This is a genomic window from Bradyrhizobium sp. SZCCHNR1017 (genome assembly GCF_032381375.1).
Classification (GTDB): Bacteria; Pseudomonadota; Alphaproteobacteria; order Rhizobiales; family Xanthobacteraceae; genus Bradyrhizobium.
Genome location: NZ_JAUHIR010000007.1, coordinates 1 through 114,525, shown reverse-complemented (window position 1 = coordinate 114,525; position 114,525 = coordinate 1). Strand labels below are relative to the sequence as shown.

The 114,525-nt window shown below is 66.2% G+C and carries 102 protein-coding genes (1 of these 102 only partly in view); 45 read left to right on the top strand and 57 right to left on the bottom strand.

Annotated elements, in window-relative coordinates; genetic code table 11:
* From QW863_RS18655 to QW863_RS18645, 3 genes are all read right to left on the bottom strand, one after another.
* On the bottom strand, positions 1-65 hold the 5' end (the start) of the coding sequence (locus tag QW863_RS18655; protein ID WP_315753100.1) for a TolC family outer membrane protein. The gene continues 1,354 nt to the left of window position 1, outside the view; the window shows 65 of its 1,419 coding nt (coding positions 1-65); its start codon is at positions 63-65; the stop codon falls past the left edge of the window.
* Between the two features lie 248 nt (positions 66-313).
* A complete protein-coding gene (locus tag QW863_RS18650) occupies positions 314-1,093 on the bottom strand; it encodes an enoyl-CoA hydratase (protein ID WP_315716080.1) in 780 nt (259 codons plus the stop codon).
* Positions 1,094-1,176: 83 nt separating this feature from the next.
* The gene (locus QW863_RS18645; protein WP_315768154.1) at positions 1,177-1,566 is read right to left on the bottom strand and encodes a hypothetical protein; all 390 of its coding nucleotides are present in this window, start codon (positions 1,564-1,566) and stop codon (positions 1,177-1,179) included.
* Between the two features lie 324 nt (positions 1,567-1,890).
* On the opposite strand from QW863_RS18645, the gene QW863_RS18640 reads away from it, so the two are divergent.
* Positions 1,891-2,436, top strand: a complete 546-nt coding sequence (locus QW863_RS18640; RefSeq protein WP_315753097.1) for a sigma-70 family RNA polymerase sigma factor — start codon at positions 1,891-1,893, stop codon at positions 2,434-2,436.
* 2 nt (positions 2,437-2,438) lie between these two features.
* Positions 2,439-3,077, top strand: a complete 639-nt coding sequence (locus QW863_RS18635; RefSeq protein ID WP_315753096.1) for a DUF1109 domain-containing protein — start codon at positions 2,439-2,441, stop codon at positions 3,075-3,077.
* A 10-nt stretch (positions 3,078-3,087) separates the two neighbouring features.
* On the opposite strand, the gene QW863_RS18630 is transcribed toward QW863_RS18635, so the two are convergent.
* Together QW863_RS18630 and QW863_RS18625 are read right to left on the bottom strand one after the other, a co-directional pair.
* A complete protein-coding gene (locus QW863_RS18630) occupies positions 3,088-4,197 on the bottom strand; it encodes a DUF2336 domain-containing protein (protein ID WP_315753095.1) in 1,110 nt (369 codons plus the stop codon).
* Entirely contained in the window at positions 4,194-5,357 is a 1,164-nt protein-coding gene (locus QW863_RS18625) for a GGDEF domain-containing protein (RefSeq protein ID WP_315768152.1), read from the bottom strand. The genes QW863_RS18630 and QW863_RS18625 overlap by 4 nt, the downstream gene beginning before the upstream one ends.
* Positions 5,358-5,679: 322 nt before the next feature.
* On the opposite strand from QW863_RS18625, the gene QW863_RS18620 reads away from it, so the two are divergent.
* The 6 genes from QW863_RS18620 to QW863_RS18595 all read left to right on the top strand — a co-directional run bounded on the left by QW863_RS18620 (position 5,680) and on the right by QW863_RS18595 (position 11,510).
* Positions 5,680-6,249: a sigma-70 family RNA polymerase sigma factor gene (locus tag QW863_RS18620; protein WP_008961196.1), complete on the top strand. Its 570-nt coding sequence runs from the start codon at positions 5,680-5,682 to the stop codon at positions 6,247-6,249.
* Complete coding sequence (locus tag QW863_RS18615; protein ID WP_315768150.1) at positions 6,246-7,088, top strand: hypothetical protein; 843 nt, start codon at positions 6,246-6,248, stop codon at positions 7,086-7,088. Before QW863_RS18620 ends, QW863_RS18615 begins: the two co-directional genes overlap by 4 nt.
* A gap of 33 nt (positions 7,089-7,121) precedes the next feature.
* Positions 7,122-8,765, top strand: a complete 1,644-nt coding sequence (locus tag QW863_RS18610) for a S8 family serine peptidase (protein WP_409977943.1) — start codon at positions 7,122-7,124, stop codon at positions 8,763-8,765.
* A 487-nt stretch (positions 8,766-9,252) separates the two neighbouring features.
* Entirely contained in the window at positions 9,253-9,861 is a 609-nt protein-coding gene (locus QW863_RS18605; protein WP_315768148.1) for a TIGR03809 family protein, read from the top strand.
* Positions 9,862-9,984: 123 nt separating this feature from the next.
* Positions 9,985-10,581 carry a TetR/AcrR family transcriptional regulator gene (locus QW863_RS18600; RefSeq protein ID WP_315768147.1) on the top strand — a complete coding sequence of 199 codons (597 nt, stop codon included), beginning with the start codon at positions 9,985-9,987 and terminating at the stop codon, positions 10,579-10,581.
* A gap of 68 nt (positions 10,582-10,649) precedes the next feature.
* A complete protein-coding gene (locus tag QW863_RS18595) occupies positions 10,650-11,510 on the top strand; it encodes a DMT family transporter (RefSeq protein WP_315716088.1) in 861 nt (286 codons plus the stop codon).
* A 9-nt stretch (positions 11,511-11,519) separates the two neighbouring features.
* Here the strand turns inward: QW863_RS18595 and QW863_RS18590 are convergent, their stop codons facing one another.
* Positions 11,520-12,896 (bottom strand): TIGR03808 family TAT-translocated repetitive protein, encoded by a 1,377-nt coding sequence (locus QW863_RS18590; protein ID WP_315716089.1) that lies wholly within the window; start codon positions 12,894-12,896, stop codon positions 11,520-11,522.
* A 228-nt stretch (positions 12,897-13,124) separates the two neighbouring features.
* Between QW863_RS18590 and QW863_RS18585 the strand changes: the two genes are divergently transcribed.
* Entirely contained in the window at positions 13,125-13,412 is a 288-nt protein-coding gene (locus QW863_RS18585; RefSeq protein ID WP_315716090.1) for a GlsB/YeaQ/YmgE family stress response membrane protein, read from the top strand.
* A gap of 40 nt (positions 13,413-13,452) precedes the next feature.
* On the opposite strand, the gene QW863_RS18580 is transcribed toward QW863_RS18585, so the two are convergent.
* From QW863_RS18580 to QW863_RS18530, 11 genes are all read right to left on the bottom strand, one after another.
* Positions 13,453-14,109, bottom strand: coding sequence for a pyroglutamyl-peptidase I (locus QW863_RS18580; protein WP_315716091.1), 657 nt, complete (start codon positions 14,107-14,109; stop codon positions 13,453-13,455).
* Complete coding sequence (gene meaB / locus QW863_RS18575) at positions 14,106-15,095, bottom strand: methylmalonyl Co-A mutase-associated GTPase MeaB (protein WP_315716092.1); 990 nt, start codon at positions 15,093-15,095, stop codon at positions 14,106-14,108. Before meaB ends, QW863_RS18580 begins: the two co-directional genes overlap by 4 nt.
* 35 nt (positions 15,096-15,130) lie before the next feature.
* The gene (locus tag QW863_RS18570; protein ID WP_315716093.1) at positions 15,131-15,904 is read right to left on the bottom strand and encodes an RsiV family protein; all 774 of its coding nucleotides are present in this window, start codon (positions 15,902-15,904) and stop codon (positions 15,131-15,133) included.
* Between the two features lie 201 nt (positions 15,905-16,105).
* Complete coding sequence (gene scpA, locus QW863_RS18565) at positions 16,106-18,262, bottom strand: methylmalonyl-CoA mutase (RefSeq protein ID WP_315716095.1); 2,157 nt, start codon at positions 18,260-18,262, stop codon at positions 16,106-16,108.
* Between the two features lie 17 nt (positions 18,263-18,279).
* Positions 18,280-18,744: a GFA family protein gene (locus tag QW863_RS18560; protein WP_315716096.1), complete on the bottom strand. Its 465-nt coding sequence runs from the start codon at positions 18,742-18,744 to the stop codon at positions 18,280-18,282.
* Positions 18,745-18,746: 2 nt separating this feature from the next.
* The gene (locus tag QW863_RS18555; protein WP_315716097.1) at positions 18,747-20,609 is read right to left on the bottom strand and encodes a methylmalonyl-CoA mutase subunit beta; all 1,863 of its coding nucleotides are present in this window, start codon (positions 20,607-20,609) and stop codon (positions 18,747-18,749) included.
* Between the two features lie 100 nt (positions 20,610-20,709).
* Positions 20,710-21,201, bottom strand: a complete 492-nt coding sequence (gene folK / locus QW863_RS18550; protein WP_315716198.1) for a 2-amino-4-hydroxy-6-hydroxymethyldihydropteridine diphosphokinase — start codon at positions 21,199-21,201, stop codon at positions 20,710-20,712.
* A 5-nt stretch (positions 21,202-21,206) separates the two neighbouring features.
* Positions 21,207-21,575, bottom strand: a complete 369-nt coding sequence (gene folB / locus QW863_RS18545; protein WP_315716098.1) for a dihydroneopterin aldolase — start codon at positions 21,573-21,575, stop codon at positions 21,207-21,209.
* Positions 21,572-22,429, bottom strand: coding sequence for a dihydropteroate synthase (folP, locus tag QW863_RS18540; RefSeq protein WP_315716099.1), 858 nt, complete (start codon positions 22,427-22,429; stop codon positions 21,572-21,574). The genes folB and folP overlap by 4 nt, the downstream gene beginning before the upstream one ends.
* A 75-nt stretch (positions 22,430-22,504) precedes the next feature.
* Positions 22,505-22,912 carry a DUF4332 domain-containing protein gene (locus QW863_RS18535; RefSeq protein ID WP_315716100.1) on the bottom strand — a complete coding sequence of 136 codons (408 nt, stop codon included), beginning with the start codon at positions 22,910-22,912 and terminating at the stop codon, positions 22,505-22,507.
* Between the two features lie 68 nt (positions 22,913-22,980).
* Positions 22,981-23,187: a hypothetical protein gene (locus tag QW863_RS18530; RefSeq protein ID WP_315716101.1), complete on the bottom strand. Its 207-nt coding sequence runs from the start codon at positions 23,185-23,187 to the stop codon at positions 22,981-22,983.
* A gap of 335 nt (positions 23,188-23,522) precedes the next feature.
* On the opposite strand from QW863_RS18530, the gene QW863_RS18525 reads away from it, so the two are divergent.
* Positions 23,523-25,133 carry a helicase HerA-like domain-containing protein gene (locus QW863_RS18525; protein ID WP_315716102.1) on the top strand — a complete coding sequence of 537 codons (1,611 nt, stop codon included), beginning with the start codon at positions 23,523-23,525 and terminating at the stop codon, positions 25,131-25,133.
* Positions 25,134-25,292: 159 nt separating this feature from the next.
* Complete coding sequence (locus QW863_RS18520) at positions 25,293-26,696, top strand: M20/M25/M40 family metallo-hydrolase (RefSeq protein ID WP_315716103.1); 1,404 nt, start codon at positions 25,293-25,295, stop codon at positions 26,694-26,696.
* A 60-nt stretch (positions 26,697-26,756) separates the two neighbouring features.
* Here the strand turns inward: QW863_RS18520 and QW863_RS18515 are convergent, their stop codons facing one another.
* On the bottom strand, positions 26,757-27,968 hold the full coding sequence (locus tag QW863_RS18515) for a GGDEF domain-containing protein (protein ID WP_315768141.1): 1,212 nt from the start codon (positions 27,966-27,968) through the stop codon (positions 26,757-26,759).
* A 145-nt stretch (positions 27,969-28,113) separates the two neighbouring features.
* Entirely contained in the window at positions 28,114-29,208 is a 1,095-nt protein-coding gene (locus tag QW863_RS18510) for a trypsin-like peptidase domain-containing protein (protein ID WP_315753079.1), read from the bottom strand.
* A 222-nt stretch (positions 29,209-29,430) separates the two neighbouring features.
* Here QW863_RS18510 and groES point away from each other — a divergent pair, with 222 nt between their 5' ends.
* The 5 genes from groES to QW863_RS18485 all read left to right on the top strand — a co-directional run bounded on the left by groES (position 29,431) and on the right by QW863_RS18485 (position 33,227).
* Positions 29,431-29,745 carry a co-chaperone GroES gene (gene groES / locus QW863_RS18505; protein ID WP_008961795.1) on the top strand — a complete coding sequence of 105 codons (315 nt, stop codon included), beginning with the start codon at positions 29,431-29,433 and terminating at the stop codon, positions 29,743-29,745.
* 42 nt (positions 29,746-29,787) lie between these two features.
* Positions 29,788-31,410, top strand: a complete 1,623-nt coding sequence (gene groL, locus QW863_RS18500; protein WP_315716107.1) for a chaperonin GroEL — start codon at positions 29,788-29,790, stop codon at positions 31,408-31,410.
* Between the two features lie 261 nt (positions 31,411-31,671).
* Positions 31,672-31,902 (top strand): hypothetical protein, encoded by a 231-nt coding sequence (locus QW863_RS18495; protein WP_315716108.1) that lies wholly within the window; start codon positions 31,672-31,674, stop codon positions 31,900-31,902.
* 251 nt (positions 31,903-32,153) lie between these two features.
* Positions 32,154-32,603 (top strand): Hsp20 family protein, encoded by a 450-nt coding sequence (locus tag QW863_RS18490; RefSeq protein WP_315716109.1) that lies wholly within the window; start codon positions 32,154-32,156, stop codon positions 32,601-32,603.
* A 90-nt stretch (positions 32,604-32,693) separates the two neighbouring features.
* On the top strand, positions 32,694-33,227 hold the full coding sequence (locus tag QW863_RS18485) for a hypothetical protein (RefSeq protein WP_315768137.1): 534 nt from the start codon (positions 32,694-32,696) through the stop codon (positions 33,225-33,227).
* Positions 33,228-33,335: 108 nt separating this feature from the next.
* Here the strand turns inward: QW863_RS18485 and QW863_RS18480 are convergent, their stop codons facing one another.
* Both QW863_RS18480 and QW863_RS18475 read right to left on the bottom strand, forming a co-directional pair.
* Entirely contained in the window at positions 33,336-34,115 is a 780-nt protein-coding gene (locus QW863_RS18480; protein ID WP_315768135.1) for a class II aldolase/adducin family protein, read from the bottom strand.
* 105 nt (positions 34,116-34,220) lie between these two features.
* A complete protein-coding gene (locus QW863_RS18475) occupies positions 34,221-35,873 on the bottom strand; it encodes a glycosyltransferase family 39 protein (protein WP_315716112.1) in 1,653 nt (550 codons plus the stop codon).
* 441 nt (positions 35,874-36,314) lie between these two features.
* Here QW863_RS18475 and QW863_RS18470 point away from each other — a divergent pair, with 441 nt between their 5' ends.
* Positions 36,315-37,235, top strand: coding sequence for a hypothetical protein (locus tag QW863_RS18470; RefSeq protein WP_315716113.1), 921 nt, complete (start codon positions 36,315-36,317; stop codon positions 37,233-37,235).
* Positions 37,236-37,465: 230 nt separating this feature from the next.
* Complete coding sequence (locus QW863_RS18465) at positions 37,466-37,882, top strand: MucR family transcriptional regulator (protein ID WP_315716114.1); 417 nt, start codon at positions 37,466-37,468, stop codon at positions 37,880-37,882.
* Between the two features lie 9 nt (positions 37,883-37,891).
* Here the strand turns inward: QW863_RS18465 and QW863_RS18460 are convergent, their stop codons facing one another.
* Positions 37,892-38,317 (bottom strand): SufE family protein, encoded by a 426-nt coding sequence (locus QW863_RS18460; protein ID WP_315753075.1) that lies wholly within the window; start codon positions 38,315-38,317, stop codon positions 37,892-37,894.
* A gap of 74 nt (positions 38,318-38,391) precedes the next feature.
* Positions 38,392-38,853 (bottom strand): DUF5330 domain-containing protein, encoded by a 462-nt coding sequence (locus tag QW863_RS18455; protein WP_315753074.1) that lies wholly within the window; start codon positions 38,851-38,853, stop codon positions 38,392-38,394.
* Between the two features lie 451 nt (positions 38,854-39,304).
* Here QW863_RS18455 and QW863_RS18450 point away from each other — a divergent pair, with 451 nt between their 5' ends.
* Genes QW863_RS18450 through QW863_RS18440 form a run of 3 tightly spaced genes read left to right on the top strand, consistent with a single transcriptional unit; the run spans position 39,305 to position 42,148 of the window.
* Positions 39,305-41,068, top strand: coding sequence for a PAS domain-containing sensor histidine kinase (locus QW863_RS18450; protein ID WP_315768132.1), 1,764 nt, complete (start codon positions 39,305-39,307; stop codon positions 41,066-41,068).
* Positions 41,061-41,747 carry a peptidoglycan-binding domain-containing protein gene (locus QW863_RS18445; RefSeq protein ID WP_315716118.1) on the top strand — a complete coding sequence of 229 codons (687 nt, stop codon included), beginning with the start codon at positions 41,061-41,063 and terminating at the stop codon, positions 41,745-41,747. Before QW863_RS18450 ends, QW863_RS18445 begins: the two co-directional genes overlap by 8 nt.
* Before the next feature lie 50 nt (positions 41,748-41,797).
* Entirely contained in the window at positions 41,798-42,148 is a 351-nt protein-coding gene (locus QW863_RS18440) for a DUF1491 family protein (protein ID WP_315716119.1), read from the top strand.
* A gap of 32 nt (positions 42,149-42,180) precedes the next feature.
* Here the strand turns inward: QW863_RS18440 and QW863_RS18435 are convergent, their stop codons facing one another.
* Positions 42,181-43,134, bottom strand: coding sequence for a DUF2336 domain-containing protein (locus QW863_RS18435; protein ID WP_315716120.1), 954 nt, complete (start codon positions 43,132-43,134; stop codon positions 42,181-42,183).
* 398 nt (positions 43,135-43,532) lie between these two features.
* Between QW863_RS18435 and QW863_RS18430 the strand changes: the two genes are divergently transcribed.
* The gene (locus tag QW863_RS18430) at positions 43,533-43,721 is read left to right on the top strand and encodes a hypothetical protein (RefSeq protein WP_315716121.1); all 189 of its coding nucleotides are present in this window, start codon (positions 43,533-43,535) and stop codon (positions 43,719-43,721) included.
* A gap of 19 nt (positions 43,722-43,740) precedes the next feature.
* Positions 43,741-44,502, top strand: coding sequence for a hypothetical protein (locus QW863_RS18425; protein ID WP_315768130.1), 762 nt, complete (start codon positions 43,741-43,743; stop codon positions 44,500-44,502).
* On the opposite strand, the gene QW863_RS18420 is transcribed toward QW863_RS18425, so the two are convergent.
* Positions 44,499-45,398: a LysR family transcriptional regulator gene (locus QW863_RS18420; RefSeq protein ID WP_315768128.1), complete on the bottom strand. Its 900-nt coding sequence runs from the start codon at positions 45,396-45,398 to the stop codon at positions 44,499-44,501. The genes QW863_RS18425 and QW863_RS18420 overlap by 4 nt on opposite strands.
* 97 nt (positions 45,399-45,495) lie before the next feature.
* Here QW863_RS18420 and QW863_RS18415 point away from each other — a divergent pair, with 97 nt between their 5' ends.
* Positions 45,496-46,344 (top strand): MBL fold metallo-hydrolase, encoded by an 849-nt coding sequence (locus QW863_RS18415; protein ID WP_315768126.1) that lies wholly within the window; start codon positions 45,496-45,498, stop codon positions 46,342-46,344.
* Here the strand turns inward: QW863_RS18415 and QW863_RS18410 are convergent.
* From QW863_RS18410 to QW863_RS18390, 5 genes are all read right to left on the bottom strand, one after another.
* Positions 46,331-47,821 carry an acetyl-CoA hydrolase/transferase family protein gene (locus QW863_RS18410; protein ID WP_315768124.1) on the bottom strand — a complete coding sequence of 497 codons (1,491 nt, stop codon included), beginning with the start codon at positions 47,819-47,821 and terminating at the stop codon, positions 46,331-46,333. The genes QW863_RS18415 and QW863_RS18410 overlap by 14 nt on opposite strands.
* A 108-nt stretch (positions 47,822-47,929) precedes the next feature.
* The gene (locus tag QW863_RS18405; protein ID WP_315768122.1) at positions 47,930-48,433 is read right to left on the bottom strand and encodes a CYTH domain-containing protein; all 504 of its coding nucleotides are present in this window, start codon (positions 48,431-48,433) and stop codon (positions 47,930-47,932) included.
* Between the two features lie 119 nt (positions 48,434-48,552).
* Positions 48,553-49,137 carry a DUF1254 domain-containing protein gene (locus QW863_RS18400; protein ID WP_315716127.1) on the bottom strand — a complete coding sequence of 195 codons (585 nt, stop codon included), beginning with the start codon at positions 49,135-49,137 and terminating at the stop codon, positions 48,553-48,555.
* Positions 49,134-49,715, bottom strand: a complete 582-nt coding sequence (locus QW863_RS18395) for a DUF1214 domain-containing protein (RefSeq protein WP_315716128.1) — start codon at positions 49,713-49,715, stop codon at positions 49,134-49,136. The genes QW863_RS18400 and QW863_RS18395 overlap by 4 nt, the downstream gene beginning before the upstream one ends.
* A gap of 14 nt (positions 49,716-49,729) precedes the next feature.
* Positions 49,730-52,009 (bottom strand): PBP1A family penicillin-binding protein, encoded by a 2,280-nt coding sequence (locus tag QW863_RS18390; RefSeq protein ID WP_315716129.1) that lies wholly within the window; start codon positions 52,007-52,009, stop codon positions 49,730-49,732.
* Positions 52,010-52,351: 342 nt separating this feature from the next.
* Here QW863_RS18390 and QW863_RS18385 point away from each other — a divergent pair, with 342 nt between their 5' ends.
* Both QW863_RS18385 and QW863_RS18380 read left to right on the top strand, forming a co-directional pair.
* Positions 52,352-52,864: a YcgN family cysteine cluster protein gene (locus QW863_RS18385; RefSeq protein WP_315716130.1), complete on the top strand. Its 513-nt coding sequence runs from the start codon at positions 52,352-52,354 to the stop codon at positions 52,862-52,864.
* Between the two features lie 168 nt (positions 52,865-53,032).
* On the top strand, positions 53,033-54,616 hold the full coding sequence (locus QW863_RS18380) for an MDR family MFS transporter (RefSeq protein ID WP_315716131.1): 1,584 nt from the start codon (positions 53,033-53,035) through the stop codon (positions 54,614-54,616).
* Between the two features lie 195 nt (positions 54,617-54,811).
* On the opposite strand, the gene QW863_RS18375 is transcribed toward QW863_RS18380, so the two are convergent.
* The 4 genes from QW863_RS18375 to QW863_RS18360 all read right to left on the bottom strand — a co-directional run bounded on the left by QW863_RS18375 (position 54,812) and on the right by QW863_RS18360 (position 62,058).
* A complete protein-coding gene (locus tag QW863_RS18375) occupies positions 54,812-56,500 on the bottom strand; it encodes a cell envelope biogenesis protein TolA (protein WP_315716132.1) in 1,689 nt (562 codons plus the stop codon).
* A gap of 12 nt (positions 56,501-56,512) precedes the next feature.
* Positions 56,513-58,630 carry an OmpA family protein gene (locus tag QW863_RS18370; RefSeq protein ID WP_315716133.1) on the bottom strand — a complete coding sequence of 706 codons (2,118 nt, stop codon included), beginning with the start codon at positions 58,628-58,630 and terminating at the stop codon, positions 56,513-56,515.
* Between the two features lie 256 nt (positions 58,631-58,886).
* Positions 58,887-60,479 (bottom strand): MBL fold metallo-hydrolase, encoded by a 1,593-nt coding sequence (locus QW863_RS18365; protein ID WP_315716134.1) that lies wholly within the window; start codon positions 60,477-60,479, stop codon positions 58,887-58,889.
* A 46-nt stretch (positions 60,480-60,525) separates the two neighbouring features.
* On the bottom strand, positions 60,526-62,058 hold the full coding sequence (locus QW863_RS18360; protein ID WP_315716135.1) for a thymidine phosphorylase family protein: 1,533 nt from the start codon (positions 62,056-62,058) through the stop codon (positions 60,526-60,528).
* Between the two features lie 385 nt (positions 62,059-62,443).
* On the opposite strand from QW863_RS18360, the gene QW863_RS18355 reads away from it, so the two are divergent.
* Complete coding sequence (locus QW863_RS18355; RefSeq protein ID WP_315716136.1) at positions 62,444-62,608, top strand: Flp family type IVb pilin; 165 nt, start codon at positions 62,444-62,446, stop codon at positions 62,606-62,608.
* A 198-nt stretch (positions 62,609-62,806) separates the two neighbouring features.
* Here QW863_RS18355 and QW863_RS18350 read toward each other — a convergent pair whose 3' ends face one another.
* The 4 genes from QW863_RS18350 to QW863_RS18335 all read right to left on the bottom strand — a co-directional run bounded on the left by QW863_RS18350 (position 62,807) and on the right by QW863_RS18335 (position 67,155).
* A complete protein-coding gene (locus QW863_RS18350; RefSeq protein ID WP_315716138.1) occupies positions 62,807-64,303 on the bottom strand; it encodes a porin in 1,497 nt (498 codons plus the stop codon).
* Positions 64,300-64,650: a hypothetical protein gene (locus tag QW863_RS18345; RefSeq protein WP_315716139.1), complete on the bottom strand. Its 351-nt coding sequence runs from the start codon at positions 64,648-64,650 to the stop codon at positions 64,300-64,302. The genes QW863_RS18350 and QW863_RS18345 overlap by 4 nt, the downstream gene beginning before the upstream one ends.
* 60 nt (positions 64,651-64,710) lie before the next feature.
* On the bottom strand, positions 64,711-65,712 hold the full coding sequence (locus QW863_RS18340; protein ID WP_315716140.1) for a LysR family transcriptional regulator: 1,002 nt from the start codon (positions 65,710-65,712) through the stop codon (positions 64,711-64,713).
* A gap of 468 nt (positions 65,713-66,180) precedes the next feature.
* Positions 66,181-67,155, bottom strand: a complete 975-nt coding sequence (locus QW863_RS18335) for a Ku protein (RefSeq protein WP_315716141.1) — start codon at positions 67,153-67,155, stop codon at positions 66,181-66,183.
* 255 nt (positions 67,156-67,410) lie between these two features.
* Here QW863_RS18335 and QW863_RS18330 point away from each other — a divergent pair, with 255 nt between their 5' ends.
* The 11 genes from QW863_RS18330 (at position 67,411) to QW863_RS18280 (ending at position 80,787) form a co-directional block, all read left to right on the top strand.
* On the top strand, positions 67,411-67,563 hold the full coding sequence (locus tag QW863_RS18330) for a hypothetical protein (RefSeq protein WP_315716142.1): 153 nt from the start codon (positions 67,411-67,413) through the stop codon (positions 67,561-67,563).
* Positions 67,564-67,836: 273 nt separating this feature from the next.
* Positions 67,837-68,511, top strand: coding sequence for a response regulator transcription factor (locus QW863_RS18325; RefSeq protein ID WP_006614547.1), 675 nt, complete (start codon positions 67,837-67,839; stop codon positions 68,509-68,511).
* A gap of 62 nt (positions 68,512-68,573) precedes the next feature.
* Positions 68,574-69,950: a sensor histidine kinase gene (locus tag QW863_RS18320; RefSeq protein ID WP_315716143.1), complete on the top strand. Its 1,377-nt coding sequence runs from the start codon at positions 68,574-68,576 to the stop codon at positions 69,948-69,950.
* A gap of 110 nt (positions 69,951-70,060) precedes the next feature.
* Positions 70,061-71,527: a hypothetical protein gene (locus QW863_RS18315; RefSeq protein ID WP_315716144.1), complete on the top strand. Its 1,467-nt coding sequence runs from the start codon at positions 70,061-70,063 to the stop codon at positions 71,525-71,527.
* Positions 71,528-71,633: 106 nt separating this feature from the next.
* Positions 71,634-71,903 carry a hypothetical protein gene (locus tag QW863_RS18310; protein ID WP_315716145.1) on the top strand — a complete coding sequence of 90 codons (270 nt, stop codon included), beginning with the start codon at positions 71,634-71,636 and terminating at the stop codon, positions 71,901-71,903.
* A gap of 138 nt (positions 71,904-72,041) precedes the next feature.
* Positions 72,042-73,145: a c-type cytochrome biogenesis protein CcmI gene (ccmI, locus tag QW863_RS18305; protein ID WP_315716146.1), complete on the top strand. Its 1,104-nt coding sequence runs from the start codon at positions 72,042-72,044 to the stop codon at positions 73,143-73,145.
* Positions 73,146-73,176: 31 nt separating this feature from the next.
* Positions 73,177-73,695 carry a cytochrome c maturation protein CcmE gene (ccmE, locus tag QW863_RS18300; RefSeq protein WP_315716147.1) on the top strand — a complete coding sequence of 173 codons (519 nt, stop codon included), beginning with the start codon at positions 73,177-73,179 and terminating at the stop codon, positions 73,693-73,695.
* On the top strand, positions 73,692-75,671 hold the full coding sequence (locus QW863_RS18295) for a heme lyase CcmF/NrfE family subunit (RefSeq protein WP_315716148.1): 1,980 nt from the start codon (positions 73,692-73,694) through the stop codon (positions 75,669-75,671). The genes ccmE and QW863_RS18295 overlap by 4 nt, the downstream gene beginning before the upstream one ends.
* A gap of 5 nt (positions 75,672-75,676) precedes the next feature.
* Complete coding sequence (locus QW863_RS18290; protein ID WP_315716149.1) at positions 75,677-76,162, top strand: cytochrome c-type biogenesis protein; 486 nt, start codon at positions 75,677-75,679, stop codon at positions 76,160-76,162.
* 330 nt (positions 76,163-76,492) lie between these two features.
* Positions 76,493-77,836: a HAMP domain-containing methyl-accepting chemotaxis protein gene (locus QW863_RS18285; protein ID WP_315716150.1), complete on the top strand. Its 1,344-nt coding sequence runs from the start codon at positions 76,493-76,495 to the stop codon at positions 77,834-77,836.
* Positions 77,837-78,783: 947 nt separating this feature from the next.
* Positions 78,784-80,787, top strand: coding sequence for a methyl-accepting chemotaxis protein (locus QW863_RS18280; protein ID WP_315716151.1), 2,004 nt, complete (start codon positions 78,784-78,786; stop codon positions 80,785-80,787).
* A gap of 86 nt (positions 80,788-80,873) precedes the next feature.
* Here QW863_RS18280 and QW863_RS18275 read toward each other — a convergent pair whose 3' ends face one another.
* Positions 80,874-81,596, bottom strand: a complete 723-nt coding sequence (locus tag QW863_RS18275) for a hypothetical protein (protein ID WP_315716152.1) — start codon at positions 81,594-81,596, stop codon at positions 80,874-80,876.
* Between the two features lie 1,403 nt (positions 81,597-82,999).
* Here QW863_RS18275 and QW863_RS18270 point away from each other — a divergent pair.
* The 4 genes from QW863_RS18270 (at position 83,000) to QW863_RS18255 (ending at position 89,947) form a co-directional block, all read left to right on the top strand.
* Entirely contained in the window at positions 83,000-84,583 is a 1,584-nt protein-coding gene (locus tag QW863_RS18270) for a Do family serine endopeptidase (protein WP_315716153.1), read from the top strand.
* Between the two features lie 285 nt (positions 84,584-84,868).
* Positions 84,869-85,549: a response regulator transcription factor gene (locus QW863_RS18265; protein ID WP_315716199.1), complete on the top strand. Its 681-nt coding sequence runs from the start codon at positions 84,869-84,871 to the stop codon at positions 85,547-85,549.
* A complete protein-coding gene (locus QW863_RS18260) occupies positions 85,533-86,993 on the top strand; it encodes a sensor histidine kinase (protein ID WP_315716154.1) in 1,461 nt (486 codons plus the stop codon). The genes QW863_RS18265 and QW863_RS18260 overlap by 17 nt, the downstream gene beginning before the upstream one ends.
* Positions 86,990-89,947 carry a bifunctional [glutamine synthetase] adenylyltransferase/[glutamine synthetase]-adenylyl-L-tyrosine phosphorylase gene (locus QW863_RS18255; protein ID WP_315716155.1) on the top strand — a complete coding sequence of 986 codons (2,958 nt, stop codon included), beginning with the start codon at positions 86,990-86,992 and terminating at the stop codon, positions 89,945-89,947. The genes QW863_RS18260 and QW863_RS18255 overlap by 4 nt, the downstream gene beginning before the upstream one ends.
* A 33-nt stretch (positions 89,948-89,980) precedes the next feature.
* Here the strand turns inward: QW863_RS18255 and QW863_RS18250 are convergent, their stop codons facing one another.
* The 5 genes from QW863_RS18250 to QW863_RS18230 are packed head-to-tail and all read right to left on the bottom strand — an operon-like array spanning position 89,981 to position 95,997.
* Complete coding sequence (locus QW863_RS18250) at positions 89,981-90,223, bottom strand: formate dehydrogenase subunit delta (RefSeq protein WP_315716156.1); 243 nt, start codon at positions 90,221-90,223, stop codon at positions 89,981-89,983.
* On the bottom strand, positions 90,213-91,061 hold the full coding sequence (gene fdhD / locus QW863_RS18245; RefSeq protein WP_315768114.1) for a formate dehydrogenase accessory sulfurtransferase FdhD: 849 nt from the start codon (positions 91,059-91,061) through the stop codon (positions 90,213-90,215). The genes QW863_RS18250 and fdhD overlap by 11 nt, the downstream gene beginning before the upstream one ends.
* Position 91,062: 1 nt before the next feature.
* Entirely contained in the window at positions 91,063-93,942 is a 2,880-nt protein-coding gene (gene fdhF, locus QW863_RS18240) for a formate dehydrogenase subunit alpha (RefSeq protein WP_315768112.1), read from the bottom strand.
* Between the two features lie 25 nt (positions 93,943-93,967).
* Positions 93,968-95,524: an NADH-quinone oxidoreductase subunit NuoF gene (locus QW863_RS18235; RefSeq protein ID WP_315716158.1), complete on the bottom strand. Its 1,557-nt coding sequence runs from the start codon at positions 95,522-95,524 to the stop codon at positions 93,968-93,970.
* Positions 95,521-95,997, bottom strand: a complete 477-nt coding sequence (locus QW863_RS18230) for a formate dehydrogenase subunit gamma (RefSeq protein ID WP_315716159.1) — start codon at positions 95,995-95,997, stop codon at positions 95,521-95,523. The genes QW863_RS18235 and QW863_RS18230 overlap by 4 nt, the downstream gene beginning before the upstream one ends.
* A 261-nt stretch (positions 95,998-96,258) precedes the next feature.
* On the opposite strand from QW863_RS18230, the gene QW863_RS18225 reads away from it, so the two are divergent.
* Positions 96,259-97,152 carry a LysR family transcriptional regulator gene (locus tag QW863_RS18225; RefSeq protein ID WP_315716160.1) on the top strand — a complete coding sequence of 298 codons (894 nt, stop codon included), beginning with the start codon at positions 96,259-96,261 and terminating at the stop codon, positions 97,150-97,152.
* Between the two features lie 166 nt (positions 97,153-97,318).
* On the opposite strand, the gene QW863_RS18220 is transcribed toward QW863_RS18225, so the two are convergent.
* The 4 genes from QW863_RS18220 to QW863_RS18205 form a co-directional block, all read right to left on the bottom strand.
* Complete coding sequence (locus QW863_RS18220) at positions 97,319-97,660, bottom strand: antibiotic biosynthesis monooxygenase (RefSeq protein ID WP_315716161.1); 342 nt, start codon at positions 97,658-97,660, stop codon at positions 97,319-97,321.
* Positions 97,661-97,774: 114 nt separating this feature from the next.
* On the bottom strand, positions 97,775-98,287 hold the full coding sequence (locus QW863_RS18215; protein ID WP_315716162.1) for an isoprenylcysteine carboxyl methyltransferase family protein: 513 nt from the start codon (positions 98,285-98,287) through the stop codon (positions 97,775-97,777).
* Positions 98,288-98,597: 310 nt separating this feature from the next.
* On the bottom strand, positions 98,598-100,922 hold the full coding sequence (locus tag QW863_RS18210) for a PAS domain-containing sensor histidine kinase (protein WP_315716163.1): 2,325 nt from the start codon (positions 100,920-100,922) through the stop codon (positions 98,598-98,600).
* Between the two features lie 207 nt (positions 100,923-101,129).
* Entirely contained in the window at positions 101,130-102,443 is a 1,314-nt protein-coding gene (locus tag QW863_RS18205; protein ID WP_315716164.1) for a cation diffusion facilitator family transporter, read from the bottom strand.
* Between QW863_RS18205 and QW863_RS18200 the strand changes: the two genes are divergently transcribed.
* A complete protein-coding gene (locus tag QW863_RS18200; protein ID WP_315716165.1) occupies positions 102,424-102,552 on the top strand; it encodes a hypothetical protein in 129 nt (42 codons plus the stop codon). The two genes, QW863_RS18205 and QW863_RS18200, sit on opposite strands and share 20 nt — an antisense overlap.
* A gap of 74 nt (positions 102,553-102,626) precedes the next feature.
* Here the strand turns inward: QW863_RS18200 and QW863_RS18195 are convergent, their stop codons facing one another.
* The 8 genes from QW863_RS18195 to QW863_RS18160 form a co-directional block, all read right to left on the bottom strand.
* Entirely contained in the window at positions 102,627-103,595 is a 969-nt protein-coding gene (locus tag QW863_RS18195; RefSeq protein ID WP_315716166.1) for a zinc-binding dehydrogenase, read from the bottom strand.
* A gap of 137 nt (positions 103,596-103,732) precedes the next feature.
* The gene (locus QW863_RS18190; RefSeq protein WP_015665845.1) at positions 103,733-104,152 is read right to left on the bottom strand and encodes a CBS domain-containing protein; all 420 of its coding nucleotides are present in this window, start codon (positions 104,150-104,152) and stop codon (positions 103,733-103,735) included.
* 221 nt (positions 104,153-104,373) lie between these two features.
* Positions 104,374-105,693, bottom strand: a complete 1,320-nt coding sequence (gene oxlT / locus QW863_RS18185; RefSeq protein ID WP_315716168.1) for an oxalate/formate MFS antiporter — start codon at positions 105,691-105,693, stop codon at positions 104,374-104,376.
* A gap of 242 nt (positions 105,694-105,935) precedes the next feature.
* Positions 105,936-107,222, bottom strand: a complete 1,287-nt coding sequence (oxlT, locus tag QW863_RS18180; RefSeq protein WP_315716169.1) for an oxalate/formate MFS antiporter — start codon at positions 107,220-107,222, stop codon at positions 105,936-105,938.
* 208 nt (positions 107,223-107,430) lie between these two features.
* Positions 107,431-108,930: a tripartite tricarboxylate transporter permease gene (locus QW863_RS18175; RefSeq protein ID WP_315716170.1), complete on the bottom strand. Its 1,500-nt coding sequence runs from the start codon at positions 108,928-108,930 to the stop codon at positions 107,431-107,433.
* A 41-nt stretch (positions 108,931-108,971) separates the two neighbouring features.
* Complete coding sequence (locus QW863_RS18170; RefSeq protein WP_315716171.1) at positions 108,972-109,466, bottom strand: tripartite tricarboxylate transporter TctB family protein; 495 nt, start codon at positions 109,464-109,466, stop codon at positions 108,972-108,974.
* A gap of 9 nt (positions 109,467-109,475) precedes the next feature.
* The gene (locus QW863_RS18165) at positions 109,476-110,474 is read right to left on the bottom strand and encodes a tripartite tricarboxylate transporter substrate binding protein (RefSeq protein WP_315716172.1); all 999 of its coding nucleotides are present in this window, start codon (positions 110,472-110,474) and stop codon (positions 109,476-109,478) included.
* 392 nt (positions 110,475-110,866) lie between these two features.
* On the bottom strand, positions 110,867-111,004 hold the full coding sequence (locus tag QW863_RS18160) for a hypothetical protein (protein WP_315716173.1): 138 nt from the start codon (positions 111,002-111,004) through the stop codon (positions 110,867-110,869).
* A gap of 482 nt (positions 111,005-111,486) precedes the next feature.
* Here QW863_RS18160 and QW863_RS18155 point away from each other — a divergent pair, with 482 nt between their 5' ends.
* Entirely contained in the window at positions 111,487-111,963 is a 477-nt protein-coding gene (locus tag QW863_RS18155) for a peptidoglycan-binding domain-containing protein (protein ID WP_315716174.1), read from the top strand.
* Between the two features lie 309 nt (positions 111,964-112,272).
* Here the strand turns inward: QW863_RS18155 and QW863_RS18150 are convergent, their stop codons facing one another.
* A complete protein-coding gene (locus QW863_RS18150; protein WP_315729392.1) occupies positions 112,273-114,159 on the bottom strand; it encodes an ATP-binding protein in 1,887 nt (628 codons plus the stop codon).
* Positions 114,160-114,525: the final 366 nt, after the last annotated feature.

Sequence of the window (114,525 nt, the reverse complement as noted above, 5' to 3'; positions counted from 1 at the left end):
AGGCCGAGGCCGATCCTTCGCACACGCATCTTGCCGACGCCAAATTCTTTGGCTCGACCCACCATCCGACTCCGCCGCGTCTCACTGTCTTAACCAGTTGTTTACCTGTTTAGGGCGGATGGCGGCCACACACAAACCGCCGATGTGGAATCCGGCGGGCTTTTCCATGGTTTGTTGTGGCGTGCTCGCCACAGGCCGTTTGTCGCAGTGCTGCGGCCCGGCGCGCGGATACGCGCTTGGTAAGCGGGTGAGGTGCACCCGTCGACATGAGAGGCAGATCGATTCGTTCAGCTGCGAGTGACCCGCAGCAATCTCACCGGTTCTTGTTCACCGGCTTGCGCTTCTCGATGAACGCAGCCATGCCCTCGGCGCGGTCTTCCAGCGCGAAGGTGGCGTGGAACAGGTTGCGCTCGACATTCATGCCTTCGGACAGCGGGGTCTCGAAGGCGCGGTTGACGGCCTCCTTGGCCATCGCCGCTGCCGGGCGCGACATCGATGCGATCTTCTCGGCCGCAGCCATCACCTCATCCATCAGCCTGTCGGCCGGCACGATGCGGCTGACGAGGCCGGAGCGTTCGGCCTCGGCCGCATCCATCATGCGGCCGGTGAGGCAGAGGTCCATCGCCTTGGCCTTGCCGATCGCGCGCGTTAGGCGCTGGGTGCCGCCGATGCCCGGGATGGTGCCGAGCGTGATCTCGGGCTGGCCGAATTTCGCGGTGTCGGCAGCGATGATGAAGTCGCACATCATCGCGAGCTCGCAGCCGCCGCCGAGCGCGTAGCCGGCGACCGCCGCAATCGTCGGCTTGCGGCAGCGCGCGACGCGGTCGCCGCCGATCGCGGTGAAGTCGCTCGAGAACATGTCGATGAAGCTCTTGGGCTGCATCTCCTTGATGTCGGCGCCCGCGGCGAACGCCTTCTCGCTGCCGGTGATCACGATGCAGCCGATGGCGTCGTCGGCCTCGAGATCATCCACGGCGGCGGCGATCTCGCGGAAGACGCCGAACGACAGCGCGTTGAGCATCTTCGGCCGGTTCAGGGTGATGATTCCGACCGCGCCTTTGCCTTCGACGATGATGTGCTCGTAAACGCTCATGATCCCACCCCGCAAATCAAAACAGCGGGCAATGTGCCCGCTGGATCGATGCGCATCAAGTAGGTGCGGCGCCGCGCGGCGCCTCAGATCATGAACATCCGTGCCGCCGAGCCCAGGGTGAGCAGGGTGCCGCAGGCGATGAAGATCTTGCCGATGATCGAGGCCTTGTCCCAGCCGGAGCTGTCGTCATTGCTGACCGTGACCATGTTCACGGTGACCTCCGAGGCCGCCGGCGCATCGCTCGGCGCGGCATCGGCCGATTCCGCCGCAGGTGCGGCCTGAGCCTGGGCTTCAACCGGCATCGGCGCCGGGAATCCGTCCTGCTTCGCCGCCGGAGCGCTCTCGGACCCCACCGGCAAGAACGGACTGTAGCTCTGCTGTTCGGCCGCGCGGGCGAATCCAGTGCCAACGAGGCCCAGAACGAACGCGGCGGCAATGATCAATGCTGAACGTCCACTGGCTTGGATCGTCATCGTCGGCTCTCTCCCCATCCCGCCAGCCCAGGCCGGAGTGAGACCCCGACAGATGTCGAGAACGGGGCAGAAAATGGGTATCTTCCTGCCGCTCACGGCAAAAGCTGGGCGGCGCCGCACTTTGCGGCGCGGCCCATTAAACCTGATCATGCACCTTTCGATTCGGTGCTATGGAGCGGTTCCAAGACTTGCCCGGTGGCGTGCTCTCGTTGTGGCGTAACTCGGATGGTTCCGAGGCCAATGCCCGCATCACGAATTAGTGATCAGGATGTCGCGAGAGTAACAAGCTGACGATTCGGGCGAATTGCTGGGGGTGGAGCGGAGTTGCGCGAGCGTGACGACGAGTGGACGGGCTGGATGCGCCAGGCCGTCGCCGGTGACGACGAGGCCTATCATCGCCTGCTGAGGGCGATCACGCCGGTGTTGCGCGCAGCATCACGGCGCGGGCTGGCGCGCGCCGGTCAGCCCCCCGACCAGGCCGAGGACATCGTGCAGGAAATTCTGTTGGCGGTTCATCTCAAGCGGCACACCTGGGACGTCCACGCGCCGTTCGCGCCCTGGCTGTTCGCGATCGCGCGCAACAAGCTGATCGACATGCTGCGCCGGCGCGGCCGGCGGGTGTTCGTCGACATCGACGATTTCTCGGAGACGCTGGCCGACGAGCCGCCGGCGCCCACCGTCTCGGCCGGCGAGGTCGAGGCGCAGCTGAAGACCCTGCCGCAGCGTCAGCGCGACGTGCTGCAGTCGATCGCAGTCGAGGCTGCCTCGATCAAGCAGACCGCGGAGAAGTTTTCCATGAGCGAGGGCGCGGTGCGGGTGGCGCTGCACCGCGCGCTCGCAAGCCTCACGGCCAAGCTACGGGATACCTGACCATGGACACCGATCAGCTCATCCGCACCCTCGCCGCCGACAATGCGCAGCGCGCGCAGCCGGTCGGCATCGTGCTGGCGCTGGCCCTGATGGCGGCAACGCCGGTCTCGACCGCCATGCTGCTCATCGGCCTCGGCGTCCGGCCGGACATCTGGCTCGCGGTGCGCAATCCGTTCTTCGACCTGAAGTTCGTCGTCACCACGGCGCTGGCGATCCCGGCGCTGATCATCAGCCTGCATCTGTCGCGCCCTGAAGCTTCGCTGCAGGGCTGGAGCTGGCTCCTGATCGCGCCGATCATCGTCCTCGTCGGCGGCATGGCGGCGGAGATGATGCTGCCGCAGCGCACGCCGATGATGGCGCGGCTGGTCGGCCACAATTCGATGGTGTGCATGAGCGCCATTCCCGTGCTGTCGCTGCCGCTGCTGGCCGCCGCGCTGTTCGGTCTGCGCCATGGCGCGCCGTCGCGTCCGGCGATGACGGGCGCGATCGCCGGGCTGGTCTCGGCGGGCATGGCGGCGACGCTCTATGCCGCGCATTGCACCGACGATTCGCCGCTGTTCGTGGCCACCTGGTACACGGTGGCCGCGCTGATCGTGGCCGGGCTCGGCGCGCTCATCGGCGCGAGGGTGCTGCGCTATTGACCGGGGGCGGCTACGCCTGCACCGGCGTCGCGGCGTCCTGGACGCGATGGAAGCGCAGCACCTGCTGCGCGGTGGACCGCCGGAGCCGCTCATAGGTGGCCTTGCAGGCGTCGAGATCGGTCGTCGCGGTGGTGGCGAGCCCATCGCGCATCAGGATGATCGACTTCACCGTTGGCCATGACAGGCCTGCGACCTTGGCGAGGATCATGACGCCCTCGGCGCGGCTTTCGATCATGATGCTCTCGGCGACCGCGACCGGCACGTTGGCCATGGCCGCCACGGCGGCATTGGCCTCGTCGAACTTGCGCTGCTCGGTAAACTGCACGACGAGACGATCGTCGAGCCGGCCCTCGGCATGCAGCGAGCGCACCAGCGCGTGCGCGATCTCGGTCTGGCTGGTCAGCGCCACCGCGCTCGATCGCGCCCGCCGCCCTGCCGTCCGCACCGCCGAGGAGACCTCCTGCGCGAGCTTCGGGTTTGCCGCCTCGAGCCGCGCGCGGACCGTGGCCGACGCCTTGGCGACCAGCTTCAGATAGAGATGGCGCGGCAGATTGGGCCGCATGGCGAGGCACGCGGCGAGGTTTTCGTCCAGCGCGGCGCGATCGGCCAGCGTGTCGAGGCTGGCCTCCGAGACGTCGGCGCCGGGATTGCTGACGGTGCTGTGAACGACCTCGTCGTTGCCGCGCCTGAGCAGGATGTCGGTGACGGCGCGGCTGAGCACGCGCCGGAGCGAGATCGCGAGCAGATGCGCCTGGCTCTTGGTCTCGGCTGTGCGGATCAGCGCGGCCTCGTCGAGCCGTTCGGACTTCGATAGCACCGGGCCTGCGACATCGATGGCGTCGTCATCGGCCAGCCGGTAGAGCGTCCGCGGCGGCGCCGACGCCAGCGGCGCCAGCCGCCGCGCGAGCAGCGCGCGGGCCGAGATCTCGATGTGCTCGATCAGGCATTCGAACACGTCGTCGAACAGCGCGACCTGATCATCGGCGAAGTCCGTCGCGCCGTCGACGAACAGGTCCGTCACCTTGCGCAGGGTCTCGACCCGCCGGGCGACGGTGCCGTGCGCGAGCGTGTCCTCGAGTTCGTCGAGCAGGCTTTCGTTCGGGGCGGGTTTCGGGGTCATGCCGGGACGGCGCAGGCGCTGGTGACGCGATTGCGGCCGTGCGCCTTCGAGTCGTAGAGCGCACGATCGGCCCGGGCGAGCAGCGAATCGGCGGTCTCGTCGCCGCGCGGGGTGGCCACGCCGGCCGAGAATGTGACCTGCAGGCCGGTCGAAAACGCACTCCAGTCGAGGCCGGCGATGATCTGGCGCAATCGTTCGGCGAGCCGCGCCGCGGCGTCGGCCGGTGCGCCCGGCAGCACCAGCAGGAATTCCTCGCCGCCGTAGCGGCCGAAGCGGTCGCTGCCGCGAATGTTGGCGAAGATGGTGATGGCGAAGGTGCGCAGCACGTCGTCGCCGGTCGGATGACCATGCGTGTCGTTGATGCGCTTGAACCAGTCGAGATCGATCAGCACGACCGAGCAGGGCTGGCCGCCCTGCCGCGCCTGCGCCATCTCCTCGTCCAGCACATCCATGATCGAGCGCCGGTTCAGCGCGCCGGTGAGCTCGTCGATCTCGGCCAGCTCCTCGATGCGGCGATAGGCTTCCTTGAGCTTCTGTCCGCGCTGGTACAGCGTCTCGCGCAGCGCGCTGGAGAAGATGCCGAGGAACATGCAGCCGGCGATGGTGAGGAGGAAGACCAGGAGCGTCGCGAGCCGCTCGAGGCCGCTGTCGTGCGGCATGCCGAGCGGCTTGTCGGTGAGCAGGAACAATCCCGCCAGCCCGATCGCGAGGAACGTCCAGCAGATCGCGCTCTGGCGCGGCGTCGCCCGCAGCGAGGCAAAGGCGACGACGATGTACAGCGTGCACAGGAAGAGGATGCTGACTTCGGGCGCGATGTAGCAGAACGCGACCGTGATCATCATGCTGGCGAGCGATTGCGGCACCACGAGGTAGTGGTCGCGGAAACGGTCGTTGAAGCCGCTCTCCGACAGGGCGGTCCACAGCGCGACGGTCAGAATGCCGGTCGCTGCGTAGGCTGGCGCGATCGCGACCGGTACGGTTCCCGCCTCTGCGTAGATCAGCAGGATGACGGCGTCGATCAGGTAGCATCCGGCGACCAGCGCCAGCATCTGCCGGCGCCGCCCGGCACGACGCGCGCGCAGGTCGCTGGACGGAGACGGCTGCGCGTCCTCGGCCTCGGCGACATTCGGACTGGGAAAAGGCGGTGCCGTCGTGCCCATGTGCTCGCGATTCTTCGGCGTTGGCTTAAAATCTACGTGGGAAAGCATTTAACTTTGGTATCTATGGGCATGGACGAAGAGGCCGCCGGCGTCGTGCTGCGACGGGGAATCTACGGCTTTCAGGGCGCGCAGTTGGCGGGAACGGGCGGAACATGGTAGGCGGGAACCCGCTGGTCGCGATCGACCTGGGCGCTGCAGCGAAATCTGCAAGTCTGTGCGCCAACTCACATTTCGGGACGTATCTTTCCGGTATTTTGAAGATTTTTGCGGTTGTGTTCGAACCGCGACGTCAATCCTCCAGACCAATCTTGCGAGACGGCCATTGAGCGTGACAGCAGCGGCGTCAGATGAAACCCTGATTGCCCGGATCGCTCAAGGCGACCGGCTCGCCATGCAGGTGCTGTACGGACGGCACCATGTCAGGGTGTACCGTTTCGGGCTCCGGCTCGTGCGGGACGAGCAGGTCGCGGAAGACCTCATCAGCGAGGTCTTTCTCGACGTGTGGCGTCAGGCCGGCAAGTTCGAAGGCCGTTCTGCCGTCTCCACCTGGCTCCTGGCGATCACGCGGTTCAAGGCCCTGTCGGCCCTTCGGCGCCGGAAGGACGTTGAGCTGGAAGACGAGGCCGCGAACGCGATCGAGGATACCTCCGACGATCCGGAGGTCGCGGTCCAGAAGAAGAATACCGGCGAAGCATTGCGCAAGTGCCTGACGGCGCTTTCGCCTGATCACCGGGAGATCGTCGATCTCGTCTACTACCACGAGAAGTCCGTGGAGGAGGTGGCCGAGATCGTCGGAATTCCGGAAAACACCGTCAAGACGCGCCTGTTCTATGCGCGCAAGAAATTGGCCGAACTCCTGAAAGCGGCCGGCATTGAGAGAGGCTGGCCATGATGGCTTTGAGCAAGATGCTGGAGCAAGAGCCCGGAGAGATCGAACTCCTGCTGCCGTGGTACGCCGCCGGCACGCTGAGCGCGCGCGACATGCGCCGGGTCGAGGAGGCTCTCGCCAACGATGCCGATCTCGCCAGGCAGTATGCGGAGATCCAGAAGGAATATGCCGAGACCATCGCGCTGAACGAAAGCCTCGGCGCGCCGTCGATGCGTGCGATGCAGAAGCTGTTTGCGGCGATCGAGGCGGATCCGGTGCAGAAGCCTGCCGCGCCGCGCGGCTTCAGCGCGCGGCTGATGGATTTCTTCGACAGCCTGTCGCCGCGGACCCTGGCGTGGACCGTCAGCCTCGGCGCGCTGCTGGTGCTGGCGCAGGCCGGCGTGATCGGCGCCGTGCTGATGCGCTCGCAGACCGCGACCTATCAGACCGCCTCGGTCCAGGACAAGACCGCGGCGCCCGAGCCCGCGAGCAGGCCGATGGCCGCGCCGCCGCCGCCGAGCGCCGCTGCGCCGGCCCCGGCGGAGCGGGCGCCCGAGAGCATGACGCGTTCGCGGATGGCCGAAGCCCCGGCCCCGGCCGCACCGCTGATCCGCGGCCTCGGACCGCAGGTCGCCGGATCGACCGCGCCCGCCTATGCGCTGGTGCGGTTCGCGCCGGATGCGCGCATGGCCGACATCTCGGTGCTGCTCGACAGCTACCAAGCCTCGATCGTCGAGGGCGCCAAGGGCGGCCTGTTCAAGCTGCAACTCGGCGACCGGCCGTTGTCGAAGGCCGAGGCCGACAGCCTGATCGGCCGTCTGGCGCGCGAGAAGATCGTCAGCCTCGCGGTGGCCGCGCAATAGGCCCGCGCCGTCCGAACGTCATTCGGAGGCTCCATGTCGTCTACTTCGCCGCTCCAGTTCGCCAGATCGGTCGCGATGCTGATTGTCGTCGCAATGCCTGCTTTCGCAGGTGGCGACCTCAGTGCCCATGCCCAGGCGATGATGCGTTCGCCCAACATCAACATCCCGAGCCGGGTGCCGAGCATCAACCCGGGCACCGCGATGCGTGCGCCGCCGCCGACGGCGATGACCGTGCGCCCGACCTTGCCCAATGCGCGATTTGCACCGAACCTGCAGGCGTCCTGCGACCCGGCGGATCGCAGCGCCTCGGGTGAATGTCTCGACCGTCGGCCGGTGACGGCGGACGAACTGGGCCGGCGGTCCCAAGGAAGATTGGACAAGGGCAGGTCCGCCAAGGTGACGCAGCGGGGCGAGCCGAAAGCTGCGGCCGCGGTCGACCCGCGGACCATCGCCAACGAGATCGTCGCCGAAATCGATGACGGTCTCTCGACGGACCAGGCCGACGCGCTGGCGCGCCGCCATGGCCTGCAGCGCATCAGCTCGCAGCGCTTTCCGCTGATCGGCGCCACAATCGGTCTGTTCCGGATCACCGATCGCCGCTCGGTGCAGGCGGTCAGCCGTGCGCTCGCGGCGGATGCCAGGGTGCGTTCGGTGCAGCCGAACTACCGCTACACGCTGCAGCAGCAGAGCGCGCCGCCCGTCGAGGGCGATCCGGCGCAATACGCGCTGGCGAAGCTGCGGCTGCCCGAAGCGCACAGGCTGGCCCAGGGCTTCAATGTCACCATCGCGGTGATCGATTCCGGGATCGATCTCAAGCACCCGGAATTCGCCGACGCGTCGTTCGACGCATTCGACGCGCTCGGCGGCGACGAGGGGCCGCATGCGCACGGCACCGGCATCGCCGGCGTGATCGTGTCGCACAAGCGGTTGATGGGCAGCGCGCCCTATGCACGCATCATCGCCATCCGCGCCTTCGGCATGGCCAAGAAAGGCGGCGGGCCGGAGAGCAGCTCCTATGTGATCCTGAAGGCGCTGGACTACGCGGCCCTGCACGGCGCGCAGATCGTCAACATGAGCTTCGCCGGCCCGAAGGATGCGGTGATCGAGCGCGCGATCGCGGCGGTCGCTTCCAAGGGCGTCGTGATGGTCGCCGCGGCCGGCAATGCCGGGGCCAAGTCGCCGCCGCTCTATCCTGCGGGTAATCCGAACGTCATCGCCGTCAGTGCGACCGATGACCGGGATCAGTTGCTGCCGGCGTCGAACCGCGGCAATTACATCGCGCTGGCCGCGCCCGGCGCCGAGATATTCCTGCCAGCGCCGGACGGAAAATATCAGATCATCTCGGGCACCTCGTTTTCCGCGGCCTATGTCAGCGGGCTTGCGGCGCTGGTGCTGGAGCGCAATCCGGCGCTGAAGCCGGAGACGGTGCGGACCGTGCTGACCGGGACCGCGCGCGATCTCGGGACGCCCGGACGCGACGATCTGTTCGGGGCAGGGCAGGCGGATGCATTGGCGGCGGTCCAGGCCGTGGCCGCGCCGCAGGATGCGCCCGCTGCTGCTGTGCCTTCCGCGGGGCTGCAAACGGAGCCCACGGCGGCCCGCGAGTTGCGCCCGGCGTCGGCCGCGGTGACCGCGGCATCTCCAGCCGGCGACGCGCTTCGGCCCGCGCAGCAATGACGCCAACGTTTTCGTGAACGTTCCGAAAATCTCCCGCTCGCCTTGAACGTGCAGCGGGGCGATCACGACAGAAAGCATGTGGGAGCGGTGATCCCCTCCCCAAGGCTATATACGGCGCGAGCGCCCATCCACCCCAAGCGCCCATATGGCTCGACCCGTCCGGTTGTCCCCCCGGACGGGTCTTTCATTTTAGGCGAGGTCGAAGCCCGGAAACGTCGATATCCGGCAGTGTCTCGCGCGCCCCGAGTCGAACATCCTTGGGTTGTCTAGGGATGCCGTTGGTCGCGTTCGCGCTCCGCGCCTGGCCAAAGCCCGAAAAAACACGGACAAAATTTCCGCACGACTACGGTTTGGCTGCCAAACAACATGGCATTAGCTAGACTTTGTTAACCTTTTCCACAAAATATTCACGTCACGTTGCGTTGATTCGTGCCGAGTGCGTCCGTCCCCTTATCTCACGGGCTCCCCCATGACACATCGACCGGACGTGGCTTGCAGCCGCGAACTGGCTGCACGCTGGTGCGCGCTTGCCGAAAGGCGCCTGGACCATCTGACCGAGCTGTTCCAGAGCGGCCGCTGGCGCCGCTACTACACCGAACAGTCTCTCCTGGACGATATCCGCCAGGCCAAAGCCGCGGTGCAAACCTGGCAGGCGCTATCCCGCGCCGAGCCCGAGCAGGTGAGCATCGTGCCCAGCCAGAGGCCGGCTGCCGTTGTGGCTGCGCCACCGGCGCCCGCGCGCCCCGCCGAGCCTGAGCCGATCAAACTCCGTCTGCATGAGAATCATCCCATCGAGCGGCGCCCCATTGCGCTGCCGCCTTCGCTCGAAACCATCCTTGCGGAGTCCGAGATCATCGTCGAGCCCGAGATCGAGCTGGCCGCGGATGATCTGGAACCGGACGACGTCATCGAACCCGAGTATGTGGCCGAAGACGACATCGCGCCGGAGCCGACCGTCGCGCCGTCCCGCATCGACATGTTCGCCCTGGAGCAGGCCTTGAGCATCGGCATTCAATCCGACGCCGAGTATGACGAGCCGGTGGTCGATCTCGATGCCATCGAGCGCCGCTATCCAGCGCTGGCGGTCGCGTTCTAGGCGCAGGGCGAGCTCCAGACCCACTCCGCATCGCAGTCAAGGGGACCGCAAGCGGCTCTCAATCTCGTCACTTGATTTCAAGACCGAATGGTCCATATATCGGTCATGAGCCGCCAGACTCCGATGCAGTTGCCGCGTGGGCGCCCGCGAAGTTTCGACATGGACGCCGCTGTCGAGCGGGCAATGGGTGTGTTTTGGTCGCGTGGCTATCACGCGACGGCGCTGCCTGATCTTCTTCAGGCAACGAAGCTCTCGCGTGGCAGCCTCTACGCCGCGTTCGGTGACAAGCACTCGCTGTTCCTGCTCGCGCTTGACCGTTACATCGCCGATGCCCTGGCCCGCATGGATACCGAGCTCGATCCAAGCAGGGAGCCGGTCGACGGCCTGCGGGCCTATCTTGCCGGCTACGTCGACCGCACCTGCGGGGCCAAAGGTCGGCGCGGCTGCCTCCTGGTGGCGACAGCCATGGAGCTTGCTGGCCAGGACGCCGAAGTTGGTCGGCGCATCGCGAGTTTCTTCAAGGCCATGGAGATCCGGGTGGCGGATGCACTGTCCCGCGCGAAGATGGCGGGCAAACTGGCCGAGGGTGTCGAACCTTCGAGTGCCGCGCGAATTCTCGTCTGTTTCGTCGAGGGGCTGCGCGTGGTCGGCAAGACGGGGCCGGCGCCGATCACATCGCAAGCCACCGTTGACGCGCTTCTCGACCGCGTCATTCGATAGAAACCGTTGAGCGCCTTGTTGTTGAGCGTCCTATATCTGGACTGATCAGTCCTTAAATGGAGAATGCCATGACCATCGTCCAGATTCTCTGCTCGGTGGCCGTTCCATTACTGTGGGGTTATCAGTTCGTCGTCATCAAAGTGGGGGTGACGGAGTTTCCGCCGCTGTTCTTTCTCGCGCTTCGATTTCTGGCCATCGCGCTGCTGCTCGTTCCGTTCGTCAAAAGGCCGACGCGTCAGCAGCTCGGTCACATCGCAGTCATTTCCGTTTTCCTGGGCGGCCTGAACTTCGGGCTGTTCTATGTTGGTCTTGGGCTCGGCTCGGGAAGCATGTCAGCCGTCGCCTATCAACTCGCCACGCCCTTCACCGTCCTGTTGGCGTGGCCGCTGCTGGCGGAGAAGCCGTCCCTCTCCACATGTGCTGGAGTAGGACTTGCATTCGCCGGCGTGGTCGTGCTGGCGGCCGAGCCGGGTCTGACGGCAAACGTGCTTCCGCTGCTGCTGGTGGTTGGCGCAGCCTTCGCATTCGCGGTGTCCAACGTCCTGACCAAGCGCTACGGCCCTTTTGAACCGCTGATGCTGATGGGATGGTCGTCGCTGCTCACCGTGCCGCAAGTCATGACCATGTCGTCGTTCCTCGAATATGGCCAGGTGGCTAGCCTTTCCGCGGCGGATGAACGCGGATGGCTGGCGCTCGCCTACACGGTCTTCATCGGCGGAATTGTCGGGTTTGGCGTCTGGTTCTGGTTGATCGCCCGCTACTCCATGAGCCGCGTCGCACCGTTCAGCCTGCTGCTTCCGGTGTTCGCCCTGATCTCGAGCGTATTGTTCCTGGACGAACGGATGACACCGAAGCTGATTGCGGGCGGGCTGCTGGCGATCACCGGTGTCGCGATCACGCAAATGAGGCCGAGCGCTCGGCCGATTTGAAGCGGCGGCTCAGCTTCGTCGCACGGCGTTGCCGCTGACCACGAGCTGCGCATAGCCTTGCGTCCCGTCCTGCGTCAGGTCCGATGTCACCGGCTTGATGTGATCAAGTCCGATCACCGCGCCGCGCGGGGTGCCGGAGATCATGTTGTTGCTGACGAGCGCCGTGCCCGCGCCCGGAACGACGGACACGCCGACGCCCGCGAGCGCATTGCGAATGACGTTGCCGGAGATCGCCACGTCCCTGAGATATCGGCCCCAGCCGGCGACGATGCCGTAGGACGGGGCATTCTCGACCACGTTGCCGGTCACCGCGGAGTCCGCCTCGACATAGATGCCGATGCCGGCATCGTCGTCGGGTGCTGTGCCGACCGGCCGCTTCGGGATCAGATTGCGGATGATGTTGCCCTGGACCACCGCGATGCGGCCGCCTTCGTTGAAGTTGCACACGGACACGCCGAACGCGGCGCCGTCCACCGTATTGCCTGAGATGACGGCGCCCTCGAATGCGAACTCCGAGTAGAGCGCGACCTCGCGCACGTCGCTGACGCTGTTGCCGACGATCTGGATGTTGGAGGCCGAGTTGCCGCGCACCGCCGAGTAGTCGCAATTCCTGATGCGGTTGCCGCGCACGATCACGTTGCCGGCGCGAAAGGCGTTGATGGCGTTGCCGTACTGGCCCGAGCCGCGGGGGCCGGCCTTGATGTCCGTGATGCTGTTGTCGAGCACCATCGTGCCGTCGTCGCCGATCGCGGTGCGCAGGATCTCGATGCCGTTGTCGCGCGTCCCCTTGATGGTATTGCGCGACACGATCAGCCCGAGGGCATCGAACGACACGATCGCGGTGACCGCGATGTCGGTGAGGACGTTGCCGCTGACGTCGCCGGAAACCTGCTCGAGCCAGATGCCGCTGCCGCCGGAGCGGGTGATCTCGCAATCATCGATCCTGACATCGTTGCCGGCTGCAACGTGAAGCAGGCCGCGCCGCTGGGGCAGGGCAATGCCGCCGCCGTCGAGCGCGACGCCGCTGATGCCGAGGCCGTCAGCGCCTTCTGCTGACAGCATCGACGGGCCGCCACCGGTGAACACGAGCTTGGTGGCACCCCGGACGCCGACCATCTGGCTGCCCCTGGCAAGCCGCAGCATCGAGGTCCTGTAGGTGCCCGGCGGCAGCGCCAGCGGCACCTGGGCGCGGGTGGCCTCGTCGATCGCACGCTGCAGCGCGCGGGTCTGGTCGTCGGGACTGTTGGGCTTGACGCCATATTGCGTGGCGTCGCGGCCGAGTGTGGAGATCAGGGGGGCGGCCTGCGCGGCATCCGCCGGCAGGGCCAATGCCCCGGCGGCGCCGGCAGCCGATCCAGCCAGAATGCGGCGGCGATTGACATCCATGGTCAGCGTCTCGCGCAAAAGATGATGTGCGGCCACGACTTAAGCTGAAAGTCTCAATGCTGATGCCGAGGATGAGCGCCTGCGCCCGGGATTGTTGGCGGTAGGGTTAAATCTTCACGTCAGATCGCCCGCCGGCGTGGGTTGCCCGTCGAACCGGTGAGCCTCTCCCGAGGGAACCAATGGGACTCGGGGACATTGTTCCCGCAATGGATCGGCGAGGAGAGGGTCATGCATCTGTCAAATGAGAGTCTACTGGTTATTCTGTTCGTGGGCATTGTCGCGGGCTGGCTCGCAGGCCGCGTCATGGAAGGCGGCGGCTTCGGCCTGATCGGCGACCTGATCGTCGGCCTCCTCGGTGCCTTCATCGGCAACTGGCTGTTGCCGCAGCTCGGCATTCATCTGGGTGTCGGACTGGTCGCCGCGATCATCAACGCCTTCATCGGCGCCGTGGTCCTGTTGCTCCTGCTGCGCTTGATCGGTGGGGGATTTGGCGGTCGGCGCCGCTGGAGCATCTGATATCCCGCGCTGACCGTCAGCGGTCATACCACCATCGGCGTCAGCTCGTGCGACAGGACGCCTGTCGCACGACCTTGACCAGCTCCGTCAGCATCGCTTCGCCGGCATCGACGAGCCCCTCCAGCGTGATGCGCGAACTGCCGTGCGGCAACGCCGTGCCGGCACGCGGCAAGGGAGGAATGTGGATGAAGGCGGCGAGCCGCGGCCCTTCGGCGGCCTTGGTCGCCTCGATCGCGCGCCAGCTCAGATAGTTGCAGAGATAGCTGCCGGCATCGCGCGAGGCCCGGGCATCGATGCCGGTGGCGCGCGCCGCGCGCAGCAGCCGCGCCATGTGCGGGCCGAACGGCATCGGATGTGCACCCGGGACGATCACGCCCTTGCGCGCGACGTGGCGGTCGGCATCCGGGAAGGTCGTGGTGATCGCGTTGCGGGCGCGCGTCTCGATCCGCAGATAGGACGTTCGCCCGGCGAGGCCGAACATCATGAGCGCATGCGGGCGCCGCTCGGCGATCAGCGCGGGCAGCTCGCGATCCACGGTCGCATAGGTCACGTGAAAAATGTGGCTGCTGATGGCGATGTCATCCAGCGCTGGCCGCCGCAGCTCGGACAACCGCTTCACCAGCGGCATGGTCGGATTGGACGGCGCGCCGGGAAACGGGCCGAATCCGGTGATCAGGATGCGCGGCCGCTCGCTCATGTCAGCATCTCCGCAAGCTGCTCGGCGGCGAGCGCCGGCGCGACGCGGCCCTCGGCGACGTCGCTCTCCAGCCTCTTCACCTTCGCGCGGATGGATGGATCGGTGCGCAGCCGCGCCATCAGGCGCTGCTCGAGCATGGTCCACATCCATTTCACCTGCTGGTCGCGCCGCCGCGCGGCGAACTCGCCGGAGGCGATCATCGCCTTGCGATGATCCAGGACCTTCTGCCACAGCTCGGCAATGCCCGTCCCGGCCATCGCCGAATAGGTCACGACCGGCGGATGCCAGTGCTCGGAGCGGGGGCTGAGCAGATGCAGCGCGCCGCGATAGTCGGCGGCGGTGATGTTGGCGCGCTTGACGTTGTCGCCATCGGCCTTGTTGATCGCGATCATGTCGGCGAGCTCGACCAGGCCCTTCTTGATGCCCTGCAGCTCGTCGCCGCCGCCGGGCAGCATCAGGGCGAGGAAGAAATCGGTCATGTCGCAGACCGCGGTTTCGGACTGGCCGATGCCGACCGTCTCGACCAGGATCACGTCGAAGCCTGCGGCCTCGCACAGCAGCATCGCCTCGCGCGTCTTGGCGGCGACGCCGCCGAGCGTGCCCGACGAGGGCGAGGGGCGGATGAAGGCGTGCTCGTGATGGGACAATCGCGCCATCCGCGTCTTGTCGCCGAGAATCGAACCGCCGGTTCGCGCCGACGAGGGGTCGACCGCGAGCACCGCGACCTTGTGGCCCTGTCCGATCAGGAACATGCCGAGGGCATCGATCGTGGTGGACTTGCCGACGCCGGGCGAGCCGGTGATGCCGACGCGGATCGCGTGCCCCGTCCGTGGCAGCAGCGCCTGTACCAGCTCGCGCGCGGCGGCTTGATGGTCGGCGCGGCGGCTCTCGACCAGCGTGATCGCGCGCGCCAGCGCCGCGCGGCTGCCGGCGCTGATATCGTCGGCCAAGGCCGTGGTATTTGGCGAAGGAGAACGAGAGGACATGCGCCCGTTATAGCGGATGCGAGCGGCCCGGCCAGCTAGTTCTCCTCGGCATCCCCCTTCGGCCTCGCGCCGCCGAAGATCGCCTGCCCCTCCGCGCTGAGATAGGGCTTCAGCGTTTCCCAGGGCACGAAGGCGACATAGTCGCCCTCCGCGTAGGCGCCGACGGCGTAGGGCGGATAGTGGAAGGTGAGGCCCGAGCTCTTGCCGGCCAGCGTCGAGGGCGCGAGCGTGACGGCGCCAATGCCGAGCAGCTTCGGCTCGACGCTCTTCAACCACCACTCGTCGGTGTCGCCGGCGTCGCGCGCCTTCTTCTCTGCCCGCAGCGAGGCGATGATCGCCTTGCTGATCGCGGTCATGGTCGGACCGTTGTCGGCGGTCTCGTTGAAGAACGGGCGGATCGAGATGCGCTTGGCGGCGGCCTTGTCCCAGAGGATGGTGTCGACCGTCCGGTTGGGATGGGCGCCATGCGTGTCCATGTAGTCGTTGCGCAGCACGCTGACATAGCGATCGGCGACGATCGAACGCACCGAATAGTCGCGGCCATAGGTGTAAGGGCCGTCGCGGAACAGTTCCTTGTCCGCCTTGTAGTCCTTGGCGGCGTCCGCGGCCTGCTTGTCCATCCACTTGCGGCCTTCGGCGAGGCAATTCGCGGCGAGCGCCGGATCGGCCTTGATGTCGGCACTCAGCGTGACGCTGGCCTCGGCGGCCTTGGTCTTGATCGACGCATCGGGCTTGGCTTCGGCGGCGATCGCCGGCGAGAGGGTGAGCAGGCCGAACAGGGCGGCGACAAGCAGTTTGTTAGAATACATGAGGCTTGTGATCCGGGTTTGGTTGTCTGTGCGCGCACGTACCGCAAAGGTTCGATCGTGCCCAGATCGAACGCGCGGCGATGGATTACAGCGCGTCAATAGCTCGACGCTCTCGGGAATGGACGCAAGACAATGTCGAGATTCCGGGTTCAAGGCCTTTGGCCTTGCCCCGGAATGACGGTGGGGTGTGACGCAGTCGGACTACTCCGCCGCCTCGCTGTGCCCCAGCCGCGCATTGAGCTTTTGGATCAGCTCCTCGGCGGCGTCGGCGATGACGGTGCCCGGCGGGAAGATCGCCTCGGCGCCGGCCTTGTACAGCGCATCGTAATCCTGCGGCGGCACGACGCCGCCGACGATGATCATGATGTCCTCGCGGCCCTGCTTCTTGAGCGCGGCCTTCAGCTCCGGCACCGCGGTGAGATGCGCGGCCGCCAGCGACGAGACGCCGAGAATGTGCACGTCGTTCTCCACCGCCTGCCGCGCCGCCTCGTCGGCGGTGGCGAACAAAGGTCCGATGTCGACGTCGAAACCGATGTCGGCGAAGGCCGACGCGATCACCTTCTGGCCGCGGTCGTGGCCGTCCTGGCCAATCTTGGCGACCAGGATGCGTGGCCGGCGGCCCTCGGCCTCCTCGAACGCCTCGATCAGCGCCTGCAGCTTCTCGGCTTTGCCGGACATGGCGGCGATCTCCCGCTTGTAGACGCCGGTGATGGACTTGATCTCGGCGCGATGGCGGCCGAACACCTTCTCCAGCGCGTCGGAAATCTCGCCGACGGTGGCCTTGGCGCGCGCCGCGTCGATCGCGAGCGCCAGCAGGTTGCCGTTGCCGTCGCCGGCCGAGCGCGTGAGCGCCGACAGCGCCGCATCGACCTCGGCCTGCCTGCGCTCGGATTTGAGCCGCGACAGCTTGTCGATCTGCAGCCGGCGCACGGTGGAATTGTCGACCTTGAGCACGTCGAGCGGCGGCTCGTCGGTCGGCTTGTACTTGTTGACGCCGATCACCGACTGCCGGCCGGTATCGATGCGCGCCTGGGTCTTGGCCGAGGCTTCCTCGATGCGCAGCTTCGGCACGCCGGCCTCGATCGCCTTGGCCATGCCGCCGAGCTCCTCGATCTCCTGGATGTGGCCCCAGGCCTTGGCGGCGAGGTCACGGGTGAGGCGCTCGACATAATACGAGCCGCCCCAGGGATCGATGATCCGGGTGGTGCCGCTCTCCTGCTGCAGGAACAGTTGGGTGTTGCGGGCAATGCGGGCGGAGAAGTCGGTCGGCAGCGCCAGCGCCTCGTCGAGCGCGTTGGTGTGCAGCGACTGGGTATGGCCTTGCGTGGCTGCCATCGCCTCGACGGCGGTGCGCACGACGTTGTTGTAGACGTCCTGCGCGGTCAGCGACCAGCCCGAGGTCTGGCTGTGTGTGCGCAAGGACAGCGAGCGCGGGTCTTTCGGATTGAAGGGCTTCAAGAGCTTCGCCCACAGCAGGCGCGCCGCGCGGAGCTTGGCGACCTCCATGAAGAAGTTCATGCCGATCGCCCAGAAGAACGACAGCCGCGGCGCGAAGCGGTCGACGTCGAGTCCGGCGGCGATGCCGGCGCGCAGATATTCGACGCCGTCGGCGAGCGTATAGGCGAGCTCGAGATCCTGCGTCGCGCCGGCTTCCTGCATGTGATAGCCGGAGATGGAAATGGAATTGAACTTCGGCATCTTCTGCGAGGTGAAGGCGAAAATGTCGGAGATGATCCGCATCGAGGGCGAGGGCGGATAGATGTAGGTGTTGCGCACCATGAACTCTTTCAGAATGTCGTTCTGAATGGTGCCCGACAGCTTCTCCGGCGGCACGCCCTGCTCTTCGGCGGCGACGACGAACAGCGCCAGGATCGGCAGCACGGCGCCGTTCATGGTCATCGACACGCTCATCTGGTCGAGCGGAATGCCGGCGAACAGGGTGCGCATGTCGTAGATGGAATCGATCGCGACGCCGGCCATGCCGACGTCGCCGCCGACGCGCGGATGATCGGAATCATAGCCGCGATGGGTGGCGAGATCGAAGGCGACCGAGAGGCCCTTCTGGCCGGCGGCGAGGTTGCGCCGGTAGAAGGCGTTGGAATCCTCGGCCGTGGAGAAGCCGGCATATTGCCGGACGGTCCATGGCTGGTTGACATACATGGTCGGGTAGGGGCCGCGCATAAACGGCGCGATGCCCGGCCAGGTGTCGAGGAAGTCAATGCCGGCGAGATCGGCCTCGCCATAGGCGGGCTTCACCGGAATGCCTTCGGGCGTGAGCCACGGCTCGGCTGGGCCTGCGAGAGCCGGCGTGGCCGTGGGCTCGAACGCGATCGCGGTGAAATCGGGAATGCGGCTCATGGTCCGGCGTCCTCGTCTCAATCGTGGTCCGGATGCTGATGGCTGACGATGGTCGCCATCTTCTCCGGTCCATAGTTCTGTTGTGTCGTCTGGCTCGGCAGATTGGCGATCGCGACCACCCAGCCAAGTCGCGACTCCGAGCCATATTGTCGCGTCGGCACCACCCGGTCCGGCCGGTCGAAGCTGCCGGTCATGATCTCGATCCGCGGCCCATCAATACGCCCGAAGCCGAGCGGCGTGCCGCAGGCGGGACAGAAGAAGCGCTCGGCGATCGTGGATGAACGGAACGCGGCGGGCTGACCGCGCGTCCAGGCGAAGTGCTCGCGGTCGATCTCAGCGAACGAGGCGAACGGCGCGCCGGAGGCTTTCTGGCACATCCGGCAATGACAGATGCTGACCTTGTTCGGCGTGGTCTTGAACGCGAAGCGGACGGCACCGCATTGGCAGCCGCCGGTCAGGAGAGGCTTGGTGTCGTCGGTCATGCTCACTCCAGATGCGTATAGGCGTCCTCGAGCGTCTTCAGCGCGTCGCCGCCGGCGAACACGAAGCTGCCGATGCCTGCTTCACGCAACGCAGCTTCCCGCTCGCCGCCCCGGCCTGCCAGATAGATATGTCGTGCGCCCGCGGCCTGAAGGGCCTTGGCCGCCGGAACCGCGGCCTCGGCATAGACCTTGTCCGACGAGCAGAGGCAGGCGATCGCGGCGCCGGAGGCGCGGTATGCATCTGCGAGCGCGGCCGGATCCGCGCCGCCCTGGCCGTCGATCGCGGCGATGCCGCCGGCCTCGAAGAAGCTGCGGACGAAGGTCGCGCGGGCGGTGAAGTCGGCGGCGGTGCCGAGATTGGCGAGGAAGACCGAGGGGCGCTGTCCCTGGCTCTTCAGCAGGCTGTCGGAGCGGTCACGCAGCCGCTCAAATCCTTCAGCGAGGCGGATCGGCGTGAGCGGTGCGAAGCTGAGCGCAGCCTTGGCCGCCAGCGGCGCGGCCAGAGGGGCGACCGCTTCCACGGCGACTTCGGCCTCGTTGAGATTCGGAAACTCACTGGCGCCGGTCAGCACGTCGCGCCGCTTGGCGATGTTCGCATCGCGCGCCTGCTTCACCGCGGCGACCTTGGTCTGGATGAGGCCCGCCTGCAACGCCGCAACGACGCCGCCGGCCTTCTCGATCTCCTGGAACAGTGCCCAGGCGGCGCTGCACAACTCGCTGGTCAGCGCCTCGATGCCGCCGGCACCAGCGGCGGGATCGGCGACGCGGGCGAGATTGCTTTCCTCCAGCAGCACCAATTGCGTGTTGCGGGCGACACGGCGCGCGAACGCGTCGGGCAGGCCGAGTGCGGCCGTGTGCGGCAGCACCGTCACGGCATTGGCGCCGCCCAATCCGGCCGCGAACGTCGCGATGGTGGCGCGCAGCATGTTCACGTAAGGATCGCGCCGGGTGAGCATGCGCCACGCCGTCTCGCCCGAGATGAAGAGCGGCTTTGGCGCCAGGCCGCAGGCCTCCTCGATGCGCGCCCACAGCCGCCGCAGGCTGCGGAATTTCGCCAGCGTGAGAAACTGATCGGTGTCGGCGGCGAGCCGGCCATAGATCATGCCGCGCGCGGTCTCGAGCGCGATGCCTTCGGCTTCGAGCGCCCGCAGATAGGCGACGGCGGAGGCGAGCACGAAAGCGAGCTCCTGCGCCTCCGATCCGCCGGCGTCGTGCACGACCCGGCCGTCCGCGGCGAAGAACGGGCCCTTGAAGCCGGCCTCGTGCAGTTGCTTGACCAGCGCGCCCGAGTTGCCGCCGAGCGTCGATGCGTCATGCGAGCTTGCGCCGCGAGCGGCCGCATGCCCGATCGGATCGAGGCCGAACCGGATGTCGCAGGCCGCGGCCTTGATGCCGCGCTGCTTGACGGTGTCGGCGAGAAGCGAGGCGGGCGAGAGCGAGTCGCCGAGGTGCAATTCGATTGCAATCGCAGCATCGAGATGCACGCCATCGAGCGCGCGCGCCACTGCGTCGGGGCTGGCGGCGAGGCCGAAGCCGTGCGCGGCATTCGACCCGGCAAACACCAGCGACAAGCCGGTCGCGCCATTCTCGAGGTCGATCAGCGCCTGCGCATTGGCCTTGGTCGGATCGGGATGATCGACGCGCTGCATGATCTGCCAAGGCGCCGATGGCGCGCGGCCGGCGGCCGGCGCGGCATGCTTGGCGCGCGGATAGATCGGCTGGATCTCGAGCCCGTCATAGGTCTTGCCGACCAGCTTCTCGAAGGCCGCGCCCTTCAGCACGCCATCGACCAGCTTGCGCCAGTCCGCCTCGCCGGCCGGCGCAAAATCGGCGGCCAGTCGCAGATCGTCGGTCTCGGTCGTCATGCGGATCGCGTCTCCCGGGCGTCTGTTATCGCGATTGTTGTGGCGCAAAATGCCACGTCAGGACGGCCAAGCCAAACGGTTGTTTGGCCGGAGATGTCAGCTATTCGGCTGACGGCAACGGCCGGATTCCGTCGCGCGAAACGGCGAGCACGGCCTCATCGACGCGGCGGCCGGCAATCTGTCGCGCCGGCACGATCTCGGCCAGCGGTACCAGCACGAAGCCGCGTTCGAACAGCCGAGGGTGCGGCAGCGTGAGATCGGGGGTGTCGATCGCGAAATCGTCATAGGCGATCAGATCGAGGTCGAGCGTCCGCGGACCCCACCGCGTCTCCTGCGCGCGATTGCGGCCGAACATGCGCTCGACCGCGTGCAGAACGCCGAGCAGCGGCCGTGGAGGCATCGCGGTCGCGATCTCGATGCAGGCATTGATGAAGGGCGGCTGCTGCTCCTCGCCCCATGGCGGCGTGATGTAGTCGGACGAGCGCGCGATAAGCGCCGCCGACGCGCGCGCACAGATCTCCGGAATGGCGCGCCGGAACGTCGCCCTGACGTCTCCGACATTGCCGCCGAGAGCAACCAGCGCGCTCGCCATCGCCGTCATGGATGCCGCGAGCGCGTCAGCACCACGCCGACATCCTCGAAGATGGCGGCGATCGGCGCATGCGGCTTGTGCACCGTGACCTTGACGGCGCGAATGCGGGCGAAGGTCGACAGGATCGCATCGGCCACCGCGCCGGCCGCGCGTTCGAGCAGGCGATAGTTGGAGTCCTTGAACGCCGCCGTCGCCGTCTCCACCACGTCGGAATAGGACACGGTATCGGCGAGGCGGTCGCTGCGCGAGGAGTCCGAAAGGTCGGTGTAGAGCTCGAGGTCGATCACGAAGCGCTGGCCGACCTCGCTCTCATGCTCCATCACGCCATGACGCGCGTGGATGAGAACGCCCTTGATGAAGATCGTATCGGTCATCGCAGTGCCTCGATTGCCGCGGCCACGCGTACGGCCTGAACCGTTTCGGCGACGTCATGCGCCCGGATGATTGCAGCACCGCGCCGAGCCGCAATCAGATGCGCCGCGATCGAGCCGCCGAGCCGCTCCTGCGGCTCCGACGCCACCACGGTGCTGATGAAACGTTTTCGCGATGCGCCGACCAGCAGCGGCAGCCCGAAGCATGCGAATGCATCGAGCCGGGCCAGCGCAATCATGCTCTGCTCCGCCGTCTTGCCGAAGCCGATGCCTGGATCGAGCACGATGTTCCCACGGGGAATGCCGGCCTTGGCCGCGATGTCGAGCGAGCGCGTGAAGAAGCCGATCATGTCGGCGACGATGTCGATCTCCGGATCGACGGCAGCACGGTTGTGCATCACCACGATCGGCGCGCCATGCGCGGCGACGACATCGGCCATCGCGGGATCGCGCTGCAGACCCCACACATCATTGGCGATCGCAGCACCATGGTCCAGCGCGTAGCCTGCAACTTGAGATTTCATGCTGTCGATCGACACGGGCACGCCGAGTGCGACGACCGCGGGCAGGATCGGCTGCAGGCGCGCCAGTTCCTCCTCGGCCGTGACCGGCACCGCGCCCTTGTAGGGCCGGGTGGACTCGGCACCGATGTCGATGATGTCGGCGCCGGCCGCGATCAAGCGCTCGGCCTGCGCAATGGCGCGTTCCGGTGCATCGAAACGGCCGCCGTCCGAGAACGAATCCGGTGTGACGTTGAGAATGCCCATCACCGCCGGGAATGGACGCGAAAGCCAGCTCCGCAGCAGCGGGTGGCTCGACGCGAGGTCCGGGGCGGAGTGCAGCGAAATGGCGCTCATGGGCGCCGCTTTGCGCGGTTGCCACCCTCAAGTCAAGGTGTCGCACTGCACAAGCACGGTCAATCTAGAGGCTGGTCAATAGCTGATCTTCGGCTCCAGCCGGCGTGCCCTTTCGATGAGCTGGCCGACCGACTTCTCCGATGGCAGGATGCGAACCAGTTTCCGCCGGGTGTTCACCTCCTTGATGTTCTGCGCCAGCCGGGCGGGATTGCGGTGCGCCAGCTCGCGCACGGTGGTCACCCCGGCTGCGCGGACGAGGCAGACCTTGGCCTTGCCCATGCCGGGAATGCGCATGTAATCGGCGGCGTTTGCCCAATCGAGCAGTTGCTGCTCGCTGATGCCGGTCTTGGCGGCGAGCGCCTTACGCCCTTTCACGGTCCGGGCGGCTTCGAGAAATGTGTCGGTGGTCCGGATGCCCAAAGCTTTCAGCTTGGCGGCATAGAAGGTCGTCATGCCTTCGAGTTCGGTGATCGGATATGTCATGATACTCGGCGCGCGCGAAGGTGCTTCAGGTGATATGGCCCGGGCGGTCGGGCTTGGGGCAACCGGGCTCAGGCCGGGTGTGCCTGTCGCGATCGTGCCAACTGATCGGCTTCGATTTGGTCGCGGCCGAACGCAAAAAGTTCACCGGCTGACGGCTGCGGCGCCTGCCATTGCCGTCCATTGCCGCTGAGGAAGTCAGGCCCGACGCCGATGATTTCAGCCACGACTTTACTGATGCCGGCCGTTCTGGCCAGCGGCTCAATCAACTCGTTCATGTGAACCCCGTCTCATCCGGTCCCCCACGACCGGATGTCCTCTCGCTGAATTCATCTTGATCGGACGATCCGTGAATTACAAGCGAGGAGCCGGCTCGGTGCGCGAATCGATTCGCGATCGACGATGAACTGTTGCAGCGATGCAAGACCGGATGTTGAATCCACGGATCAAACGTGCGCATCGCGCAGCACAAATGCTAAGAAGAGTGCGTGCCGTGCGAAGAGGTGAGGCACCCTGACGCTGGTTCCAACTCGCGAAACTCAACTATGTTATCGCGCGCGATGCTCCGCACCACGTGTGATGCGAAACATTCTCTCTCGAAAGATGGATCATCATGGCACCATCCGGAAAACCCGTGGCTGATACCGACGACAAGATCTTCGTGGGTGCCGGAGAGCAGCCGGCCTGGTTGACGCTTGCGCTTGCCAATCGCCATGGACTGGTCACCGGCGCGACCGGCACCGGCAAGACAGTCTCGCTACAGGTGATGGCCGAGGGTTTTGCCCGTGCCGGTGTTCCGGTCTTCGCCTCCGACATCAAGGGTGATCTCTCGGGCATCTCGCAGACCGGCGAAGCGAAGGACTTCATCCTCAAGCGCGCCACCGAGCTCGGCCTCACCTATCAGCCCGATCAGTTCTCGACGGTATTTTGGGATGTGTTCGGGGAGCAGGGCCATCCGGTGCGCGCCACCGTTACCGAGATGGGACCGCTGCTGCTGGCGCGGATGCTCGACCTCAATGATGTCCAGGAAGGCGTGCTCAACGTCGCGTTCCGCGTGGCCGACGAGAACGGCCTCGCCCTGATCGACATGAAGGATCTGCGCGCGCTGCTCGACGCGATCATTCCGGAGGCCGGCAAGAAGGGTGCGGATGCGGAGGCCGATCCGCTGGCGCCGATCCGGAAGGCGGCGCAGTCGTTCGGCAATGTCACGCGCGCGACCGTTGGCACGATCCAGCGGCAGTTGCTCGTGCTCGAGAACCAGGGCGGCACGAAGTTCTTCGGCGAGCCGGCGCTGGCGCTCACCGACTTCATGAAGACCGACCGCGACGGCCGCGGCATGATCAACATCCTCGTCGCCGACAGGCTGCTGGAGAGCCCGCGACTCTACGCGACGTTCCTGTTGTGGATGCTGTCCGAGCTGTTCGAGGAGCTGCCGGAGGTCGGCGATCTCGCCAAGCCCAAGCTGGTCTTCTTCTTCGACGAGGCGCATCTGTTGTTCAACGATGCGCCGAAGGCGCTGATGGACAAGATCGAGCAGGTGGTGCGGCTGATCCGGTCGAAGGGTGTCGGCGTCTATTTCGTCACGCAGAATCCGCTCGATGTTCCGGACCGGGTGCTCGGGCAATTGGGCAATCGCGTGCAGCACGCGCTGCGCGCCTTCACGCCGCGCGATCAGAAGGCGGTGGCCGCGGCCGCCGACACCTTCCGCCCCAATCCCAAGCTGGACACCGCCAAGGTGATCACCGAACTCGGCAAGGGCGAGGCGCTGGTGTCGTTCCTGGAGGGCAACGGCACGCCGGCGATGGTGGAGCGCGTCCTGATCCGGCCGCCGTCGGCGCGCATCGGACCCGTCACGCCGGAGGAGCGCAAGGCGATCATCGCCGCGAGCCCGGTCAAGGGCAAATACGACACCGCGATCGACGCCGAGTCCGCCTACGAGCTGCTGCAGAAGCGGATCAGCGGAACCGCCGCGACGACGGAAGCCTCCTCCGGCAGCGTGCTCGGCAAGATCGGCGACATCGCCGCGACGATTTTCGGCACCAACGTCAAGCGCGGCCAGCTCTCGACCACGCAGGTGATCGCGCGCAACGTCGCCCGCTCGGTCTCCGACAAGGTGGTGGGCGGGATCGCGGCCGATCTCGGCAAGCAGGTCGGCGGCTCCTTGGGCAGTTCGATCGGCCGCTCCCTCGTGCGTGGCGCGCTAGGTGGACTGCTGCGGCGTTGATATGGTGTCGTGTTCCCGGTCGGCGTGATGGCCTTGTCATGTCATCTGCGCCGATTGGGGGGCAGGCGGCATTTGCTGCCTTTGCATGAGGCTGGCCCGGACCGCGCAACGGAGCTACAAGCGGGCCGATAGCCGTTACATGCGAAGGATCCGGTGGCCATGGCCAATGCGCAGCTTCAATCCGTTCTCGACCACATCGACGCCGACTTCGACAATAGCCTGGAGCGGCTGTTTGCGCTGATCCGGATCAAGTCGATCTCGGCCGATCCGGCCTTCGCTGGGGATTGCAAGGCAGCAGCCGACCATCTTGCCAAGGATCTTGCGACGCTCGGTTTCGCCGCCGAAGTGCGGCCGACCGCCGGCCATCCGGCCGTGGTCGGCAAGAGCAACGGCCATGGCGCGGCCAAGCCACATGTCCTGTTCTACGGCCATTACGACGTGCAGCCGGTCGATCCGCTCGATCTGTGGCATCGGCCGCCGTTCGAGCCCGTGGTCGCCGACCATGCCGACGGCCGCAAGATCATCGTCGCGCGCGGCGCCGAGGACGACAAGGGCCAGCTGATGACCTTCGTCGAGGCCTGCCGCGCCTGGAAGAAGGTGACGGGCGCGCTGCCGCTCGACATCACGATGCTGATCGAAGGCGAGGAGGAGGTCGGCTCCAAGAACTTCGTGCCGTTCCTCGAAGCCAACAAGGACGAGTTCAAGGCCGACTTCGCGCTGGTCTGTGACACCGGCATGTGGGACCCGAACACCCCGGCGATCACGACCTCGCTTCGCGGGCTGCTCTATGAAGAGGTGAAGATCAAGGCCGCCAATCGCGATCTGCATTCCGGCGTGTTCGGCGGCGGCGCGCGCAATCCGATCCGCGTGCTGACCGAGATCCTCGGCGGCCTGTTCGACGCCGACGGGCGCATCACCATCCCCGGCTTCTATGACGGCGTGAAGGATGTGCCGCCGGAGGTCCTGGAGCAGTGGAAGAAGCTCAACCTGACGCCCGAGAGCTTCCTCAAGCCGATCGGCCTGTCGATCCCCGCCGGCGAGAAGGATCGTCTGCTGATCGAGCAAATCTCGTCGCGGCCGACCTGCGACATCAACGGCATCTGGGGCGGCTATATCGGCGAGGGCTCCAAGACCGTGATTCCGTCGCTGGCGCATGCGAAGATCTCGTTCCGCCTCGTCGAGGGCCAGGACCCGCTGAAGATCCGCAAGGCCTTCCGCGACTACGTGTCGGCGCGCATCCCCGGCGACTGCTCGGTCGAGTTCGGCGATCATTCGGCGGGCGCTGCGATCGCGCTCGACTGGACCATGAAGCCGTTGGCGGCTGCCAAGCAGGCGTTGACTGAGGAGTGGGGCAAGGAGACCATCCTGATGGGCTCGGGCGCCTCGATCCCGATCGTCACCGACTTCAAGAAGACGCTCGGTCTCGATTCACTGCTGGTCGGCTTCGGTCTCGACGACGACAACATCCATTCGCCGAATGAGAAATACGACCTCAAGAGCTACCACAAGGGCATCCGCTCCTGGGCCCGCATCCTCGCCGCGCTCGCGGAGATGCCACGGTAGTGCAGGCGCTCGTCCGGGCTACGACCGCGACGGCGCTGATTGTTTTGCACGAGGCCGAGCTCAAGCCGCGCTGGCGACCGACTTCGCCGCGAGATCGCCGCCGGCGATCTTGCGCAGCGCTGCGAGATTGGCCTCGGCTGAGGCCAATCGCCAGCAGGATTTCCCGCTCGACTTGGCTTCATACAATGCGGCGTCCGCCGCGAACAGCAGGGCTTCCGGATCGGTGCCGTGCTCGGGCGCGACGGCGATGCCGATGCTGATGCCGATCTGGACATGCGCGCCGCCCGGCAGGGCCATCGGCGAGGTCATCACCTCGATGATGCGCTCGCCGAGCGCCAGCGCGTGGTCGAGCGCAGGATCGCCGGCGAGCACCACGAACTCGTCGCCGCCGATCCGGGCGATGACGTCGCCCCGAGAGGCGGTCTGCCGCAGCGTCCGGCCGACGATCTTCAGCAGCTCGTCGCCTGCGGCGTGACCGAAGGTGTCGTTGACCGGCTTGAAGCCATCGAGATCGAGATACAGGACGGCGAAGCTGCGATCGCCGCCGGCGTCGAGCCTGCTCTGCAGTGCATCGATCAGGCCGGCGCGGTTGCGCAAGCCCGTGAGTGGATCGAGCCGCGCCCGCTCGTCGCTCTCGCGCTTGGCCTGCATGACCGCCACCAGCATCTTGTTGAGCCGGAACGCCGCGCCGGTCATGGCGAGGAAGTAGACCGGCATCTGCAGATACATCGCGAACAACAACGGCTCATGCGACGTCGCGACGCCGGGGATGACGGGGCCGATGCTGAACAGGATCATCGTGCCGACCAAGCGCGGCGCGCTGAAATTGCGAAAGCAGATGCCGCCCACCATGGCGGCCGAGGAGATGCAGGTCAGTGACGCGGCCACCCAGTCGCCCGACGCGAGGCTGATGCCGACACCGAAGCCGACACTGGCGCTCCAGGCCACCGACAGCAGGATGTGGATGTCGGTCGGCGTCGCCAGCCGCTCGCGGGCGCGGCGGTAGGCAATCATCATCACGATCAGCCGCGACAGGCAGATCGCGACTTCGAGCACGAACCAGGTGATGAAGAGCGGGCTCGGCGTACGCAGTGCGAGCGCTGCGGCGACAGCAACGGTGTTGATGGCGCCGCCGGCGAACACCGACCAGCAGCCGTAGAGCTCACGCGTCAACGCGCGGCGGATATCTGATGACACCGGATATCCCGGGTCGGCCAGCCAGCGCGTCACGCGCCAGCGTGGCAAACTGAACGCCAAACCATCACCCCGCATTTCAATACCTCCGCGGGGTTGCAATAAGCGCGATAGCACTTAACAGGCGTTTAGAGAGGTATCGGCGTCTCGCTGCATGCTTGATGCACGGTAAAAATTTACTCCACGTGGTATGCGCAGCTAACAACGAACTGAAGTTGAATTCTCAGCCCGAGGTTCTCGCGCGCGCACGTTCTTCGGTGACCGGCGCGACCTCCACCGTCGCATTGCCGAGCGCGCGGTCGCGCTCGAACACGAGACGGACGCGCTGCCCGACCGGTGTGAGGCCGATCAGGTTGCGCACCTGCGTGGCGCTGCGCACCGGCATGTCGTTCGCCTTCACGATGATGTCGCCCTTGCGCAGTCCCGCGCGTTCGGCCGGCGAGCCCACGGTGACGTCGGCGACGCGCGCGCCCTGAATCCGGCCATCGGCCGGCGCATCCAGGTCGAGCAGGGTCACGCCGATGCGGCCGCGATCGACGCGGCCGTTGGCGACGAGCTGCTCCATCACCCGCCGCGCCATGTTGATCGGGACGGCGAAGCCGATGCCGACATTGCCGCCGCCGGGCGAGATGATCGCGGTGTTGATGCCGACCAGCTCGCCGCGCAGATTGATCAGCGCGCCGCCGGAATTGCCGGGATTGATCGCGGCGTCGGTCTGGATGAAATCCTCGTAGCCCTGCTTGCCGAGGCCGGTTCGCCCGAGCGCGCTGACGAGACCCGAGGTGACGGTCTGGCCAAGACCGAACGGGTTGCCGACGGCGATCACGAAGTCGCCGACCTCGAGCGCATCACTGTCGCCAAGCGCGATGGCCTTGAGGTCGATAGGGTCCCTGATCTGCAGCAGCGCGATATCGGTGGCGGGATCGCGCCCGACCAGGCGGGCGGCGAATTTGCGGCCATCCTTGGTTCGGATCTGCGCTGTCGTGACGTGCTCGACGACGTGATTGGCGGTCATGACGTAGCCGCGCTGCGCATCGACGATGACGCCCGAGCCGGTGGCGCTGATCTGCTTCTCGACCTGCTTGGGGACGTCGAAAAACTCGCGAAACAGCGGGTCCTGGTAGAGCGGATTGTCCTGGCGGACCTTGCCTTCGACCGAGATGTTGACGACGGCGGGCGTCACTTCCTTGACCAGCGGGGCCAGCGTCGGCACCCGGCCGAGCTTGAGATCGGGAATTTGGGCCAAGGCAGGCCCGGTCATCAGGCAAAGCAGAATGGCAGGCGCCAGGACGGCCCGGAGAAAAGGCGGAAGCTGCATCGTGATCCCCAACAAGCGCGATCAGGATTTTTTGGCGACGACAGAACTGGGAAAGCGGCCGGCCCGGTTCAAGAGCCGCACTGGCAATCGTTCCCCGAGAGTGCCAAAAAATTTACGTGACCCTCTTGAACGAAAAGTTCGGCTTTCCTAGGTCGTTGCTCGCTCGGGGGCCTGATGGGACCCGAGGCTTATGACATCGCTGATCTGTAAAGGAGGATGTGCATGCATTTCCGTCCATTGCACGACCGCGTGCTCGTGCGCCGTATCGATGCCGAGGAGAAGACCAAGGGCGGCATCATCATTCCCGACACCGCCAAGGAGAAGCCGCAGGAGGGCGAGATCGTCGCCGCGGGTCCTGGCGCGCGGAATGAGCAGGGGCAATTGGTGCCGCTCGACGTCAAGCCCGGCGACCGGGTGCTGTTCGGGAAATGGTCGGGCACCGAGGTCAAGATCGACGGCAAGGATCTGCTGATCATGAAGGAGAGCGATCTGCTCGGCATCATCGACACGCCCGTCGCGGCCAAGAAGGCTGCGTGATTCCCTCAACTGACAGTCATCGAGAGAAAGGAGACGACGAACATGGCTGCCAAGGACGTGAAGTTTTCGACCGACGCGCGCGATCGCATGCTGCGCGGCGTCGACATCCTCGCCAATGCCGTGAAGGTCACGCTCGGTCCCAAGGGCCGCAACGTCGTGATCGAGAAATCGTTCGGCGCGCCGCGCATCACCAAGGACGGCGTGACGGTCGCCAAGGAGATCGAGCTGGAGGACAAGTTCGAGAACATGGGCGCGCAGATGGTGCGCGAGGTGGCCTCGAAGACCGCCGATCTCGCCGGCGACGGCACCACCACCGCCACCGTGCTCGCCCAGGCCATCGTCAAGGAAGGCGCGAAGTCGGTCGCCGCCGGCATGAACCCGATGGATCTGAAGCGCGGCATTGATCTCGCCGTCGACGCGATCGTCAAGGATCTCAAGTCGCACGCCAAGAAGATCACCAGCAATGACGAGATCGCGCAGGTCGGCACCATCTCGGCCAATGGCGACAACGAGATCGGCCGCTTCCTCGCCGAGGCCATGCAGAAGGTCGGCAATGAGGGCGTGATCACGGTCGAGGAGGCCAAGAGCCTCGACACCGAGCTCGAGGTGGTCGAAGGCATGCAGTTCGACCGCGGCTACGTTTCGCCGTACTTCGTCACCAATTCCGAGAAGATGCGGGTCGAGCTCGAGGATCCCTACATCCTGATCCACGAGAAGAAACTGTCGGGCCTGCAGACCATGCTGCCGCTGCTCGAAGCCGTGGTGCAGTCCGGCAAGCCGCTGCTGATCGTCGCCGAGGATGTCGAGGGCGAGGCGCTGGCGACGCTGGTGGTCAACAAGCTGCGCGGCGGCCTGAAGATCGCCGCGGTCAAGGCGCCGGGCTTCGGCGATCGCCGCAAGGCCATGCTGGAGGACATCGCGATCCTCACCGGCGGCACCACGATCTCCGAGGATCTCGGCATCAAGCTGGAGAACGTCACCTTGTCGATGCTCGGCCGCGCCAAGAAGGTCGTGGTCGACAAGGAGAACACCACGATCGTCGACGGCGCCGGCGCCAGGAAGGACATCGAGGCGCGCACCCAGCAGATCAGGCTGCAGATCGAGGAGACCACCTCCGACTACGACCGCGAGAAGCTGCAGGAGCGGCTGGCCAAGCTCGCCGGCGGCGTCGCGGTGATCCGGGTCGGCGGCGCCACCGAGGTCGAGGTCAAGGAGCGCAAGGATCGCGTCGATGATGCGCTGCATGCGACCCGCGCCGCGGTGGAGGAGGGCATCCTGCCCGGCGGCGGCGTCGCGCTGCTGCGCGCCACCAAGGTGCTCGACGGCGTCAAGACTGTTAACGCCGACCAGAAGGCCGGCGTCGACATCGTCCGGCGCGCCATCCAGGTGCCGGTGCGGCAGATCGTGCAGAACGCCGGCGAGGACGGCTCGCTGGTGGTCGGCAAGCTCCTGGAAAAGGATGCCTATGGCTGGGGCTTCAACGCCGCGACCGGCGAGTACCAGGATCTGGTGCAGGCCGGCGTGATCGACCCCGCCAAGGTGGTCCGTACCGCGCTGCAGGATGCGGCCTCGGTCGCCTCGCTGCTGATCACCACCGAGGCGCTGGTGGCCGACAAGCCGAAGAAGGCGGACGCCGCCGCGGCCGCGCCGTCGATGGACTTCTGATCTGATGAAGCCGGGGCTGGCCGCAGCCAGCCCCGGCTGCCTGAAGGAAATATCTACAAACAACTGATCGCTGCCCTGTGCGGTCGTGGATCGGCCACAACGGGCAGCTATCAATCAGGTTGGCGATCGCAGTTCGTCCAGAACCGGCCACAATTGCGTTCAGTGAGCCGGCTGTGATCGGACCGACGGTCGACGGGAGGTGTGGTTGAGCGCTGCCGCGCCGCCCGGTCTCATCAGCAGCGCGAGCTCGCAGGCCCGATCATGCCAGCCTGGCAATACGATCATCCGCCGCCCAACCCGACCTCCGTCATGAGCATGGGCGATCCCCGTCGCTTGACGCGGTTTTTGATCGAGAGCGAGCAACGCGTGGTGGCGCACTGCCAGGCCGTGTTGTCGCGTGGCGACATCGATCAGCGCGAGCGCGACCGGCTGGTCAGCGTGCTCCGGGAGGCGACGATGCGGCTGCAGCGGCTGTCCGCCGTGGCCGCCTGACGGGTATTGCGCTGCGAAAAGGCTGCGACAAAAAAATCGATCCGTTCCTCTTGAAATGGATGCCGGCTTTTCTAATTCGTCTGCTGCCGCTTCGGCGGCGCCGGGTGCCATCAGGGCCCGGTCGAAATCTGGGCGCTGACCGGTTGTCTGGTACTCAGAAGTCTCTTGGTACTCGGACATCTCCGGGACTTTGAAGTCCGCATCGGCTCGGCGCTCCTTCGTATCCATCTTGCTCCTAGGAGGACTTGGCTATGAGGACCTACGACTTCTCTCCGCTGTGGCGTTCGACCATCGGCTTCGACCGTCTGTTCGACCTGCTCGACGAGACCCAGCGCGCGGTCGAGGACCACTATCCCCCGTACAACATCGAGCGGATCGGCGACGACCGCTACCAGATTTCGCTGGCGCTGGCGGGCTTCGCTCCGGACGAACTGTCCATCACCGCCGAGCACAACGTGCTCACGGTGGAAGGACGCAAGGGCGACAAGGAGACCCGCGAATACCTCTATCAGGGCATCTCGTCGCGGCCGTTCAAGCGGCAGTTCAATCTCGCCGACTACGTGCAGGTGACCAACGCGGCGTTCGACAACGGCCTGCTGCGGATCGAGCTCGTGCGCGAGATTCCCGAGGCGATGAAGCCGCGCCGCATCGCCATCGGCACGGCGCCGGTCGAGAAGATCGCGCAGCAGAAGGCGGCCTGACGCCTTGTTCGAGCTAGGGCGCGGGCGACGTGTCGCCCGCGCCGTAGCAGCATCTGTCTCTGGTGAAAGGAGTGGAAGAGGAGAGACGCCATGAGCGAGCACCGTTTTTCGATCACCGCGGGCAGTGCCGGATTCCATCCGGTCTCGCACTACGAGTCGCCGGCGGACCTGCTGAATGACCGCAAGCTGTCACTGGCCGAGAAGCGGCTGATCCTGTCGTCCTGGGCGTCGGACATGTATGCTGTCGAGTCGCAGCCGGGCCTGCGCAAGATCCCGGGTATCGCCAGGCCGCTTTATTTGGCCGACGTGCTCGGCGCGCTGCGTCAGCTCGACCGCGAGGATCAGCCGCCGCGCCCACGCGGCGGGGCAGCCATGCGCATCGTTCCGCGCGTCGATGTCGAAGCCGATGGCGCCGCGATGGACAGCGCCGCGAGCGGCAGGATGCGGCCCGCCGCCCGCCTGCGGTTCTCGCGCGAGGCCAATGTGCGGCGCTATCGCAAGCTGCTCGCCACCCGCCTTGCCGAGCACGAGCGGCGCTTCGTCGAGCGGCGGCTGGCCGAGGAATTGCAGCAACTGCACGGCCCGTCCGAGCGGCAGGGCATGGCTCGGGCAGGATGCTGCTGACGGGGCACGTCATCGCACGAATAAAAACGCCGCCCGGAATTGGGCGGCGTTTCATTCCGAAAAGCGTAGAGGGTGATGGGTTCAGACTAACCGATCAGCGGGCGACAATCAATTCCGGTAGCCCGGATTGAGGCGATCGAGCCGGCGCAGCAGCGGCGGCCAGACCAGCTGGGTGGAGCGCAGCTCGACGCGATCCTCGTTGTCGAACAGTTTCGCATTCTTGTCGATGACCTCGTCGCGCACGGGATAGGCCGAGGGACCGAGCGTGCGCGTGCGGACCTGGATCGAGCAGGCACGCTCCAAGTGATACATGCGCTCGAAGGCGGAGGCGACCGAGCGGCCGACCGTCAGGGTGCCGTGATTGCGCAAAAGCATGTTGTTCTTGCTGCCGAGGTCGCGCTGCAGCCGCGGCCGCTCGTCATGGTCCAGCGCCACGCCCTCGTAGTCGTGATAGGCGAGGTCGTGGGTCACGTATTGCGCAATCTGGTTCAGTGGCAGCAGGCCGTCGGCGCAGCTCGACACCGCGACGCCGTCGAGCGTGTGCAGATGGATCACGCAGCCGGCATCCTCGCGGACCTCATGGATCGCGGAATGGATGGTGAAGCCGGCGGGATTGATGCTGTACTCGCTCTCGGACAACTGATTGCCGTAGAGGTCGACCTTGATCAGGCTGGAGGCGGTGATCTCCTCGAACAGCAGGCCGTAGGGGTTGATCAGGAAGTGATGCTCGGGGCCGGGCACGCGGGCCGAGATATGAGTGTCCACCAGGTCGTCCCAGCCGAACAGCGCCACCAGGCGGTAGGCGGCGGCGAGATTGACCCGCTGCGACCATTCGGCCTCGGTCATGTTCGACGGCACTTCCTTGAGGCGCGCTTCGGCGGGCGACATGGCATTCTCCGATTTCCAGGGCTGACCCGAGCCTAGGCGGCCCGCCGCCGCGCGACAAGGCGCGGGGCAGGGGGAGCAGTCATGTCGCGCGGCTGAGCAGGCCGCTCACGGCGCCGGGATCGACAGCAGGCTGGAGATGCTGCGGCCGCGGATGTCGTAGACCCGGGCGAACACGACGTCGTCGCGCTTGATCTCGACCATGACAGGGGCAGTCAGTCCCTTGCAGTAGAACTCGCCGAGCGTCATGGCGAAGTCGGCCGCGTGGCTGTCCCAGCCGATGGTGAAATCGGGGCCGAGCGCGACCTGGGCCGGCCGCTGCGGGCCGCAGACCGCGACCTTCCATTTGTGCCCGATCGGCGGCACCTCCTGGCGCTCGTCGAGCTGCTCCTTCAGCCCGTCGGAGGCCTGCTTCAGCGCCAGCCCCCAATAGTCGAGCATGAATCGGGTGTCGGCCTCGCGCACGGTGCCGGCGATGAAGTTGAAGTGGGTGTACTGATAGGGATGCAGCCGGATCATCTCCGCCAGCGGCAGCAGCAGGCCGAAGCAGAACGCGGCGATTGCCACCGGCTGCCAGCTGCGGCGTTCGTCGGCGTTGAGCCACGACAGCAGCCAGGAGAAGGCGATGCCGCCGAGCAGCGCCATCGGCGGGATCACGAACACGAAGTGGCGGATGCCGTTGTAGAGCGCCGGGCGTTTGACGATCGCGATCAGGATCGGCAGCGTCGCCGCCAGCGTCAGCATCAGCAGGATGCTCTTCCGGCGCGCCGGCACGTCGGGCCGCGACAGCGACATGATCGAGGCCACGACGCCGGCGACGAACAGCGCGATCATCAGTTCGGGCAGTTGCAGCGCGAACAGCGTCGGCAAATACGACCAGGGCATGTCCGGCACCGAGACCAGCGCCCCGTCGAACATCTCCTTCCACGGCTTCTCGAAGAAGTGCGAGAAATAGGTCAGGGCCCGGAACGGGTTGGCCGGTTCGATGATCGACCAGGGCCAGATCAGCCCCATGATCAGGTAGCCCAGGATCAGGCCGGGGATCAGCACATAGAGCACGTGGGCGAAGCGGCGGATCGTCTCGCGCGGCCCTTGCGTGCGGTACTCCTCCAAGAACAGCGGCATGAAGCCGACCATCGCATAGACGACAGCCATGCCGCCCAGGATGCGGGAGCCGATCGAAAAGCCGGAGCCGAGGCCGAGGATCAGGATGGTGCGCGGCGAGGGGTAGGGGTACTCCTCGGCAAGGCGCACGAGACCCATCAGCAGCACCACCATGGCGACCGCGAAGGGGGCGTCCTTCGGGTTCATGAACATGTGGCCGTAGAAGATCGGGCACAGCGCCAGCAGCAGCAGCGCGGCGAGGCCGGCCACCGGACCGCCGATGCGACGCGCCAGGCGCCAGGTCACGCCAAGGCCGATCAGCCCGACGACGGCCCCGACCAGCCGGCGCGTCTCGAACAATTCCAGCGGCAGGATCTTGTGCAGCAGGGCTGCAACCATGTCGAAGCCGCCACCGTACATATACAGGTTGGCGAACGACAGCGCCGCCTGGTCCCTGAAACCGGAGCCGTACATGCGCAGCAACAGATCGGCATATTCGGCATGGGTGTAATCGTCCCAGCCGAGGCCGTAATCCCGGAAGGTCAGTCCGGCCACCACCGCGACCGCGGCAAGCACGAACAGTGCAAGATCGTCATACGTCCGCTCGAGGGACCGCCGCGTCGGGGTCTCAAGAACCGAAGTGGTTATCGTTGTCATGGCTGAGTGTGACCCGGCGTCCCCTGGCGACCCCGCTTCCGCGTTTCAGGCCTGTGTTCCCCGCCTCCGTATAGCGCGTCCCGGCTTCCGAGGTGTCGGAATTATGGGAAGGTATGCTTCTCGCAGCGCAGCGGGGACCCGAATTTCGGCTGCTGAGCGCCATATTGGCACAGTCAAATGAACGCCCGCTGAACCACAGGGGCCGGAAGAGCCCGGGAGGAACCTCAATGAATGCCGAGGGTTGGCCGATGTATATTGTGGCGACATCATGACGATGGCTGCACGGCGGACGAGAACTTCAGCAGGATTGGCCGAACTTCCGCTGCAAATTGTCGCGGATTTGGACTAGAAACCGGATTCAAGGACGCGCGCAACCGCAGCTATCTAATGTGATTTCGGTCGGGACACCGTCCGGAACCGGCGCATTAGGGGATGAGTTCGATGATGAGTGCAATGTTGGCCGCCGGAGCCCTCGCCGTGTTGGCCGGGCTCGGGGCGATCGCCTGGGGAATTCCGGTCAAGGAGTTCAGCGTCGGCAATACGCTGATCCTGTCGGGGACCCTTGGCGTCTGCAGCGGGCTGATCCTGTTCGGACTGGCGGCCGTCCTCAGCGAGCTGAAGGTGATTTCGAGCCGGCTGAGGTCGGGTCCGGGCGCCGAGTCCGAGGCCAAGCCTCTGCAGCTCCCGCTCGGCGCCAGCAAGACCGACTTTGAGACCGCCCCGGTGCCGCCGACGGAGGACGTCTGGCGCGAGGGGGGCTCGCCACGTCCGCGTCCCCGCATGCCGGACCTGTCGTCTCCCCTGTCCTCGGGGTTGTCGTCGTCGCCTCTGTCCTCGTCTCCTTTGTCAGGCTCGCTGCGCGCCTCCGAGCCCTTGCCGGCGCCGGACGAGCCGCCAGCCGAACCCGCCGAGCGGCCCAAGCGCAACCTGCTGTTTGCGTCGTCGTCGCGGCGGGAACGGGAGCGCGCGGAGAAGCGCGGCGCCGAGCCGTTGCCGACGGATTTCCGGTCACCGCCCCTCGGCGCACCGCCGCCCATGCCGCTGGACGAGCCTGCCGCGACCGAGTCGGGCCCGTCGGACGGCTGGTCTCGACCGGAGCGGACGCCGGAGCCTCTGCGCCCGCCGTTCCCGCGGCGCTTGGCGCGGGCCGCGCCGGCCTTCGTCGAACCCGAGCCAACCCCGCCGCTGCCTGAGCCGAAGGACCTGGACGCGCCGGCCGTCAGCATCGTCAAGTCGGGTGTGGTGGATGGGATGGCCTATTCGCTCTATTCCGACGGCTCGATCGAGGCGCAGATGCCCGAAGGGATGATGCGCTTTGCGTCGATCGACGAGCTGCGCACCCATCTCGAAGGCCGGACCTGACGCGGCCGGATCACACGGTCAGGTTGAATTCGGCTGGCGTACGGTACGCAGTACTTGGCGGGTGACAGACTTCTCAAGAAGAAGTCCTCACTATCTTGTTATTTTGCCAGTCATTTGCCCATATTGCTTGCAGAATCGCGAGACAACGCTGCCACTCGGCGCGAGTGATACTTGCGATCGAGGGATACTTTGCGATCGACGGTCGCAGGGCGGAGCGGGATGAGGGTTCGATGACCGAAGCGGTCGGCAAGAGCTTTATCGATCTGACGGCCGACATCGTGTCGGCCTATCTCAGCAACAACCCGACACCGGCGGCGGAGATTCCCTCTCTGATCAGCCAGGTGCATGCGGCGCTGACGCGGGTCGCAGCGGGACGAAGCGAGCCCGCGCCGGAGCCGGCGCGGCCAGCGGTCCCGGTGAAGAAATCGATTCACCCGGACTATCTGGTCTGTCTCGAGGACGGCAAGCGCTTCAAGTCGCTGCGGCGACATCTGCGCACGCAGTACAACATGACGCCGGAACAATATCGCGACAAATGGAACCTGCCGCCGGACTATCCGATGGTGGCACCGAACTACGCGGTCACCCGCTCGCAGCTCGCCAAGAAGATGGGCCTGGGCCAGCAGCGGCCCGAGCGGGAGAAGTAGCCGAACCGATCAGGACGCCGTGGCGAGCGCCTCGCGAGCGTCGGCGCGGATGCGCTCGACCATCGAGCGCAGGCCGTTGGAGCGCTGCGGCGTCAGATGCTCGCGGAACCCGAGTTCGTCGAACACCGCGGGCGCATCGATGGTCATGATCTCCTGCGGAGTCCGCCCGGAATACAGCGTCAGCAGAATTGCGATCAGACCACGAACGATGTGGGCGTCGCTGTCGCCGAGATAGTTCAGCACGGGCACGGCGCCGCTGTGATCGACGTGCTTCGACAGCCAGACCTGGCTGGCGCAGCCCTGCACCTTGTTCGCGGCGGAGTGCTCGTCCTCTGGCATCGGCGCCAGGGTGCGGCCGAGCTCGATCACGTAGCGGTAGCGGTCGTCCCAGTCGTCCAGCAGGGCGAAATTGTCGCGGATGTCGTCGATCGTCATGATGCTCTTCGGTCCCGATGTCGGCCTTCATATAGGCGTTCGGGAGGACGAAAGCGACAGTCGGTTCCGTCGCTTCAGGGCGTCGGCGGCAGATGCCATTCGGCGGCGAGATCGTCGGCCGAGAGCGTATCGGCCGGCGCGTCACCCGGCGGAATCTCCTCGAGCACGGGGGCGTCGATCGAGCCGGTGTGATCGTTGCCGCGCTTGTCGAGACTGGCCGGCTTCACCGGGCCGATGAACTTGTCGGCGCCGGCCGGCTTCTCCGCGGCGTCGGACTTGTCGGTGATGATCTGGTAGATCTTGCGCGCGCCTTCCTGGGCGCGGTGGCCGATTACGGTCGCGGCCTGGCCGCCGACCTCGCAGGCCTGCGGCTGGCGCTTGCAGAACTGGCTCATGTCGGAGACGGCCGCGGTCGCGGCCTGCACGGCTTCGTGCGCATTGATCTGCGGCAGCTTGTCGGCGTCCGGGCTCTTCTCGCGCGGCAGCAGCACCAGCACGAGTCCGAGCCAGAATGCCATCCGAAGCAGAAAGAACATCACGCAACCCCGACCGTGCTGCTGATCTCGCGTGCTCAAGTCGCGCAACGGGATCGCAGCTGATTGTTCTATGTCGCGACTGCTTGCATTGGGCTTAATTGGTTGAGATTTCGCGAAGTCGGGCGCTGGATTTTTTTCGGAGTAAATTTTTCATTGGCGCCGGGCGCACGCGCCGTGCAACCGGCTGTAGATCGCGCCGCTTTCGCAACCGCAGGCCCGGCCGGAAACGATGCATTCACCATCCCGGCCGAATGGCGGGCTCACCGCAGTCTGGCCCTTAGCGTTCGCTTAATGCGAGTCTGACACGGTGACTTCCGACGACAGGGGGCGTCCCGGCGCGTTCTCTTTGTGAGAACCACCGACAGGCCGAGGCGCGAGAGCCGTGAGTGTGTTGAGTATCATCCGCGATTGTCTCGATGCGTTATTGCATCCATCGGCTCGAACTGATGCGATGACGCGCGCGCGCCATCGCGCCTTCATCGCGCCGCGCCTGCTGGGCAGCCTCGCCGCCTTCGCCGTGTTTCCTGCCTTTCTCGCGATGCGCGGTGCGCCGAGCGCGCTCGAGGTCGGCGCGCTGTCCTGGCTGATCGCGCCCATTCTGCTGTCCTGGTATCTGTCGCGCACCGGCCGCTACGAGAGCGCCTGCGCGCTGTCGTCGCTGGCACTGTCGGCGCTGATCATGGCGGTGTCGATCGAGACCGGCGGCATCGAATCCTTTGCCGCGGTGTGGCTGATCGTCGTCCCCCTGGAAGCCTCGTTCTCGGCCTCGCGCCGCGTCGTCGTGTTCTCCGCGGGGCTCGCACTGTGCTGCGCGCTGCTGCTGATCCTCATCGGTCATTTCGGCTGGCTGCCGAAGCCCGAGACCAACCCCGCCTTGCGCACCGGGCTGCTCGCGTTCGGCGTCGCCTCAGCCACGCTCTATGCGGCCGTGCTCGCGTTTGCCGCCGACACGCTCGCGCGCACCAGCGTGACGCTGCTGTCGATGGAGGAGGAGCGCTATCGCCTGCTCGCGCGCAATATGAGCGACGTGATCTCCCGTCACCGCCGCAACGGCGCGGTCATGTTCATCTCGCCGGCGGCCGAGACGCTGCTCGGCGCGCCGGTCGCGCAGCTGCACGGCCACGGCCTGTTCGAACGGGTCCATGTCGCCGACCGGCCGGCCTATCTCACGGCGCTGTCGGAAGCGGCGGGCGGCAGCGAAGCCTCGAGTGTCGAGTTCCGCCTGCGCCGCGATGCGCCGGGCGAGGGCCGCGCCTTTCATCATCCGGTCGATTTCATCTGGGTCGAAATGCGTTGCCGCCCGCTCGACCGCATCGGCGTGGCGCCGGGCGGGTCGGAGCAGGAGGTGGTCGCGGTCATGCGCGACGTCACCGATCGCAAGCTGCAGGAGCAGGCGCTCGAATTGGCGCGCAGCGCCGCCGAGCGCGCCGACGCCGCGAAGACGCGATTCCTCGCCACCATGAGCCACGAGCTGCGCACGCCCTTGAACGCCATCATCGGCTTCTCCGAGATGCTGATGCAGGAGCAGGTGCTGGTGCTGAACGCGGCGCGGCGCCGCGAATATGCGCAGCTCATCAATGATTCCGGCCAGCATCTGCTGTCGGTCGTGAACGGCATCCTCGACATGTCGAAGATGGAGTCCGGCAATTTCGAGCTGACGCCGGAGCCGTTTGCGCCGCGAGTGGCGCTTATCAATTGCTGCAACCTGCTGGCGCTGCGGGCGCGCGAGAACGGTGTCGATCTGTCGGCCGACGTGCCGCAGGACCTGCCGATGGTCACCGGTGATCCGCGCGCCTTCAAGCAGATCGTGCTCAACCTCGTCTCCAATGCCATCAAGTTCACCGAGCGCGGCGGCCATGTCACAGTCTCGGCGGGCGTCGACGGCGCGCGCCTGCTGCTGCGAATCACCGACACCGGCGTCGGCATCGCCGCCGATGATCTCAAGCGCATCGGCGATCCGTTCTTCCAGGCCGGCAAGACCTACCAGCGCCGTCACGAGGGAACCGGCCTCGGGCTCTCGATCGTCAAGAGCCTCGTGACCTTGCACGGCGGCGAAATGTCGATAGAAAGCAAGATCGACGAGGGGACCACGGTCACGATCGCGCTGCCGATCAACTTCGTGGCCGAGGCCGCTGCGGGCGCCACCGTCACGCCGCTGTCACCCTCGCGCTCCGCCCAGCCAGGGCAGGTCATGCAGGTGAAGAAGAGTGCCTAGACGAGCTGCAGAGGATGATCCGGCGCCGCCGCGCCGTCGCAAGCGCGCCGCTGCGGCCGTCGTCGACGTGGCGGAGGGGCGCGGCTGGCTGCTGCGGGCCATGCTGTACAGTCCGAAGGATCTGTTTGCGGGCCTGCTGGCCTGCGCGGCTGGCAGCGCCATCATCGTCAATGCCTTGTTCCTGCAATCGGGACCGCATCCGGCGCCGATGTTCGGGTCGATTGTGACCATTCCGCCCCATCTGACGAGCTCCAATCCGCTGCCGCGGCCCCGGCCGATGGACATCTCGCCGTTGGATCCGAAGGTGATCGAGACGCGGCCCGCCGAAACCAGGGCGGCGGAGCAGAGGGCGGTCGAGCAGCGCGCCACCGAGCCGCGTCCGGATCAGAAATATGCCGATCCTCTGGCCGATCTCGTCCGCTCGGTCAGCGGCGGTCAGGGCAACGTGCCGCGTCCGCAACCGACGCAGCAGGGCGGCAATGTCCGTCGTGTCGCCGCGGTCCAGCGTGCGCTGACCGAATACGGCTATGGCCAGTTGAAGCCGACGGGGATGGTCGGCTCCGACACCCTGGCCGCGATCCAGAAGTTCGAGCGCGAGCGCAAGCTGCCGGTAACGGGCCAGGTGTCGGACCGCCTGGTGCGCGAGCTTGCGATTGTCATCGGTCACCCGATCGAATAGAGCAGGGGCGGCTGCGACTTGCAGCGCGCTTGCACCTGCATCGAACCATCATGCGATTGAAGAGCAGCATCTGGGTGAGCGCCTATCTGCGGCGTTGCCAGTCGGCCGGCGCGTTCAGCGCGATCCGCCACCGTGGCGCGGAGGAAGCCGGCGCGGTCTTCGTCAAGGTCGCAATGATGGATGGCACGGCCCAGCTCTATGTCCCCGCCCCGCAGACCGTCTATGACGACAGCCAGCCGATCGACCGCTTCTTCGTACCGATATCGCCGCAACCGATCGCGGAAGCGCAGATCGAGGAGCGGCTCGTCAAGGAGCTGCGCTTCGATCCCGACGCCTGGATCATCGAGACCGAGGACAGGCAGGGCCGTCATTTTCTCGATCTCGTGCGCGAGCGTCCCTGATCATCGCTAAGAGTCGGGACAGCGATCGCGCGTCAGCGCTTGAAGCCATCGGTCCCCGTGCGCACGATCGGCCTCGTCGCGGTGCCGGCCCGCGCCGTGCTGCCACGGACGTGCTGACGTTCGTCGTCATAGAGCGCCGTGCGATGCTTGGCCCTGATCGCGGCCATCCCGGAGCCGCGCCAGGCCGCCAGCATGATCAGCGCCGCGCGCTCGCTGAGCCGCTCGTAGAAGCGTGACAGCCGAAACACGGTCTGGACGGACTGGCCCATCTCGGGCTTGAGGAACAGCAGTACGCGCTCGAACACCGGCGCCGGCATGCCGAGCGCCTTTGCGGCGCAGGCCAGCGGCTCGCCATGGGGATCGTTGACAACCTCGTGGGTCATGCGTGAGGGCAGGATCAGGCTCTCGCCGAGCTCGATCGTGAACGTCTCGACGTCGGCGTTGAACGCGGCCATCTCCAGCGCCTCGATCGCATGCACCGCGCGGTGCAACGGCGTCGGCGCGGCGGGCCTCAGCGGCGTGGTGGCGAGGTTCTGCAGGATGGCGATGCGTTCGTGCGAGGCGGCGCGCATGAACATCTCGCTGAGCTCGGCGGCATCCTTCGGCTGCATCGACAATCCGGAAGCCGCGTCGTCGCGCGGCGGGATCGGAGGCGACGAGCGAAGCGATGCGGGAATGGGGCCGGCGAGCGGCGGCGCCGGCTCGCTCTGCGCCGGGCGCAAGCCCAGCTTGTTCAGGATCTCGATCGGCGTCGCCGGATAGATCGCCAGCCGCGCACGCACCGCCGCACGGGTCGCATCGTCGACGTCGTCGACCAGACGGGAGGCCAATTCGACGAACTGCCGCTCCTCGTCGGCGGAATGCGCGCTCGCCTGGACATAGAGGTCGGTCAGCACGCGCAGCAGAGTGGGCTTGATGTCGACGCCCTCGCGGCGCGAGAGCGTGAGCAACCCGTCGAAGCCGGGGAACAGCGATGATCTTGTCATGTCGGGGTACGCAACTTCGGCAATCGTTGCGCCGATTAGAGCGGAGTTGTTTTAATACGGCGTTAAGGAAAACAATCGGTGAAGATGGGCCGAAATGACCCGGTGAGACAAAGGCGCAACGCTGGCTTGCCTTCTCTCCCGCCGGTGCACGCGATCCGTGTCGGGCGGCACGCGCATTAATATCCTCTTAACCACGTCCTGATCTTAATCGATCCGTTCGATGATCTCGCCTTGGCCGCGTCACGCGGCCAGCCTGATCTTCGCCGCGCCGAATGCCAACGTGCAGCTTCATGCGCCGGCATTCGTGATCGTCAGTTCTGCGTGCCCTCTTGCCTGCGAAGTTCGGGCGACGGGGAGTTTTCAGGGGGTAAGAACTTCGGGCACGAAAGAGAGTGGACATGGCGACCATCATTGAATTCCCGGCGGACGTTGCGCGTCGCGCGCGGCCTGCCGTGACCGGCGCGCCGCAGGAGGGCATGGGAACGATCCTGATTCTTCCCGTCGTTCGGATCGAGCGCGAGACCACGACCGACGATAGCGGGCCCCGCGAGGGCACAGCACCAAGCCGCCGTCGCCGTCGCCGCTGACAGGTCGGGGGAAACGGGAATGCCGGCCATCGTGAATCCGGTCCGGCGCGCGCCGCCGGTGTTCGCACTCGTTCTCGTCGGCGGACTGCTCGGCGCCTGCAGCGGCGGCGATTTCGGCCGCACCCGCGCCGACATGCGCAATGACGACATGCACAAATGGATCGGGGCGGAAGCCACCGCCAGCGTCGGCGTCAGGCCGTCGCAGTTCCAACTGACCGACAATGAGCGCCAGCTGCGCGATCTCGCTTATCCGCTGATCGAGCCACCGCATTCGCGCCCTGCCTGGAAGAGCGTGTTCGGCGACTATCAGCCGTCGGCCTCGCCGTGGCGCCAGAAGGTCGTGTTCGACCGCACAGCCTATGGGCGGGCCTTGATCGACGAGCCGCACCGCTCGCACGCCTCGCGCTACACCCAGCTGATCGACGACGTGCGCGACGACATCACCCGCTTCGAGCCGTTCTTCGCGTCGGCCATCCGCGTCATCGATCTCGATCGCAAGCGCGATGCCAGCATGAAATACATGACCGAGCTCTCGCCGCGCGAGCAAGCCGATGCGGTCGCGCGCATGCAGGAGAACTCGCTGATCGTGCAATGGGTGCAGATCAGCCTGGAGCAGCGCGTCTCGTCCTACCGCTGGGCCTTGGAGCGCCTGGTGCTGCAGGCGCCCGACGGCATGGCCGCCGAGGCCGATCGCCTGATCCACGAACTGGCGGCTCAGACCGCCAATCCGCCGGTCGCCGCGCGGCCCCTGATCGAACGGCCGCTGACGACGCGGGGCTAGCCCGGCGCGATCTTGCTCCGGCGCCGGCCTCGCTTGGCCGGTGCTCCCTTTTGCCGCCCTGCTGTCGCACGGAGCTTCTGCGGCGCTGCCGCGCGCAGCGTCGCGATCAAGATCTTCAGCGCCTCGGATGGAGCACGCGCGGCGGAGTAGGCGAGTCCGACCTGGCGCTTCAACGTCATCTCGATCTCGCGGACCGCAACGTCGCTTCGGCCGTGCACGACGCCTTCGGGAACGATCGCGACGCCGACGCCGGCAGCGACCAGCGCCAGGGCCCAATCCTCGGTTTCGGCGATGGCGGCGATCTCGCGCGGCCCGCCGCTGCGTCGCGCCAGCGCGCTGTGCTCGCAATGGCAGCGGTCGATCATGGCGACGTCGGCGAGGTCGGCCGCGCGCAGGCGCGGCTTCAGCGTGAGCGGATGCGCAAGCGGCAAAGCCGCGACATAGCGCTCGCTCCACAGCGGCAGGAAATGCTCGCCGTCGCCGACCAGGCTTTTTGAGACGATGCGTCCGTCGGCCCGCTCGGTCGGACCGACGATGTGAAGCCTGAGATCCTCGCGCGCCGTCAGCGGCTTGAGCAGCGCGGTCACGCGCCGGCCGTCGAGGGTGCGCATGAGCCCGAGCTTGAGCGCCTGCTTCGGTGCGCCGTGCCGGAACAGGTTGCGGGCGGCATCGGCTTCGCCGACGATCCGGCGCGCGATCGGCTGCAGGCGCTCGGCCGCCTCCAGCGGCACGACACCCTTGCGGTGGCGGAGGAACAGTTCGGTGCCGAGCTCGGCCTCGAGGTTGGCGATCGCCAGCGAAATCGATGGCTGCGAGACGAAGCAGCGCGCCGCTGCCCTGGTCAGGCTGCGTTCCTCGAACACGGCAGAGAAATAGCGGAGCTCGCGGATATCCATAGGAGTAGCCTATGACATGTATCACCCATCAATATTTTACTTATCTCAGTCCGGCACGCAAGGATGCGCCCGATGTCGGCAATGAAGGAGAAGATCGATGCGCGTCCACCACCTCAACACCGGCACGATGTGTCCACGCGGCGGTCGGCTGGTGAGCGGCAGCGGCGGCCTGTTCGCGCGCGCCCGCCTCGTCTGCCACTGCCTGCTGATCGAAAGCGATGACGGCCTGGTCCTGGTCGACACCGGCATCGGCATCGGTGACATCGCCGCGCCCGCACGATTGGGGGCACGCTGGGTGAGGCAGGCTGCGCCGCTTCTCGATGCGTCGGAGACGGCGCTGCAGCAGGTAAAGGCATTGGGCTTCTCGCCCGACGACGTCAGGCACATCCTGCTCACGCATCTCGACCGGGACCACGCCGGCGGCATCGGCGATTTCCCGAAGGCCAAGGTGCACGTTCATCGCAGGGAGCATGCGATGGCCGTCGAGGGGTCTCCGGCGCCGCCGCGCGGTCGCTATATCGCCGGCCAATGGCGGCATCGTCCCGACTGGCAGTTCTACGGCGACGACGGCGAGGACTGGTTCGGCTTTCGCGGTGTCCGCGCTGCCGTGGATCGCAGCGGCGACATCCTGATCATCCCTCTGCCGGGCCATACCCGCGGCCATTGCGGCGTCGCCGTGCGACGCGGCGACAAATGGCTGCTGCACGCCGGGGATGCCTATTTCTTCCACGGCCAGCTCGACGCCCGCCCACGCATGCCGCTGCTGCTCGGGCTGTTCCAGCGCAAGGGCGATCAGGATCGCACGATGCGGATCGCCAACCAGGAGCGGCTGCGGCGCTTGAAATGCGACCATGGCGACCAGGTCACGATCGTGAACAGCCACGATCCCGTCGCCTACGACACATGTCGCTGCGGTGATCGGGCCGCAGCGCTCATTCCGGCCTGAGCAGGCGGAACGCCTCCTCGAGCAGATGCGGCGTGTGCTTGCCGGTCGAATCGCGGCAGGCGCGTTCGAAATAATCCGCCAGCGCCGGCCGGAATTTTGGATGCGCCGCCTGATCGATGATGGTGCGGGCGCGCTGTTTGGGCGACAGGCCGCGCAGATCGGCGAGGCCGCGCTCGGTCACCAGAACCTGCACGTCGTGCTCGGTGTGGTCGACATGGGTGACCATCGGCACGATGCAGGAGATCGTCCCATTCTTCGCCGTCGAGGGCGTCATGAAGATCGACAGATAGGCGTTGCGGGCGAAGTCCCCGGAGCCGCCGATGCCGTTCATGATGCTGCTGCCGCGCACGTGGGTCGAGTTGACGTTGCCGTAGATGTCGGCCTCGATCATGCCGTTCATGGCGATGACGCCGAGCCGGCGGATCACCTCGGGGTGGTTGGAGATCTCCTGCGGCCGCAGCACGATACGGTCGCGCAGGAACTCGATCTCGCGGTTGAATTCGATCGCCGCTTCCGAGCTCAGCGACAATGCCGTCGCGGAGGCGAGATCCATCCGCCCCGAGCGGATCAGGTTCAGCATGCCGTCCTGCAGCACCTCGGTGTAGGCGGTGAGATGCGGGAACGGCCCGTCGTCGAGCCCGGCCATCACGGCGTTCGCGACGTTGCCGACGCCCGATTGCAGCGGCAGCAGATTGCGCGGCAGGCGGCCCTGCTTCACCTCGTGCGCGAAGAACTCCAGGATGTGCCCGGCGATCGCGCCGGAGACGTCGTCGGGGGCGGCGAAGCTCGTGTTGCGGTCGGGCGCGTGGGTCTCGACGACCGCGATGACCTTGTCCGGATTGCAGCGATAGGTGGTCTCGCCGATGCGGTCGCCGGGCGCCAGGATCGGGATCGGCTTGCGATGCGGTGGCAGGCGGGTGCCGTAATAGACGTCGTGCATGCCGAGCAGCGCCGGGTTCATCCACGAATTGACTTCGATGATGACGCGGTCCGCCAGATCGAGCCAGGTCTTGTTGTTGCCGATCGAGGTCGAGGGGATCAGCCGCCCGTCTGGCAGGATGCCGGCGCATTCGATCACGGCGACGTCGAGATGGCCGAGAAAACCGAACCACACGAACTGTGCGACATGGCTGAGATGCAGATCGATATAGTCGATGCTGCCGGCGTTGATACGCTGTCGTGTCGCCGGATCGGACTGATAGGGCAGGCGGAGGTCGATGCCATCAGCCCGGGCGAGCGCGCCGTCGAGCTCGGGCGCGGTGCTCGCCCCGGTCCACACGCCGACGCGGAACGGCTCGCCGCGCGCATGCGCGGCTTCGATCCGGCGCGCCAGCGCGAGCGGCACCGCCTTCGGGTAGCCCGACCCGGTGAAGCCGCTCATGCCGACATGGTTGCCGGGCTCGACCAGCGCGGCCGCCGCGTCGGCCGACATGATCTTGGCGCGCAGCGCCTGTGACATCACCTGCGATGAACTCATCGTGCAAACTCCATGCGCGATCGTTCAGACCGCCAAGTCCGCGCTGTTTAAGGTGTGCCCTCGACGGGTGATTTGACAGGGGTCAAGCCGCAACGGCCCGTGCGTGCATCACAGCCCTGCAAGGCGCGCGCGCCGCAGCTCCCGGACTTTCGCCGCCCGCGAGCGCTCCGTCAGCATGTTGGCCTTGCTGTAGCGCGGATCGCCGGTGACCTCGTCGCCGACCCAGTCGGGAAGGGTCACGACGGTCGTCTCGGTCGGCAGCTCGATCTCGGCGATGACGACGCCTTCGAGCGCGTCGTGGTAGACGTCGACTTCCCAGACGCCGCTTTCGGCCGGCACATAGTGACGCGTCTTCTCGAGGATGCGTCCGTCGCAATGCGCGAACAGCATCGCGGCGTGGTCCGCGGGAATATCGTACTCGAATTCATCTCGGGTCAGGCCGCGGCGGCCGCTCTTCACGCACAGCGTCGTCCGGTTGCCATAGCAGCGAACGCGGACCTTGAGGCCGTCCTGGCGTGCGACGAGGCCGTCGCGAAGGCGTTCACTGTGCGTCGCCTGATCCCGCCAAGCATCGGACTTGACGAGAAACTTCCGTTCGATTTCGAGAGGCATGACCTGATGTTGAGCGAAGCGCCGCCGTCCTGATCCATCATAGCAGCGGCGCGCGACAACGACTATGCCACCAAGGATGAAGAGAGTGTTGTCGAATTCATCCAGGACGTCGTATTGACTTATCGTTTGCCGCGCGGCTTCTCGGCCTTGGCCGGTGCCTCGGTCTGTACGCCGCAGCTTGCCGCTGCAAGGGAGGCCTGCGCCTGCGGCATGAGACCGGGCTCGGCGGCCAGGGCCTTCAGCACGATCAACCCGGTCGTCGTCGGCGAATCGATGATCAGCCGGTCGGCGGCCGTGATCTCCTCGTCCTCGGGCAGGTCTTCGTGCTGCGCCTCGGTCATCAGGTTGAGCTCGATCACGCGCTTGCCGGCGGAGCGGTCGTTGATGGCGTAGTAGGCGATCTCGTTGCGCGTGTAGAACGACACCGACGTATAGGCCTGGCTCACCGGAACCGTGAGCTTGAGCGGTCCGTCGGACAGATCGTAGCGGCAGATCGCCATGGCGAACGCCGGATCCATGAACGGCATCGGTGAATTGCCGGGATCGGCCAATGGCAACTGCGTCACGGCGTTCAGCTTGGTCATCGGCGTCAGCCGGGAGTAGGCGTCCTGGGTCGAGATCCGCGGCAGCGCCAGCACGCTGACGAGATGGACCACGCCGCCGAGCAGCACGCCGACCACGACCGTGAACAGCAGCCGGATCATGATGGGCAACCTACTGTCGTGATCGACGGCATCGGTGCGTCGCGCTGCGTGCGGGTCGCGACGCCGACCGGCGTGTCGTAGAGCCGCAGCATCAGCGCGTAGCGCTCGATGCCGCCGGTCGGCAGCCAGTTGCCGGAGCGCGAGCGCGCGGCGACACGAATCTCGAAGGAGCCATCGGCACCTCGTACCAGCTCCTGGCTGGTGAAGCCGTAGCGCTGCAGCGTGTTGGCGACGAGGTGGCCCTTGCGGTCGTAGAGCGTGAGCGTCCAGAACCGGGCGGGTGGCGTGACGCCGCTGACCAGGATGTCGCAGCGCCCGTCGAGCGGCTTCCTCTTGTCGTCCGTGGTGGCGGTGAAGGCCACGCCGTCGCCGGTGCCGATCGGCAATTCGCCATTGCGGGTGATGGTCGCGCGCGCATAGGGGTCGACATCGGCCGTGCCGGTTTTCGGACGCGCCGTCCAGGCGCCGATCGTCAGCGTACCGAACTCGGTGCCGCGGGTCGTCGTCATCCACGTCGCGCCGATGCCGACGCCGGTGGCGATCAGGAGCGTAACCAAGGTGATGAAGAGCAGCCGCACGGGGATCGCTGACGTCAGTTCTTGCGCAGGGCAGGGGTGGTGACGCCGTCGGCCGTTGCCGCGGCGTAATTCTCAGGGAAGGCCAGCGCGCTCGACGAGACCGGCTTGCCGGGCTTGCGCGGATCGGCAGGCGCGGCCTTCTCGGCGAGGCGCGCCGCATCGTCAAGCATCTTCTCGACCTGAACCAGCACCTCGGCGCCGCGGCGGGTCAGGATCGGCGGCGGACCGGGCTTGATCTCCAGCGTCTTCGGCTGGCCGGCCTGTGCCATCGCGGCGGACGCCGACTGCGGCAGCTTTTCGCCCATGCCGACGCCGGGCAGCTCCTTGACCTCGACGCCCTGATGCGCGGCGACCATGATGTCATGCCACGTCTGCGCCGGCAGCGAGCCGCCGGTCATACGGTTGGTCGGCGAATAGTCGTCATTGCCGTACCAGACCGCGCAGGTGAAGTTGCCGGTGTAGCCGACGAACCAGGCGTCCCGATAGGCGTTGGTGGTGCCGGTCTTGCCGGCGGTCGGAATGCCGTCGAGTGCGGCGCGGCGTGCGGTGCCTTCGCTGACCACGTGGCTCATCATGCCCGCCATGTCGGCAGCAACCGAGGCCGGGATTGCCTGCTTCGGCTTCGGCCCGTCACGGTCCCAGCGCCAGACCAGGTCGCCGGCGCCGGTGCGGACCTCCAGCACGGAATGCGGCGTCACCGCCTTGCCCTTGTTCGGGAAGGTCGCATAGGCGACCGCATGCTCCAGCACCGTGACCTCGTCGGAGCCGATCGGCATCGACGGCGTGTCGGGCAGCGGCGCCTTGAGCCCGAAGCGCCGCGCGACCTCGATGATCTTGGCGCGGCCGGCCTTCGGACCCTCCTTGCCGCCGAGCGCGATCGACAGCTTGACCGGGACGACGTTGATCGAGCGGGTGATCGCCTGCGTCAGCGTCACCGAGCCGGAATAGGAATGGCCATAATTCTGCGGGCACCAGTTGCCGATGCAGACCGGGCCGTCGACCACGATCGAGGTCGGCTTGAAGCCGTTCAGCAGCGCGGTGGTGTAGACGTAAGGCTTGAACGACGATCCCGGCTGCCGGTAGGCGTCGACTGCGCGGTTGAACTGGCTGGCACCATAGTCGCGGCCGCCGACCATGGCGCGGATGCCGCCGTCGAGGTCGGAGACGACGGTTGCCGCCTGGGTCGCGTGATAGTCGCGGCCGAACTGGCGCAACTGGTTCTCGATCGCCTCGTCGGCCGCATGCTGCACCGTCATGTCGATCGAGGTCCGCACCACGAAGACGCGCTCGGTGTAGGACTTCGGGAACGTGTCGACCAGCTTGCGCATCTCGTCGAAGGCGTAGTCGAGGAAGTAGTTCGGCGAGCTTTCGTCGCGGCGGTCGACCGCGAAGGCCGGGTTGCGGCGGGCGCCGAACACCTGGCCTTCGGTCATGAACCCGGCATCGACCAGATTGTCGAGCACGACGTTGGCGCGGGCGCGGGCGGCCGGCAGGTTGATGTGGGGGGCGAACTTGGTCGGCGCCTTGAACAGCCCGGCCAGCATCGCGGCTTCGGCGAGGTTGATGTCGCGCACCGACTTGTTGAAATAGAAGTGTGCCGCGCCGTCGACGCCGAAGGTGCCGCCGCCCATATAGGCGCGGTCGAGATAGAGCTTGAGGATCTCGTTCTTGGTCAGCCGGGTTTCCAGCCAGATCGCCAGGAACGCCTCATTGACCTTGCGCTCGATGGTGCGCTCGTTGGACAGGAACAGGTTCTTGGCGAGCTGCTGGCTGATCGAGGAGCCGCCCTGGCGGACGCCGCCGGCCTGGGCGTTGGTGACGAGGGCGCGCGCCGTGCCGGCAATGTCGATGCCGAAATGGTCGTAGAAGCGGCGGTCCTCGGTGGCGAGCGTCGCCTTGATCAGATTGTCCGGGAAGTCCTCCAGCGGAATCGAATCGTTGTGCTTGATGCCGCGGCTGCCGATCGGGTTGCCGTAGCGGTCGAGGAAGGTGACGGCGAGGTCGGACTTCTTCAGCCAGTCCTCATCGGCAGTTTCGCGGAAGGCGGGGATCGCGAGCGCCAGCATCAGCACCAAACCGCCGAGCCCGATCGTGGCCGCCTCCGAGAACGGCTCGACGAACACCCAGCGCTTCCAGCCGCCGACATAGAAGCGGTCCATGAACGCCGAATAGCGCTCATACAGCTCGCGGGTGCCGCGCAGGGAGGAGAACAGCGCCGAATCGAAGCGGGCGTCGAGATCCAGGCGGAAATTGTTGATCCGCTTCTTCCAATCGTCTGGAATGATCTGCCGCACGGGAACCCTGGTCGTTTCGAAAGCGTGTCAGCTGGCTTCGAAAGCACTCAGCAAGTGGGGCTGGGGGCCATCGAAGGGTCTTGCGCGATTGTTGCGGCAAACCCATGGCACTGCATAGTCAGCCGCCCGAACCCGAGCACCTGACCCCAAGCCGCGTTGCCGGCGCCGCCGCCGGAGTGACTCAATCATCTATCTAGCCGAGCGGGGGTCACAAACCAATGGTTCCGCTCACAATTTGATACACAAAGCTAACGTGCCGCCGTAATCGGCAAAGCCCCTTGCGCGGCTTGGGGCCGGGCAACTAGATGGCGACCACCTCACGCCCTCTTTGAGAATCGCCCGATGACCGCACCGCTCAAACGTCCCTCGGGCCAGGAGGGAATGTTCTGGAAAACCAAGATCTTGGAAGAGATGTCCGAGGTGGAATGGGAGAGCCTCTGCGATGGCTGCGGGCGCTGCTGCCTGGAGAAGCTGGAAGACGAGGATACCGGCGACATCTACTTCACCCACATTTCCTGCAAGCTCTTGGATGCCGGGCTATGTGCCTGCAAGGACTACCCGAATCGTTCCGAACAGGTGTCGGATTGCGTTCGCCTGACACCTGAGAACGTCCGCACGCTGACCTGGCTGCCACCGAGCTGCGGCTACCGCCTCGTGGCTGAGGGGCGCGATCTCTACTGGTGGCATCCCCTGATCTCGGGCGATCCTCAGACGGTCCATGAAGCCGGCGTCTCGGTGCGCGGCCGGGTCGAGGGCACCGAGGACGACGTTCCGGACGACCAGCTCGAGAACCACATCGTGCAGTGGCCGGTGCTGCTGCCGAAGCGGGCCAAGTTGAAGCGACGGCCGAAATAGCGCGATCACCTCGCACCCGCAGCAAGTCACGATGATGCGACCGTTCCCGTGCTGTCGGAATGCACCCATGCACCCGACCCGCTGCCGCACGGGAAAATTATGCCTTAAGTAGTTCGCCAGTCAGCGAATCCGCGCGGCGTCGTCGCGCCCGGGCACGGCATTCATCCCATGAACAAGTTTGATCGGCAGACGCATTACCCTGCCGCGTCCCAATCCCTGCCCGAAGAGATCGCCGCCGAGCTGCCGGCCATTCCGCCGCAGGTTCAGGCGATCGAGGATGCGCCGTCGCTTGCGCCGCCGGTGCCGCTGACCCAGGCCGAGGTGCGCACCATCCTGATGAGCCTGCTGCTGACGATGTTCCTGGCCGCGCTCGACCAGACCATCGTGGCGACCGCGCTGCCGACCATCGGCCGCGAGTTTCAGGACGTCACCAATCTCTCCTGGGTGATCACCGCCTACCTGCTGGCGTCGACCGCGGTGGCGCCGGTGTTCGGCACGCTCTGCGACATCTATGGCCGCCGCTCGATGATCATCACCGCGCTCAGCCTGTTCGTGGTCGGCTCGGTGGTCTGCGCGCTGGCGCCGAACATGCCGGTGCTGATCCTCGCCCGCGGCCTGCAGGGGCTGGGTGGCGGCGGCATCATGCCGGTGGTCCAGACCGTGATCTCCGACGTCGTCAGCCCGCGCGAGCGCGGCCAGTATCAGGCCTATTTCAGCGGGGTCTGGCTGCTCGCCGGCCTGCTCGGGCCGGTGATCGGCGGCTTCTTCGCCGACCATCTGCACTGGTCGATGATCTTCTGGATCAATGTCCCGCTCGCGATCGCGGCGCTCGCATTGCTGCTGCCCAAGATGGGCCGGCTGCCGGTCTATCACCGGCTGCGCAAGGTCGACTGGGCCGGCGGCCTGCTGCTGATGGCCTCGGCCGTCGTGTTCATGCTCGTGCTGACCTGGGGTGGCCACAAGCTGGCCTGGCTGTCGCCGACCCTGCTGGCGATGATCGGCAGCGCGGTGGCGCTCGGCTTGGCCTTCGTCTGGCACGCCAAGCGGGCCGATGAGCCGTTCCTGCCGCTGTCGCTGATGGGCGGAACGGTGGTGCCCTACGGCATGCTGGCGAGCGGCTGCGCACTCGGCGCCCTGATCGGGCTCACGGTCCATCTGCCGCTCTATTACGAGCTGGTCTATCATTTGACCCCGAGCCAGGCCGGTCTCGGCCTGATTCCGATCGCGGCGATCTCGACCCTCGGCGCCGCGGTTGCCGGCCGCACCATGGCCCGGGTCAAGCACTACAAGCGCGTCGCCATCGTGGGCACGATCATCGGCACCATTGCCGCCGCGGTCATGACGGTGACGACGCCGTCGCTGTGGGGGCTGATGGTGCTGCTGTCGATCTACGGCATCGGGCTCGGCACCGCGTTCCCGATCTCGGTGGTGTCGCTGCAGAACGCGGTGGACCGCTCCCAGATCGGCACCATCACCGGCGCGATGAACTTCTTCCGTTCGATGATGTCCTCGTTCACGGTTGCGGCCTTCAGCGCCATCCTGCTGATGGCGCTGGGCGCCGACATTTCGCTGGCCGAGGGCGCCCATGGCGCGGTCAGCGGCATCGCGGAAGCCGACATGATCCATGCCTTCCGCTTCGTCTATGCCGCGGCCACCGCGATGCTGGCCTGCGCCTCCGTTTGCATGATGCTGATGGAGGAACGGCCGCTGGCCGGCCCGTCACGCAGCGAGGCCGTCGAACTCGCCGAGTAGGAAAGCAGGGTGGGCACGGCGCCATCACCATCGCGCGTGACGAGAGGGCAAGTCAGCGCCTTTGCACACCCGACGATTCGCTTAGATCATGATGCGATTCCACGGAATCGCATCATGATCTCATCTCTTTGTTTGAGCATGATCTCTTCGGAAAACCGGTTTCCACTTTTCCGGATCATGCTCTGGTTGGCGCCGCTACTCGCGCGGCCGGACGATCTCGACGTTGTCCTGCCCGCGGGAGCCGTCGTCGGCGGATGACTTGACCAGACCAGCCTCGACGCGGCGGGCGAATTCCGTGGTCCCGCCGCTTGCGAGCTCCTTGGCCTGCGCGACCCACTGCTCGCGCTCGATCCGTCCTGCGAACGCCAGATACGAGCCGACCCATTTGGCGTGCTCGGCGGTCCAGGCCGCGATCTGCGCGAAATGCCAGATGCCGAGGCCGTGCAGCCGCGCCTCGTTCTGCTTGCCGATGCCCTTGATCAGCTTGAGATCGTCGGCCTGGCCGCCGCGCGGCGCGACGAGCCCGAGCGGGCGGGCTCCGCCATGGACGTCCTCGTTCTCGACGGGCGGCATCAGCGCCGGCAGGTGGGCCAGGAGGTAGCTCGCCTCGTCCTCGCTCAGCGGCGCGTCGGCGTGTTCGTCGATGGTGATCGCGCCGGACTTCACCGCGCTGGAATGCGCGGTGTCGAGGCCGGCCGCGAGCAGCTTGGCCTGCGCGATCCAGTGCTCGCGCTCGATCCGGCCGGGAAAGGCCATGTGATGGCCGACCCAGCTCGCATGGTCAGGCGACCACGCCGCGATCTGGCTGAAATGATGCACGCCGATGTCATTGAGGACGCGCTCGTTCTTGGGCCCGATGCCCTTGATCAGCTTGAGATCGTCAGCGGCGCCCTCGGGGGCGGGCAGGGCCGGCGGTCTGTCGTCGGCCGAGGCCGGGCTCTCCGGGGCCGATGATGCGGCGACCTCGGCGGCAAGCCGTTCCGCCTCGGCGTCGGCGGCAAGGCGATCGGCTTCCGCGCGTGCGGCCGCCTCGGCGGCGAGGCGATCGGCCTCGGCTTTCGCAACGGCCTCTGCCGCAAGACGGTCTGCTTCGGCTTTCGCCGCTGCTTCGGCGGCCAAGCGTTCGGCTTCGGCCTTTTCAGCCGCTTCCGCCGCAACACGATCGGCCTCTGCTTTCGCGGCTGCTTCCGCAGCGAGGCGGTCGGCTTCGGCTTTCGCGGCGGCCTCCGCAGCACGGCGCTCGGACTCGGCGTTCGCCGCCGCCTCGGCAGCGAGACGTTCGCCTTCGGCCTTCGCTGCGGCTTCAGCCGCCAGGCGATCAGCCTCGGCCCTTGCCGCGGCTTCCGCGGCGAGCCGCTCAGCCTCGGCCTTTGCGGCCGTTTCGGCGGCTAGACGCTCGGCCTCCGCCCTTGCAGCGGCTTCGGCCGCAACACGTTCGGCTTCAGCTTTTGCGGCAGCTTCAGTGGCAAGGCGATCGGCCTCGACGCTGGCTGCGGCTTGCGCAGCCGGCGAAGGGCTGTCCGCCCAAGGACTGGCCGTCGCCGGTGCGCCGGCGAACGCGACGCTGCTTCCAGGCCCGCCCGGCGACATCGCACTGGTGTCACCCAACCCGACATATTCCCTGAGCTGTCCGCCGATCAGGCAGCCGAGCAGATAGGCGCCGACCATCAGCAGGCCGACCTCGAGCCACAGGCCGGCACGTCCGGGCAGCACGGTCAGCAGCGCCATCAGGATCCCGATGACGAGGGCGAGCGTCGCCGGCAGCAGCCAGCTTCTCAGCCAGTCCGGCCGCGGCTCGTCCGACCAGGTGCGCCAGCCGACAAAGCCGCCGATGCCGACGGCGAGGATGATCCAGAACGGAAATGTCGCAAGGTCGTACATCATGATGTCAGCGCCTCACTTGACGACGAATTCGATGCGGCGGTTCTGCGCGCGGCCTTCGGCCGTGTCGTTGGAGGCGACCGGCTTGGTCTGGCCGTAGCCCTCCGAGGTCATGCGCGAGGTGTCGATGCCGGCGTCGCCGATGTAGCCGACCACCGCCGCCGCCCGGCGCTTGGAGAGGTCCATGTTGTCAGCTTCGTCGCCGACATTGTCGGTGTGGCCTTCGATCGCGATCTCGGCATCCTTGCAGCGCTGCGCAACCTCGATCAGGTGATCGAGCAGCGCCAGCGAGGCGCGGCTCAGCTCGGCGCTGCCGGTGCTGAAGCGGATGCGGCCCTTGGCGAGCAGCCCGTTGAACGCCGGCTGGCACTCCGCGACCGCGAGTGGCGGGCTTTCCGGCTTGACGCCGATCTTGACGTCGTCGAGCTTGAAGCCGCTGCCGACCGCCTCGGCAAGCTCCTTGCGGACCTGCTCGGCCGACTTGTCGTAGATGGCGAGCCCGTCGACCGTGATCGCCGCGTCCTTCGCCGTCAGCGCGCCCGACCATAGCCGCGCCAGCGCCGGGAACGTCGCCTTCAGCGACTGCACGTAATCCTTTGGCGCGCCGTCGCCGATCTTCAGGCCGTCCTCGACCGTCTCGGTGATGAAGGTCGTTGTGGCGGCGTCGACGAGATCGCGGCGGGCGGCATCATCAGGCACGTAGCCGCTCAGCCTGACGCGGCCGTCCTGCTTCTGCAGTCCGAACGCGTAAGGCGAGACCGGGCCGTCGCGGACGTCGATGGACGCGAGCGCAAACGGCGCGGGCAGGGCGCCGGCCAGTTGCTCGCGCACTGCTGCGCCGGTGACGTTGGCGAGTCCGACGCCCCTGAGCGAGACCTGGGTGTCGTTGATCTCGGCGCGCCCCTGCGAAAGCCGGGCGAGCTGCTGCAGCAGGCTCGCGCTCGCTTTGGCAAGGTCGCCATCCGGGGCGCCGCGGGCGATGCCGATCTGGCTCTTGATCGGCTTGCCGTCGAACTGTCCACTGGCGGAGCCCAGCATCGCCTCGCGGGCCGCTCCGCTCGGCGCGAGACCTGTGAGGCTCAAGCCGGTGCCGTCGAACTCCGCCGACCAGCGATAGGGCTTGATCTCCGGCGGCAGAATCTCGGCTTTCGCCAAGCTCAGCCCGGTCGGCAGCTTGCCGATCCCGGCCATCGTTTCATCGTAGGCGGCGGTGGAGGGCGCCTCGCCCGAAATCGTGTAGGTGGCGTCGGAGATGACGACGCGGCCCGTGCTCAGCCTGGTAAGCTCCGCCAGCGCATAGGACGTGTAGGCGCCAAAATCGCCAGCAGGCGCGCCACGCGCGATCTGCATGTGATGCATCACCGACGCGCCGGGCCGGGCCTTGATCGCGGCGGCCTCGAGCGCGCGCCTGATATCGTCATTCGGAACGACGCCGGACATCACCAGCGTGTTGTCCTCGCGAACCGCGCTCCAGATGAACGGCTTTGCCTCCGGCGGTAGGATCGCCACCTTGTCGAGCACGGCGCCGCCCGGCAGCTGCCGCGTCGCCGCGACGGCAGCCTCATAGACGTCCGATGAGGCGGCGGCACCTGCGATCGAATAAGCCTTGTCCGCGAGCGCGAACGTGCCGCCATTGAGCTTGGCGGCCTGGACCGATCCATGGCTCGCGATGGCCGCGAAGTCGGCCGGAGCTCCCAGCGCATAGGAGAGGCGATCGACCACTTCACCACCGGACGAACGGACGGCATTGAGCACGGCATTCCGAACGGCGGGCGTCGGCACCGCGCCTTCGAGCACGAGCTGGCCGCCGTTTCGCGTGGCGCGGAAGGCATAGGGCTTCGGTGTCGGCAGCTTGTCGTAGGTGCCCTCGACGAGCCGGACGCCGCTGACCGATGCGGCGTCCTCCAGTTTCGTCGACTGATCGGGACTGAACTCCGGCCCTGCGATGCGAACGTCGCGGCCCGCGACCGTGACCTTGAGGGCCGCGGCTGTGTCGGGGACGGCGGCCGCGACGGCGGCGCGTGCCCGCGGCGCAATGTCGTCCTCGACATCAGCCGTCTTGAAGCTCACGGCCGCGAGCCAGAGCACGGCAACAGCGATCAGTCCCGCCCACCATTTCGATGGTTGATGCATGTGAGAGCCCCTCGTTTCCCCACCTGCGCCCGGTTCACCCGGATCGTTCCGTTGTCATGAACCACGTGTCGAGCCTATCAGAACAGCTCTCGGAGACCAGCCGTCGGCACGTTGTGTGTTTCAATATGCACAAGCTGCGGGAGCGTCGCCGTCTGCGAGCTTCGCACCGCACCTGATGGTCCTCAAGGTGCGATCAAAGTGTGACCGTTCGACGACGAACATCGCAGGCGCGGCCTTCGCGGCTACGCCGCTCGCATCACTCTTCCAGCGCCCGGCGCAGGCGGCGGATGATGACGCCGCGGGCACGATCGTCGGCGGCTTGCTCGATCCGCTCGTGGATGTCGAGCAGCAGGCCCGACATGTCGTTGTGCCAGTCCAGCCGGGTGACCGCCTCCGGCGCCAGCCGCCGCCGGCGCGCGACGTCGAGCGGCGTCGGCACCGCGCTCGTCAGCTCGTAGACGTCGTCGAGCAGGGGGGAGAACACTTTCGCGGTCGGCACGATGCGCTCGGCGACGCGCGCTGCCAGCGCCGCGATCGCGGCATCCTCGCCGTGGGACAGAAAAAGGCCGCGCGCGATCGGGCGGCGGGCCGCGATCCAGCGGGCGATCTCGGCGCCGTCGGCGTGGCCGGAATAGTCGTCGATCATGCGGATGCGTGCCGCGACCTTGATCTCCTCGCCCTGGATGCGCACCGCCTTGACGCCGTCCTGCAGGAAGCGCCCCAGCGTGCCGTTCGCCTGATAGCCGACCAGCAGCACGGTGGCGCGGTTGTTCCACAGCCAGCGCTTGAGATGATGGCGGATGCGACCGGCATCGCACATGCCGCTGGCGGCGATGACGATGTGAAATCCGGTCAGCTTGGCGATCGCCTTGCTTTCATCGACCGTCTCGGTGAAGCGCAGATGCGGCGACGACAACAGGCGGCCGACATCGCTGCCGCCGTCGAGGCTCTCGGTGTGCGCGCGAAACACCTCGGTGGCGTGGATCGCCAGCGGCGAGTCCAGGAACACCGGCGCGGCCGGAATCTCGCCGCGCTCCATCAGGCCGACCAGATCGACGATCAGCTCCTGCGTCCGCTCGACCGCGAAGGCCGGGATCAATAGCGCGCCCTTGGCCGCCGCCGCGTCGCGCACCTCGCCGGCCAGACGGCCGCGGCGCAGCTCCGGCGTGGTCGGCTCGCGAATCCGGTCGCCATAGGTCGCCTCCGAGATCACGTAGTCGAATCCCTCCGGCGCTTTCGGATCGGGCTGCAAGAGCTTGGCGTCGGGCCCGACATCGCCGGAGGCAAGCAGCCGCAGCGGTCCGCCATCGGCGCCTTGTCCTGCGAATTCGATCTCGATCGAGGCGGAGCCCAGCAGATGGCCGGCATTCCAGTAGCGGGCGCGAACGCCTGGAATGATCTCGGTCCAGGTCTCGTAGGGGACGGCTTGGAAGTATTGCAGCGCCGTGATGGCGTCGGCCTGGGTGTAAATCGGGCTGACCTCGCCGCGGCCGCGCGCGATGTTGCGGCGGTTCAGCGCCAGCACCTCCTGCTCCTGGATGTTGCCGGCATCGGGCAGCATCCATGAGCAGAGATCGATGGTGCCGCGCGTGGCGAAGATCTTGCCGTCGAAGCCCATGCGCACCAGCTTCGGCAGCAGGCCGCTATGGTCGATATGCGCATGCGTCAGCAGCACGGCGTCGATGTCGGCGGGACGGAATGGGAAGTCGCCGTAGTTGAGCTCCTTCAGCGTCTTCGGACCCTGGAACAGCCCGCAGTCGATCAGCATCTGGCCGTTGTCGGTCTGGACCAGATAGCAGGACCCGGTGACGGTATGCGCGGCACCGCAGAAGCGAACGGTCACACTCATGCGGTGGTCTCCCGAGGACGATGGATCGATGCTCGATACCGGTTCATCACGAACGACCATTCGCGCCGTCGGCGAAGCCATAGCCGTGGTTGGCTGCGGCTGCGGCTGCGGCCAGATCATGCTCCGACGGATCGCAGGTGAACACGCGATAGAGTGGCTCACCCTGGTCGACACGATCGCCGATCTTCTTGAACAGCATGATCCCGGAGCCCTTGTTCACCGGCGCGCCGGCGGTACGCGCCAGGCGATTGAGCCGCAGGCAATCGATCGCGGAAACGACACCGTCGTGCTCGGCCTTGACGTCGAAGGCGAGATCGCCGAGCTCGCTGCGGCATTCCGGCGGGCCCTGCGCATCGATGATCTTCAGCATCTGCTTGAGCGCCGCGCCGCTGTCGAGCAGCTCGCGCGCCCTGTTATAGCCGGCGCCGCCGCGCAGCTTCGGATCATATTCGAGCAGATGCGCGGCGAGCCGCAGCGACTTCTCGCGCAGGTCAGCAGGCGCCGACGGCTCGTTGCCCAGCACCGCCATCACGTCGCGGGCCTCCAGCACCGGGCCGATGCCGTTGCCGATCGGCTGGCGGCCGTCGGTCGTGATCACCTCGACCTTGAGCCCGAAACGGTCGCCGACGAATTCGAACAGCTTGCGCAGCCGCATCGCCTCCGCGCCGCTGGTGAGCTTGGCGGTCGGCCCGACCGGCAGGTCGAGCAGCAGATGCGTCGAGCCGGCGGCCAGCTTCTTCGACAGGATCGAGGCGACCATCTGTTCGCGGGTGTCGAGGCTGAGCGGGCGCTCGACCGAGATCAGGACGTCGTCGGCCGGCGATAGATTGACGTGGCCGCCCCAGATCACGCAGCCATTGCAGGCCGCAACGATCGATTTCATCTCGTCGGCGCCGACATTCACCCGCGCCAGCACCTCCATCGTGTCGGCGGTGCCGGCTGGCGAGGTGATCGCGCGCGAGGAGGTTTTTGGAATGGTCAGGCCGTGGGCGGCGACGATCGGCACCACCACCATCGAGGTGCGGTTGCCGGGAATGCCGCCGATGCAGTGCTTGTCGACCACCACCGGCTCGGGCCATTTCAATTGCGTGCCGGCATTGGCCATCGCGCGCGTCAGCGCCAGCAGCTCGCCGGAGCTCATGAAGCTGGCTGAGCCGATCAGGAAAGCGGCGATCTCCATGTCGGAGTAGCGGTAGTGGGTGAGGTCCTCGATCACGGCAGCGATCGCCTGGTCGCTCAAGGTCTCGCCGCGGATCTTGGCGCGCACCGCTTCCATGCTCTCGGGCGGGGTCGCCGGCGACACCGTCGCCCGCGTGCCGGCCGGCTCGGCGAAGCGCCGCATCGCCGGCTCCGACAGGCCGATCTCGTCGGGGTCGACCAGTGCGTCGTCGTCGGTGATCAGAAGGGTCGCCAGCAGCGTCCGCGAGTTGCAGCGCAGCTCGACGCGGCTGAAGCCGCGGAACACCTCGGGCCGCAACGCCTTCGAGCGGCGGGAGATCACGACCACGTTCTCGCGGCCGGTGTCGAGCGCGACGCTGCGGATCTTGAGCTGGGGACGGGCGGAATCTATTGTGCTCATGGTGGCCAGGATACCCCTTAAGCCCGTCCACGCCATGGCCGTTGACGCAGATCATGCGGCCGGCCGGCTCGGGGGCCGGCCGAATTTTTTCTCAATATGTCCGGGCAAGGGCCGAGCTCTGCGATCGCCGGGCCGGCCTGCCGAAGGTGCGGGCAGAAAATAAAGCTCAATCAATCCAGATGTTTGCGGATCAGCCGGCGGCGCGGCTGCGCGCCGGATCAGAGCGCGAGGGCGGGGTGCGGGCCGGCGTGGCGGGCCCGCCAGGTACCTGATCGGGTTAACTGATTGTTCAAGCGGATGACCGAGGGTTTCGCTGGGGCGTCCGTCCCGGCCTGCGCGCGCCGTTCCGGCGCGATCCCATGATCGAGCCCGACCGGAGAGGTAGATGCGGCAGTTGATTGCGAGCTTCCTGAAGAATCAGGCTGGCGCGACCTCGATCGAATACGCCATCATTGCCGGTGGATTGAGCATCGTGATCCTGGCGGCCGTCAATGGCCTGGGCTCGGGGCTGAGCAGCAAGTTCACCGCGATCAACACCTCGATCAAGTAGCCGGCTGGTCACGCCGCCGCGCGATCAAGCCAGCGCACGATCATCGCCGTCTGACACGTCACAGGCGTCGTGATCCGCACGACGCCTGCCGCATTTCGCCCCATCCCTCGCAACGCGCCGCCCGTCTCCACGAACGAAGCTTCCGGCGGGGGCATCGCCGGAAGCTCGTCGAGCAGTCAGAGGTTCAACAGCCCAGCTTCAAAAGTTGCGCTGGGCGCGCAGCAGCATGCTCACCGTGTCCTGGTCCTTGAGCTGGTAGATCGCGGCCGGCTTCGCCGTGCTCGTCACGGCCGGAGCAATCGCCGTGCCCAAGTATTTCTGGTCGAGGTGGCTGTAGGTCACGTCGGCCGAGAAGGTGAGGCCCTTGACCGGCGTCCATCGGGTGATGAGGCCGATCTGTCCGAGATTGAAGTCGGGATTGCAGGTCGAGCCCGCGGTCAGCATCCCGGTGGCGGCGATGCCGGCACAGATGAGGCTCGATCCCGTCTGGCCATAGCGCACCTGGGCATAGGCGCCGTACAGCGCCGTATTCCAGCGCGGATCCCAATTGTGGGTGAAGGCGCCGCGCATGCCCCAGGTCTGCACGGTCGACAGGCCCGTGCCGGTGCCGAACACCGCGTCGCCGACGCCGGCGAAGCCGATGCTCTGATAGGCGCCGGCTACGCCCGTGCTGCCATACATCGAATAGGTCGTGTTGGCGAGGCTCTGGAAGTTGTAGCGGCTCGCGCCGTCGGTGTAGACCGCCTGCAGGTTGACGACGTCGCCCGGACCGGTCGGGATGTTCTTGATCGACAGCGCCAGTTGCGCGGCCCAGCCCCACTTGTCGGAGGGATGACCCGAGGTCTCGGACGCGCCGTAATAGGCGGCATGATTGTCATGCGCGGCGAACGACGCCTGGAAGATGCCCCACGCCTGGTCGACGCGAACCATGCCGATGATGTCGGGAGACACCGTCCCGCCGAAGCTGCTCGAGCCATAATTGCCGCCGAGCACGCCGGCCGCGGTGATGCCCGAGGTGTTCCAGATGTTGGTGGTGAAGAACTGCGTCTGGTCTTCCAGCGAGACCGCGGCGGTGATGCCCTGGCCGAAATCGGCGGTGTAGGTGAACTGGTTGACGCCGTTGTTGGAGCCGCTGCCGCCAACCAGGCCGTCGAAATTGTTGCCAGGATAGTTGGTCCAGGGCGCGTCGAAGGTCGACACGGCCTTGCCCATCGTGAATCCGGCGAACTGGATGAAGGCGTAGTAGACGCCGACGATGCCGCCCGAGATGGCGTCGCCGGTGTAGGACGTCGCGCCGGCGCCCGCACCGCCATAGGAGCCCGAGGTCCAGTTCAGCACGGTCTCGAAATAGGTACGCACCACGCCATATTCGGTCGCGGTGCGCGTATCGATGTTCAGATCCTGGCGCGAACGGGTCTGATAGCGGTTGCTCAGGCGGTTATCGGCGCCGGCCTGGCCTGAATAGGCGCCACCATAGTTGCTGTTGGTCCACAGCGCGGTCTCGGCGCGCAGATAGCCGCCGAGCTTGATGCAGGTGTCGGTACCAGGAATGTAGTAGAAGCCCGTGCCGTACAGCGAGCACACCTTCACATATTCGACCGCTTTGGCCTTCAGTGGAAGATCCGCAGCCTGCGCCGCCGCGGCGGACAATATCACTGCTCCCGTTCCGAGTAGCAGGCCCCTCAACGTCTTCATTTCCCGTTTCTCCGGTTGACGGCGATGCACACGGCCCCCCGCGTGTCGCCTCTGGCTTCGCCAGATTGCCGCTCCCACACCTCTGATTCCGACGACGGCTCGATCAGCGCGGCCGGCGGAATGGTTGAATGAAGTGTGCATGAGCCAATTTCAATTTGATGAATGCGCTCTGCTTTGTTCGAAGCCCACTCGATCGTCGTTAACACGCTGCTCGCACGCACCAGCATCGACGCAGTCACGCCGCGGTTTTGGCCTCGCGGTGTCGATTTGTTAATGGTGATAATCGTGAATAGGTTAGATGGGAATCCCGAACAATCCCGGTGCACATCGCAAGCTGCGTACATCATGGCGCGTTCGCAGCGCCGCTGCCGACGCGCGATTGACCTCTCCAGCCTCGCAACGCGATCTCAGCGACGATTGGGCTCGACGTGAATCGACGTTCGATGTGACGTCGCTGCTACCAACCCGCGTGCGTCGTAATCCGCCGCGCGCGACATTGCCTCGAGCGTGACGCCGCTGCGCCAGCGCTTGACGAAGTCGAGAAAGACCTGCAGCGGCATCGGCGGTTGCCGGCGGCTCGGATGGTACAGGAACAGTCCGGGCGTCGCGTAGCGCCAGCCGGGCAGCAGCCGCATTAGCCGTCCTTCGGCCAGATGCGACTCGATCATCGGCTCGACGAGATACGCGACGCCGATGCCGTCGAGCGCGGCATTCAGCGCCAGATCGAAGTCGTTGACGATAAGGGAGCCGTCCACGGCAATCTCGGTGCGCTCGCCGCCCTTTTCGAAGATCCAGGGCTGCAGCGTATCGTCGGCAGGGACCCGATGTCGGATGCAATTATGGGCCTGGAGATCCTCGGGCACGGCCGGCGCGGGATGCGCCGCGAGATAGCCGGGGGCGGCAACCGCAACGAAGCTGCACTCGTCGAAGACGCGGATGACCTTCATGTCGCGCTCCACCCGGTGGCCGGATCTGATGCCGGCATCAAAGCGATTGCGCACGATGTCACTGTTGGTGTCGTCGACAGCCAGTTCGATATGGATGTCCGGGTATTCGGCCAGGAATGACCTGATCAGGGGCCCGAGCCCTCTCACGGCGAACACACGGGATACGGTCAGGCGCAGGGTGCCCATCGGCTTGTCGCGGAACGCATTGATGCTCTCGATGGCCTGGTCGACCCGTTCGAGAATCGGCTGGATCTCCGCCAGCAGGCGCTCGCCGGCCTCGGTGAGGGCCACGCTGCGCGTCGTCCGGTTGAACAGCCTGACGTCCAGCCGCTCCTCGAGGCTCTTGATGGTCTGGCTGATGGTCGGCAAGGAGCAGCCGAGATGAGCGGCCGCCTTGGTGAAGCTCAACGAATCCGCGACGGCTGCGAAAGCGGAGAGCTCGGACAGCTGAACCCGTGCCATCGCTAGGCGTACTGCGCCCGGCGTTGGTCCGCATCGTGCTGAAACATCCACATCCCCCTGATACGCCGCGTCGTGCGGCTGGGACGACTTCGCCAGCGTCGTCCCGACCGATCAGGCACATCAACCTTCCATCAGGAAGCTTACGCCCGGATCACCATCCCGCGCCGCAGAGCTAGGTGCGACGTGATCATTCCGCAAGCATCGAAGTGATGTCGAAACGATCACAAATCCGCGCCTGATCGCCGGATCACCATCGCCGGACCGACTTACCTGACCAAGGCAGATATTTTTTCCACCAATTGGGGCGGGCGATCGATGCGGTGTCCTTGGTGGATGACCCGCAACACCACGCGCGATGGCGTGCCCACGGCAACAGCTGGAACTCGAGGGAGTCGCGGTCGAGCGACCGTTATGCACAGGACCCGTGCGCCGCGCGAAGCTTCGGAGGTCGTTCGCCGTATCGACGCCTCAACTGGCCTTGCGTGAGCGTGCAGTGGTTCGTGCCGGCTTCTCCGACTTCTTCGGCTCCTCGGCCTTCTTCGGCTCGTCCTTGGCCTTCTTGCCGCTGATCGGCAGCAGCATCTCGCGCTGGCCTTCGACGCGCTTCTTCGGCTTCTTGGCCTTGGCCTTCGGCGCGGGGGCGACAGCGGCGGGCGCCTTGTCACCCTCGCTGGCAAGGCTGCGCTTCAGGGCGTCCATCAGGTTGATGACGTTGCCGCTCGACTTCGGTGCAGCCTTGGCGGCGATGGTCACGCCGCTGCGCTTCTTGTTGATGAGCTCGATCAGCGCGGCCTCGTAGTGATCCTCGAAGTTCTCCGGCTGGAAGTCGGCCGATTTCTTCTCGACGATGTGCTTGGCGAGATCCAGCATGTCGCTGGTGATCTTCACATCCTGGATGTCGTCGAAATATTCCTCCTCGTTGCGCACCTCGTAAGGGTAGCGCAGCAGCGTTCCCATCAGGCCCTTGCCGAGCGGCTCCAGCGCGATGATGTGCTCGCGATTGGTGAGCACGACCCGGCCGATCGCGACCTTGTCCATGCTGCGGATGGTCTCGCGAATGACCGCGAAGGCGTCGTGGCCGACCTTGCCGTCGGGGACGAGATAATAGGGACGGATCAGATAGCGGCTGTCGATGTCGGTGCGCGGCACGAATTCGTCGATCTCGATCGTGTGCGTCGATTCCAGCGCGATGTCCTCGAGCTCGTCCTTGGTGACCTCGATGTAGGTGTCGGTGTCGACCTTGTAGCCCTTGACGATGTCGTCATTGGCGACTTCCTCGCCGGTCTCGGCATCGACCCTGCTGTATTTGATGCGGTGGCCGGTCTTGCGGTTGATCTGGTTGAAGGAGACCTTCTCGGACTCCGACGTCGCCGGATAGAGCGCGACCGGACAGGTCACGAGCGACAGGCGCAGAAAACCCTTCCAATTGGCGCGCGGGGCCATGACCTACTCCACTTAACTCCGAACTAACGGCTTGCTCCGAACCGGACTGCTGCGGGCGTCGTTCTCGCGGCAGCCGCGAGGATAACACCCGAGGCTGCGGATTCAACAAGCTGGCCGGCAGATTCTCGGATCGGCGTTAACCCGTCGCAGGGGGCGCCGCCCCGGAACATCATCTGGCTGCCGACGTTGCCAACGGGAGTGTGTGACAGAGCGCTTCACCGCTCGGAAAGCGAATAACAGTGAGCTGAGGGCACCATGGCAGCCAGACGACCGACGCAGATCGTCGAGACCCCCACCGAAGCGCGGCAGGGTGAGCCTGGACCGTCCGTCCTGGCGATCCTGGCCATCTCCACCGGACTGGCGCTGCTCGTGCTCGGCCTGGTCTGGTTCGTGTTCTTCCACACCTGACGCGAGGACCGTTCGATCCGCTCCATTGCGTGGCAGGGTAACGTCCGTCCGCGTCCCTCAGATCGGCGTTCGAGCCCGCCATCCGTGCGGCGGGTCTTCTCATGCCCGCCCTTCAGAGCTTATATCCGCCCCAATTCTGTCGGCCCCTGCCGGCGGTCCCGATCGAGATGACCAAAAAGTAACCTGGTCGCTCGGGTTCCGTTCATGCACGGTTCACGGCCTTCCGGTTCATCTTGAGGGCGGAAATCGTGCAGTTCAGCTTTGGAGGCAAGCGTGCGTCTGCTCGTTGTCGAGGACGATCCGGATCTCAACCGTCAGCTCACCACGGCCCTGAGCGACGCCGGCTACGTCGTGGACCGTGCGTTCGACGGTGAGGAAGGGCACTATCTGGGCGACAGCGAGCCCTACGACGCTGTCGTGCTGGACATCGGCCTGCCCAAGATGGACGGCATCTCGGTGCTGGAGGCGTGGCGGCGCAATGGCCGGGCGATGCCGGTCTTGATTCTCACCGCCCGCGACCGCTGGAGCGACAAGGTCCAGGGCTTCGACGCCGGCGCCGACGATTACGTGGCCAAGCCCTTCCACCTGGAAGAGGTGCTGGCGCGCATCCGCGCGCTGCTGCGCCGCTCGGCCGGCCACGCCCAGAGCGAGCTGACCTGCGGGCCGGTCACCCTCGACACCCGCACCGGCAAGGTCAGCGTGTCGGGCAACCCCGTCAAGATGACCTCACACGAATACCGCCTGCTGTCCTATCTGATGCATCATTCCGGCCGCGTCGTCTCGCGCAGCGAGCTGGTCGAGCATCTCTACGACCAGGACTTCGACCGCGACTCGAATACGATCGAGGTGTTCGTCGGCCGCATCAGGAAGAAACTCGACTGCGACGTCATCCAGACCGTGCGCGGTCTCGGCTACCTGCTGACCCCGCCGCCGGCCGCTGGCGCCTGATCCGTTTCCGGAGCCAGCCATTCGAGGTGGCCGGGCGCCGGCCGTTTCGCTAGTTTGCGGTCATGCGCCAGAGTTCACTTGCCACCCGGTTGTTCCTGTCCGCGACCGCGTGGCTCGTGGTCATCCTCGCCATCACCGGCATCGTGCTGTCCTCGGTGTATCGCAATGCGACCGAGCGCGCCTTCGATCGCCGGCTCAACCTCTATCTCCGCACCCTGATCGCCGAGGTCGCCACCCCCGACGATCCGCCGGACCGCCAATTCCAGTCCTTGGGCGAGCCGCTGTTCGAGCTGCCGCTGTCCGGCTGGTACTGGCAGATCACCCGTACCGACGCCGAGAAGCCGGAGGTACGGGCCTCGCGCTCGCTGTGGGACAAGAAGCTGCCCAAGCTGGAGGAGCAGGGGATCGAGCTGACGGCGGCCGGGATCCGGATCGGCTATGTCGAAGGGCCGGAGAACCAGGACCTGCGCATGGTCGAGCGCCCGGTGGATCTCGGCTCCGACGGCAAGTTCCTGGTCAGCGTCGCAGGCGATGCCTCGGAGATCTTCGACGAGACCCGCAGCTTCGACTACTACCTCGGCGGCACCTTCACCGCGCTCGGGATCGTGCTGCTGCTCACGACCATCTTCCAGGTCCGCTATGGCCTCGCGCCGCTGAAACGCATCTCCGAATCGATCGCCGACATCCGGTCCGGGCGCGCCGAGCGGCTGGAAGGGGAGTTTCCGGTGGAGATCGCGCCGCTGGCCCGCGAAACCAACGCGCTGATCGATGCCAATCGCGAGATCGTCGAGCGGGCGCGCACGCATGTCGGCAATCTCGCCCATGCCATCAAGACGCCGCTCTCCGTCATCGTGAACGAAGCGGCGACCCATGCGGCGGACCCCTTCGCGGCCAAGGTCATGGAGCAGGCGGACGTCATGCGCGACCAGGTCGCCCACCACCTCGAGCGGGCGCGGATCGCCGCGCGTGTCACCATCGTATCCACCGTGACGGAGGTGGCGCCGGCCATCGAGGCGCTGCGCCGCACCATGGAAAAGATCTACCGCGACCGCAGCATCGTGGTCGAGGCGACCGCCGATCCCGCCGCGAGGTTTCGCGGCGAGCGCCAGGATCTGGAGGAGATGGTCGGCAATCTGGTCGACAATGCCTGCAAATGGGCGGCTTCGCGGGTCTCGGTCGAGCTCACCGTGGAGCCGCCGGCCCAGTCCGGGGCCTCGCCGATGCTGCGGATCGTGGTCGATGACGATGGCCGCGGCCTCTCGGCGGCCGAGCGCGCCCAGGTGCTGCGGCGCGGCCAGCGGCTGGACGAATCCAAGCCGGGGTCGGGGCTCGGGCTGTCGATCGTCACCGATCTGGCCGCGCTCTATGGCGGCCGCCTGACCCTGGGCGATGCCCCGACCGGCGGACTGCGGGCGGAGCTGCGACTGCCCGGCGTTTGACGGGGCGGCGAATTTCGCCATCCTAAAGGTGTTCTTAATACCGCGGACGCTATGGTTCGGGCAGGGGTGCGCGATGTGCGCTCTCGCCGTGGAAATTTGCACGCCGGCGCATGGGTCAGACAGCTCACGAGCGGTTAAGGGAATATCTCGGGCAGCTGCCGCCGAACGCGCAGTCGCTCCTGATGCGCGAATTCGAGCGCGCCATCGAGCGCGGCCAGGACGTCGCCGTGGCGACCCTGGTGCTCGAGCAGCTGCGCAAGGTGGTGCGGCCCGTCGCGCCGCCGGCTCCCGCTCCAGCAGCCGACCCGGCGCGGCCCCAACCCGCCATCGAGGTCGCCCGTCCGCAAGGCCGCGACGAGCGCCGCCAGAGCGGCGATGGCCCGCGTCGGCTGTTCCGGCCGCTCGACCCGTTCCTCACCGATTCCACCGGTCCTCTCCGTCCCGGCCAGATCCGCCGTGCCTCGCTGCTGCCGGTCTGGCAGTGGCTCGGTCGCGAAGGCGCGCCGGAGCGCTACGCCGAATTCGAGGCCGCGATGTCGGTCTCCGGCGACAGTTCGCGCGAGGTCGAGATGGCCGCACGCAAGCTGCAGCGCGCCGCCGCCGAGGCGCTGATGAACCTCGTCGGCCCCAACGCGACCGGCGACCGCCAGCGCGCGCTCGCCCGCATCGGCGCCCCCAGCGTGATCGAGGATCTGCTGCCGATCGCGCTGGTGCTGCAGAACCGCGAGGCGCTCGACGGCCTCAACGGCCGGCTGCCCGGCATCATCCGCGTGCTCGGCGATTCGCAGATCGCCTCCGTCACCGAAGCCATCAACGTGCCGTCGCTGCAGACGCCCTCGATGCTGCCGTTCGCACTGTCGCTGGTGATGCAGCGGCTCGCCGCGCCCTGGCAGATCATCCGGCTCGCCACCAAGATCGCCGCCTCCGACGACGAGATCAGGGTCGCGGCGACCCCGTTCGGCGTCGCCGTCACCATCGCGCTCAACGATCTCGCCGGTCTCGCCTCGGTGCTGCGCGCCGACATCCGGCGCGGTCATTTCTCCGATCTCGGCGATACGCTGAAGACGCTGCATGACGGCGTTCGCGGCCTGCGCACCGAGCTCGACCTGCGCTCGGAATCGAACTGGGGCAAGCAGCTCACCGCGATCCGCGCCGACATCTCCAATGCCCTGCAATCGGAGATCGACAGCGTGCCTGGCCGCGTCCGCCGCATCCTGCGCCAGCGCGCCGACAAGGACATTCCGGCCGGCGCCGGCGTCGATGGCAGCGAGGTCGAGGAGGTGGCTGCACTGATCGAGTTCGTCGCCGTCTGCCGCAACTATGCCAGCGAGCTCGCGATCAACGAGGTGACGCTGCGGACCTATTCCGATCTGCAGCAATATGTCGAGAAGGCCACCGAAGCGCTGGTGCAGTCGCTGCGCTCGGGCGACGCGCGGGCGCGCGCCTATCGGCAGTCGCAGGTGTCGGCGGCGATCCGCTTCTGTCACGTCCTGTTCGGCAACGACTACGCCCAATTGATGAGCAGGTCGGCCGAGAACGCGATGAACGGCGAGCGAAAATCCTCGCGCGCCGGTTGAGATTTTCTGCTAGTCTGTCCACGTTTCTGATTTTGCAATTTCAGGTTGACCTCGCCCCGGGGCCACGCATAGGTTCCGCCAAGTTCCATCCATTTTCATCAAGACCATGATTTCCGTCATCAACTTCGTCGAGGTCGAGAACCGCGTCGTCCGCGCGACCTATCGCAACCTCATGATCAAGGCCAAGGTCGTGCTCGTCGACAAGACGAGCGGGGCGCCACTTCCCGATCCCGTCACCACCATCGCCTCGCCGGTCCCGGTCGGGTCGCTGCGGATCAGGCTCACCGACCATGTCCGGCCGGGGACCTATTTCCTTATGGCCCTGAACGGGCACGGCAGCTATCTCGCCAAGAGCGCCGAGTTCGAGGTCCCCTAATTACGTAATCCTCCTGAGTTTTTTGGCGCGGACGGCTGCGCTACCACGGCGGCAAATGTGAATTGCCGCCGGGAACGGTGCTGGTTAAAAGCGGCGCGAGGCGCGCCTGCCGGTGGGCGCTGACTGGAACTCTGTCCGATGACTCTCTGGTTCGTGTTCGCCGTGATGACGGCCGCGGCGATCTTCGCCGTCCTGCTGCCGCTCGGCCTGGGCGCGCGGGCCGCGTCTGGTGGTCGCGAGGTCGTCGTCTACAAGGACCAGCTGGCCGAGATCGAGCGCGACGTCGAAACCGGGCTTATCGGCAAGGTCGAGGCGGAAGCCGCGCGGGTCGAGATCGGCCGCCGCCTGCTGGCCGCCGCGGACCAGGAGGGCGAGGCCGCGGGGAAGCCGAGCCTCGGCCTGCGCCGCGCGTCGGCCGTGCTGGCGCTGATCGGCGTGCCGATCGTGGCGCTCGCGGTCTACCTGCCGCTCGGCTCGCCGCAACTGCCGGATTTCCCGCTCACCGCACGCGCGGCGCCGCCCAACGGGACGCAGCCGCTGGAAACGCTGGTGGCGCAGGTCGAGCAGCACCTGCAGAAGAACCCGACCGACGGCCGCGGCTGGACCGTGCTCGCCCCGGTGCTGGCGCGGCTCGGCCGCACCGATGACGCGATTCGGGCCTATCGCAATATGATCACCTATGCCGGCGACGGCGCGGCCAAGCGCGCCGATCTCGGCGAGATGATCACGGCCGCCGCTGGCGGCGTCGTCACCGCCGAGGCCAAGGCGGAGTTCGAGCGCGCCCATGCGCTCGAGGCCGACGAGCCGAAGTCGAACTACTATCTCGGTCTCGCCGCCGAGCAGGACGGCCGCAAGGACGATGCGGCCAACATCTGGCGGGCGATGCTGGGCAAGGCGCCGGCGGATGCGCCGTGGCGGCCGCTGGTGACGGCGGCGCTCGGCCGGGTCGGCGGCGGCGAGGTGCCGGCGCTGCCGAGCGAGGCGATGGCCGCGGCCAAGAGCATGAGCGACGGTGACCGCGAGACGATGATCCGCGGCATGGTCGACCGGCTGGCGGCGCGGCTGAAGCAGAATGGCGACGACGTCGAGGGCTGGCTGCGCCTGGTGCGCGCCTATGTCGTGATGGGCGATCTCGACAAGGCCAAGGGGGCGTTGTCGGATGCGCGGCAGGCGGTGTCCGGCGATGCCGAGCGGTTGCGGCAGCTCAACGAGGGCGTGAAGACTTTCGGCTTGGATGGATGAGCGGCGCTTCCGCCGCCAACGGGATCAAGGGATGACACGCAAGCAGAGGCGTTTGACGATCATCGGCGGGGCGCTGTTCGTGCTCGCGGTCGCCGCAGGGCTGGTGCTCAACGCGCTGCGCGACTCCATCGTGTTCTTCTCGACCCCGACCATGGTCGCAGAGAAGCATATCGGCCCGGGCAAGCGCTTCCGGCTCGGCGGCCTGGTGCAGCCGGGCTCGCTGAAGCGCGGCGACGATCTCGCCGTCAGCTTCGAGGTCGCCGATGGCGGCGCCAAGCTGCCGGTCGCCTACAAGGGCATCCTGCCGGATCTGTTCCGCGAAGGGCAGGGCGTCGTCGCCGAGGGCGCGCTCGATGCCGACGGCGTGTTCAAGGCCGACACCGTGCTCGCCAAGCACGACGAGACCTACATGCCGAAGGAAGTCGCCGATGCCCTGAAGAAGCAGGGTCATTGGAAGGACGATTACGGCAAGCCGAAAGGCGGCGCCAAACCGGGCCCGGTGTCGATGCGCGAGGGCACTGACAAGACCGCGGCGGGAGCGACGCAGTGATTGCAGAGAGCGGACACTACGCCCTGGTGCTGGCGCTTGCGCTGGCGCTGATTCAGTCCACCGTGCCGATGCTCGGCGCGCATCAACGTGACGTCGCCCTGATGAATGTCGGCCGCTCGGCCGCGCTGGCGCAATTGCTGTTCGCCGGTCTCTCCTTCATCGCGCTGATCACGTTGCACGTGACCTCGGATTTCTCCGTCGCCAACGTGTTCGAGAACTCGCATTCGATGAAGCCGCTGCTCTACAAGATCACCGGCGTGTGGGGCAACCACGAAGGCTCGATGCTCTTGTGGGTGTCGATCCTGGCGCTGTTCGGCGCCATGGTCGCGGCCTTCGGCAACAACCTGCCGCTGTCCTTGCGCGCCCGCGTGCTCGCGGTGCAGGCCTGGGTGGCGACCGCGTTCTATCTGTTCATCCTGACCACATCGAATCCGTTCGCGCGGCTCGCCAACCCGCCGATCGAGGGCCGCGATCTCAATCCGGTGCTGCAGGACATCGGCCTCGCCGTGCATCCGCCGATGCTCTATCTCGGCTATGTCGGCTTCTCGATCTCGTTCTCGTTCGCAATCGCAGCCCTGCTCGAAGGCCGCATCGATGCCGCCTGGGCGCGCTGGGTGCGGCCGTGGACCCTGATGGCCTGGATCTTCCTGACGCTCGGCATCGCCATGGGCTCGTACTGGGCCTATTACGAGCTCGGCTGGGGCGGCTGGTGGTTCTGGGACCCGGTCGAGAACGCCTCGCTGATGCCCTGGCTCGCCGGCACCGCGCTGTTGCACTCCGCTGTCGTCATGGAGAAGCGCAACGCGCTCAAGGTCTGGACCATCCTGCTGTCGATCCTGACCTTCTCGCTGTCCCTGCTCGGCACCTTCCTGGTACGGTCCGGCGTCATCACCTCGGTGCACGCCTTCGCCAGCGATCCGACGCGCGGCGTGTTCATCCTCGGCATCCTCGTGCTGTTCATCGGCGGCAGCCTGACGCTGTTCGCCGGCCGCGCCACCGCGCTGAAGCAGGGCGGCCTGTTCGCGCCGATCTCGCGCGAGGGCGCGCTGGTCTTGAACAATCTGCTGCTCACCGTGTCCTGCGCCACCGTGCTGTTCGGCACGCTCTATCCGGTGATCATGGAGGCGCTCGACTTCAAGCTCTCGGTCGGCGCGCCGTTCTACAACATCACCTTCGGCCCCTTGTTCGCGCTGTTGCTGCTGATGGTGCCGTTCGGCCCGATGCTGGCGTGGAAGCGCGGCGACCTCGTCGCGGCGACCCAACGGCTGCTCGCGGCCGGCGTCACGGCGCTGGTGGCGATCGCGATCGTCTGGGCCTGGGCGCGCGGCGGCAGCGCGCTGGCGCCGCTCGGCATCGGTCTCGGCGTGTTCGTCATCACCGGCTCGGTCGTCGATCTGGTCGAGCGCAGCGGCGTGGCCCGCGTGCCGTTCAGGACCGCGCTGCACCGGACGGCCGGCCTGCCGCGCTCGGTGTGGGGCACGGCGTTCGCGCATGCCGGCCTCGGCATAGCGCTGCTCGGCATCGTCTGCGAGACCACCTGGAACAGCGAGCTGATCAGTACGCTGCGTCCGGGCGACGTCCGCAATCTCGCCGGCTACCAGATCAAGTTCGACGGCATGAGCCAGCGCCAGGGCCCGAATTTCAGCGAGGTCGTCAGCACCTTCGTCATCAGCGAGGACGGCAGGCAGCTCAGCGTCCTGACGCCGAGCAAGCGCAGCTTCGCCACCCGCGGCATGTCGACGACGGAAGCCGCGCTGATGACCCGCGGCGTCAGCCAGCTCTACGTCTCGCTCGGCGATGCCACCGCCGACGGCGGCCTCGCCGTGCGCATCTATCACAAGCCGCTGGTGCTCTTGATCTGGTTCGGTCCGGTGCTGATGGCGTTCGGCGGCCTGCTGTCGCTGTCCGACCGGCGCCTGCGCGTCGGCGCCCCGCGGCCGGCGCGCGCCGCGCGCGCGCTGCAGCCGGCGGAGTAGGGCGGATGCGACGCAGTCTCGGCTTCCTCGCGCTCGCGCTGCTGCTGTTGAGCTCGCCGGTGGCGCATGCCGTGCAGCCCGACGAGGTCATGTCGGACACCGCCAAGGAGCAGCGCGCCCGCGCGCTGTCGCGCGAGCTGCGCTGCATGGTCTGCCAGAACCAGTCGATCGACGATTCCGATGCGCCGCTGGCGCGCGACCTGCGCCTGCTGGTGCGCGAGCGCCTCGCCGCCGGTGACAGTGACAATCAAGTGCTGGATTTCCTGGTCGCGCGCTACGGCCAGTTCGTGCTGCTGAAGCCGCGCTTCGAGCGCCAGACCCTCCTGCTGTGGCTGCTGCCGCCGGTGCTGCTGCTCGGCGGCGGCCTGGCGCTGTGGTGGCAGGTCCGCCGCCGCGGCCAGCGCGGCCCGGAGGCCACGCCGAAGCTGACGGCCGAGGAGGAGGCGCGCCTCGCCGCGCTGATGGCCGCCGAGAAGCCGCCGGCGACGTGATGATCCGCTAACGCCACGATCCCCTGCCAGTTAGTTACTCCGTCATGCCCGGGCTTGACCCGGGCATCCACGTGGATCCCAGAGTGCCGGACGACGTGGATGGCCGGGTCAAGCCCGGCCATGACGACGGAGAGAGGCGGGCTGAAAGCGCGCGTGGTGCGAATGCCGGCTGTCGCGAGTAAGAAGCGTGCGCAGCAAATGAGAACGCGCCGTCGATCCGCAAAACCCCCGTGCTTTCCCGTGCTCCGCACCTACCCGCGCTTTCAGCTTATTTTACCTTTGTCTGGAAGTGTGCGTTGACATTCCGTCTGACGTACCCGGGCAAAGCCGATGTTCTCCAACAGCAATCTGACGATCCGCTTCCTCGTGGGAGGCGTCGTCGCCTCTCTCCTCATGCTGTTGGCGATCGGCGGCGGCACCGGCTTCATCGCGGTGCTCTATCTCAACAACCAGATCACCAGCCTGTCGTCGGACTTCGCCAATCTCAGCGGCCCGGCGCGTGATCATGCGATGCTGATCTATCATCAGGCGCAGTCGGCGTTCTCCTACTTCCTGATGGCCTGCGCGGCCATCGCGGTGTTCGCCAGCGCCGTCTGCCTGATGACCTATGCCGCCGTGCAGAACGGCATCCTGCGCCCGCTCGCCGCGATGGTCTCGGCCATGCGCGACGTCGCCGACCAGAAATACGACACGTCGATTCCCGGCCTCGGCCTCAGCAACGAGATCGGCCAGCTCGCCGGCGCGCTCGAGGTGTTCAAGACCAACGGCATCGAGCGCCAGCGCCTTACCGCGCGCGAGCTGCAGGAGGCGCAGCGCCAGGGCGAGCGCTCGCGCTTTCTCGACGGCCGCATCCATTCCTTCAACGACCTCGTCGCCAGCGTCGTCAGCAGCGTGGCGTCCTCGGCCATCCGGCTTAAGAGCAATGCCGAGACCCTGTCGCGCGCCGCCAACGATACCTCGGCCAAGGCCAATGCGGTCGAGGCCGCCGCCAACCACGCCAATCGCAGCGTCCAGACCGTGGCCGGCTCGACCGAGGAGATGACGAGCTCGATCGGCACCATCAGCCGCCGCGTCTCCGACGCCACCCAGCGCGCCGAGGGCGCGGCCTCGCAGGCCGAGAAGAGCAAGAACACCATCCACGCGCTGTCGGACGCTGCCGAGAAGATCGGCGCCGTCGTCCAGCTCGTGCAGGCGATCGCCTCGCAGACCAATTTGCTGGCGCTGAACGCCACCATCGAGGCCGCCCGCGCCGGCGAGGCCGGCCGGGGCTTTTCGGTCGTGGCGTCGGAGGTGAAGAACCTCGCCAACCAGACCAGCAAGGCGACCGACGAGATCTCGGCGCATGTCGCCAGCATCCAGGGCATCACCGCCGAGACCCGCGGCGCCATCGACGGCATCTCGACCACGCTCAGCGAGATCAGCGCCATCATGTCCGGCATCGAGGTCGACACCTCGCAGCAGCGCAACGCCACCCAGGACATCTCCCGGAGCGTCCAGGAAGCCGCCCGCGGCACCCTCGACGTCTCCAACCACATTGCCCAGATCAGCTCCACGTCAGCCGAAACCGGCCGCCTCGCCTCTGAGGCCCGCGACGCCGCCGGCGAGCTGTCGCAACAGGCCGAGACGCTGAAGCGCGAGGTGGATGCGTTCATCGTGAGCGTGAAGGCGAGCTGATCGGGCGGCTAGCGCCGCACGACAACAGCCAGCCATCATCTCCGCCGTCATTCCGGGGCATTCGCGGCACGCGAATGAGCCCGGAATCCATAACCACGAGCGGTTGTGGTGGCGACGGGCCGTTTCGGCGTATTGCTCCACCAACTGCGAGTCGTGGCTATGGATTCCGGGCTCGCGCTCACGCGCGCCCCGGAATGACGGCGGCGAGAGCGTCGTCCCCGCCATGACGCGAAGCCGTCGCCCAGCCCTCCGCTGTCGTCCCTGCGAACGCAGGGACCCATAGCCACAGGGAGATGCTGTTGTGCGGGATGTCGGACCAGTCTTGTTTCACGACAACCGCCGCGGAGTGCGTTCATCGTGAGCGTCAAGGCGAGCTGATCAGCCGGCCAGCGCCGCACGACAACAGCCAGCCATCGTCTCCGCCGTCATTCCGGGGCATTCGCGGCACGCGAATGAGCCCGGAATCCATAACCACGAGCGGTCAAGATGGCGACGGGCTGTCGCTACATCTCGCTCCAACATCGACAGCCGTGGTTATGGATTCCGGGCTCGCGCTGTCGCGCGCCCCGGAATGACGGCGGAGAGAGCGTCGTCTCCCACCATCACGCGAAGCCGTCACCCAGTTCTCCGCTGTCGTCCCTGCGAACGCAGGGACCCATAACCACAGGGAGATGCTGTTGTGCGGGATGTCGGACCAGTCTTGTTTCACGACAACCGCCGCGGAGTATGGGTCCCTGCGTTCGCAGGGACGACATCGGAGTTGGTGGAGGCCGCTCGCGTCACACCGGCAGCTGCGAGCCGCGGCCGTCTAACCCGCTATTAGTAAATATCCCCCATCGTGCATACAGCACAGCTATGAGTCGCCGGACAGGCGGCCGATGCTGCGGGGCAGGCGCGTAGCGACGTCAGTTCGCCCGCCTGCCGCTCTTGGGGGAGCGGACGAGGACATGATGAGCTTGAAGATCAGGGGGCGTCTCTACGCCGGCTTTGCGGCGCTCATCGTCGCCGGTGCTGTCATGGCAGCCGTGGCGGTGTGGAATCTGTGGGCGGTGCGCGACCAGGTCGCGAGCATGTCGGCGCTGTCGGACGCGACCGCGCGCATCCTGCAGATCTCCAACCATCTGCAGGCGATCCAGCGCGCCAACCTGCGCTACATCCACGACGCCAACGAGCCGGCGCTCAAGGAGGCCGCCGAGCGCGAGGCGGCGGCGACCGCGCTGCTGCAGGCGGCCACCGCCGGTCCGCTGTCGGCGGAGCAGCGCAAGCTCTATGGCGATCTCACGAGCGAGATCGCGCAGATGCAGACCCAGCGCGATGCGCTCAGCGAGGCGGTCAAGCAGGTGAAGACCGGCCGCGCCGCGCTGCTGCCGGGCGGCGAGGACCTCGCCGCCAAGGCCGCCAAGCTGTCGATCGCCGCGCGCATCAGCAAGGAGCCGGAGGTGATGACCGCGGTCGCCGACATCGACTCCCGCCTGCAGCTCGTCCGCATCGCGACCTGGCGCTTCCTGGCGCTGCGCGACACCAAGTCCGCCTCCGCCTTCCGCGCCGGCGTCGACAATGTCGAGCAGCGGCTCGCCACGCTGGAGGGCGCGTCGCCGCCGGCGGGCGTGCTGGCCGCGATCGCGCCGGTGAAGGCCTCGCTGGAGCTCAACAAGACCGCGTTCGAGGCCACCGCCGCCGCGGCGCTGAAGTCCGAGGACATCTACGCCACCGCGATCGAGCCGCTGATCGCCCGGAGCATCGACACGCTCAAGGCCGCCGAAACCGGCGTGAATGCCGACTATCACGCTTCTCGCGCGCGCGCCGAGGGCGCCATCGACAGCACCATCTCGCTGCAGATGCTGATCGGCGCCGCCGCCATCCTGTTCGGCTGCCTCGTCGCGGTCCTGATCGCGCGCAGCATCGTCGGCCCGCTGGGGTCGATGACGCGGGCAATGGGGCGGCTCGCGAGCGGCGACGTCGCCGTCGAGATCCCCGGCCGCGGCGCCAGTGACGAGATCGGCGCCATGGCGACGGCGATCCAGGTGTTCAAGGACAGCATGGCCGAGACCGAGCGTCTGCGCGCCGAGCACAGCGACGCCGAGGCGCGCCGCGAGCACGAGCGCCGGGACGACATGGCGAAGCTCGCCCGCCAGTTCGAGCAGGCGGTCGGCGAGATCGTCGATGCGGTGTCGCATGCCTCTAGCGAGCTCGAAGCCTCCGCCGGCACGTTGACCAGCACCGCGGCACGCGGCCAGGATTTGTCGACGGAAGTCGCCGCTGCCTCGCAGGAAGCGTCGTCCAACGTGCAGACGGTGGCCTCCGCCGCCGAGGAGCTGTCGTCCTCGGTCAGCGAGATCTCCCGCCAGGTGCAGGAATCCGCGCGCATCGCGAGCGAAGCCGTGGCGCAGGCCAACCGCACCAATGAGCGCGTCGGCACCCTGTCGAAGGCCGCGACCCGCATCGGCGACGTGCTCGAGCTGATCAGTAGCATCGCCGGCCAGACCAATTTGCTGGCGCTCAACGCCACCATCGAGGCGGCGCGCGCCGGCGAAGCCGGCCGCGGCTTCGCGGTCGTCGCCGCCGAGGTCAAGGCGCTGGCCGAGCAGACTGCGAAAGCCACCGGCGAAATCGCCCAGCAGGTCTCCGGCATCCAGGCCGCCACCGAGGAGTCGGTCGGCTCGATCAAGGAGATCGGCAGCACCATCGGCCGCCTGTCGGAGATCGCAGCGGCCGTCTCCGCCGCCGTCGAAGAGCAGGGCGCCGCGACGCAAGAGATCTCCCGCAACGTCCAGCACGCCGCCAACGGCACCCAGCGCGTGTCGCGGAACATCGACGACGTGCAGCGGGGGGCCTCGGAGACGGGCTCCGCGTCGGCCCAGGTGCTGACCGCGGCGAGGTCGCTGTCGGCGGAGAGCGGACGGTTGAAGCGCGAGGTCAGCCGGTTCTTGGGATCGTTGCAGGCCGCGTGAGAACGGCCGGCGTACGTGGTGCTTCGACTAGAGGGCGCGTAGGGCGCATTAGTCAATCCGCCATCGTCCACCGAGACTGACTACAATTAACTCGTCTCCTCGTCCGGGATCTCCCGGAACTCTTCGGCAAAACATCTTTCGGGACGGGGAAGCTTTACAGTCAGGCGATTGTAGCTCAGCTCTTTGGAAGGGGTGAGAACGACTCTCACTTCGGATTGATGGCTGAAGCTTGGATGCTTTCGAAATGGAGATGGCTGCTCTGCCTGTCCCTGCGAATAATGTCGCTCGACAGCATCGTAAGACACAGAACCGGAACTCACGCGACTGAAGAATTCACGCACCGGTTTGTCATCCATCTCAACTACTTTTCCTTTCCAGAACAGCCGGTGAGCGAAGAGATCCAACGCAACAATCAACCGAACGCAAGCTGCGTACGGCTTTTCAGCATCACGGCACATGGCTTGAATTAGTTTGCTTCTTTCTCTCGACGCGCAGAAAATAAACCTATCGCTATGAGGATATGCGAATCTGACGCCCGCTCCCATGGTGACCTTTCCACCCGTGCGAGTGTGGATCATGCCAGTGTGACCTTCCGGACGCCATGGCTCGAACGCGCCTTGTTCCGTTTTGTCGGTAAGCACAGCTCCCGTAGCGTCAACTATCGTCGTGGCCTCGTCCGGATCACCTATTCCGGGGGATCCCTCAAGGCTTCGGAAGTAGGAAAGAGTCGAAATCCGAACTGTACCGCGCACAAGGACATCGTCCACGTTCGCTGGATCCAGAAATTTAAGGATGGTCTCGTCGCTCATCGCTCACAAGCCCCGCGCATACCCATGCAGAATCCAACAGAAACCCGAAGTCCTGAAACATCGCAAAATGATGGACACACCCAAGAACGTCGCTCTTTTCACTCTCTGTCATAGGCCCTCGCATTGATGGCTATCGGACGAAGCGCTCCGTTTGCCAGAATACCGAGAGAAACGTCGAAGCAGGCATCGATATAGTTCAAACATCCTATGATCTCAGTACGCATGCTGTCTATATTCTGAATGGTCGCATGACGATCGGCTAAGTGGCATCCAAGCTCCGCAAATGGATCGCGTCACTCAACCCAATCGTACTTCAAAATCTGCCAACTGATTCCGAAAATCAAAAATCCTCTTGCCTCCCACCCCAAATCACCCGTATCCTCCGCCTCGTTCCGTTCCACCGAGGGGGCGTATCGCGATCGTCACGGACGTCGGGATGGAATGCGATGGACGCGGGCTGCCGCAGCGTGGCTTTGGCCTCGCCGACGAACGGCTGACTGCGGACGTGAAATCGTGTCGTCCTGGCCTCCCGGTGCTGAGGCCAAGCCGGTGGTGATGATCCGCCGGCGACGGGGGTCAAGAAGCCGGTCCCCGGGGAGAGCACGTATAAGCGTTAACACCATCGCGCAGGGAGGGCCGGGCGTGTTCGGCCAGACCTGTGGTACCTGCCGCCTGCATTTTTTGACGCAGGCGGGCCACGGGCGCGGCCAGCGCCCGGCCTTCCCTGTGCCCTCGCTGCGAGGGTGCGAATTCAAGGGCATGACTCGGGCGCGGGATGCGTCGCGAGGGTGATGGGGCTCGTCTCTCGGTTATGTTCTCCAAGTGCTGTTTGATCGTGTGGATCGAGATCTCTCCGCGTCATTGCGAGCGCAGCGAAGCAATCCAGAGTCCCGCCCACCACCCTGGATTGCTTCGCTGCGCTCGCAATGACGGAGATTGGGACAGGCGGTGTGCCTCACACTCCACTGTCATCCTCCGCGAAAGCGGGGGATCCAGTACGCCGCGGCGGTCATTGTTGAACCGAGAGGGCTCGGCGTGCTGGATTCGCCGCTTTCGCAGGGAATGACAGGATGGAGTGGAGCGGCGGCTTTCGCCTAACTGTCATCGCCCGGCCGAGCGGCCCGGTCGGGCCGTCGCTGGGTGCGACTTTGGTTGGAGCGGCCAAAATGATGGCGGCCAGAGGGCGGCCGAGGCTTTGGCAAGTTATTGGGCGCAAACGTCTTTTCATCCGCGGTCCGGCATCCGCGCCATTCCGCCGCAGTCTGTGTGTCCATCCATTACAGAAGTTTAACGCCGCAGCCAGCACGCCGTAAGGCGGCAAGTCCCATCTTCACTTGCGAACGGGGCGCACAGCCCGGGACCGAGTTTAGACCTTGATCAAAATCGCTTGCGGAGAAAACCGTATGACTGACCGTCCGACCGACCTGTCCTCCCTTCCATCCTATCGCCAGCCCCGGCGCGGCCTGTTCTCGGCGCGCAAGTTCGCGCTGATGGCCTCCGTCGTCGCGGGCCTCGGCGTCGCCGCCTATGGCCTGTCGCCGCAGGGGGCGCCGCTCGACCTGTTCTCGACCTCGGCGCATGCGCAGGTCGCCAACGAGGTCAGCAAGGTCGCGCGCCCGGTCGGCTTTGCCGACATCGTGGAGCGGGTGAAGCCGTCGGTGATTTCGGTCAAGGTCAACATCGCCGAGAAGGTCGCCAAGGACGACAGCGACGACGATACGCCGTTCCAGCCGGGCTCGCCGATGGAGCGCTTCTTCCGCCGCTTCGGTGGTGAGAACGGCATTCCCGGCATGCCGGGCCGCGGCGGCCGCGGTGGCGGTCGCGCCGTGACAGGGCAGGGCTCCGGCTTCTTCATCTCCGCCGACGGCTACGCCGTGACCAACAACCACGTGGTCGACGGCGCCAACAAGGTCGAAGTGACGACCGACGACGGCAAGACCTACAGCGCCAAGGTGATCGGCACCGACCCGCGCACGGATCTGGCGCTGATCAAGGTCGAGGGCACCACGAACTTCCCGTTCGCCAAGCTCGCCGACGGCAAGCCGCGGATCGGCGACTGGGTGCTGGCGGTCGGCAACCCGTTCGGCCTCGGCGGCACGGTGACGGCCGGCATCGTCTCGGCGGTCGGCCGCGACATCGGCAACGGCCCGTATGACGATTTCATCCAGATCGACGCGCCCGTGAACAAGGGCAACTCCGGCGGTCCGGCGTTCGATGTCGACGGCAACGTCGTCGGCGTCAACACCGCGATCTACTCGCCCTCCGGCGGCAGCGTCGGCATCGCGTTCTCGATCCCCGCCTCGACGGTGAAGAGCGTGGTGGCCCAGCTCAAGGACAACGGCTCGGTCAGCCGCGGCTGGATCGGCGTGCAGATCCAGCCGGTGACGCAGGACATCGCCGACAGCCTCGGCATGAAGAAGGCCGAGGGCGCGCTGGTCGCCGAGCCCCAGGCCAACGGTCCGGCGGCGAAGGCGGGCATCCAGTCCGGCGACGTCATCACCGCGGTCAACGGCGAGCCGGTGAAGGACGCGCGTGAGCTCGCCCGCACCATCGGCGGCATCGCGCCGGGCGCCTCGGTCAAGCTCAACGTCCTGCACAAGGGCGAGGACAAGACCATCAACCTGACGCTCGGCAAGCTGCCGAACACGATCGAGGCCAAGGCCGACACCGGCGGCGACAATGCGAGCCCGACCCGCGGCGCCGACGTGCCGAAGCTCGGCATGACCGTGGCGCCCGCGTCGAGCGTCGCCGGCGCCGGCAAGGACGGCGTCGTCGTCACCGAGGTCGATCCGAAGAGCGCGGCCGCCGATCGCGGCTTCAAGGAAGGCGACGTCATCCTGGAGGTCGCGGGCAAGTCGGTGACCTCGGCCGGTGACGTGCGCGAAGCGATCAACGCCGCCAAGGCCGACAACAAGAACAGCGTGCTGATGCGTGTGAAGAGCGGCGGGCAGTCGCGCTTCGTCGCGGTGCCGCTGGCCAAGGGCTGAGCGAGGGCCAAGGCCCTCACGAGATAGGCCTCACGAGATGGGAGACCGCCGGCATGTGCCCCCGCGCCGGCGGCTCTTCCTGGGGGCGGGCTTGAAGTTCCGCTCCCGCAAACCTTCCGTTGGACAACGCCCCCCTCCGTCGGAAGGAACTCGGGCGGTGAGGTCCCCCAGCCTCACCGCCCACTTTGCTGCCGATCAACCCCGGGCCCATGCCGCCTTGCACGGAAACGGCGGCCGGTCCATGTAGATGGACATCGAACCGTGACCGCCGCCCCCGTTTCCGCAATGCGCCTCCTGATCATCGAAGACGACCGCGAGTCCGCCGACTATCTGGTCAAGGCGTTCCGCGAGGTCGGACATGTCGCAGACCTCGCCAGCGACGGCGAGGAGGGGCTCGCCATGGCCGACAGCGGGGATTACGACGTGCTGGTGGTCGACCGCATGCTGCCCAAGCGCGACGGCCTGTCGCTGATCGGCGCGCTGCGCGACAAGGGCAACCGCACCCCGGTGCTCATTCTCTCGGCGCTCGGCCAGGTCGATGACCGCATCAAGGGCCTGCGCGCCGGCGGCGACGATTATCTGCCGAAGCCCTATGCCTTCGCCGAGCTGCTCGCCCGCGTCGAGGTGCTGTCGCGCCGCCATGGCGGCCCGGCCGAGGAGACCACCTACAAGGTCGGCGATCTCGAGCTCGATCGCCTGTCGCACCGCGTCGCACGCGGCAAGGACGAGCTGACCCTGCAGCCGCGCGAGTTCCGCCTGCTCGAATATCTCATGAAACATGCGGGGCAGGTGGTGACGCGCACGATGCTCCTGGAGAACGTCTGGGATTATCATTTCGATCCGCAGACCAACGTGATCGACGTCCACATCTCGCGGCTGCGCTCCAAGATCGACAAGGGGTTCGACCGCCCGCTGCTCCACACCATCCGCGGCGCGGGGTACATGATCCGTGACGGCCTTCGGTAAGCTGATCCGCACCACGGCGTTCCGGCTGACGCTGGTCTATCTGCTGTTGTTTGCGCTGTTCGCCGCCTCGCTGCTCGGCTATTTCGCCTGGAACACCCGCCGGCTCATCACCGAGCAGATCTCGACCACGGTCACCTCCGAGATCAGCGAGATGACCGACATCTTCGCCCGCTGGGGCCTGCGCGGAATCGTCGGCGCGATCGAGAGCCGCGCGCTGCGGCCGGGCGCCAATCTCTATCTCATCACCACGCCGACCGGGCAGGCGATCGCCGGCAATGTCGGCTCGCTGGCGCCGGGCGTGATGGGCTCGTCCGGCTGGTCGGAGACGTTCTACCGGCGGCTCGACGACAGCACCGAGCACAGCCATCGCGCGCTGGTGTATGTCACGCAGCTCTCCAGCGGTTTTCGGCTTTTGATCGGCCGCGATCTCGAGGAGCGCCGCCGCCTGTTCGGCATCGTCGCCAAGGCGGCGCAATGGTCGGTGCTGGTGGTGGTGGTGCTCGGCATCGGCGGCGGCATCTTCGTCGCGCGGCGCGTGCTGCACCGGATCGATGCCATGACCGGCACGACGCGGCGGATCATGGATGGCGATCTCTCCGGCCGTCTTCCGGTCGGGCGCAGCGGCGACGAGCTCGATCGCCTGGCGGAAAATCTCAACGCGATGCTGGAGCGCATCGAGGCGCTGATGACCGGCCTCAAGGAGGTCTCCGACAACATCGCGCATGATCTCAAGACGCCGCTGACGCGATTGCGCAACCGCGCCGAGGAGGCGCTGGCGAAGTCGCGCTCCGAGGACGAATATCGCGCCGCGCTGGAGCGCACGATCGAGGAATCCGACGGCCTGATCCGCACCTTCAACGCGCTCTTGATGATCGCGCGGGCGGAGTCCGGGCAGGCGCGCGGCGACATGGTCGAGTTCGATGCGGCCGAGGTCGCCGGCGGCATCCACGAATTGTACGAGCCGCTGGCCGAGGACAATGAGATGACCTTGCGGGTCAAGGCCGCGGCGGCGCCGGTGCATGGCAATCGCGAGCTGATCAGCCAGGCGCTCGCCAATCTCGTCGAGAACGCGATCAAATACGGCAAGCCGGCGGCGCTGCCGCTCGATGCCGCCGCCGCCGCTGATAGCCGCGAAATCCTGATCGAGGCGCGGCGCGAGGGCGGACAGGTGCTGCTCAGCGTGACCGATCATGGCGAGGGCATTCCCGAGGCCGAGCGCAAGCGCGCCGTCGAGCGTTTCGTGCGGCTGGAGGCGAGCCGCACTTTGCCCGGTTCCGGCCTCGGTCTCAGCTTGGCGTCCGCCGTCGCGACCCTGCATGGCGGCGAGCTCCGGCTCGCCGATGCCAGGCCGGGGCTGATCGCGACGCTGGTGCTGCCGGCTGGTGCCGGCGTGCCCGCGAAGCTTGCGGCGCCGGCGCAGGATGTGCCACAGAAGGCCGCATGATCTCATCCGCGCCGGGAAACGCGGACGGGCAGACGCTGGCCGAACGTTTCGTTGCCGGCCCACATGTCCGTGCGCCCGACAAAGCCGAACAGCGCCTCAACGAGTGGCTCGCCGAGCTCGAGCCGTCCTTGGCCGCCTCGCTCCACCAGCTGCTCGCCGACGGCTGGCCGCGAACCATCCTGCTCGGGATTGCCGAGTGCTCGCCCTATCTGTTCGATCTCGTCCGCGCCGACGGCCATCGCCTCGACCGTCTCTTGCGCTGCGAGCCGCAGGCGCATCTCGCCGAGCTGATCGCCCGCACCGGGCGCGAGGTGTTTGCCGCTTCCAGCGAAGCCGAGGTGATGAGCCTGCTGCGGCGGCTGAAATCCGAGGCGGCGCTCTTGATCGCGCTGTGCGACATCGGCGGCGTGTGGCCGGTGATGCAGGTGACGGCGGGGCTGACCGACGTCGCGGTGTCCTCGGTGCAGATGGCGCTGCGGTATCTGCTGCGCCTGGAGACGGTGCGCGGCCGGCTCGCGCCCGTCGATGCCGACGATCCGGAGCAGGGCAGCGGCCTGTTCGTGCTCGCGATGGGCAAGATGGGGGCGGGCGAGCTCAACTATTCGAGCGACATCGACCTGATCGTGTTTTTCGATCCCGAGATCAACTCGCTGGCGCGCGACATCGAGCCGCAGCCGTTCTTCGTCCGCGTGACGCAGGCGATGGCGCGGCTGCTGCAGAGCCGCACCGCGGACGGCTATGTGTTCCGCGTCGATCTCCGGCTGCGGCCGGATCCGGCCTCGACGCAGGTGGCGATGTCGACCGAGGCGGCGCTGCATTACTACGAGCGCGAGGGCCGCACCTGGGAACGCGCCGCGATGATCAAGGCGCGGGTCTGTGCCGGCGACGTCGTCGCGGGCGAGGCGATGCTGGCGGAGCTGTCGCCGTTCGTATGGCGCAAGCATCTCGACTTCCAGGCGCTGACCGACGTCCACGACATGAAGCGGCAGATGCAGGTCTATCGCGGCCACAGCGAGATCGCGGTCGAAGGCCACAACGTCAAGGTCGGGCGCGGCGGCATCCGTGAGATCGAGTTCTTTGCCCAGACCCAGCAGTTGATCGCCGGCGGCCGTCATCCCGAGCTGCGCGTCCGTCCGACTTTGCAGGCGCTCGACGTGCTCACCGCCAGCAAGTGGATCACGGAGCAGGCGCGCGACGAGCTCACCACGGCTTATGAGTTCCTGCGCAGGGTCGAGCACCGGCTGCAGATGATGGCGGACGAGCAGATCCACAGCCTGCCCGACGATGTCGAGGGCGTGAGCCGCTTCGCATGCTTCTTCGGCTACGACAGCCGCGAGCGGTTCGCGACCGATCTGCTGTTCCATCTCGACGTCGTGCAGGGACATTACGCCAGGCTGTTCGAGGGCGATCCCACCGGCACCGTCAGCCTGCCGGCGGTGAACTACGGCGCCGGTCCCGACGAGCCGCGCCTGATGGAGCATCTTGCCGGATTGGGCTTCCGCGATCCGGTGATGGTCGCCAAGACGCTGCAGCAATGGCTGGCGGGCGAGTACCGCGTGTTCCGCACGGATGCGACGCGCACCGCGTTCACCGATTTCCTGCCCGCGCTGATCGATGGCCTCGCGCATGCCGACGAGCCGGATCGCGCCGTCGTGGCCTTCGACCGCTTCCTGCAGGCGCTGCAACTCGGCGGCCGCCTGATCACCCTGCTCGGGCAGAACCGCGACCTCGTGGCGCTCGTCGCGCTCGTGCTCGGGGCGGCGCCTCGGCTCGGCGACATGCTGGCGCGGCAGCCGCGGCTGATGGACGGCCTGATCGATCCGCGCTTCTTCGGCGCGATCCCCGACCGGCGCGAATTGTCAGAGCGGCTGGCGTCGACGCTAAAGGATGCCGGGACCTATGAGGAGTTTCTCGATCGTCTCAGGCTGTTCGGCCAGGAGAGCCTGTTCCTGATCGGCACGCGCATCCTCTCCGGCACGGTGTCGGCGCAGCAGGCCGGCACCGCCTTCGCCGACGTCGCCGAGGGCATCGTGCACACCGTGCATGATCTCGTGACGGAGCGCTTCGCCGCCCAGCACGGCCGCATCAAGGGCCAGGAGACCGCGATCGTCGCGATGGGGCGGCTCGGCGCGCGCGAAATGACGGCCTCGTCCGATCTCGACCTGATCCTGCTCTACGACTTCGACGGCGATGCGCCGGATTCCGACGGCGAGCGCTCGCTGCAGGGCGCGCACTACTTCGCGCGCTTCACCCAGCGGCTGATCTCGGCCTTCACCTCGCGCACCAATTACGGCGTGCTCTACGACATCGACATGCGGCTGCGGCCGTCGGGCCGCGCCGGCCCGCTGGCCTCGCACATCGACTCCTTTGCGCATTACCAGGAGCAGGAGGCGTGGACCTGGGAGCACATGGCGCTGACGCGGGCACGGGTGATCTCGGCGTCGCCGGCGTTTCGGGCCCGGATCGAAGAGATCATCCAGGCCGCGCTGCGGCGCCCGCGCGACAGGAGCGCGATCGCGCGCGACGTCGCCGACATGCGCCGCGCGATCGCGGCCGAGAAGGGCGAGGCCGACCTGTGGGACCTCAAGCACGCCGCCGGCGGCATGGTCGACATCGACTTCGTCGCGCAATATCTGCAACTCGTCCATGCCGCGACGACGCCAGACATCCTCGATGTCAGCACGCTTGCAGTGCTCGACAATGCCGAGCGGCTCGGGGTGCTGCCGCGTGCTGAAGCCGTGATCCTGCGTCAGGCTGCGCGGCTCTATCACGATCTGACACAGATCGTGCGGCTGTGCGTCAGCGACAAGTTCAAGCCGGATCAGGCCGGCGAGGACCTGCTGCGGGTGATGGCCCGGGCGGGCGACGCGCCGGATTTCTCGGCGCTCGAGGCGCGGCTGCGCGAAACGCAGACCGAGGTGCGGCGCGTGTTCACCGCACTCGTGGAGGGATGACCCGATCAGCCGCGCGGTAGCACGGCCGGCCGCCTATGCCTTTTCCTTGGCGACCGCCGCATCTTTCAGCCGGCCGATCGCTTCCTTCACCGCCGGGTCGAGGCCGGCGCCGCCGGCGTCGTGGTGCGCATAGATCGTCTTGAGCATGCGCGGATCCCAGAACTTCTTGATGTGCTCGGCGACGCCGGCGACCTCCTTCTCCTGTCCCTGGCTCTGGAAGAACTTGCCGATCTGGTTGGCCATGTAGACGAGGCGCTCGGAGGGGTTATGCGACATGGGTGTTGTCCGTCTGTGTTGATCGCGCGCCGGTCTCGGCGCTCGCGACGATCCGTTCGGGATGGGTGAAGATTTCGAAGCCGTCGTTGCGGGCCACCGCAATCAGCGTGATGCCGGCGGCCTCGGCCATGCGAATGGCGAGCGCGGTCGGGGCGGAGACCGCGACCATGATGGGTGCGCCCATGGCAGCAGCCTTCTGCACCAGTTCGACCGAGACGCGGCTCGTCAGGATCACGATGCCCTCGCTCGCCGCACAGCGCGTTTGCGCGAGGTGGCCAGCGAGCTTGTCGAGCGCGTTGTGGCGGCCGACATCCTCGCGCAAGCCGACGATGCCGCGCGCGGGAGTCCAGAACGCCGCGGCATGCACCGCGCGGGTCTCGTGATTGAGCTTCTGCAGCGGCTCGATGGCCTCAAGCGCCGCCATGACGTCGCGCGGAGCGAAACGCCGGCCGTCCGGGACATGCGCCGCCGGCCGCACCGCTTCGCTGATCGAATCGATGCCGCACAGGCCGCAGCCGGTGGGGCCGGCGATGTTGCGGCGGCGCTCGGCCAAGCGTTCGGCCTGCGCGTCGGGCAGCCACATCCTGAGCTCGATGCCGTCATCCAGCTCGACGACGTCGAGAGAGATGATGTCGTCTCGGCTCGTGACGAGACCTTCGTTCAGGCTGAAGCCGATGGCGAAGTCGCGGAGGTCTTGCGGCGTCGCCATCATGACGGCCTGGGTGCCGCCATTGTAGGTCAGTGCGACCGCGGTCTCCTCCGGCACGCGGCGGTGGCCCTCGGTGAGGGCTCCGTCGCGCCAGACCAGACGATCCGCGATGCGCACTGCATCGGTCATGCTACTCCGCTGCCTCCACGACCGGGGCGATGCGGCGCGAGTTGCGGGCCTGCTCGTCATAGGCTTTCTGCCAGTCCGACGGTCCGTTGGACTGCGACACCTGCACTGCCGTGACCTTGTACTCCGGACAGTTGGTGGCCCAGTCCGAATAGTCCGTGGTGATGACGTTGGCCTGGGTCAGCGGGTGGTGGAAGGTGGTGTAGACCACGCCGGGGGCGACGCGCTCGGAGATCAGCGCGTGCAGCGTGGTCTCGCCGGCGCGGCTGGTCAGCCGCACCCAGTCGCCGTCGCGGATGCCGCGCTGCTCGGCATCGTGCGGATGGATCTCCAGCACGTCCTCGCCATGCCACACCACGTTCTCGGTGCGCCGCGTCTGGGCGCCGACATTGTACTGCGACAGGATGCGCCCCGTGGTGAGCAGGAGCGGGAAGCGCGGGCCGGTGCGCTCGTCGGTCGCGACATACTCCGTGACCACGAACTTGCCCTTGCCGCGGACGAAGCCGTCGACATGCATGATCGGCGAACCCTCGGGATTCTTCTCGTTGCAGGGCCACTGCACCGATCCCATCTCCTCGAGCTTCTGATAGGAGACGCCGGCGAAGGTCGGCGTCAGCGCCGCGATCTCGTCCATGATCTCGGACGGGTGATTGTACTTCATCTCGAAGCCCATCGCCTTGGCGAGACCGATCGTCACCTCCCAGTCGGCCATGCCGTTGAGCGGGGTCATCACCTTGCGCACCCGCTGGATGCGGCGCTCGGCGTTGGTGAAGGTGCCGTCCTTCTCGAGGAAGGTCGAGCCCGGCAGGAACACGTGGGCGTAGTTGGCGGTCTCGTTCAGGAACAGGTCCTGCACGATGACGCATTCCATCGACGATAGCGCCTGCACCACATGCGTGGTGTTGGGATCCGACTGCAGGATGTCCTCGCCCTGCACGTAGAGGCCCATGAAGGTGCCTTCGATCGCGGAGTCGAACATGTTCGGGATGCGCAGGCCCGGCTCAGGGTTGAGCTTGACGTTCCACATCGCCTCGAACTGGTCGCGCACCGCGTCGCCCGAGATGTGGCGGTAGCCCGGCAGCTCATGCGGGAACGAGCCCATGTCGCACGAGCCCTGCACGTTGTTCTGGCCGCGCAGCGGGTTCACGCCGACGCCGCGGCGGCCAATATTGCCGGTCGCCATCGCGAGGTTGGCGATCGCGATCACCGTGGTCGAGCCCTGGCTGTGCTCGGTCACGCCGAGGCCGTAATAGATCGCGCCGTTGCCGCCCTTGGCGTAGAGCCGGGCCGCGCCGCGGATCGCTTCCGGGTCCACGCCGGAAATGCTGGCGATCGCCTCGGGGCTGTTCTTCTCCAGCGCGACGAACTCGGCCCAGTCCTGGAACTCGCTCCAATCGCAGCGCTCGCGCACGAAGGTCTCGTTGACGAGGCCCTCGGTGACGATGACATGGGCCAGCGCAGTCAGGATCGCGACATTGGTGCCGGGCAGCAGCGGCAGATGATAGTCGGCCTTGACGTGCGCCGACTTCACGAGGTCGATCTTGCGCGGATCGACGACGATCAGCTTGGCGCCCTGGCGCAGCCGCTTCTTCATGCGCGAGCCGAACACCGGATGCGCATCGGTCGGGTTGGCGCCGATCACCATGATGACGTCGCTGTCCTCGACCGAGTCGAAGTCCTGCGTGCCGGCGGAGGTGCCGAAGGTGGTGGCAAGGCCATAGCCGGTCGGCGAGTGGCAGACGCGGGCGCAGGTGTCGACATTGTTGTTGCCGAAGCCGGCGCGGATCAGCTTCTGCACCAGATAGGTTTCTTCGTTGGTGCAGCGGGACGAGGTGATGCCGCCGATCGAGTCGCGGCCGTATTTGGCCTGGATGCCGCGCAGCTTGTCGGCGGCGAACTTGAAGGCCTCGTCATAGGAGACCTCGCGCCAGGGCTGGTCGATGGTCTCGCGGATCATCGGCTTGAGGATGCGTTCCTTGTGGGTCGCATAGCCATAGGCGAAGCGGCCCTTGACGCAGGAATGGCCGCGATTGGCCTTGCCATCCTTGTACGGCACCATGCGCACGACTTCCTCGCCGCGCATCTCCGCCTTGAAGGCGCAGCCGACGCCGCAATAGGCGCAGGTGGTGACCGCCGAATGCTCCGGCTGGCCGATCTCGATCACGCTCTTCTCGGTCAGGGTCGCGGTCGGGCAGGCCTGTACGCAAGCGCCGCACGACACGCATTCCGAACCGAGGAAGCTCTCGCTCATGCCCGGCGACACCCGGCTGTCGAAGCCGCGGCCGGAGATGGTCAGCGCGAACGTGCCTTGCACTTCCTCGCAGGCGCGGACGCAGCGCGAGCAGACGATGCACTTGGAGGGATCGTAGGTGAAATACGGGTTCGACTCGTCCTTCGGCAGCCAGGCCGGATTGGCTTCGCCGCAGGCGTCGGCGAACACGTGGTTGTCGCCCTGATAGCCGTAGCGCACGTCGCGCAGGCCGACGGCGCCGGCCATGTCCTGCAGCTCGCAATCGCCATTGGCAGCGCAGGTCAGACAGTCGAGCGGATGGTCGGAGATGTAGAGCTCCATCACGCCCTTGCGCAGCTTCTTCAGCCGCTCGGTCTGGGTGTGAACGACGAGGCCCGCGGCCACCGGCGTGGTGCAGGAGGCCGGGGTGCCGGCGCGGCCTTCGACCTCGACGAGGCAGAGGCGACACGAGCCGAACGCGTCGACCATGTCGGTCGCGCACAGCTTCGGGATCTGCGTTCCGGCCTCCATGGCCGCGCGCATGATCGAGGTGCCCTCGGGAACGGTGATGCTCTGGCCGTCGATGGTGAGCGTGACCATCTTTTCGGACTTGGAGAGCGGTGTGCCGTAATCGGTTTCGTGGATGAGCGACATGGTCGGTGTCCTTGTTCCCGATATCTTATTCCGCAGCCTGCAAGCGCGGCTGCTGGGGGCCGAAATCTTCGCGGAAGTGCTTCAGCGCCGAGAGCACAGGGTAGGGCGTGAAGCCGCCGAGTGCACAGAGCGATCCGAGCTTCATAGTGCCGCAGAGGTCTTCGACCAGGGCGATGTTCTCGGCGACGCGCTCGCCGCGGCGGATCTTGTCGATGGTCTCGGCGCCGCGCGTCGAGCCGATACGGCACGGCGTGCACTTGCCGCAGGATTCGATGGCGCAGAACTCCATCGCGAAGCGGGCCTGCTTCGACATGTCGACGCTGTCGTCGAACACGACGATGCCGCCATGGCCGATCAGGCCGTCCTTGGCGGCGAACGCCTCGTAGTCGAACGGCGTGTCGAACAGGGCGCGGGGGAAGTAGGCGCCGAGCGGGCCTCCGACCTGCACCGCACGGACCGGGCGGCCGGTGAAGGTGCCGCCGCCGATGTCGTCGACCAACTCGCCCAGCGTGATGCCGAACGCGGTCTCGAACAGGCCGCCGAACTTGACGTTGCCGGCGATCTGGATCGGCATCGTGCCGCGCGAGCGTCCCATGCCGAAATCGGCATAGGCCTTGGCGCCCTCATCGAGGATGAAGGGGATGGCGGCGAACGACAGCAGGTTGTTCACGACGGTCGGCTTGCCGAACAGGCCATGATGGGCGGGCAGCGGCGGCTTGGCGCGGACGATGCCGCGCTTGCCCTCCAGGCTCTCCATCAGCGCGGTCTCTTCGCCGCAGACATAGGCGCCGGCGCCGGTGCGCACCTCCAACTCGAACGTGGCGTTGGAGCCCGCAATCTTGTCGCCGAGCAGGCCGGCCTTCCTGGCGATCTCGATCGCCTTGGTCATGGTCGCGATCGCGTGCGGATATTCCGAGCGCGTGTAGATGTAGCCCTTGGTGGCGCCCACCGCGATGCCGCAGATGGTCATGCCTTCGATCAGCACGAAGGGATCGCCTTCCATCAGCATGCGGTCGGCGAAGGTGCCGCTGTCGCCCTCGTCGGCGTTGCAGATGACGTATTTGCGGTCGGCCGCGGTCTGCGCCACCGTCTTCCATTTGATGCCGGTCGGGAAGCCTGCGCCGCCACGGCCGCGCAGACCCGAGGTCGTGACCTCGGCGATCACAGCATCGGGCGTCAGCGTCAGGGCGCGGGTCAGGCCCTTGTAGCCGCCATGGGCGCGGTAGTCGTCGAGCGACAGCGGATCGATGATGCCGCAGCGGGCGAAGGTGAGGCGGGTCTGCCGCTTCAGCCACGGGATCTCCTCGGTCAGGCCGAGCGAGAGCTTGTGCGGCTTGTCGGCGACGATCGCATCGAGCAGGGACGGCACGTCGTCTGCCGTCACCGGTCCGAAGCCGAACCGGCCCTGCGCCGTCTCCAGTTCGACCAGCGGCTCGAGCCAGTACAACCCACGCGAGCCGTTGCGGACGATTTCGATGTCGACATTGCGCTCGAGCGCGGCCTTGTGCAGCGCCTGCGCCACCTCATCGGCGCCGACGGCGAGCGCGCCGGCATCACACGGGACAAAAAGACGCACGCTCATCGCTGGGCCTCCGAGACGAGAGCATCGATCCGGGCTTCGTCGAGCCGGCCGACCAGGCGTCCATCGAGCATGGCCGACGGCGCGGTTGCGCACAGGCCGAGACAGTAGATCGGCTCGAGCGTGACGCGCTCATCGGCCGTGGTGTTGCCGAGGGCGACGCCGAGCTTCGCTTCGGCGCGCGCCGCGAGCGCATCGCCGCCGGCGGCCTGGCAGGCCTCGGCGCGGCACAGCTTCAGCACGTGACGACCGGCCTTCTTGGCCCGGAAATCATGGTAGAACGTGAACACGCCGTAAACCTCGGCGCGCGAGAGGTTCAGAGCGGATGCGATCATCGGAATGGCATCCTCCGGCACGTGGCCGAACGTCTCCTGCAACGCATGGAGGATGGGCAAGGTTGCTCCCTCCATCCCGCTATGTTGGGCGATGATTTCGGCGCCGCGCGCCGCCTCCCACGTCTCGTACACCGGCGTCATCCTGATCCCGATTCTGCGTTGCAAGCGTTTCGCACATCCAAATTGGAATTGCTCAAGATATCAATAAAGCAGTCCCGTGCTGCGATAGCGAAACGCAATCGTGAGATAGCTACAAGTTGACGAAAAACGGGCGCTCGCGCGACCGGCTTGCGGCCACGTTTTACCGTGTCCGGGCCCTCCGCGCCGTGATAGGTTTCTCCGTGGCCCGCACCGCCGAAAACGTGCGGAACCGGGCCCTTCAACCGCTGGAAGGCCGACCTCTTGATTGACAAGCTCGAACTGCTGCTGGCGCTGGCCAAGGAGCGTCATTTCGGCCGCGCGGCCGAGGCCTGCGGCGTGACCCAGCCGACGATGTCGACCAGCATCAAGCAGCTCGAGGAGATCCTCGGCGTCATGCTGGTGCAGCGCGGTTCCAGGTTCCAGGGCTTTACGCCGGAGGGTGAGCGCACGCTCGACTGGGCGCGCCGCATCGTCGGCGACTTCCGCGCGATGCGCCAGGAGATCAACGGGCTCAAGGACAAGCTGTCGGGCGAGATCCGGATCGCGGCGGTGCCGACGGTGCTCGGCATGGTGGCGTCGCTGACGACGCCGTTCCGCGCCAAGCATCCGGAGGTCCGGTTCCGCATCATGTCGTGCACGTCGGCCGACGTGCTGGGGCTGCTGGAGAACCTGGAGGTCGATGCCGGGCTGACCTACATCGAGAACGAGCCGATCGGCCGCGTCCGCACCATCCCGCTCTACAACGAGAGCTACCGGCTGCTGACCGCGCCCGACGCGATGTTCGGCGATCGCGATCAGGTGACCTGGCAGGAGGTCGGGCAGGTGCCGCTGTGCCTCCTGACCCCGGACATGCAGAACCGCCGCATCATCGACCGCGCTCTGAAGGCCGCCGGCAACGAGGTGACGCCGACGCTGACGTCGAACTCGCTGCTGGTGCTGTACACCCATGTCAAGACCGGCCGCTGGGCCAGCGTGATGCCGGCCAAGCTCGCCGAAACGCTCGGCCTCGCCGACAAGGTGCGCTCGATCCCGATCGTCGATCCCGTCATCAACTACCAGATCGGCCTGGTCATCCCGCAGCGCGACCCGATGACCCCGCTGATCGCGGCGCTGGTCCAGATCGCCCGCGAGGTCGCGCCCAGCCTGCAGGCGTGAGGCGCGCGTCCGCGGAGTTGCCGCTGGCGCAGCGCTGCGCTCGCCAGGATGGCGCACACTGTCTCCTCTCGTCATTGCGAGCGCAGAGTAGCCATCCAGGTTGCTGCCGTGGCGACGGCCGGCGTCGTCGCCGACCTCGCCGGCGTCATCGGCAGACTTCGGGCTCTCATGCGGTCGCTGAACTCTGACCTTGCGCGTGGCGCGTGGCCTTCAGCTCATAATGCGCGGCATGGCCGTCATAGCGGCTGAGCAGCTTCCGCGCCGCGGCCGGGACCACCGCCGCGTCATGCGCCGGACCCGCGAAGCGAACCACCGCCGTCGGATCGGCGAAGGTCATGATCGTCACGAATTCGACCTCGTCTTCGAGCGGCCTGCGCAGCAGCTCGATGCTCAGAAATCCCTCGATCTTCCGATCGATGATCCCTGGAAAGATCGTTGACCGCAGCAGGTCCTCATAGGCATCGGCATCCGCCGCCGTGGTCCAGCCGTGCCAGATCCGCTTCAGCATCGCGATGCTCCCTTGGGTACGATGATGGTCACCGAACCCTTGCACGGGCGTCGAGCGTCGCACTTGGTGAAAGTTGCGGTCCGCGCGGCGAACTCGCGGAGCGGCTAGCTCCGCTCAGTACGCCGCAAATTGCTCCCGCATGATCTTCTCCTCCTGCCGGATCCGCAAGGTCAGTGGCACGGCATAGATGATCAGGCCGGCCACGAGCGTGAGATAGGCGTGCAGGGTCAGCGCGTAGCCGATCAGCTCGGGCAGGATGTTGAGGAAGTAGTTCGGGTGGCGCACGATCCGGAACAGCGGATGGGTCACCAGCGCGTGGTCGCGCGCGAGCATCAGTTTGACGGTCCAGAGGCGGCCGAGCAATTGCGACACCACAAGCAGCATCACCGCGCCGAACAGATAGATCACGAACCCGATGATGCTGACGGCGTCGAGCGGCGCATCCCGGACGAGGCCCTCGGCCGTCGCGGCGAGATAGAAAGCGACATGTGCGATGGCCAACCAGCGCGACACGGATGCGCCGTATTCGGTTGCGCCGTCGGCGCGCAGCCGTTTTTCGTTGCGGATCGAGACGCCCAGCATGGCAAAGCGATAGGCGAAGGCGGCAACCATGAAGGCAATGATCACGCGCAGTACTCCAGATCTTGGAGCAACTGCCTTAGTTGCTGACCTGCAGGTGCGTCAATACCACGTTCCGCCAATGTTGCTGACTAGGCACGAAGCGACGTCATGATGCCGTCATCCGCCTGCGTCCTGCGTCGGCGTTGCATGTCCGAAGGGCAAGCCGATCGCATGGGCATCATCCGCCACGCGAGAGCGCTGTCATGCCTGTGGGGCCTGATCCTGAAGTGCAATCTCTTTGAGATGTGAATCCGATTTGATGATGTTGCCGTAGGGTGGGCAAAGTGCCCACGCTACGGCAGTACGGCCGCCGCGCTCACGCCGCGACCGAGATGCTCGCCGTGGCCTTGTACGCGTCGCGGGGCAGGGTCACGCGGACGACGGTGCCGTGCTCCAGCCGCGAGCGCAGCCGCATCGAGCCGCCGTGCAACTGGGCCAGCGAGCGGGCGATGGCGAGGCCGAGCCCGGAGCCGTGATAGGTTTTGGTCATCTGGCTCTCGACCTGCTCGAACGGGCGGCCGAGGCGCGCCAGCGACTGCGCAGGGATGCCGATGCCGGTGTCGGCGATGATGAGCACGACCTTGTCCTCGAACACGCGACTCCGCATCGTGACACGGCCGCCTTCGGGGGTGAACTTCACCGCGTTCGACAGCAGGTTGACCATGATCTGCTTGGTGGCGCGACGGTCGGCGACGACCGGGATGCTGCCTCCGATGTCGGCGTCGAGCACGAGGCTCTTGTCCAGGGCGCGACCGGAGACGACGCGCAGCGATTCCGCCAGCGTCTTGGCGAGGTCGAGCGGCTCCATGTCGAGCTTCATGCGGCCGGCCTCGATCTTCGACATGTCGAGGATGTCGTTGATCACCTCGAGCAGATATTGACCCGAGGTCAGGATGTCGTGGCAGTACTCCTGGTACTTCTCCGAGCCGAGCGAGCCGAACATGCCGCTGCCCATGATCTCGGAGAAGCCGATGATGGCGTTGAGCGGCGTGCGCAGCTCGTGGCTCATATTGGCGAGGAATTTCGACTTGGTCTGGTTGGCTTCCTCGGCGCGGGTCTTTTCCTGCGAGTACTTCTCGGCGAGGTCGGCGAGCTCGATCGCCTGGCGCTCCAGCGCGCTCTGCGAGCGCTGCAGGTCGATCACGGTGGCGCGCAGGCGCAGGTCGTTGTCGACGAGCTTCTGCTCGTGCTCCTTGATGCGGGTGATGTCGGTGCCGACCGAGACGTAGCCGCCGTCCTTGGTGCGGCGCTCGCTGATGTGCAGCCAGCTGCCGTCGTCGAGCTGGGCCTCGAAGGTGCGCCCGCCCGGCGCCTGCTGGCTGTGGTCGTGCAGCCGGGTGCGGATCTCCGGCATCTTGCCGACCTCGATGACGGTCTCATAGGAGGTGCCGGGGATCACGGCGGAGTCCGGCAGCTTGTGCAGCTTCTGGAAATGCGAGTTGCACAGCACCAGCCGGTTATTGGCGTCCCACAGCACGAAGGCTTCCGAGATCGTCTCGATCGCGTCGCGCAGGCGCAGGTCGGCCTCGACGGTCTTCTCGACCAGGCTCTTCTGCTCGGTGACGTCGACCGCGATGCCGATCAGGTGCAGGCCGGAATCGGAGGTGCCCTGGCTGAGCTCGCAGCGCACCCGCAGCCAGATCCAGTGGCCCTCGGTGTGGCGCATCCGGAAGCTCTGGTCGATCTGGTGGATGTCGCCGGCGACGAGCTGGTCGGCGATCTCGAACAGGTCGATGTCATCGGAGTTCACCAGCGCGTTGACCTCGCCGAAGGTGAGGAGGTCGGTGCGGTTTTCCAGGCCGAGCATCGCGAACATCGAGTTCGACCAGAAGATGCGCCCGCGCGACAGGTCCCAGTCCCACAGCCCGCAGCGGCCGCGATTGAGCGCGGTGTCGATGCGGCCGCGCACGGCGTCGTTGATCAGGTCGCCCTCGCGGGCGCGGGTCGACTGCCAGTGGAAGGCGAAGCCCAGGATCAGCACGACGAAGCCCGTCGTCGCCGACAGGGTCACCGAGAGCGCGGCGTCCGAGCCCCAGATCGGCTCGAGCTTCTCCTGGATCACGACGACGCGGCCGGGCAGCGCCTTGATCAACTGCGACACCGCGAAGGCCGGACGGCCGTTCGGCAAGGTGATCTCGGTGACCGCGCCCTGCAGGCCGGGCGTGGCCAAGAGCTGCGCGGTCGAGATCAAATCGAGGATGCGGTCGTTCTCGCCGAGCGCGGCGTCGACCGGAACCCGGGCCAGGATGCGGTGGTCGGCGCCGGTGACGATCACGTGGCGTCCGGCCGCCGCTCCCCAGGCGGGGATCAGGTCGGGCAGCAGGCTCTGCAGATGCTCGATGTGGGCGATGCGGTCCGGGCGCGTCGCCAGATGACCGATGCGGTCGGCGAGCAGGTCGGAGATCGCGGCCAGGTCGCGCTTGGTCGCGCCGCGCTTCTGACGGCTCTGGTCGAGCACCTGGACGAAGGCGCCGAGACAGATCGTGACGAGAAAGGCGATGATCAAAGTAGGGACAGCACGACGCAATACCGGCTCAGCAGTCAGCAGCCTTTGATAGGCCGGTTTCGCGATCGATTGCGCCAACCCCTTGATGGAATCAGAAGATTGGACGCACGCGTTCGCGGCATGCGCACGCGCCATGCTGTAGACCCCCGAAACTTCTTGGATACCCGAATTTCGAAAGAGCCCCAGCCGCTTCCGAATCAAGTTGATTTGAATCCAGATTTCTCGGGCTGTCGAGAGTCAACGATTTGGCAAAAGCTAATAAATCTTATCCAATGCGGAATTGCCATGGCGAAAAGCCGGCAGAGTGAGTCCGAAGCGGGAACGCAGCATGACGTTCAGGCTTCAGCCGTGCGGCGGCTCGGCGTGACTGATGACGCGCTTGACGCTCGGGAAGGCGCGACGCACCCCGCGCTCGATGTGGTCGACGTTGTCGTGCACCTTCAGCACGCTCATCGACGGCGCCGCGCGGCAGTGGAAGTTGACGATCTCGCCGGCGTCGGTGTTGCGGACGCGGACATTGTGCACGTCGTACATGTCGGTCTCGGCGGCGAGACGCTGCAGGGCGGCGGCGATCTCGGCGATCCGCTGCGCCGGCGCGTCGACGCCGAACGGCAGCTCGGGCTCGAGCGGCTCGATATGGGTGTCGACCTCGACGTCGGCGCCGAATTCGTCGCGGATGCTGCGTTCCAGCTCGTGCGCGATCGCATGCGCCGCGAACAGGCTCATGTCGCCGTCGACCTCGAGGTCGATCGCCACGATCAGGCGGCCGCCGACGTCATGGACGGTGACGTGATGGATCGCGAGGCCGGAATTGCGCGCGATCACCATGATGCGCTCGCGCACGCTCTCATTGCTGAGCGCGACCGGCACCGTCGTGAAGGTGACGTCGGCGCCGGACAGGCTGGCATCGACCGCGGCCTGCGCATCGCGCTTGATCTCGTGCACGCGGTCGATCGGGTAGGTGCGCGGCACCTGCACCGTGGCGTCGACAAAATGCGTTGCGCCGACGAGCCGGACCCGCAGCCGCTCGACATCGACGACGCCGCTGATCGAACGGATCGCGGCGCGCGCCTTTTCGGCCGCGCCCTCTGGTGCACGGTCGAGCAGTGTTTCTACGGTGGAGCGCGCCAGCCGCAGGCCGAGCACCGAGATCATCAGGGCGACCGCGACCGCGGCGGCGGAATCCCCCCACCAGAACCCGAACGCAGTGAGGACCAGGCCGGCGATGACGGCAATCGAGCCGAGCACGTCGGAGGCGAAATGCAGCGCGTCGGCGGCGAGCGCCTGGCTGTGGGTCTCGTGCGCGGCGCGGTGCAGCGCGCGGGCGCGCCAGAAGTTGACGGCGATGTCGACCAGCAGCACTACGAACGGAATCGCCGACAGCGACGGCGGTGGCGCCGCCTCGCGCAGCCGGCTGACGGATTCCACCAGCACGCCGCCGGCCAGCACGTAGAGCAGGGCGATGACGCCGAGCGCCGACAGGCTCTCCAGCTTGCCATGGCCGTAATGATGTTCGTCGTCGGCCGGCCGGTCCGATACCCGAACCACCATCCAGGTGATCACGGTGGCGACGACGTCGACGGCGCTGTGCAGGGCCTCGGAGACGAGCGCGAGGCTGCCGATCAGGATGCCGACGATGAACTTCGCCGCGGCCATGCTGGCGCTCGCCGCGATCGAGATCGCGGCGACACGGGTTTTCCCGGAATCGACATGGGAGGCGGCGTCTCTCATGGCGGCGGATGTAGCAGCCGAGGCCGCACCATGAAAGCCGGGATCGCGCGGTCCAAAGGCGTGGACCGCGCGCTGTTTGGAGTGCTTCTAAATCTCAGAAGGTTGCGTTCACAAGGTCACCACGATCTTGCCGAGATGCTTGTTCGCCTCCATGTGCGCGAACGCCGCGCCAATGTCGTCGAAGGCGAAGACGCGGTCGATCGGCAGCCGCAGCGTGCGCTGCTCGACCGCACTCCAGATGTCCTTTTTCACCTCGTCGAAGATCGTACGGATCTCCTCGATCGAACGGGTGCGGAAGGTGACGCCGACGTAGGTGATGCGGCGCGCCGCGTGCAGGTCGAAGTTGAAGTCGGCATGGGTGCCGCCGAGCCGGCCGACATTGACGATGCGGCCGAGGACCTTGGTCGCGGCGAGGTTCTGATTGGCGACCTTGCCGGACACCTGGTCGATGATCAGATCGACGCCCTCGCCGTTGGTCGCCTGCAGCACCTGATCTACCCAGGCGGGATCGCTGGAGTCGATGGCGAGATCGGCGCCGAACTCGTTGAGCCGTCCGCGGCGCATCGCATCGGTCGAGGAGCCCACCACCAGCGAGGCGCCCTTGAGCTTGGCGATCTGCATCGCCATCAGGCCGACGCCGGAGCTCGCACCCTGCACCAGCACGCGCTGGCCCGGCTGCAAAGCGCCGTTGGTAACGACGGCGTTGTGCATCGTGGTCAACGCGATCGGCAGCGTGGCGGCCTCGTCGAAATTCATGTTCGACGGCGCGTGGAACAGACGGCCGTGGTCGGCGAGGGTGTATTCGGCGAACGCGGCGCTGCCCGAGCCCATCACCTTGTCGCCGATCTTCACGCCCCTGGCATCGGGACCGAGCTCGGCGACCTCGCCGGCCCATTCCATGCCGAGCACCGTGCCGACGCCGCCGGCGGCGCCATGCACATGCCCCTTGGTCATGCCGAGATCGGCGCGATTGAGGCCGCAGGCGCGTACGTGAACCAGGACCTGCGTGCCCTTCGGCGCGGGCTTGGCGATATCGGTGATCGCGGCGCCCTGGGCGCCGTAGACATAGGCTTTCATCGCGAGGAATCCTGTCGGTCAGAATGAGCGGCGACCTTACTGTGCCGCTGTTCTCAGCGCACCGCCTAACCGGCGGCGCGCTGCTCCGACAAGACCCCCTGGGGGATGAACCGGTTCAGCTGACCGGGCTGGGCGCGTCAGGCGGCGACCGGAGCTTCCGCTTCGTCGAAGGCGCTGGAGACGTCGCGCATGCTGATGACGCCGGCGAGCGCGAAGTCGACGATGACCGGGAGATGGCGGATGTGATGCACGTTCATCAGATGCCGCACGTGCTCGAGCGTGTCCTCAGTGCTGCAGGAGATCAGCCGCTGCGGCGAGATCAACTGCGAGACCTTCATGGTGACGCCGGCGGCGCCGTGCTCGGCGATGGCGCGCACCACGTCGCGCTCGGTGAACATGCCGGCGGCGGTGTTGCCTTCCGTGCGGACGACGTCCTTCACGACGAGGGCGCTGACATTGCTGGCGCGCATCAGCTGCGCCGCGACGCCGACGGTCTCGTTCATTCGCACCGTGATCACGCGCGCCGTCTTGTTGCGCAGGATGTCTCCGACTTTCATGGCACCCTCCCGTTTGTTGTCTTGAACAGGAGGAAGTCTGGTATACGTTATGCCAGAAGTCAATTGGGATCTTGATGTTTTTCGGGCAGACGGTCGGGAAAATAAGGTCAGCGATGCTGTCAAATGTATGCTCGGGTTGGCATCTGGCATGCACGGCGCGCCAAAAGAAAAGGAGGCGCATCGGGATGCGCCTCCTGCAGTCGCGGGAAGAAGCGGGTGATTTACGCCGTGGTGCGAACGTCCTGCGCCGCAGGCTGGGTGACCGCCGCCTCCTTGCCGAGGATGAAGGCGCGGCGCAGCGGCTTGATCACGAACAGCGCCATCAGCGCCGCCGTCGCGTTCAGCGCAACGCCGATCACGAACACTGCCTGCCAGCCATACTTGGCGGAGACGAGGCTCGCGAGCGGGACCAGAAGCGAGGCGGTGCCCTTCGCGGTGTAGAGCATGCCGTTGTTGGTCGCGGCATATTTGCTGCCGAACGTATCGCCCGAGGTCGCCGGGAACAGGCTGTAGATCTCGCCGAACACGCCGAAATAGACCGCGGTCGCGAGCACGAACACGATCGGGTTGTGGCCGTAATTCGCCAGCGTCAGCAGCATCAAAGCGGCGGTGCCGAAGGCGATGAACATGGTGTGCTCGCGGCCGATCGTATCCGAGATCCAGCCGAACACCGGACGGCCGAAGCCGTCGAAGATTCGATCGAGCGAGATCGCAAACGTCAGCGCCGCCATCTGGAAGCCGGCGAGCGACACCGGCTCGTTGGCGATCTTGAAGTCGTGCGCGATCGGGGCGATCTGGGCGGCGGTCATCAGGCCACCGGAGGCCACCATCACGAACACCAGATACATGATCCAGAAGATCGGCGTGCGCAGCACCTGCGGCGGCGTATAGTCGATCTTGCTCTGCGGCAGGTTGAGCTGCTTCTTGCGCGCAGGCGCGGCGTGGGTCGGCGGCCGCAGGAAGATCGCGAGCACGAACACGATCAGGCCCTGGCCGATGCCGAAGGTGAAGAAGGCGCTCTGATAGCCGCTCGAGGCGATCATGCTGGCGATCGGCACGACGGTGAGCGCGGCGCCCGCGCCGAAGCCGGCCGCGGTGGCGCCGGCGGCGAGGCCGCGGCGGTCGGGAAACCATTTCAGCGCATTGCCGACGCAGGTGCCGTAGACCGCACCGGCGCCGATGCCGCCGATGACGGCGCCGGCGTAGAGCAGGGTGAGCGAGTCGGCGTAGGAGTTCAGCACCCATGCCAGCGAGATCATGACGGCACCGAACATGATGACGAGGCGCGGGCCGTATTTGTCGACGAACCAGGCCTCGACCGGCACGAGCCAGGTTTCGGTGACGACGAAGATCGTGAAGGCCAGCTGGATCGCCGTGCGACCCCAGTGAAACTTCGCGTCGATCGGATCGACGAACAGTGTCCAGCCATATTGCAGGTTGGCGATCATCGCCATGCAGATGATGCCCATCGCGAGCTGGAGCCAGCGGAAGCCGCTGGACTGTGCCTGGACAGGCGGTGTCGCCTCTGTGCTGGAAACCATGTGTCCTCCCTAACGCGCTCTCTTGGAGGATGCCGCTGCGAGCGCGCTCCTCATCTGCGCACGAAGTCATTCTGGTATAATATATTCCAGTCTGCAATATGGCCTGCGACATAGGGTGCGACATGTTGCTTTGCAGCGAGACCGAAATCGTCCGCCAAGCAAAAGAAAACGCTCGGCAAAATGCCGAGCGTCGTCAATCTGGAAGTGTTCTTTTTTATTTTTGTTGCAGCGCGAAGAGGCCGTCAGAGCGTCGATTTCTGCACCACGACCCTCCGCCAGGGCTTGAGCACCGCGATCGCGAGGATCGATGCCAGGATGTTGGCGCCGGCCGCGATGATGAAGACGCGGTCCCAATTGCCTGATGACTGCTGCATGTAGTTCGCGATCGGCACCAGCAGCGCTGCCGTGCCCTTGGCTGTGTACAGCAGGCCGGCATTGGTGGTGGCGAACTTGGTGCCGAACGTGTCGGTGCAGGTTGAGGGGAACAGCGAGTAGATCTCGCCCCAGGCGAAGAACACGAAGCCGGACAGGATCACGAACCACACCGGATCGTGGCCGAGCATGTACAGCGCCCAGATGCCGATGCCTTCCATGCCGAAGGCGATGAACATCGTATTCTCGCGGCCGATCATGTCCGAGATCCAGCCGAAGAACGGACGCGTCAGGCCGTTCAGAACGCGGTCGATGGTGGCTGCGAACGTCACCGCCGTCATGGTCATGCCGATCAGCGTCACCGGAATGTTGTCGACCTTCCAGTCGCCGGCGATCGGCTTGAGGTTGGCCGTCACCATCAGGCCGCCGGCGCCGACGATCACGAACATGAAGTACATCAGCCAGAAGATCGGCTGACGGATCACTTCGGTCGGGTTGTAGTTGCGGCGGCTCTGGACGAGGTTGGTGTTCTGAGTGACCGCGGGCACCTGGCCTTCCTTGGGCGCGAACAGGAAGAAGGCGAGGATGACGATGATGATGCCCTGGCCGAGACCGAAATACAGGAAGGTGGTCTGGAAGCCGGAGTCGCGGATCATGGCCTGGATCGGCGCGACGGTGAGCGCCGAGCCGGCGCCGAAGCCGGCCGCGGTGATGCCGGCCGCGAGGCCGCGCTTGTCGGGAAACCACTTCAGCGCGTTGCCGACGCAGGTGCCGTAGACGCCGCCGGCGCCGATGCCCGCGATGATCATGCCGAGATAGTAGCCGTTGAGCGAGGTGGCGTAGGCGTTGATCATCCAGCCGATCGCGCAGAGCACGCCGCCGACGAGCACGACGATGCGCGGGCCGTATTTGTCGACGAACCAGCCCTCGACCGGCACGAGCCAGGTTTCGAACAGCACGAACAGGGTGAAGGCCCACTGGATCGACGCGCGATCCCAGCCGAAGGTCTTGGCGATATCCGGGACGAAGAAGGTCCAGCCATATTGATAGTTGGCGATCATCACCATCGCCAGGACGCCAACCGCGAGCTGCGTCCAGCGATAGGCGTCGCTTACTCTTGCAGATGCGGGCGCCCCCGCGTGAGCCAAGTCCGTCATGTTTCCTCCAGGCTGTCTATTCTTGTCCTAACAGCTATGCGGAGTTTGGTATATGATATGCCAATAAACAAGCGGATTCATCGAGCCCGTGCCCGATGCTAGGCCAGCGAGCGATGAAAAAAGCCTGCAGAAGCAAGGCAAATCGCTGCAGCGACAATACGACGCAGCAGAGGATATTTGTAGTTCAACTATCGGAGCAAGGGCGAGTTTATGCGGCGAGCGCCCGCAACCGGTTGTAGCCCTGCTGGATCGCCGACCAGAACAGCGCGATCAACCCGAGCGCCATGATGGTGCCGACCAGCCCGTTGGAGAAGAAGATCGCGAGCGATCCCTGGGATCCCAGCAGTGACTGCCGGAAGGCCTCCTCGGCCTTGTCGCCGAGCACGATGGCGAGTACCAGCGGCGCGAGCGGATAGCCGCACTTCTTGAACAGATAGCCGAGCACGCCGAACACCAGCATCAGCACCACGTCGAACGTGCTCGAGTGCACCGAATAGGCGCCGATGGCACAGAGCACGAGGATGAGCGGTGCGATGATGCTGAAGGGAATGCGCAGGATCGCCGCGAAGACCGGAACGCAGGTCAGCACGACGAGCAGGCCGGCGAGGTTGCCGAGATACATCGAGGCGATCAGGCCCCAGACGAATTCCTTCTGCTCGACGAACAGCATCGGGCCTGGCTGCAGGCCCCAGATCAAGAGGCCGCCGAGCAGCACCGCGGCCGTGGGGGAGCCGGGCACGCCGAGCGACAGCATCGGCAGCAGCGCCGCCGTGCCCGCCGCATGGGCTGCCGTCTCCGGAGCAACGACGCCTTCGATCTCGCCATGGCCGAAATTCTTGCCGCGCTTGGAGAGGCGCTTGGCGATGCCGTAGCTCATGAACGAGGCCGGCGTGGCGCCGGCGGGGGTGATGCCCATCCAGCAGCCGATCAGGCAGGAGCGCAGCGACGTGACCCAATAGGCCGGCATCTCCTTCCAGGTGTGCAGCACGACACGCAGGTTGATCTGCGCATTGCCGCCGCGGAAACTCAGGCCTTCCTCCATCGTCAGCAGGATCTCGCCGATGCCGAACAGGCCGATCACGGCGATCAGGAAGTCGAAGCCGTTGAGCAGTTCCGTGACGCCGAAGGTGAGGCGGAGCTGGCCGGTGATGGAATCCAGGCCGACGGCCGCGAGCGCGAAGCCGATCATCATCGCCGCGATCGTCTTGAAGGGCGGCTCCTTGCTCAGGCCGACGAAGCTGCAGAAGGCGAGAAAATAGACGGCGAATTTCTCGGCCGGGCCGAACTGAAGCGCGAAGCCGGCGACCAGCGGCGCGATCAGCGTGATCATGATGACCGCGAACAGCGCGCCGACGAAGGACGAGGTGAACGCTGCCGTGAGCGCCTCGCCCGCCTTGCCCTGCTGCGCCATCGGGTAGCCGTCGAAGGTGGTGGCGACCGACCATGGTTCGCCGGGGATGTTGAACAGGATCGAGGTGATGGCGCCGCCGAACAGCGCGCCCCAATAGATGCAGGACAGCATGATGATCGCCGAGGTCGGCGGCATGCTGAAGGTCAGCGGCAGCAGGATCGCGACGCCGTTGGCGCCGCCCAGTCCCGGCAGCACGCCGATGATCACCCCGAGCACGATGCCGAGGATCATCACCATGATGTTGAACGGTTGGAGGGCGACTGCGAAGCCGTGAAACAGATTGGCGAGTTCTTCCATGCCAGCTTGGTCCTGCAACCCTCAGCGGATGAGTTTTCTTGTTAGAGTCCGAGCCAATCCTCGATCGGCCCCTTGGGGAGGGGGACCATGAACCAGCGCTCGAAGATCAGATAGGTCACGACCGGCATGCCGATCGCGACCGCTGCCACCGTGAGCCAGCCATATTTGCCGAGCCACCGCATGAACCAGGCGATGAAGATCATGGACGCGAGGTAGAGGCCAATGAAGGGCAGGGCGCCGACATAGATCGCCGTCGGCACCACCACGCTCATGACCTGGCGGAGCTGGCCCCATTCGGCGAAGACACGGCCGTCGTCCTCGCGCAGCGTGTTGCGGAAATTCATCGCGCTGGCCGCGACGACGAGCAGGCCGACGTAGAACGGGAAGAACCCCGCCCGCGGTCCCTCGGCGCCCCAATTGATCCCAGCCTTCACGCTGCCGATGATCACGATGATCCCGAACAGCGCGATGGCCAGCGTGACGCCGGCCTCGACCGCCTTGTGGCTGGGGCCGGCCGATCCACCGTGACTTCTCATGCGAGCCGCTCAGTTCGAGGCCAGGAAGCCGGCTTCCTTCATCAGGAGCTCGTGCCGCTTCTCTTCGGTCTCGACCCACTTCGCGTAGTCCGCACCGGTCATGAAGGTGGTGTTGAAGGCGCCGGTCTTCATGAAGTCCTGCCATTCCGGCGTCTCTCGCACCTTCTTGAACAGGTCGACGTAGTATTCGATCTGGTCCTTGGTGGCCCGTGGCGACATGAAGATGCCGCGCAGCATCAGATATTCGATGTCGAGCCCCTGAGACTTGCAGGTCGGGATGTCCTTCCAGGCCTTGCCGTCGGTGATCGGCTCGTCAAAGCCCATCGGCTTGTCGTCGAACACGCAGAGCGGCCTGACCTTGCCGCCGCGCCACTGCGCCACCGCCTCGATCGGATTGTTGACGGTGGAATCGATGTGGTTGCCCACCAGTTGCACGGCCACTTCGCCGCCGCCCTTGTAGGGGATGTAGGTGAACTTCGCGCCGGTCGCCTTCTCCATGGCTACCGTGATGATCTGGTCTTCCTGCTTCGAGCCGGTGCCGCCCATCTTGAGGGTGCCGCCGGCCTGCTTGACCGCATCGACGTAGTCCTTGGCGGTGGTGTAGGGCTTCTCGGCATTGACCCAGAGCACGAACTCGTCGAGCGCCAGCATCGCGACGGGAGTGAGGTCCTTCCAGTTGAACGGAATGCCGGTCGCGAGCGGCGTCGTGAACAGGTTCGACAGCGTGATGATGATCTTGTGGGGATTGCCGGCCGACGCCTTGACGTCGAGGAAGCCTTCGCCGCCGGCGCCACCGGACTTGTTGATCACGACCAGCGGCTGCTTCATCAGGTTGTGCTTGGTGACGATGCCCTGGATCGTCCGGGCCATCTGATCGGCACCGCCGCCGGTGCCAGCCGGAACGATGAACTCGACCGGCCGGACAGGCTCCCATCCCGCCAGAGCCGGGATATGCCCTGCCATCAGGGCGATGCCAGCCATAACGGCCACGCGCACGGAACGCTTCATCGACGCTTTCTCCCCTTCATTCCCGAGAGCGCACGGCTTCTTCCGGCCGCTGTGCCCAATCGAACCACCACCGACCTGTCGAGCCCGCCGGTGTCATCCCCACCGTGACCAGCTTCAGGCCGTCGCCAGCCCCGGACTTCCTTGCCATGCCCATGCAGCCAAAAGTTGTGTTGGCAGCCGGGATCAGGCAGCAAGAGGAGCATCCGCAGCAAATCGACCGATTTGATTTTGGTATGAAGAGGTGACCGACCGCAATTGAGGAGATCGGGTGGGACGCCCACGGGGCCAATATGTCGCAGGTCGCGTGGGGGTCGCAAAAGCAAAAGCCCCGGAGATCCGGGGCTCTTGGTTGGGCTTCGAGGGTTGCCTGCGCGCGCGAAGCGCGCCGAGCCTCAGAGGCCGAAATAGGGCAGGTCGCCGTTGCGGTTGGCGGCGCGGGCGCTGGTCATCAGCACGCGGTCGAGGGTCGCCAGCAGGCGGCCGAACAGCGACACGGGCTGGACGAGGGGGAGGGCGACGGTCTTGGCCATGGTTTGTCTCCTTCAGTGAGGCGGTATGACGTTCTGACTGAGGAGAATTTACGTATACCAGATGCCAGATACAACGGATTATATTGCATGGCGGTATGAGCGTTTTGCGATGCAGCAGGAATGTGACGATTTGGATTTTCAATCGAAATTTGACTTCGCATGCAGAAAGAGCCGCCCAATGGGGAGCTCTGAGCAGTTGAAGGGTAATTAGATACGCATTCGCGGCTATGCGACGGCTTGCCTGCCGCGGCTGGCTCGCCCACGACGATCCGGGATCGCGGCCACTGCTGGACACCTCCCAGGTGCGCTCCGATCGCGTGCTCCGCGTGCAACGCGAGGGAACAATGGCGCGGGGCCAGGGAACCGTGCCGCCCGGGCCGCAGTTACCCTGCAATCGCACGGAGCGGCATGACCGGATGTTGATCGTTCAGTTCGGCGCGCTGTATCTCTTCTAGAAACGTATCATCGGCGAAGGAAAGGCCATGCGCGCCTTGATCCTGGCACTGTCCCTCCTAGCGATCGCCGGAAGCGCGCAGGTCGCTGACGCTGGTCTGAGCAGCACACCTCGTGAAGCGTCGGCACCCGCCGATACCGTGATCGCTGCCCAGGACGCCAACCAGCAGGCCGAGAACCAGATCGGCCTCACCAAGGCGAAGCGTCGCGCCGTGCAACGAGGGCTGACCAGGCTCGGGTTCGGCACCAAGATCAACGGGACGTTTGACGAACAGACCCGCGCCGCCCTCGCCCATTGGCAGGAGGAGCGCGGCTATCCCACGACCGGCTTCCTCAATGCCGCCCAGCACAAGGTCCTGATGGACGCAGCCGCCGAGGCTGCCAAATCCGACCGCCAAGCCCGTCGCAGCACGGGGCGCGCGCGACATCAGCGGAATGTCGGAGGTCCCATCGGCGCGATCGGCGGTGCGATGCACCGCGTGGTGGGCGGAATTTTCGGCAGGTAAGCGTTCAACCTCGAAAGAGCTGGAGGACGGCCATCGCAACCTGGCACGTTGTAGGACGGTTGTGACCACGATTCGCCGGGCGAACTCATGTTACCAGAGCATGCGCATGGCGGCGTGGATGTCGGGGGATGAAGCAGATCGGGTCAACTTGCTTTGACCACTACGAGTCCTCCCACCCCTTGCGGGATGATGCGGCCTGGCCGGCCGCCGGATACGAAGAGGCTGTCGCATCTTCGGCAGATGTCTGCTGTGGCTCTCAACGACACCGTCGCAATCAATGACCTCTGGGCCCGAAATGGGCCAAGCACGTCACTTCACGTCGCCCAGGTCGGCGGCCTGGCCGAGCCGAGAGTCACCGCTATCAGTCGTTGCGTCGTTGCGCGCACGCGGCAGATAGATCGTGACCGTGGTTCCCTTGCGGAGCTCACTCTCGATCACCGCGACACCGCCGCATTGTTTGGCAAATCTATAAACGCTGGCGAGACCGAGCCCGGTGCCTTTGCCCGGCTCTTTGGTCGTGAACAAGGGCTCGAATGCAACCGCGAGGATTTCAGGCGGCATGCCCGAGCCCGTGTCGGAAACCGCGACTGCCACGTAATCGCCCGAGAGATTGTCGAGCTCGCCGTGCAGCGTCCTATTCATCGTCGATATTTGCACGGTGCCTTCCGCGGTCATGGCATCGCGCGCATTGACGACCAGGTTGATGATCGCCATCTCCAGTTGGGTTGCGTCGCCGCGTACGGGCCAAGCCTCCGATGCGAGGTTGAAGATCAGCTTGCCGATTGTGCCCAGCGACTGCTCCAGCACTCCCTCCATGGCAAGGATCGCCTGATTGATGTCGATGATCGTCACTGCCGACGGCTCTTGGCGTGCGAAGGCCATAAGGGAGCGGACGAGCTGCTGGCCCCGTTTGGCACTAGCCAGGGCATTATTGATACGCAATCGCGAGCGGGGATCATCGATCCGCTCCTCGAGCATATCCAAGTTTCCTAGGATCGGGGTGAGCAGATTTCCGAAATCGTGGGCGATGGTGGCGGCCATCTGGCCAATCGCTTCCAGCTTCTGTGATCGCCGGAGCGACTCCTCGATTTGCGCTTTTTGGTGCTGCGCCTCGTCGCGCTCGACCTCGCGCTGGTTGATCAATTGGGAAGCCGTTGTCAGAGCGTGACCTAGCTCGTTCACCTCCCGAATTTCGACCGTCGGGACATCAATCTTCCTGGACAGTCCCAGCGCAAGCGCCGGGGTCGTCATCGCGCGGATCGAGCGGACGATTCGCCTGCTGATACTTGCCGCCAACAACGCACCGAGCAACAGCACGAGGACCGCGGTAGCGCTCTGGATCATCAGTGCCCATCGCAGATTCGTCGTATAGACGCTCTTGGGAACGCCGAATGCGATCATCCAGCCCGTGATCGACGACCGGTGGTATCCGCCGATGACTGCGATACCTTCCAGCGTCGGGGTCTCGTATATGCCCTCCTGCGCCCTCGACGTCTGGCGTTGGAATTCAGGCGTTCCCTGCTGGCCGATGAACAGTTCCGGATCTTTGGTCCGGGCGACGATAGTCCCGCCGGTGTCGAGGATCGCCACGATCCAGCCCTCCGGTATCTTCTGCCGCTCCAAGATTACGGCAACATTCGCGGGAAGAATGCCCATCACAAGCGCATACGCGACCTTCCCGTCCCGAAACACGGGCACACCGACGGCGATTTGAGGCTGTCTCGATGTGGCTCCGATATAAAAATCGGAAATCGCAGGTCGGCCGGACTCGAAGATGGTGCGGACCAGGCCTGGGATGCTGGTTCTGGGCAACGGCTGACCGTAGGGGACCATCGTGCTGACCAGGAGTTGTCCGGCCGCGTCCGCGATGACAATTACATTGCCTGTCAGCCACTGCAGCAGTTCGCGCGAGTGCTCGTGAAAGGCGGCAAGATCACCGGACTGCAGGTAGGGTGACTTTGCAAGCACCCGCAAGCTCGACTGGACGCTGAGCAGCTCGCGGTCGACCGCCTGCATCAGCGCGCGTGTTGTGGCCACGGTATTGCGTTCTGCATTGTCGCGTGCCGCAATATACGAGTCGGTGATCAGGTAGCCGGCGACCAGCATTGCCGGAACGGTGCAGACCACGAGGAGCAACCCCAACCAGAACCGAATGGATCGACCACGGTTTTCGACAGGAGGTACGCGCCTGGACATGAACTCTTCACCGATAGAGTTTTGGAAAGAACCTCGCGACAGCCCACCATGCAAAACCCTATGAGCCTAAGGCGGGTTCTATTTGATTTGAGTCAAACGCCTACGATGAGAACCCGGGCCAACGCCCCGCCTCCAGGTATGGGATCGGGAATTTTCGTCGCCTCATGCCTGCCCTCAAGCTGAGGGAAGACCATCGTGTCGGTTCAAAGCAGAACTCTGGAATGGGCCTTCGCTACTACAATGTGGGATGCTAGCGAAATGTCTCAGATGGGTCTTGGTCGTGTAAAAACGGCCTTGCGGACGTCCGTCCTGACCACGAGGACGCGGGCGTTTCTCAGGCTGTGATTGCCGCGATCAACGGCTTGA

Coding starts and splice junctions, on each gene's coding strand:
- QW863_RS18155 (WP_315716174.1), top strand. CDS start 111,487: ATGCGCGCCTTGATCCTGGCACTGTCCCTCCTAGCGATCGCCGGAAGC.
- QW863_RS18270 (WP_315716153.1), top strand. CDS start 83,000: ATGACTGACCGTCCGACCGACCTGTCCTCCCTTCCATCCTATCGCCAG.
- QW863_RS18355 (WP_315716136.1), top strand. CDS start 62,444: ATGCGGCAGTTGATTGCGAGCTTCCTGAAGAATCAGGCTGGCGCGACC.
- QW863_RS18580 (WP_315716091.1), bottom strand. CDS start 14,109: ATGAGCGAGCGGCCGCGCATCCTGATCACCGGATTCGGCCCGTTTCCC.
- QW863_RS18460 (WP_315753075.1), bottom strand. CDS start 38,317: ATGACGATCGACGACATCCGCGACAATTTCGCCCTGCTGGACGACTGG.
- groL (WP_315716107.1), top strand. CDS start 29,788: ATGGCTGCCAAGGACGTGAAGTTTTCGACCGACGCGCGCGATCGCATG.
- QW863_RS18400 (WP_315716127.1), bottom strand. CDS start 49,137: ATGATCCGGCTGCTGTTCACGGTCGTGGTCGGCGTGCTGCTCGGCGGC.
- groES (WP_008961795.1), top strand. CDS start 29,431: ATGCATTTCCGTCCATTGCACGACCGCGTGCTCGTGCGCCGTATCGAT.
- QW863_RS18190 (WP_015665845.1), bottom strand. CDS start 104,152: ATGAAAGTCGGAGACATCCTGCGCAACAAGACGGCGCGCGTGATCACG.
- folP (WP_315716099.1), bottom strand. CDS start 22,429: ATGAGCGCCATTTCGCTGCACTCCGCCCCGGACCTCGCGTCGAGCCAC.
- QW863_RS18230 (WP_315716159.1), bottom strand. CDS start 95,997: ATGACGCCGGTGTACGAGACGTGGGAGGCGGCGCGCGGCGCCGAAATC.
- QW863_RS18470 (WP_315716113.1), top strand. CDS start 36,315: ATGATGAGTGCAATGTTGGCCGCCGGAGCCCTCGCCGTGTTGGCCGGG.
- QW863_RS18435 (WP_315716120.1), bottom strand. CDS start 43,134: ATGACAAGATCATCGCTGTTCCCCGGCTTCGACGGGTTGCTCACGCTC.
- meaB (WP_315716092.1), bottom strand. CDS start 15,095: ATGTCCTCTCGTTCTCCTTCGCCAAATACCACGGCCTTGGCCGACGAT.
- QW863_RS18535 (WP_315716100.1), bottom strand. CDS start 22,912: ATGACATATCCGATCACCGAACTCGAAGGCATGACGACCTTCTATGCC.
- ccmE (WP_315716147.1), top strand. CDS start 73,177: ATGACACGCAAGCAGAGGCGTTTGACGATCATCGGCGGGGCGCTGTTC.
- QW863_RS18315 (WP_315716144.1), top strand. CDS start 70,061: ATGGGTCAGACAGCTCACGAGCGGTTAAGGGAATATCTCGGGCAGCTG.
- QW863_RS18310 (WP_315716145.1), top strand. CDS start 71,634: ATGATTTCCGTCATCAACTTCGTCGAGGTCGAGAACCGCGTCGTCCGC.
- QW863_RS18285 (WP_315716150.1), top strand. CDS start 76,493: ATGTTCTCCAACAGCAATCTGACGATCCGCTTCCTCGTGGGAGGCGTC.
- QW863_RS18595 (WP_315716088.1), top strand. CDS start 10,650: ATGACCATCGTCCAGATTCTCTGCTCGGTGGCCGTTCCATTACTGTGG.
- QW863_RS18250 (WP_315716156.1), bottom strand. CDS start 90,223: ATGTCGCATAACCCCTCCGAGCGCCTCGTCTACATGGCCAACCAGATC.
- QW863_RS18385 (WP_315716130.1), top strand. CDS start 52,352: ATGACCGCACCGCTCAAACGTCCCTCGGGCCAGGAGGGAATGTTCTGG.
- QW863_RS18415 (WP_315768126.1), top strand. CDS start 45,496: ATGCGCGTCCACCACCTCAACACCGGCACGATGTGTCCACGCGGCGGT.
- QW863_RS18515 (WP_315768141.1), bottom strand. CDS start 27,968: ATGCGGGGTGATGGTTTGGCGTTCAGTTTGCCACGCTGGCGCGTGACG.
- QW863_RS18645 (WP_315768154.1), bottom strand. CDS start 1,566: ATGACGATCCAAGCCAGTGGACGTTCAGCATTGATCATTGCCGCCGCG.
- QW863_RS18510 (WP_315753079.1), bottom strand. CDS start 29,208: ATGCAGCTTCCGCCTTTTCTCCGGGCCGTCCTGGCGCCTGCCATTCTG.
- QW863_RS18290 (WP_315716149.1), top strand. CDS start 75,677: ATGCGACGCAGTCTCGGCTTCCTCGCGCTCGCGCTGCTGCTGTTGAGC.
- QW863_RS18370 (WP_315716133.1), bottom strand. CDS start 58,630: ATGCATCAACCATCGAAATGGTGGGCGGGACTGATCGCTGTTGCCGTG.
- QW863_RS18520 (WP_315716103.1), top strand. CDS start 25,293: ATGGCCAATGCGCAGCTTCAATCCGTTCTCGACCACATCGACGCCGAC.
- QW863_RS18160 (WP_315716173.1), bottom strand. CDS start 111,004: ATGGCCAAGACCGTCGCCCTCCCCCTCGTCCAGCCCGTGTCGCTGTTC.
- QW863_RS18610 (WP_409977943.1), top strand. CDS start 7,122: ATGTCGTCTACTTCGCCGCTCCAGTTCGCCAGATCGGTCGCGATGCTG.
- QW863_RS18170 (WP_315716171.1), bottom strand. CDS start 109,466: ATGAGAAGTCACGGTGGATCGGCCGGCCCCAGCCACAAGGCGGTCGAG.
- QW863_RS18555 (WP_315716097.1), bottom strand. CDS start 20,609: ATGACGACCGAGACCGACGATCTGCGACTGGCCGCCGATTTTGCGCCG.
- QW863_RS18195 (WP_315716166.1), bottom strand. CDS start 103,595: ATGAAAGCCTATGTCTACGGCGCCCAGGGCGCCGCGATCACCGATATC.
- folK (WP_315716198.1), bottom strand. CDS start 21,201: ATGGCGAGCGCGCTGGTTGCTCTCGGCGGCAATGTCGGAGACGTCAGG.
- QW863_RS18165 (WP_315716172.1), bottom strand. CDS start 110,474: ATGAAGCGTTCCGTGCGCGTGGCCGTTATGGCTGGCATCGCCCTGATG.
- QW863_RS18220 (WP_315716161.1), bottom strand. CDS start 97,660: ATGCTGAAGCGGATCTGGCACGGCTGGACCACGGCGGCGGATGCCGAT.
- QW863_RS18600 (WP_315768147.1), top strand. CDS start 9,985: ATGCAGTTGCCGCGTGGGCGCCCGCGAAGTTTCGACATGGACGCCGCT.
- QW863_RS18280 (WP_315716151.1), top strand. CDS start 78,784: ATGATGAGCTTGAAGATCAGGGGGCGTCTCTACGCCGGCTTTGCGGCG.
- QW863_RS18465 (WP_315716114.1), top strand. CDS start 37,466: ATGACCGAAGCGGTCGGCAAGAGCTTTATCGATCTGACGGCCGACATC.
- QW863_RS18275 (WP_315716152.1), bottom strand. CDS start 81,596: ATGAGCGACGAGACCATCCTTAAATTTCTGGATCCAGCGAACGTGGAC.
- QW863_RS18210 (WP_315716163.1), bottom strand. CDS start 100,922: ATGGCGCGTGCGCATGCCGCGAACGCGTGCGTCCAATCTTCTGATTCC.
- QW863_RS18405 (WP_315768122.1), bottom strand. CDS start 48,433: ATGCCTCTCGAAATCGAACGGAAGTTTCTCGTCAAGTCCGATGCTTGG.
- QW863_RS18635 (WP_315753096.1), top strand. CDS start 2,439: ATGGACACCGATCAGCTCATCCGCACCCTCGCCGCCGACAATGCGCAG.
- QW863_RS18570 (WP_315716093.1), bottom strand. CDS start 15,904: ATGTATTCTAACAAACTGCTTGTCGCCGCCCTGTTCGGCCTGCTCACC.
- QW863_RS18345 (WP_315716139.1), bottom strand. CDS start 64,650: ATGATGTACGCAGCTTGCGATGTGCACCGGGATTGTTCGGGATTCCCA.
- QW863_RS18530 (WP_315716101.1), bottom strand. CDS start 23,187: ATGAACGAGTTGATTGAGCCGCTGGCCAGAACGGCCGGCATCAGTAAA.
- QW863_RS18560 (WP_315716096.1), bottom strand. CDS start 18,744: ATGACCGACGACACCAAGCCTCTCCTGACCGGCGGCTGCCAATGCGGT.
- QW863_RS18495 (WP_315716108.1), top strand. CDS start 31,672: ATGCCAGCCTGGCAATACGATCATCCGCCGCCCAACCCGACCTCCGTC.
- QW863_RS18255 (WP_315716155.1), top strand. CDS start 86,990: ATGATCTCATCCGCGCCGGGAAACGCGGACGGGCAGACGCTGGCCGAA.
- QW863_RS18330 (WP_315716142.1), top strand. CDS start 67,411: ATGGCAGCCAGACGACCGACGCAGATCGTCGAGACCCCCACCGAAGCG.
- QW863_RS18485 (WP_315768137.1), top strand. CDS start 32,694: ATGAGCGAGCACCGTTTTTCGATCACCGCGGGCAGTGCCGGATTCCAT.
- QW863_RS18425 (WP_315768130.1), top strand. CDS start 43,741: ATGCCGGCCATCGTGAATCCGGTCCGGCGCGCGCCGCCGGTGTTCGCA.
- QW863_RS18525 (WP_315716102.1), top strand. CDS start 23,523: ATGGCACCATCCGGAAAACCCGTGGCTGATACCGACGACAAGATCTTC.
- QW863_RS18150 (WP_315729392.1), bottom strand. CDS start 114,159: ATGTCCAGGCGCGTACCTCCTGTCGAAAACCGTGGTCGATCCATTCGG.
- QW863_RS18585 (WP_315716090.1), top strand. CDS start 13,125: ATGCATCTGTCAAATGAGAGTCTACTGGTTATTCTGTTCGTGGGCATT.
- QW863_RS18630 (WP_315753095.1), bottom strand. CDS start 4,197: ATGACCCCGAAACCCGCCCCGAACGAAAGCCTGCTCGACGAACTCGAG.
- QW863_RS18455 (WP_315753074.1), bottom strand. CDS start 38,853: ATGTTCTTTCTGCTTCGGATGGCATTCTGGCTCGGACTCGTGCTGGTG.
- QW863_RS18175 (WP_315716170.1), bottom strand. CDS start 108,930: ATGGAAGAACTCGCCAATCTGTTTCACGGCTTCGCAGTCGCCCTCCAA.
- scpA (WP_315716095.1), bottom strand. CDS start 18,262: ATGAGCCGCATTCCCGATTTCACCGCGATCGCGTTCGAGCCCACGGCC.
- QW863_RS18475 (WP_315716112.1), bottom strand. CDS start 35,873: ATGACAACGATAACCACTTCGGTTCTTGAGACCCCGACGCGGCGGTCC.
- fdhF (WP_315768112.1), bottom strand. CDS start 93,942: ATGTCGCTCATCCACGAAACCGATTACGGCACACCGCTCTCCAAGTCC.
- QW863_RS18320 (WP_315716143.1), top strand. CDS start 68,574: ATGCGCCAGAGTTCACTTGCCACCCGGTTGTTCCTGTCCGCGACCGCG.
- QW863_RS18235 (WP_315716158.1), bottom strand. CDS start 95,524: ATGAGCGTGCGTCTTTTTGTCCCGTGTGATGCCGGCGCGCTCGCCGTC.
- QW863_RS18365 (WP_315716134.1), bottom strand. CDS start 60,479: ATGAGTGTGACCGTTCGCTTCTGCGGTGCCGCGCATACCGTCACCGGG.
- folB (WP_315716098.1), bottom strand. CDS start 21,575: ATGACCGATACGATCTTCATCAAGGGCGTTCTCATCCACGCGCGTCAT.
- QW863_RS18350 (WP_315716138.1), bottom strand. CDS start 64,303: ATGAAGACGTTGAGGGGCCTGCTACTCGGAACGGGAGCAGTGATATTG.
- oxlT (WP_315716169.1), bottom strand. CDS start 107,222: ATGACGGACTTGGCTCACGCGGGGGCGCCCGCATCTGCAAGAGTAAGC.
- QW863_RS18615 (WP_315768150.1), top strand. CDS start 6,246: ATGATGGCTTTGAGCAAGATGCTGGAGCAAGAGCCCGGAGAGATCGAA.
- QW863_RS18335 (WP_315716141.1), bottom strand. CDS start 67,155: ATGGCCCCGCGCGCCAATTGGAAGGGTTTTCTGCGCCTGTCGCTCGTG.
- QW863_RS18590 (WP_315716089.1), bottom strand. CDS start 12,896: ATGGATGTCAATCGCCGCCGCATTCTGGCTGGATCGGCTGCCGGCGCC.
- oxlT (WP_315716168.1), bottom strand. CDS start 105,693: ATGGTTTCCAGCACAGAGGCGACACCGCCTGTCCAGGCACAGTCCAGC.
- QW863_RS18265 (WP_315716199.1), top strand. CDS start 84,869: ATGCGCCTCCTGATCATCGAAGACGACCGCGAGTCCGCCGACTATCTG.
- QW863_RS18480 (WP_315768135.1), bottom strand. CDS start 34,115: ATGTCGCCCGCCGAAGCGCGCCTCAAGGAAGTGCCGTCGAACATGACC.
- QW863_RS18360 (WP_315716135.1), bottom strand. CDS start 62,058: ATGAGCACAATAGATTCCGCCCGTCCCCAGCTCAAGATCCGCAGCGTC.
- QW863_RS18375 (WP_315716132.1), bottom strand. CDS start 56,500: ATGATGTACGACCTTGCGACATTTCCGTTCTGGATCATCCTCGCCGTC.
- QW863_RS18420 (WP_315768128.1), bottom strand. CDS start 45,398: ATGGATATCCGCGAGCTCCGCTATTTCTCTGCCGTGTTCGAGGAACGC.
- QW863_RS18430 (WP_315716121.1), top strand. CDS start 43,533: ATGGCGACCATCATTGAATTCCCGGCGGACGTTGCGCGTCGCGCGCGG.
- QW863_RS18205 (WP_315716164.1), bottom strand. CDS start 102,443: ATGGCCGCGGCGAAGTTCATCGTCGGCATCCTGATCGGCAGCCTCGCG.
- QW863_RS18380 (WP_315716131.1), top strand. CDS start 53,033: ATGAACAAGTTTGATCGGCAGACGCATTACCCTGCCGCGTCCCAATCC.
- QW863_RS18625 (WP_315768152.1), bottom strand. CDS start 5,357: ATGGGCACGACGGCACCGCCTTTTCCCAGTCCGAATGTCGCCGAGGCC.
- QW863_RS18440 (WP_315716119.1), top strand. CDS start 41,798: ATGCGATTGAAGAGCAGCATCTGGGTGAGCGCCTATCTGCGGCGTTGC.
- fdhD (WP_315768114.1), bottom strand. CDS start 91,061: ATGACCGATGCAGTGCGCATCGCGGATCGTCTGGTCTGGCGCGACGGA.
- QW863_RS18410 (WP_315768124.1), bottom strand. CDS start 47,821: ATGAGTTCATCGCAGGTGATGTCACAGGCGCTGCGCGCCAAGATCATG.
- QW863_RS18200 (WP_315716165.1), top strand. CDS start 102,424: ATGAACTTCGCCGCGGCCATGCTGGCGCTCGCCGCGATCGAGATCGCG.
- QW863_RS18340 (WP_315716140.1), bottom strand. CDS start 65,712: ATGGCACGGGTTCAGCTGTCCGAGCTCTCCGCTTTCGCAGCCGTCGCG.
- QW863_RS18650 (WP_315716080.1), bottom strand. CDS start 1,093: ATGAGCGTTTACGAGCACATCATCGTCGAAGGCAAAGGCGCGGTCGGA.
- QW863_RS18450 (WP_315768132.1), top strand. CDS start 39,305: ATGACGCGCGCGCGCCATCGCGCCTTCATCGCGCCGCGCCTGCTGGGC.
- QW863_RS18490 (WP_315716109.1), top strand. CDS start 32,154: ATGAGGACCTACGACTTCTCTCCGCTGTGGCGTTCGACCATCGGCTTC.
- ccmI (WP_315716146.1), top strand. CDS start 72,042: ATGACTCTCTGGTTCGTGTTCGCCGTGATGACGGCCGCGGCGATCTTC.